Source organism: Sinorhizobium terangae, assembly GCF_009601505.1.
Taxonomy (GTDB): Bacteria; Pseudomonadota; Alphaproteobacteria; order Rhizobiales; family Rhizobiaceae; genus Sinorhizobium; species Sinorhizobium terangae.
Genome location: NZ_WITC01000095.1, coordinates 1 through 85,113 on the forward strand (window position 1 = coordinate 1; position 85,113 = coordinate 85,113).

The following is an 85,113-nucleotide window of genomic DNA, read 5'->3' on the forward strand; positions in this document are numbered from 1 at the left end:
TATTCGCCGGCCCCCGCGTCTGGTCGGCCGAGCCGGTAAAGTCGAAGCGGATGGTGTCGCCCGCCTTTTCCACCCGGACATGGATGCGCACCGGCTTTGACAGTTCGACGCCATCGTCGTCGACAAAGCGCTCGGCCTCGAAGACGCCGTCCTTCCAGGTCTTGATAATCGCCCGCATCCGCCGCTCGGCGATGTCACCCAGTTCGTTGAAAGCGGCGACGCATTTCGATGCACCGAACTTTTCCAAAAGGGCCGCAAGCCGGCGCTCGCCGAGACGGGCGGAGCCCAACTGGCCACGAATGTCGCCGAGCACCAGTTCCGGCGTGCGGCTGTTGGCGGCTATGATCCTCTCGACATCGCCGAAGGGCAGGTAGTTGCGCTGGTAGCGCACCGGCGGCAATTGCAAGCCTTCATTATAGACTTCACGCGCCTGGCCCGAGCAGCTCCCCGGCACCGGGCCACCGATGTCGCCCTTGTGCGCGATGCTGGCGCAGAACGCTACCAGCGTATCTTCGAAGAACAGCGGCGTGATCACCGCCATGTCAGGCGCATGAGGGCTGCCACCCTCGTAGGGGTCGTTGATGAGGAACGCGTCGCCAGGCGCGATGTCGCCACCGAACGCTCGCAACACCGCCTCAGTGCAAGCCGGGAAGGCGCCGATGTGCAACGGCAGGACCACGTGCTGGGCGATGACCGCCGCATTGGCGTCGAGGAGCGCGCAGGAAGCATCCTGCGATTCCCGGATAATGGTTGAAAAACCGGTGCGGAACAGCGAGTTCTGCATCTCCTGCACGATGCCGCCGAGGCTCGCGCGGATCACTTCAAGTTCGACGGCAGTGGGCCTGCCAAGCGAAGCGCTACGCTGCAGCATCACGCGACCTCCGTTACGATGAGATTCTTGAATTCGTCGACCCGAACCTGCTGACCAGGCAGGATGACCGTGGTGCAGTCGAACTGTTCCACGACGGCCGGGCCGGTGAAGACGAGCCCGACATCCAGGCGCTCACGCTGGTAAACGGCGCAGTCGAGGTTTTCGCCGTCGAAGCGGACCGGACGGCGCCCGAGAAACGCCTCCGCAAGCGTTCCGCCGCTCGGCTGGTAGCGCTTGGCGTTGACCGGCGGCACGAGGCCGACAGCCTTGACGCGATAGGAAACGATCTCCACGGATTCGCCTGATGCCTTGTGACCGAACATCACCTCATGCTCGGCATCGAAAGCGCTGCGCACGGCATCGATATCCGCGGTATCGGCCAGCGCACCGATCGGAACAGTAAGTTCATACCCCTGCCCGGCATAGCGCAGATCGAGAGCCCGCTCGATACGGATGCGATCCGCCCGGAAGCCTTCCTCGGCGAGGTCGGCGAGCGCCTGTGCTTCCATGCCGGCGAAAATCGCGTTGAGTTCGCTTGCCGAGGCGCCGTCGAGCGGTGTCAATCGTGAGCGCACATAGTCATGCGTGACGTCCGACATCACCAGGCCCATGGCCGAGAAGACGCCGGCATGCAGCGGCACGACGAGACCGGCCATGCCGAGCTCACGGGCGATGCGGGCGGCATGCAGCGGACCGGCGCCGCCGAAGGGCAGCAACATGAAGTCGCGCAGATCGTGGCCGCGCATCGTCGAGATGGCCTTGATCGCCTCCTCCATCTTGACGTTGATGATCCGCACGATGCCTTCGGCCGCTTCGAGCACATCCATGCCGAGCGGACCAGCCACATGGGTTTCCACGGCCAGGCGTGCTTTCTGCGCGTCGAGACGCATCTTGCCACCGAGGAAGTTTTCTTCCGAAAGATGACCGAGCAACAGGTTGCAGTCGGTGATCGTCGGCTTGGTGCCGCCGCGGCTGTAGCAAGCAGGACCCGGTATAGCGCCGGCGCTTTCCGGCCCGACCTGGAGGACGCCGAAACGGTCCACTTCGGCGATCGTGCCGCCGCCGGCGCTGACCGTGTTGATATCCATCATCGGCATGGCGATGTCGCGGCCCTCGACCTTGCCGCGGTTGGCGATCACCGGCGTGCCGTTCTTGATCAGCGCCACGTCGCAGGACGTGCCGCCCATGTCGAAGGTGACGATGTCGTGGTGGCCGGTGGAGCGCGCCATCGCGACGCTCGCAGTCACGCCGCCCGCAGGACCGGAAAGTACTGTCGTGACGCCTTTCTTCGCGGTCGCCTCGAAGGTCGCCATGCCTCCGTTCGACTGCATGATGTATTTCTGCGGTGTCTTCACGCCCGCCGCTTCCAGCCGGTCGGCGAGCCGGGCGATGTAGCGGGCAAGGACCGGTTGCAGGTAGGCGTTGATCACCGTCGTGCTCAGGCGATGGTATTCGCGGATCTGCGGCACGATTTCTGACGAAAGCGAGACTTCGCAGCCTGGCAGTTCCTCGCGGACGATTTCGCGGATCCACTCCTCATGGCGCGGATAGAGGAAGGAGAAGAGCAGGCAGACGGCGACGGATTCGACGCCCTGGCCGCGGAGTTCGGCAAGCGTCTCGCGAAGCGCGGCTTCGTCGAGTTCGGCAAGGACGCTGCCGTCGTGCACCACGCGCTCCGAGACTTCGCCGGTCAGGGACGGCAGCACGATCGGCTGAGGCTTTTCATAGAGGATATCGAAGATCGCCGGCCCATGCGGACGCGCCTGCTCACCGACTTCGTAGATACCGCGAAAACCTTTGGTCACCAGAAGTCCGGTCTTCGCCCCCTTGCCTTCCAGAAGCGCGTTCGTCCCGACCGTCGTACCATGGCAGAAATAGCTCACCTCGTCCGGACGCACGCCGCGCCCCAACAGAATATCGATCCCGGAAAGGATAGCCCGCGACGGGTCGTCTGGTGTCGACGGAACCTTGGAAATCGACGTCTCTCCCGTCGTTTCGTCGAGATAGACAAAGTCCGAAAACGTCCCGCCGGTGTCGACGGTCACGCGATAGCCTCCCATGCGGCAGCCTCCCTGATGCGCTCCCTGCGGCCTGCCATTCAGGCCGCCCGGCGCTCTCTCCTGACCGCGCCGGACTTGATGTATGGCAAGCCTAGTGGCGCGAAGACGGCCTGTCCAAGACCGTTGAAAGCGGCGAGCTATAAGTTTTTCGCTATGGCTGAGGGAGGTCGCATGGCGTCAGGAAGACGTCCCGGCAATGTCGAAGCGCGGATCGACGATGATCGCGTAAGGGGCCGAGGCACGACAGATATGACGAACCACGTCCTTCAGGAACGGTCCGATGACTTCGTCTTCCAAAGGCGAGCGCTCCTCGCGCCGGCTCACCATGTAGAGCGTGCGGCTCGGCACGGGACGCTCTATCCTGCGGATGGCGAAGATGCCGCGGCTGACGCCGTCGGCAACGCTGCCATAGGGCAGAAGGCTGGCGCCGCCCTCGGCGATGCGCGCCCGGATCGCCGGCACCGACTGCATGTCCGAAACGATGCGCGGTTCAAGCGACAGTCGCTGGGCCATGCGGCGGACAAGCGTGACGATGCCACGCTCGCCGGCGAAGAAGAGCTCCTCTTGAAGGGCGTCGGCAAAGCTGATGGGGCTGTCGTCCTGAGCGTTGGCGCGGGCGGTCACGAACAGCAGTTCGTCCTCTATCACAGCTTCGCGCACCAAGCCCGGACGCCCCTCGACGTCATAGGCAAAGGCGAGGTCGATCTCCTTCCGCTCGAGCGCAGCGATCAGCGCGAAGCTCAACTCCTCGACCAGCTTCAGCGATGTCGCCGGCAGTTTCGTCCCCGCCGCGATCAGCACGTCGGCCCCGACAAGGCGCATGTGGCTCGGGACGAGGCCGATCACGAAAGGACGCGGCGCCGGGCTGCCGGCGGCAGACCGGACGTCCTCAAGCGTCCGCTCCAGAAATCGCTCCAGTTCGTTGTAGCGCTCGTACAAAACCTCGCCGGCCTTCGTCGGCACGACGCCGCGCGAATGCCGCTCGAACAGGCTGACACCGATCTCGCGTTCGAGGTCGCGAATCTGGATGCTGATCGCGGTCTGGGCAAGCTTCAGCCGGGCGGCGGCGTGCGACATGCCGCCGGTTTTGACCACCATCGCGAAATAGCGCAGCTGCCGAAGGTTTATGGCTTAGCCTCCTCGTGTCGACGCGGTACAACGTTGCCGATGAGATTGCCGTAGGGTCCCATCTTCTCGGCGAGCCGGCCGATCATCCGGTCGAGAAAGGCGAGCAGCGCCGTTTCATGAACGAAAGACGGGGCATCCGACATCCGGTTCAGGAAGAGCGTCCGCTTGATCGACGGCTGGCGGATCGGACAGGCAACGATCAGCCCCTGCTGGATTTCCTCCGCGACCACGCCGTAAGGCACCACGCTGGTGGCCGCTCCCCGCGCGACCAGCGTCTTGATCGCCGGCATTGACTGCACCTCGAAGGCGACGTTCACGGAAAGCCCTTGCCGGCCCGCCACCTCGTGAACGAGCCGCCAGACGATGTCGCGGTCGCTGACGAGCGCCAGGTCGGTGCGGATCGCCTCCTCGAACGAGATCGATTCCCCAAGCACGCGGGATCCGGCGCCGGCGACAAAGAGCAATTCTTCCTCAATGAGCGCGGTGGCCGCGAGCCCCGGACGGTTCTCGAACTCATATGCGAGCGCGACATCGAGCTCGCGGCGCATAAGCGCGTCGATCAGGATGAAGCTCAGTTCCTCGACCACGCGGAAGGATATGTCCGGGATCTCGTCACGGGCGGCAACAAGTAGTTCCGGGCCTATCAACGCCTGGATACTGGGCGTGACGCCGAGATTGACCACCTCTCGCCTCGCCGCCCCATGCGCCTTCACCTCCCGGCGCGCCTCCTCGACGGAACTGAGTATGGCAAGCGCATGCCGGTGCAATACCTCACCGGCCTCGGTCAGCGAAATGCCGCGCGAATGACGAACCAGAAGCCGGACGCCAAGCGATTCCTCCAAATGCCTGATCTGCTGGCCGAGCGCCGTCTGCGCGACATTCAAGCCCTCCGACGCCCGGGTGATATTCCCGGTCTCGACCACCTTCACGAAATAACGAAGCTGCCTGAGATTAATGGTCTCCTCCCAAATCCACGGACCGTGGCGATGCTACTGCTCGCCGTGCCGAACGCGCAATGGCGTTTCTTTCAGGCTTCGACCTATCGCCACCAGTGGCCCGCACCTGAGGTCGAGCCAATTAAAGGACAAAACATGCAGCAATTCAAAGTCAGCGTCCTTTGCGCGTCTGAGACGCGCGGCGCTGTAAACGACGCCGACCTCGGGGTTGCCCGCCAGACCGCGGTGGCCGGGGGCGTTGTCGCCGGTGGAGCGGGTGTGGAGATGACGCCTAGAGCATTTTGCAGTCAGGTGGAATCACCTGACGTCGCACAAACGCGGCAAAAACAAACAGATAGAGCGGTGGCGCGAACGCACGTAAGCGCATCCCGCTCTAGACACCGAGAGTGATGATTGCGCCGGGCCTCACGGCTGGCTTGGCCGGTGTGCCGATCGGGCCGACATACTGCTCCAAAGGCGTCGCCGAGCGCCAGGCGATCTGCGGATCCGGTCCTCACTGGGGGTACTGAGTTACTATGGTTCCACCTTAGTAAGCCATTGACTTTGAAGACAAATGGTGGGCCCGGAGGGACTCGAACCCCCAACCAAGCGGTTATGAGCCGCCGGCTCTAACCATTGAGCTACAGGCCCTTGCCGGTCATCTGCCGGTTGACCGCGAACCAATGGTAATTCGCGGGTCGCAATGGCTCTAGCGGAAAACCTTTTTGACGACAAGCCATTGCCGCAATGCCTACACAATCGATAAGCAAGAGTTCGGCATAAAACAACCGGAGAGAAATAACCATGATTTCTACACGCATTGCCCGCACGGTTCATGTCGCTGCCATGGCCGCTGCCTTTGCCGGCGCTTTTGCCGCCGCCGCTGTGGCGGCCGACGGCAATGATACCAAGAGCGGCGGCAACGGGCGTCCGGAAGGCGTCCGGGGCCGGCAGGCGCTGATCAAGGTCTCCGGTGAAGGCCGCGCAACGGCAGCACCCGACATGGCGATCGTGCAATTGAGCGTCGTCAAGGATGCGAAGAGCGCGCGCGAGGCGCTCGACGCCAACAACAAGGCGATGGCGGAGGTGCTCTCGGCACTCAAGCAGGGCGGCATTGCCGAGCGCGATCTGCAGACCAGCGGCTTCGCCATCAATCCGCAATACAACTACCCGCAGGGCAACGACGGCAGCAACCGCCCGCCGGAACTCATCGGCTATCAGGTCGTCAACGGTGTTACCGTGCGCGTGCGCGATCTGAGCAATCTCGGCGAGGTCCTGGACAAGTCCGTGACCCTCGGTATCAACCAGGGCGGCGGCATCGAATTCACCAAGGACAAGCCCGACGAAGTCATCACCGAGGCCCGCAAGGCGGCGGTGGCCGACGCGATTGTCAAGGCGAAGGTGCTGGCGGAGGCGGCCGGCGTTTCGCTCGGCCGGCTCATCGAGATCTCGGAACAGGCTTCGCGCCCGGAACCGGTTCCGATGGTACGCAGCATGGCCAAGGAATTCGCGGCCGATGCCGTTCCGATCGCGACCGGCGAACAAACCTACAATGTCACCGTCAACGTGACCTTCGCCATCGAGCAGTGAGCATTTGGCCCGGCGCGGCGAAGGAAACCGCACCGCGCCTCTTTTGCGCGATGACCACAGGCAAAGCCCCGGCGAATTCATCGCGCGGGGCCTTTCGAATCAAAAGCCCCTCACGGGTTTTCCATGAGGGGCACATTTCCGCGGCCGGGGAAGACAGACGGTGCGGAAATCCGGCAGGTTACCAGCGGCCGACCACCGGGCATCCACGCACATTGGCGAAGATGATTGCCTGGCGGTAACCATGGCGGCGGCCCTCGACGATGACCTGGCGCCGCGCGACATTGGCGACATGGGCCCGGCGCAGACCGCGATCACGTGCCTTTTCGACGGCAAGCCAGGGGTCACAACGGCCGCGGCGCTCACCGCCCCAGCGGGGGCGATCCCTGCGCCAGTCGCGATCGTAGTCACGGTACTGGACATCGGCGGCACGCGGCGACCCGAACTCGAATATCACCGATTGAGCAGAAGCGGCGGTGGCTGCACCCGCAAGACCGGTCAGCCCGATGACGGCAGCAACCGCGGCATTGACGAGGAATTTTCTCATAGCGTTTCTCCGGTGTGGCGAAGGATTCAAAATTGGCGATTACCGCTCTCGACGATTGCGCCAACCATAGTCCGGATAAACTGAACGCTACCGGAACCCTCCGTTCATGCACTGTTCAGGTTGATGAACACTGCATGGACGAAACAGCAGGCAACACGATTCGTTCCCGTCGACCGCGCCTGCTTCGGCTGATCCAGAGAGAAAACCACACAGAGATTCAGTATGTTACGTGGGGCGGCTCAGCTCGCCAGCTCCCGCTCGAAGATGCGGAGATTGCGATAGTGGCTGAGGCGCGTGATGGCGCCGTCCTCGATTTCGAAGATGAAAACGCTCGGAATGGCGTAGATCTGGCCCGAGGCCTCGGGAAATCCCGGCATGGTCTTGCGATAGGTGCCGCGTGCGGTCATGTCGGCCGCAACCCGCTGCCCGAAGGCGTCATGCATCAGCACGATATCGCTGAACGCCTCGTCGAAATGGCTGAGATAGTTCATGATCCAGGCCCTGAGCGGACCGACGCCCATGGTTCGCTGGCCGGTCAGCGAATCAAGCGCGACGTCCTCATCGACGAGCCGGGAAAGCGCATCGAAATCACGGTCATTGACGGCCTCGATGAAACGGCTGGCGATGGTTTGCGCGTTTGTCATCGTCTGTCTCCGAAGCTGCACTGTCGCCCACTGTACCGCAGATTAGTTGGCCGGAGCAGAACTCAGTAAAGCGCCGTTCACGCGCCAAGATGCAGGACGATCTCGCGCCGGTGCGGGCGATCGCGATGTTCGAACAGATAGAGCCCTTGCCAGGTGCCGAGCATCATGCGGGCATCGCTTATCGGGATGCCGAGCGAGACCTGGGTGAGCGCCGCCTTGATGTGCGCCGGCATGTCGTCCGGTCCCTCCTGGGTGTGGACGATCCAGCGCATCGTAGGATCGGAGGACGGCGGCACCAGGCGACCGAAGAACTCGGTGAGATCGCGTTTCACATCCGGGTCGGCGTTTTCCTGGATGAGCAAGGATGCGGACGTATGGCGGACGAACACGGTGAGAAGTCCCTCCGCGATGCCTGATTGCCGCACGAAATCGGTGGCAGCATCGGTGAACTCGTAGAGTCCCTGGCCACGGGTGGCGATGGTGATGACAGTCTGCGGCATTTGAAGCGCGGCCCTCTGCCCGCTACAGCTCTAAGAACGGTTCGAAGCCTCCATAAATCAACCGCTTGCCGTCGAAGATCGACTTCCACTCATCACCCTGAAGCCGCGGATCGGCCATGACCTTGGCAATGATCGCATCGCGATCCTGACGCGACGCATAGAGGACCCAGGAGAAGACCACCGTCTCGTCCTCCTTCGCCTGCACTGCACGCGGAAAGGACGTCAGTTCTCCATAAGGTGCGTCGTCGGCCAGGCACTCGACGTAGTTGAGCGCACCGTGTTCCTTCCAGACATCGCCGGCCCGGCGCGCGAGCGCCTTGTAGTCCTCGACCTTCGCCTTCGGCACCGCGACGAGAAAACCATCGACATAGGCCATGTTCATCTCCTCCTGTTTGGCTGAACAGGCAAAGGACGATCGAAGCGGAAAGGTTCCGACAGCCGATAATGATTTTTTCGTCATCCCATCCACGAGGAGGAGGCCGCTCTTGCTGCAGTGTCGGCGAACGGCGCAGAATGCGCTGCACGTTATGAACCGCAGCCGCGCAGTTGCTGCGCATAGAGCGCCGCCATGCCGGAGGCGCGCTTTGCGCCTGTCTGAGCCGTTTGGCTCCAGTTCCCGCGGGCGTAACCGCCATGGCCATGATAGTAGGCAATGTAGAGCCGGTAAGGGTCGTTGAGCGCGATGCCGTTCTGCTGGTGGCTTTGGTTGTGGTACCAGGCGATGAAGCGGATCGCGTCGGCAAAATCCGTCCGACGCGCCGTCCAGCGTCCGGTTTCGGCCTGATAACGCGCCCAGGTGCCGTCGAGCGCCTGCGAGTATCCATAGGCGGAGGAGACGCGCGTCCAGGGAATGAAGCCGAAGAGCTTGGTGCGCGGTGGCCTTGCGTTGTGCTGGAAACCGGACTCCGTATAGATCGTCGCCATCAGCACAGGAACGGGCACGCCGTATTCGCGCTCCGCCGCGTAGGCAGCCCGGCGCCAATTGTTGAAAAGACCATCTCGCTGCTCGAAAACCGCGCAGGCGTTCCGGGTGTCCTTCGGCACCGTTCCGCAGCCGGCCAGCAACAGGAGGACGACGACAAAAACGCAACGCATCGCGGAACCTCTCGTTTGCGAGAGATTGATAAAGCGTAAATCTTAAGGATCGGTTTTGAGGCGAAGTTGAATGACCACCAGAATGACAATCGTCTTGCCGTTCCTCGCCATGCTTGCCGGTGTGACCTCTTCCGGGATAGCGCAGGCCGCCAACGTGCAGAACCTATACGTGAGCCACGCGATCGTCACCGGCACCGGCGAAGAAAACCGGAAACTCGGCTTTCGCGAATGCCTGGGTGAAGTCCTCGTCAAGGTCTCGGGCGACCAGCGTGTGATTGCCGGAACAGCGTTCGCGCCGCTGATTGAACGCGCCGGCAGCTTCGTCGCGTCCTTTGCCTATCGTGATCGGCTGGCAGGCATCCCGATTCACGACGAACAGGGTACGCACGACCGGCCGCATGACCTGACCTGTCGTTACGACCCGGCAACGATAAACCGGCTGCTCGACGCGCTCGGAAGCAGGCCCTGGCCGCAACCGCGCCCGAGGATTGCCGTCCTTCTCGCCGTCCACGACCAAAAGCGCAAGTTCATGCTGACAAGCGACGGCGAAGAAAGCCCCTACATGGCCGAGTCGCTCGCCGCCGCGACCGTGCCTCTCGCGCTTGAGACATGGCTGCCGGAGCGGAAAACGCTTGCCCAGGAAAAACTCGACCTCGATATGCTGTCGAGCGAACCGACGGCGCAGTTGGAACGGCTGGCAAAGAAGATTGGCGGCGATGTCGCGCTCGTCGGTACGATTTCCTGGAACGACGAGGCGCTTGGCTGGATTGCCGACTGGCAACTCGATAGCGCCGGGAAGACGCACCGTTGGCAAATCCGCGGCGTCAGCTTCGACGATGCCTTTCGCAACGCGATCCGCGGCGCCGCGCAAGTCCTGTCGGGCAACGGCGAACCTTGACGCAAATCACCCTTCCACGCATCGACGGCATGTCAGTCCGCCGCGAGATGAAGTCACCACCCCTTTGAGGATCGCCTTCGAGATCATCTCGCTGTTTCGTTGAAACAGCGAGATGATCCAACTTCGAACCCATGCAATCTTAGCCGAGCGTGCCGATCAGTTCACGATAGGCGGCTTCCGGAAATGCCTTCAATGTGCGGGTGCGCACGTTGCCATTCATCCCGAGAGTCAACGCGAACCGTGCGGCAACCGCGTCGTCGGGCGCTTCGCAGACTGCGACCATGTCGTATTCGCCCATGGTCAGATAGAAATCCTTGAAGGACCCGCCCATGTCGGAGAGCACCTTCCGAGCGGCATCCAGCCGCTTCGGAGACTCGCGTACGTTCCTGATACCCTGCTCGGTCCAATTGAGAAGCACGACATAAGTGGTCATCTCACACCTCCCCACAGAGCATCCCGCCTTCGGATGAAAGCGAACAAAATGCCCTGGAATCAAAGGACTAGCGGGATGAGGAAAAGTGTACGTGGTGTTCCGCCCGCATCCCGCTCCAACTCATTCGCGGGCCCATGATGCGTTCATCGCATGGGCGCTTTCGGTTCGCACCCGCGGTGCGTCCTCCCCGGCGTCGCGGGCTCGCTGCAAGCCCCAAAGTATAATCCCGTGGTCATGGGCGAACAAGCGCCGCAGGAACAAGGTGCGCCCGCAAAAACCAGAAAGGGCAGCACAAAAAAAGCCGGGCGCAAAGCCCGGCTTTCTCGACGTTTCTGTAACGCTTAGCTTAGCTGTCGAGAAACGAGCGCAGCTTGCGCGAACGGCTCGGGTGCTTGAGCTTTCTCAGCGCCTTCGCTTCGATCTGACGGATACGTTCGCGGGTGACCGAGAACTGCTGGCCGACCTCTTCGAGCGTGTGGTCCGTGTTCATGCCGATGCCGAAGCGCATGCGCAGCACACGCTCTTCGCGCGGCGTCAGCGAAGCGAGAACGCGGGTCGTCGTTTCACGCAGGTTCGCCTGAATGGCGGCGTCGATCGGCAAGAGCGCGTTCTTGTCCTCGATGAAATCGCCGAGATGTGAATCTTCCTCGTCACCGACCGGCGTTTCGAGCGAGATCGGTTCCTTGGCAATCTTCAGCACCTTGCGCACCTTCTCGAGCGGCATGGCAAGCTTTTCGGCCAATTCCTCCGGCGTCGGCTCGCGGCCGATCTCGTGCAGCATCTGGCGCGAGGTACGAACGATCTTGTTGATCGTCTCGATCATGTGCACCGGAATGCGGATCGTGCGTGCCTGGTCGGCGATCGAACGGGTGATCGCCTGCCGGATCCACCAGGTGGCATAGGTCGAGAACTTGTAGCCGCGGCGGTACTCGAACTTGTCGACCGCCTTCATCAGGCCGATGTTGCCTTCCTGGATGAGGTCCAGGAACTGCAGGCCGCGGTTCGTGTACTTCTTGGCGATCGAAATGACGAGACGCAGGTTGGCCTCGACCATCTCCTTCTTGGCGATGCGCGCTTCGCGCTCGCCCTTCTGGACCATGGAAACGATGCGGCGGAACTCGGCGATGGAAATGCCGGTTTCGGTCGCGAGATTCTGGATCTCCTGGCGGATATCCCGGATCGTCTGGTTCTCGGCCTTGGCAAACTCCTTCCAGCCCTTGCCGGCGAGATTGCTGATCGACTTCATCCAGTTCGGGTCGAGCTCGGCGCCCGAATACTGTTCCAGGAACGAGTCGCGCTTGACGCCGTAGGATTCGGCAAGGCGCAACAGCCGGCCCTCGTTCTGCATCAGGCGCTTCGAAATGTCGTAAAGCTGCTCGACCAGCGCATCGATGCGGTTCTGGTTGAGCGACAGCGACTTCACCGCCTTGATCAGCTCGTCCTTCAGCTCCTTGTAGCGGCGCTCCTGCGCCGGCGACAGCGTGCCCGTCGCGGCAAGGCGTGCTTCCACCTGCTGGTCCTGCAGCTTGCGGAGCTTCTTGTAGGTCTCGGCTATGATGTCGAGCGTTTCCATCACCTGCGGGCGCAGTTCCGCTTCCATCGCGGCGAGCGAGAGGTTCGATTCGTCATCGTCCTCTTCCTCTTCCTCGGGCGGCTGGCCATCGCCGCCGACATTGGTGATGTCGTCGTCATTAGCCGCGGCCGCGCGCGTCTTGCGCACCTTTTCCTTCTCTTCGGCGGCCTTCCGGTCAGCCTCGATCTTTTCCGGGCTCTGGAACTGTGGGGCAGCCTTCGCCTCGGGACCGGAATAGGTCGTTTCGAGATCGATGATCTCGCGCAGAAGCGTCTGGCCTTCGTTCAGTTCGTCGCGCCAGATGATCAGTGCCTGGAAGGTAAGCGGGCTCTCACAGAGACCGGCAATCATCGTCTCGCGGCCGGCTTCGATGCGCTTGGCGATCGCAATTTCGCCTTCGCGGGAGAGAAGCTCGACCGAACCCATCTCGCGCAGATACATGCGCACCGGATCGTCGGTGCGATCGGTCGGTTCCTTCTTCTTGCCGGTCGCAAGCGCGGTGCCGCTGGAGGTGGTGAGTTCACCGCCCTCGCCGTCACCCTCGTCGCCGCTGTCTTCGTCGTCGCCGCCGGCGGCGGCTTCCTCGGCTTCTTCATCCTCGATGACGTTGATGCCCATGTCGGAGAGCATGGCCATCGTGTCTTCGATCTGTTCGGAGGTGACTTCCTCTGACGGCAGGACCGAGTTCAATTCGTCCATCGTCACGTAGCCGCGCTTCTTGGCGGCCTTGATCATCTTCTTGACAGCGTCGTCGGAAAGATCGAGAAGCGGGCCGTCAGGAGCGCCTTCGCGTTCTACGTCTGCTTCTTCGTTTTCTTTGACTTTAGTTGCCATTTATTCGTCGCTTTCCTTGTCGCAACCAGCGTGCGCCTGGTGCCAATGCCGCTTCGTGGTTCGGGCGCCGCGCACCCGCCACCGAATCATTTCCCCTGACGTAACGGGATGATGTTTAATTCCTGATTAACCACGACAGCGATCGCGGTTGAGCGGGCAAGCCTCGACAGCCTTGCCACTGAAACATCTCAGGCATGATTTTCCTATCCGCCGTCCGTATCGCCATTTCTGCTTGAAATGGTGATTCCCAGAATTTTTGATCCCGTCAAGCATTTCCGGTGAAAAACCGCGTAAATCGGCAAAAAACGCTTCGTCGCGGGTTTTTGCGCTGTTTATCAGCTTTCGCTCAAGATGTAGGAGCGGTCGAAAAAAAGACAAGGGTGGCGCTGGTTTTCCGGCGATTGGAGCCAGGAAGTCGGCCGCCGGAGCAGCCTGCGGACGGCTTACTTCGAGATCGAGATCAGGTTCGGACCTGCAAACGACCGTCCCCCGGGGTGCCACTTCACCGCGGGCTCGCGATCGCTACCAGTCCATCACAACCTTGCCGGAATTGCCCGACCGCATCGCCTCGAACCCCTCGCGGAAATCGTCGATGCCGATCCGGTGGGTGATGACCGGCGAAAGATCCAGCCCGCCCTGGACAAAGGCGATCATCTTGTACCAGGTCTCGAACATTTCGCGGCCGTAGATGCCCTTCAGGTTGAGCATCTTGAAGATGACCTTGTTCCAGTCGATCTCGAAGCCCGCCGGAGCGATGCCGAGTATGGCGATCTTGCCGCCGTTGTTCATCTTGTCGATCATGTCGCGAAATGCCGGCGCCGCACCCGACATTTCGAGACCGACATCGAAACCTTCGGTCATGCCGATCGATCGCATCACGTCGGCGAGGTTTTCCTTGGACGCATCGACGACGTAGTCGATGCCGACCTTGCGGGCGAGTTCGAGGCGCGTCGGGTTGATATCGGTGATCACCACCTTGCGCGCGCCCGAGCGCTTGGCGACGAGCGCGCCCATGATGCCGATCGGTCCCGCCCCGGTAACGAGCACGTCCTCGCCGACGAGATCGAAGGAAAGCGCCGTGTGCACGGCATTGCCGAAGGGATCGAAGATCGCGGCGATCTCATCCGGCACGTCGTCGGGGATCGACACGACATTATATTCCGGGATGCAGACGAACTCGCCGAAGGAGCCCGGACGATTGACGCCGACGCCAAGCGTGTTGCGGCAAAGGTGCCCCCTGCCCGCCCGGCAATTGCGGCACTTGCCACAGACGATGTGGCCTTCGCCGGAGACGCGCTCGCCCACGTGATACTTGGTGACGGCCGAGCCGACTTCGGCGATCTCGCCCATGAACTCGTGGCCGACGACCATCGGCACGGGGATCGTCTTCTGCGCCCACTGGTCCCAGTTCCAGATGTGAACGTCGGTACCGCAGATCGCCGACTTCTTCACCCGGATTAAGACATCGTTCGGGCCTACCTCCGGCACCGGTACCCGCTCCATCCAGAGCCCGACTTCCGGCTTCGTCTTGACCAGTGCCTTCATCATGTTGGTCATTGCAGGTTCCTCACTCGCCCCTCACCTAACTCTTCAAATCACGCCGAGTTCGCGACCGACCTCTTCGAAGACCGCGATCGCGCGCCGGACATCCCGCTCGCTGTGGGCGGCCGACATCTGGGTTCGGATGCGCGCCTGCCCCCGCGGCACGACCGGGAAGGAGAAGCCGATGACATAGACGCCCTTCTCGAGCATCCGCGCGGCCATGTCCTGCGCGAGCGCCGCGTCGCCGAGCATGACAGGAATGATCGGATGCCCTTCGCCGGCAAGCGTGAAACCAAGCTTCGACATTTCGGCACGGAACAGCGCGGCGTTCGTGTAAAGCCGTTCGCGCAGCTTGTCGCCGTTCTCGATTAGGTCGAAGACCCTGAGCGAAGCGGCGGCGATGACGGGCGCCAGCGTGTTGGAGAAAAGATAGGGCCGCGAGCGCTGCCGCAGCCATTCGACGACTTCGGCCTTGGCCGAGGTGTAGCCGCCCGAGGCGCCGCCGAGCGCCTTGCCGAGCGTGCCGGTGATGATATCGATCCTGCCCTCGACGCCGCAATGCTCGGCGGAGCCGCGACCGTGCTTGCCGACGAAACCGACCGCATGGCTGTCGTCGACCATGACCATCGCGCCATATTTTTCCGCGAGGTCGCAGACGCCCTTGAGGTTGGCGATGATGCCGTCCATTGAGAACACGCCGTCGGTGGCGATCAGCTTGAAGCGGCTGCCTTCGGCCTTCTTCAACTCCTCCTCAAGCGCGGCCATGTCGTTGTTGGCATAGCGGAAGCGCTTCGCCTTCGAGAGCCGCACGCCGTCGATGATCGAAGCATGGTTCAGCGCATCGGAGATGATCGCGTCTTCCTCCCCGAGCAATGTCTCGAACAGCCCGCCATTGGCATCGAAGCACGAGGAATAAAGGATCGTATCCTCCATTCCGAGGAACGAGGAGATGCGCGCTTCGAGCTCCTTGTGCTCTTCCTGCGTGCCGCAGATGAAGCGCACGGAGGCCATGCCGTAGCCGTAGCGGTCGAGCGCCTTCTTGCCGGCCTCGGCAAGCTCTTCGTTATCCGCGAGGCCGAGATAGTTGTTGGCGCAGAAGTTCAGCACGCGATCGCCGGACGCCACCTCGATTTCACCCGCCTGCTTCGAGGTGATGACTCGCTCGGACTTATAGAGGCCGGCCAATTTCAGGCCTTCGAGTTCGGAACGAAGATGGGACAGAAAGGCTGAGGTCATGGCTGGCCACTCGCGTTAAGAAGGATGTTTCGCACCCGGGCGCCGCGCGTGGGCGCACGCTAGACGACTAGCACGACGGGCCGACTCTTGCAGCAATTTCCAGCGCCTCGGGAAGGTCGGAACGCATCGATCGATGAAAACGATAGGGGCTTTCGTGACGGACACCGCGCACAGACGCTTTCTGTCCCCTATCGCGCCTTAGGCGACATTTTCATTCGCGAAGGCAAATGCTGAGGCACCGACTACGGTCGACTACCCATCGAAATAGCCGTCGATGACCGCCAGGAACGCCTCGCCATAGCGCTCGCGCTTGCTCTCGCCGATGCCGGGAATATCGAGCAGATCGTCGAAGTCGCGCGGACGTTGCTTCGCCAACGCAATCAACGTCGTATCCGGGAAAACGACATAGGGCGGGACGTTCAATTCCTTGGCGATCGAGAACCGCTCGGCGCGCAGGCGTTCGAAAAGTTCAAGATCGGAGCCGGCGAGATCGGCTCGCTCGCGCGGAGTGCCGGACTTCGCCACCCGGGCGGCCTTGCCCGAGGTCGGCCTGTCCTTGCGGAAGAACACCTGGCGCTCGCGTTTGAAGACGGCGCGCGCCTCCGGCTCGAGCTGCAGCGCCCCGAAGGCGGAATGATCAACCCGGACGAGGCCAGCGGCGAGCAGCTGCCGGAACACCGATTGCCACGTTCGTGGCAGCAGATCCTTGCCGGCACCGAAGACAGGCATATCGACATGGCCAAAGCGCTCGGTTTTCTCGTTGACCGTGCCCATAAGCACATCGATCACGTGGCCGGCGCCGAAGCGCTCGCCGGTCCGATAGACGGCCGCCAGCGCCTTGATCGCCGCTTCGGTACCGTCCCAGGTCTCGACCGGCTTCAGGCAGGTATCGCAATGGCCGCAGCGTCCGGGATGCGCCTCGCCGAAATGCGCAAGGATCGCCTGCCGCCGGCAACCCGCGGTCTCGCAGATCGCAAGCAGCGCATTGAGCTTCGCCCGCTCGATGCGCTTGATCTCCTCCGCGGCGCCGCCCTCGTCGATCATCCTCCGACGCTGGATGACATCGGCCATGCCATAGGCCATCCAGACTTCGGAGGGCAGCCCGTCGCGACCCGCCCGGCCGGTCTCTTGGTAATAGGCCTCGACCGAGCCCGGCAGATCGAGGTGGGCGACATAGCGGACATCCGGCTTGTCGATTCCCATGCCGAAGGCGACCGTCGCGACGAGGCAAAGGTCTTCCTCCTTAAGGAAAGCGTCCTGATGGGCGTCCCGCAGGACGCGATCCATGCCGGCGTGATAGGGAAGCGCGCGCACGCCTTGCGCGTTCAGCCATTCCGCCGTGTCTTCGACCTTGGCACGTGAGAGGCAATAGACGATGCCGCTCGATCCCTTGAAGCGGGAGAGGAAGCGAAGGAGCTGCTGGCGCGGCTGGTCACGCTCGACGATCTCATAGGCAATGTTCGGCCGATCGAAGCTGGTCGTGAAGACCTTCGCTCCGGTGAGCGCCAGCCGCTCGATGATGTCGTCGCGCGTGTGCGGATCCGCGGTCGCGGTGAGTGCGACGCGTGGCACGCCGGGAAAGCGCGACGCGAGGCAATCCAGGCCGCGATATTCAGGCCGGAAATCATGGCCCCACTGCGAGACGCAATGCGCCTCGTCGATCGCGAACAGCGCAATGTCGACCTCGTCGATCATCTCGGCGAAACCGTCGGTGACGGCGCGCTCCGGCGTGACGTAGAGCAGGTCGAGCGCGCCCGCCGAAAGCGCGCGGCGAACCGCAATCGCCTCGTCGCGTGTCAGTGAGGAATTGAGCGCGGCGGCGCGAATGCCGAGCTGCTTCAACGCCTCGACCTGATCGCGCATCAAGGCGATCAATGGGGATACGACGATGCCGACGCCGTTTCGGCAAAGCGCGGGAATTTGAAAACAGAGCGATTTGCCCGCTCCCGTCGGGAAGAGCACCACCGCATCGCCGCCCGCTATCACATGTTCGACCACGTCCTGCTGCTGACCGCGGAAGGCGGAATAGCCATAGACGCGTTTCAGGACTTCGAGAGGATTGGCCACGCCTTCGCTTTCGAACAGGCGCGCGGCGGAAGCATCGTCGTTGTGAGGCATGGAATCGCTTTCGTCGGGCGGCTGACTATGGGGTTTGGGCAGGTGGGATGTAAACCTGTTAAAGACTCGCAAAAGGGGGAGCATCGCCGCGCTCCGCAGCTAACGCCCCCTCACCCTGCCCTCTCCCCGCAAGCGGGGCGAGGGTACGTCGCATCGGTGGCTCGCGTCGTGCACCAACTGCAAGAAGCCTTGCCGAGCTGGCGCGGCATGTCCCTTCTCCCCGCCCGCGGGGAGAAGGTGCCGGCAGGCGGATGAGGGGCAGCGCATGCGACGACGCTACCGCGCGGCCGGCCCCTTAACTCGGCCGGAAAGTACGCCGAAGCCTTCGATGATGGCTTCCTGGTTCTCAAGTCGCGTCACTTCGAGCTGGACCTCCTGGAGCGTCCTGAGCAACTGTGGTACGACCTCGAGGTCCCCCTCCTCGGTGGCGTGGGCCAGTTCACGCTCCAGTTCGCGCCGCTGCCAATGGAGGGCCTTGCTGCGCCTGTGGAGGGCAAGCGCCTGAAGGTAACCTTCGCGCGCATCCTCCGGCGCCGCCGCAACCGTCGCCGTCCACAGCCGCGCATAGCGGACCTGCTGATCGAGTGCCAAGATCAGGGCGCCGAATCCCTCCGCTTCCAATTGCTCGATGAGGATCTCGCGCGTCAAACGCGGCCCGCTTGCCGCCGCTGCGTTCAGAACCGTGGCCCAGCAGCGCTGCAGATCGCGGTGGTCGAACTCGATCGTCGAGATCTCGTCATATTCGTCGAAGAGCAATTGCGGGTGATTGACGATGGTGAGTGCCAGCACGCTCTCGCGCAACAGCGGCACCGCCTGTTGGCCGCTGACGAGGGAAGAGCGCGCGAGGCGATCGGAGATCGCGGTCGGGCCGGCGGCAATATTCCGGGCGCCTGCGCCGCCACGCGGGCCACCACCTTGGCGCCCGCCCCGCTCGAACGGCCGCCGTTCACTCCTGAACGGCGCGCTGCCCTGCAGAAAGGCGTTGAGGCGGTCGCGCATGTCCTGGCCATAGTGGCGGCGCACGCTTTCGTCGGCGATGACGGACGTCACCTGCCTCAGCCGCGCTTCGAGTTCGGCGCGTTTTTCCGGCGTGTCGAATGCGCCGCCCTGGACTTCGCGCAGCCACACCATTTCGGCGAGCGAGCGGGCATTGGCGAGCACCTTGTCGAAAGGCTCGCGTCCGTCATGGCGGACGAGATCGTCCGGGTCCTTGCCGTCCGGCAGCATGGCGAAGCGGACTGATTGTCCGGGCTTCAGATGGGGGAGCGCCAGATCGACGGCGCGATTGGCGGCGCGGAGGCCAGCGCCATCGCCATCGAAGCAGAGCACCGGCTGCGGCGTCATCTTCCAGAGAAGATCGAGTTGGTTCTCTGTGAGCGCGGTTCCGAGCGGCGCCACGGCATTCTCGATGCCGGCCTGATGGAGCGCGATCACGTCCATGTAGCCTTCGACGGCGATGATCGTGCCGGCGCCATCAGCGCCCTGCGAAGCTCGCCGGGCGCGCGCGAAATTGAAGAGCACATTGCCCTTGTGGAAGAGCTCTGTTTCATTCGAATTCAGATATTTGGCCGGCGCATCGGGTGACATGGCGCGGCCACCGAAGGCGATGACCTTCTCGCGCGCCGAAAGGATCGGAAACATGATGCGGTCGCGGAAACGGTCGTAGGAGACGGGCACGTCGGGCCCATGCACGACGAGACCGCAGGCTTCGATCTGCTCCTTGCCGACGCCCTTGCCGGCCAGAAACTCCTTGAGCGCATTGCGGCTGTCAGGCGCAAAGCCCAGCCGAAACGTCTCGATCGTACGCCCGGTCAGTCCCCGCTCGCGGAGGTACGCCCGTGCCTTGGCACCGTTCGCCGTCTGGAGCTGGTCCTGGAAGAACTGCGTCGCCATTTCCATGACGTCGAGCAGGCTGGTCCTTTCCTTCTCGCGCCGCTCAGCCTGCGGGTCGGGCTGCGGCATGGAGACGCCGGCCATGTCGGCAATCTGCTGCACCGCTTCAGGGAAGCTCAGGCCCTCAAGATCGGTCAGGAAGCGGAAGTGGTCGCCGGAAACACCGCAGCCGAAGCAATGATAGCGGCCCTTGCGGTCCTCGCAATGGAAGCTCGGCGACTTTTCGCCGTGAAAGGGGCAACAGGCCCAGTAGTCACCGCGCGAAACGTTGGTCTTGCGCCGGTCCCAGGTGACGCGCTTGCCGACCACGTCCGAAATCGGAACGCGATCGCGTATCTCGTCGAGGAAGGACTGTGAAAAGCGCATGGATAGCCGATACCCCTAGCCGGCCTCCCATACAAGCAGTATGGACAGGGGAACTCCTGGCCACGATCGGCAGTGCCCGCAATTCACAGGGTAGATACCGCGCGCCGAGGCTCGAAGACGAGGCCGATCGGCGCCGGCATGGAAGGCGATACGCCCGCTGCAAAGCGGGCGTAGGGCTTACTTCAGCAGTTCCTTGACGAGACCGGAGGCCTTGGCGAAGTCCATCTGGCCAGGGTAGCGCTCCTTCAGCGCGTTCATGCACTTGCCCATGTCGCGAAGACCGTGGGCGCCCGTCTCCTGGACGATCGCGGCACAGGCCTGCTTCACCTTGTCCTCGGAAAGCTGTTCGGGCAGGAACTGGTTGATGACGGCAATTTCCTGGCGCTCCTGCTCGGCGAGCTCGGGGCGGCCGCCCTCGTCGTAAATGCGGGCGGACTCTTCCCGCTGTTTGATCATCTTGGCGAGGATCTGCATGATCTCGTCATCGCCAACCGGGTCCTTGCCCTGGCCGCGATTGGCAATGTCGCGGTCCTTGATCGCCGCCTGGATCAACCGGACGGTCGAAGTGCGCCGTGCGTCCTTGGCTTTGAGGGCTTCTTTCAATGCGTTCGCGAGTTGGTCGCGCATGTCCTTACTCCATGTCGAAACCGGCCCGCGGAGCTCATGCCCGCAACCGGTTCGATTACGTCGTTGTTGTCGTCGTCTTAAACCAGTGCGGCAGGTGCAATCAAACGGATTACGCAACCACTTGAATTATAAGGAACTTTATTTCCTTGCAATTCATGGCGGCCGGTTGACCCGGCCAAGGCCTTTCGTTATTTTCCGGCACCTGCACGAACATCGGCATGAACCTTTTCTCGCGGGGTTTCCGCGCGCCATGCCGTATGCGATTTGAAATGGCGCTGAACCGACCGGCTTTCAAGCCTCGCTTCCGCCGCAACGGGATAGGAACGATGACCGCGACACCCGCATGGACAACCCAGAAACCCACCGCCCTTCTCGTTCTGGCCGACGGCACGGTGATCGAAGGCAAGGGCATCGGCGCGACCGGCAAGGTTCAGGCCGAAGTCTGTTTCAACACGGCGCTCACCGGATACCAGGAGATCCTGACCGACCCCTCCTATCTCGGCCAGATCGTCACCTTCACCTTCCCGCATATCGGCAACATCGGTACCAATGACGAGGATGTCGAGGACCTGACCCCCGCCGCCCGCCACGGCGCCGTCGGCGTCATTTTCAAGGCCGACATCACCGAGCCATCCAACTACCGCGCCGCCAAGCACCTCGACGCCTGGCTGAAGGCGCGTGGCATCATCGGCCTTTGCGGCATCGACACGCGCGCGCTGACCGCCTGGATCCGCGAAAACGGCATGCCGAACGCCGTCATCGCCCACGACCCCGCCGGCGTCTTCGACATCGATCAGCTGAAGGCTGAGGCCAAGGCCTGGAGCGGTCTTGAAGGTCTCGACCTCGCCAAGGTCGCCACCTCCGGCCAGTCGTCCCGCTGGAACGAAATGCCCTGGGTGTGGGACAAGGGCTATTCGATGCTCGGCGAAACCGACGCCGCGTATCATGTCGTAGCCCTCGACTACGGCGTCAAGCGCAACATCCTGCGGCTCTTCGCCGGTCTCAACTGCCGGGTCACGGTCGTCCCCGCACAGACCAGCGCAGAAGAAGTTCTGGCACTGCAACCGGACGGCATCTTTCTCTCCAACGGCCCCGGCGATCCCGCCGCAACCGGCGAATACGCCGTTCCGGTGATCCAGGATCTCCTGGAGACCGAAATTCCGGTCTTCGGCATCTGCCTCGGCCACCAGATGCTGGCGCTGGCACTCGGCGCCAAGACCGAGAAGATGCACCAGGGACACCACGGCGCCAACCATCCGGTCAAGGATCACACCACCGGCAAAGTCGAGATCGTCTCGATGAACCACGGCTTCGCGGTCGATTCGAAGTCGCTGCCGGAAGGCATTGAAGAGACTCACATTTCGCTCTTCGACGGCACCAACTGCGGCCTGCGCGTGAGCGGCAAACCGGTCTTTTCGGTCCAGCACCATCCGGAAGCCTCGCCGGGTCCGCAGGACAGCCACTATCTCTTCCGCCGCTTCCTCAATCTCATCCGCGAGAAGAAGGGCGAACCGGCGCTTGCCGAGCGCTGAGAGCCACCATCCGCGTTTACAAAGGCCCGCTCGCTGCGGGCCTTTTGCTTTCCCGCTATCGGCTTTGCCGATCAGGCTTCGGCAAGGCGCGCCGCGATGAAATCGACGGTGGCACGCACAGATGGCAACTGCCCGCGCCGGTGCGGCATCAGGATCGTCGTTGTCACAGACCCCGCGGTCCACTGGGGCAGCACGCGAACGAGCACGCCACGGGCGATCTCGTTGCGGCAAAGCTTGCCAGGCAGGGCGGTTATGCCAAGCCCTGCCACCGCGGCCTCGCGCAAGACATGCGATTCATCCGCCACAAATCGCGGCTTGGACGACACGCTGACAACCGTTCCGTCCAGGTGCTCCAGCGTCCAACTCTCCGAAGTCAGCGATGTCAGCAGGCCCTCGTGATGTTCTAAATCTTCAGGATACTCCGGCACATTGCGCTTATCGAGATAGGCCGGCGACGCCACCAGCCAGCTGGCCTCGGAGGCGACGCGACGCTGTACGAGGCCGGAATCCGGAAGCGGTGCAAAGTGGTCGCGCACGGCGATGTCGAAACCCTCCTGGATGAGATCGACGAACCGGTCGGTCGCATGCACCACAAGGCGGATTTTCGGGAAGGCGATCGCCAGCCGTGGCAACAGAGGCGCGAGCGAAAGCTGCGCCGTCGGAACGGATGCCGTGATTCTGACAGTGCCGCTTGGCTCGGCTAGCCTCCCCTTGACCACATTCTCGGCAGCTTCCGCTTCGATCAGCATTGCCGCTGCGTGACGGTAGAAATCCTCCCCCGTCTCGGTCACCGCGAAACGGCGCGAGGTGCGGTTGATGAGCCGAACGCCCAACGCTTTTTCGAGTTCCGCCACACGCTTACTGAGCGTCGACTTCGGGACATTCAGCGCGCGTGCCGCCGGGGCAAATCCCGCGTGATCCACGACGTGGACGAAGAGCATGAAGTCATTGAGGTTCGCCATTTAGTCGGATCCATTGTCCATATCTGCAGATGATAAGTCCACATTAGCCCGGCTAGCGCAAGCTCGTCCACAAATGCATCTCTTCCTCACCCCCTATTGGAACCGAAGAGGAAGACATCATGACTATCTACGAAGGTAAGAAAGCCGTTGTGATCGGCGGCACCCATGGCATGGGGCTGGCGACCGTCGCACGCTTGGTCGATGGCGGCGCGGAAGTGCTCCTGACCGGAAACAACGAGGACAACCTCGCAAAAGTGAGGGAGCAGTTCGGCACGCGTGCCCACGCGCTGCGCTCCGACATCGCCGATCTCAACGACATTGCAGCGCTCGGCGCCGCCACCGGTCAGAAGATGGGCGCGATCGATCTTCTCCACATTAACGCCGGCATTTCGGAACTTGAGCCTTTCGATCAGGTGACGGAGGCATCCTTTGACCGCCAGTTCGCGGTCAACACCAAGGGCGCGTTCTTCACCGCGCAGCGGTTGGCCCCACTGATCCGCAAGGACGGTTCCATCGTCTTCACTTCCTCCGTTGCGGATGAAGGCGGTTATCCGGGCATGAGCGTCTACAGCGCCACCAAGGCGGCACTCGTCTCGTTCGCCTCCGTGCTTGCGACCGAGCTCCTGCCGCGCGGCATCCGCGTCAATACTGTCTCTCCTGGTTTCATCGACACGCCGACCAAGGGCATTGCCGGCATCACCGATGCTGAGCGCGCCAATTTCAAGGCGCTGGGCGATGCGGTTACTCCGATGAAGCGCAACGGTACGGCCGACGAGGTGGCGCGCGCCGTGCTGTTCCTTGGCTTCGAGGCAACCTTCACGACCGGCGCAAAGTTCGCCGTCGATGGCGGTCTCGGCCAGAAGCTTTCGACCGCCTTCTGACACGAACCAGGAAAGGAAGAAGGATGAGCAGGATTTCTGTTCTTGGCCTCGGTGCCATGGGTACAGCACTCGCTGCGACCCTCGTCCGGAAAGGCCATTCCGTAACTGTCTGGAACCGCACGCAGTCGCGCGCCAAGCCGCTTGTGAGCGCTGGAGCAATGATTGCTGCGACTCCCGCGGAAGCCGTCGCGGCAAGCGAACTCACGATCCTCTGCGTCGTCGACTATGCCGCCGCCGGCGCGGTGCTGGCTGAGGCGCAGGATGCACTCCGCGGCCGCGATCTCGTCAACCTGACGAACGGCACGCCGCGCGAGGCGAAAGATCTCGCCGACTGGGCCGAGACGAAGGGGGCGGCCTATCTCGACGGAGGCATCATGGCCATTCCGCCGATGATCGGCGACCGTGGCGCCTTGATCCTTTATAGCGGCTCGAACGCGCTCTTCGAACGACACAAGCCGTCGCTCGATGCGCTTGCCGAAAGCCGTCATCTTGGCGAGGATCCAAGCCTCGCAGCGCTTTATGACCTCGCGCTGCTTTCCGGCATGTATGGCCTCTTCTCGGGTTTTCTGCATGCCGGCGCGCTAGTGGCAAGCAGTGGCGGCAAGGTCACCGATTTCCTGCCGCTTCTCCTTCCGTGGATCACGGCGATGAGCGGCACACTCCCGGACCTTGCCAACAAGGTCGACAGCGGCCTGCACGATCGCTCCGTGGTTTCGAATCTCGCCATGCAGAGGGTAGCACTCGAGAACATCGCCAGGGCGAGCAGGGAGCAAGGTATCGCGCCGGACTTCATCGAACCGATGCTTCGGCTCGCCACCCGCCGGATTGCGGAAGGTCATGGCAGCGACGACATCTCGGGCGTGATCGAGACAATCCGGAGACAAACGTGAATCGGATCTCAGAACCGCCGCCCGAATCCGGACTGGCAAGTCGTTGAATCGCCTGTGGGCGACAGCAGGCCTGAGCGCAGGCCTGCACGCGTTCCTGCAGCGCCGCGCGTTTTATCAGGCGTGCAAAGGGCACTGCGGTAGCGATAGAATGCACCGGTACAATGCTGCGGAAAATCCGATGCGAAGTGACCGCGTTGGTCGGGGCTTCCGCGAAATACTCTATCGGGAGCAGACAATGGCAAAGCCTCTCGTCTTTGGAGCGGATTACAGCGTTTACGTCAGAACTGTTCGGTTGACGCTGGAAGAAAAAGGCATCGGTTACGACCTCGTGCCGATCGACGTCTTCGCTGAAGGCGGCCCGCCTTCCGACTATCTTCAACGACACCCGTTCGGCCGCATTCCGGCCTTCGAACACGACGGCTTTCAGTTGTATGAGACGGGCGCGATAACGCGCTATATCGATGAGACCTTTGAAGGGCCCGCCCTTCAGCCTTCCGACCTGCAACGGCGCGCCCGCGTCAATCAGGTCATCAGTATCATGGACAGCTATGCCTACCGGATTTTGGTTTGGGGCATTTACGTCGAGCGGGTATCGAAGCCTTCCAAAGTCGGCTTTGCCGATGAAGCACGCATTGCCGAAAATCTCCCCAAGGCGGCAACGTGCCTCAAAGCGGTGAGCGATCTCATGAAGGATGCGCTTTGGCTCACCGGCGACAGCTTGACGTTAGCCGATCTGCATGCCGCTTCGATGTTCGGCTATTTCCTGATGGCTCCGGAAGGACGCACCCTGATCAAGGATTATCCTAACCTCGTATCGTGGTGGACACGAATGGCGGACAGACCGAGCATGCGGGCGACAAGACCCACGACGTGACCGCACGCGTTGTCGCCAAAGCTGCCCCCGCGCTGAAATTGATCCCGATTTCAGTGAGATAGAACCGTCGCCTGAATCGGATTGGCAAGGCGTTGAATCGCCCTTTGAGCGGCAGCAAAAAGCCCGCCGACGCACCGGCGGGCTCCTCGTTTGCGGTAAAGGCCGTTCTTACCTGCAGGCGGCGCAGAAGCGCTGGATGCGATGGCAAGCCTCTTCGAGCAGCGCCTCCGACGTCGCATAGGAGATGCGGAAGTTCGGACCGAGACCGAAGGCCGAACCGTGAACGACCGCGACGCCTTCTGCTTCCAGAAGCTCCGAGACGAAATCCTCGTCCGTCTCGATGACCTTGCCGGACGGCGCAGTCTTGCCGATGAGGCCGGCGCAGGACGGATAGACGTAGAAGGCGCCTTCCGGCGTCGGGCAGGAGATGCCCTTGGCCTGGTTCAGCATCGAGACGACGAGATCGCGGCGGCCCTGGAAGATTTCCTTGTTGCGCGGGATGAAATCCTGCGGCCCGTTGAGCGCCTCGACGGCCGCCCACTGCGCGATGGAGGTGGCGCCCGAGGTCTGCTGACCCTGGATCATGTCCATCGCCTTGATGAGTTGCAGCGGGCCTGCGGCATAGCCGATACGCCAGCCGGTCATGGCATAGGCCTTGGAGACGCCGTTCATCGTCAGCGTGCGGTCGTAAAGGCCGGGCTCGACCTCGACCGGCGTGGCAAACTTGAAGTCGCCATAGGTCAGGTGCTCGTACATATCGTCGGTCAGCACCCAGACGTGGCTGTGCTTCATCAGCACGTCCGTCAGCGCCTTCAGTTCGTCATGCGAATAGGCAGCGCCGGAGGGGTTGGACGGCGAGTTGAAGACAAACCACTTGGTCTTCGGCGTGATAGCCTTTTCGAGATCCTCGGGCTTCAGCTTGAAATTGTTTTCCTGCTTGGTCGCGACGAAGACCGGCGTGCCGCCGCACAGCGCCACCATCTCCGGATAGGAGACCCAGTAAGGTGCCGGGATCACAACTTCATCGCCGGCATTCAGCGTCGCCATGAAGGCATTGAAAAGAATCTGCTTTCCGCCGGTGCCGACGATCGTCTGCGCCGCCGTGTAGTCGAGATTGTTCTCGCGCTTGAACTTCTTCGCGATCGCCTCGCGCAGTTCCGGAATGCCGGAAACCGGCGTGTATTTCGTCTCACCGCGATTGATCGCATCGATCGCGGCCTTTTTGATGTTGTCCGGCGTGTCGAAGTCCGGCTCCCCTGCACCGAGGCCGATGACATCACGGCCTTTCGCTTTCAGCTCACGGGCTTTCTGCGAAACGGCGATGGTGGCGGAAGGCTTTACGCGGGAAAGGGCATCGGCAAGGAAGGCCATGGTGTGAGGTCCTGATCGTTTCGAAACGGCGTGAAGCGCTACGGAACGGAAAGTCAGGCTCCATAGCGGTTAGGTCTATGTCGAAAGAAGCCCGGTCTTGCAAGCGCTTGAGCGGCAAAAACGGCGGCAAAGCCGCGCAAAATGCGTCACCATGACAAAGTTTCATGAATGCCATCGAAGCGATCGATCGGTGATACCCTCGCCCTCAGGCGTGCACGGTCCTGACAAAGCCAATCCATCTCGCGCCTAGCTGGGGTCGCGGCGGCAGGGAATCGACACCAGAAACGAACGTCCGCGCTTCAAATTTTCTTCAAAAAAATCAGCGTGTTTTGCCGCTTTCTGCAATGCCTTAATTTGGTCACAACAACTGTCGCGGAGCGCCGCAATTTAGTCCCGCAAGAGCCGATTTCCGGGCCTCTTCTACCATGACGTGAATGCATTCGCATCGTGGGGGTATGCAATGTTTTTCGACGACGAAATCGCCACTGCGCGCACCCGGCACAACGAGGCGCGCTGGGGCTTTTATCTGGCGCTCGCGGCACTTGCGGCCTGCATCGTGATGATCCTCGGCCTGTTGGCGCAGGCTTCAGCTCAAGCGGCCGAACCCAGGCCGCAGCGGCTGGCCGGCTATGTCCGCCCCAATGACATGGGGACCGGCACACTGCTCTTTCCTTCCAGGGAACCTGGCTATTTCGTCGAGGCGCCACGGCTGGCAACCGACGTCGAGATAAACGTCAACGGTCCCATCATGCGGACCCGTGTCACCCAGCGCTTCGAAAACCCGAGCAAGGGCTGGGTCGAGGGCACCTACGTCTTTCCGCTCCCCGAGGACTCCGCCGTCGATACGCTGAAGATGCAGATCGGCGATCGCTTCATCGAGGGAAAGATCAAGCGGCGGGCCGAGGCCAAGGAAATCTACGAACAGGCCAAGGCCGAGGGCAAAAAGGCCGCGCTTCTCGAGCAGCAGCGACCAAACATCTTCACCAACCAGGTCGCCAATATCGGTCCAGGCGAAACCATCGTCGTGCAGATCGAGTATCAGAGCGGCGTTCGCCAGTCGAACGGGGTCTTTTCCTTCCGCTTCCCGATGGTCGTCGCGCCCCGTTACAATCCGCAGCCGATCGTCAACACGGTCGATATCGACGGCCGCAGCGGCTATGCCGTGAGCGAGCCGGTTCCGGATCGGGAGAAGATCGAGGCGCCGGTGCTCGATCCGAAAGAAAACGCCAAGGTCAACCCGGTAACGCTCACGGTCAACCTCAAGGCCGGTTTCCCGATCGCAAGCGTTAGCTCGCCCTATCACGAGGTCGAAATCGCATCACTCGACGAACTCAGCCGCCGGATCACGCTCAAAAACGGCAGCGTTCCGGCCGACAAGGATTTCGAACTGAGCTGGAAGGCGATCGAAGGCAAGAGCCCCTATGCCGGTCTCTTCCGCGAGACGGTGGGCGGCAAGACCTATCTGCTTGCCTTCGTGACGCCGCCATCTGCCGTCGAGGCCGGCAAGGCAGTCAAGCGCGAGGTCGTTTTCGTCATCGACAATTCCGGCTCGATGGCCGGCCCATCGATGGAACAGGCCAAGGAGAGCCTTGCGCTGGCGATTTCACGACTGAACAACGATGACCGCTTCAACGTCATCCGCTTCGACGACACGATGACCGTGCACTTTCCCGAACTCGTTGCCGCCACGCCCGACAAGCGCGAGGATGCCATCGCGTTCGTGCGCGCGCTCACCGCTGAGGGTGGCACGGAAATGTTGCCGGCGCTGGAGGCGGCCCTTCGCACCCAGGGACCGGTGCAACCCGGCGCCTTGCGCCAGGTGATTTTCCTTACCGACGGCGCTATCGGCAACGAGAGCCAGCTTTTCGACGAGATCCGCAACAGTCGCGGCGATGCCCGTGTCTTTACCGTCGGTATCGGTTCCGCTCCCAACAGCCATTTCATGACCAAGGCCGCCGAGTATGGCCGTGGCACCTTCACCCTGATCGGCTCGGAGAGCGAGGTCGCCTCCCGCATGGTTGAGCTTTTCGAGAAACTCGAAAACCCGGTCATGACCGAAATTTCAGCTGCGTTTGACGGTATTGCCGCAGCGGACATCACCCCCGACCCTATGCCCGACCTCTACCGCGGCGAACCGGTGGTGCTGACGGCGGAGCTTGCCGGCGCAGCGCCGGAAGGCAAGCTCAGGATCGTCGGCAAGGCGGGAGACCAACCCTGGCGGGTCGAGATGGACATCGCCAAGGCGGCACCTGGCGAGGGCATCGCCAAGCTCTGGGCGCGCCGCAAGATCGATGATCTCGAGGCGAGCGCCGCGGCAATCGCGGATCCGGCTGAACTCGATCGGCAGATCGAGACCGTCGCGCTGGCTCATCATCTCGTGTCACGCGTCACCAGCCTTGTCGCGGTCGACGTCACCCCTTCCCGCCCGGCCGGAGAGCCGCTCGCCGGCGCCAAGGTTCCGTTGAACCTTCCGGAAGGATGGGATTTCGGCAAGGTCTTTGGCGAGAACCCGGCCGACCCGGGCAAGATCGATGAGCGTGAGGCAGCGGGCGACCGGAGCGAACGCGCCATGCTGGTTGCCGACCGCATGGCCGCAGCACCGACGGCGCGCGCCGCAACCCTGATCGCCGAGGCGAACAACCAGGTGAACCTGCCGCAGACGGCAACCGAGGCCGACAGGCAGATACTGATCGGTCTGATGCTGCTTGCGATCGCGCTCCTGGCCGGCACCACCTTCGCTTTCTGGCGGGAGCAGATCGCCGCGTTCATTGTCGAAAGGGTTCACCGCCATGGCTGACGACGATGATTTCTCCGGGCAGCGTGCCGGCTTTCTTGCCAGACTGTCGGCGATCGAAACGATCGTCGTGGCGATCATCGCCCTCGTTGCGCTTGCCGGCCTGCTGCTGATCGGCAAGGGCTTCTACATGAAGGCCAAGGCCGAGGTTTCGCAGGTCCTGTTGCGAAAGAGTTTCGAAGAACAGCTTCGCGGCAACGCCGACGGCAGGCCCTGGCCTTGGGCGGATTTCGAGACCGAGGCGGAAATCTCCGCACCCCGCATCAATCGCTCGGCAATCGTCCTTGCCGGAGCAAGCGGCGAGGCTCTTGCCTTTGGCCCCGCCTGGCTCGCCAACACGCCACTACCAGGCGATGAAGGAACATCCGTGATCGCCGCCCATCGCGACACGCATTTCCGCTGGCTGAAGGACGTGAGCCCCGGTGACCTCCTGGTGCTGACGCGCAAGGATGGCCGCCGCTTCATTTTCCGCGCCGGCGAAGGCCGTGTCGCCCGCTGGGACGAAAGCGGCATCAACGCGTCTGCCAGCGGACACCACCTTGCGCTCGCCACGTGCTGGCCCTTCGATGCCGTCGAACAGGGGCCGATGCGCTATATCGTCAATGCTGAACTCGTCGGCGAGCAGCGCGCCGTTCCGCTCACCACGGGCTCGATCTCCCGATAAAGCCGTTTTGATCCGATTTGACTTGAAAGACAGGCGCCTGCGCCCCAGCTTACCTCAACCGAAGGCACAATCCGGAGAATGGCATGCGGCGCTCGCTCTTGAGGGCAGGTTTGACGAACCTCCCGGCCCTGTTGACGCGGCCTGCGGCCCTTTGTCTTTCCGGCTTTCTCTGCCTCCTTGCCCCGCCGGTCGCGACCGCACAAGGGGCGCAGGAATTTTCCACCCAGACCGGCACAGTTCTCGTCGAAACGCTCGCAACCGGGCTCCGCCACCCCTGGGCTATCGAGGTGATGCCGGACGGCGGCCTCGTCGTCACCGAGCGCCCGGGACGGCTGCGCATCCTGCGCGACGGCGAGCTATCCGCCCCGATCGATGGCGTGCCCGATGTGGCCGCTCGCGGCCAGGGCGGATTGCTCGATGTGGCCCTCGATCCGCAATTCGCCACCAACCGCGTGCTTTACCTGACCTACTCCGCCAGTGACGGCGACGGCTATGGCACGGTGCTTGTGCGAGCGGCTCTCTCCGACGACCAACGGCGCTTGAGTGACATCAAGGAACTGTTCCGGATGAGCAAGTTCACCGGCGGGGGCCAGCATTTCGGCTCGCGCATCGCCATCGACAAGGACGGCAGCCTGTTCTTCGGCATTGGTGATCGCGGTCAAGGTGACCGGGCGCAGGACCCGCGCGACCACGCCGGCGCCATTCTGCACATCAACCCCGACGGCAGCATTCCGGCTTCCAACCCCTATCGCGGCGGCACCGAAGGTCTCGCCGAGATCTGGTCGAAAGGACACCGCAATCCGCAAGGCATCACCTTCGACCGGGGTGACGGCAAGCTCTTGACCGTCGAGCATGGTGCGCGCGGCGGTGATGAAGTGAACAACCCGCAGCCGGGCAAGAACTACGGCTGGCCGGTGATCACCTACGGCAAAGACTACTCCGGCGCAGAAATCGGCGAAGGCACGGCCAAGGAGGGCCTTGAACAGCCTCTCTACTATTGGGATCCGTCGATCGCCCCGGGGGCGCTCGCTGTTTACCGCGGCAGCATGTTCCCGGAATGGGACGGCGACCTCTTGGTCGCGGCGCTGAAATACCAATTGCTCGTCCGCCTGGAGAGAGACGAAAACGGCGCGATCACCTCCGAGGAACGACTGTTCGACGGCGAATTCGGCCGCATCCGGGATGTGATCGTGGCGCCGGACGGCGCGCTGCTGATGGTGACCGACGAAGACAATGGCGCCGTTCTCCGAGTCTCCAAGGCTCCGACCCAGTAACGGCGTTCAGTGCACATCCAGAAAAAGTGACGGCTTTCCATCCGGAATTGGGTTTCAGCCCGTTCGAAGCGATGCCCGCACCTCCTTGCGAAACATGAATTTTAGCCCCGACCAGACCGGGTCGATGGCGCAGACCTTCACATCCACGAGATCGAGCGGCAGAAATATCTCGCGCAAATCATTCTCGGTCAGGTCCGTCGCAACGCCCGAGGACCGGTTCGGCCACGAGACCCAGAACATTCCGTCCGCCCTAAGCCACGCCGGGAGCGCATCGGCCCGACTTTCGAGCGCGGTCCGGTCGGTTTCGAAGACATGGATGTAGTCATAGCGGCGTGAGACGGTCCGGCCGATCGAAGTGTCGGCAAGTGCGAAACCGGGAAAGGCAGCAATTTCAGGAAGGGTGGACGGAACGGCAAGAATGAGCGCGGTCTGCCCGTCGCGCAGGCCGAGCTTTTTTATCAGTGGTGTTCCGGAATAGCCTGCGTCGCTCATCGGATCACGTCAGGTCCCTACGGCGGGAGTCGCCATCGTCACATCACCGGTTTTTCCCCATCGAGGAGGCGAAGGATGAGGCTTGCCCCGCAAAAACGCAACTGATAGAGCGGCTTTGCAATCACCGGAGCGGCATGGCTTTGGATTGCCTCGATCCAGAACCGTCACGATCCGGGAGCACAGCCGTGACTCGCCTCCAGGCCAATCTATTCCTGCTGTTTTCCGGTGCGATCTGGGGGGCCGGTTTTGTCGCTCAATCGACTGCGATGGAGGCAATCGGTCCGCTCTGGTTCATCGGCCTGCGTTTCGCGATCGCGACGATCGTCGCGCTGCCGCTGGCGGTTGTCGAAGGAAAAATTGCCAAGAAGCCGCTTCCGCAAAAATCGATCCGCAACTTCATTGTCATCGGCCTGGCGCTCTTCGGCGGCGCGGTGACGCAGCAGTTCGGGCTTCTGACGACGAGCGTGACCAATTCCGGCTTTCTGACGGGGCTCTACGTCGTCTTCGTACCGATATTGACCGTCGTGTTCCTGCGCCGCAGGCCGCATTGGGTCATCTGGCCGGGCGCCCTGCTTGCGACCTTCGGCATCTTCCTTCTGAGCGGTGGGGCACTTTCGAGCCTGACCGGCGGAGATCTCCTGACGATCGTCTGTGCGCTCTTCTGGGCAATCCAGATGCTGCTCGTCGGCATCTTCGCCTCCGATACCGGTCGCCCGATGCTGCTATCGATGGTGCAATTCGCCGTCTGCGCCGTGCTTGGTTGCGTACTCGCAGCCTTCACCGAACCGCTAAGCCTCGAGGTGATCGAGAACGCCCTGCCCCAGATCCTTTACGCCGGCGTGTTTTCAAGCGGCGTCGCCTTCATCTGCCAGGTTGTCGGCCAGCGCTACACGACGGCACCGCAGGCGGCGATCTTCCTGTCAAGCGAGGCTCTTTTCGCCGCTCTTTTCGGGGGGCTGCTGCTTGGCGAAGTCATCACGCCAATCGGTTACCTTGGCTGCGCCGTCATTTTCGTGGCGATGCTGGCGGTGGAACTCATTCCTGAACTGGCGAAACGGCGCCAGGAGGCAGAAGCAGCCGCTTGATGCGACTCAACCTACAGCGCCCGGCGTCCGATCAGACGGCTCGCTGTAGACTTTGAAATCCTGCATGATTTTGTCCTTAAACCGATTCCGATTTTAGGAATCATGCCTTAGGCAAGAATTCTCTGTACAGCGGGCAAGCTGAACTTACGGTATTACTTATTACTGTCCAGTAGCGCCAATTTTGCTTCGGAATGAGACAAGCCAAGCACCACCGCGGGCGAAGTTTGCTGTATTCCTTGCAGATTTTCTGCAAAGATTTGCGACAGAGCTTTGCCGCTTCCGGAACATGAGACATATCAGGCGCTTGCGATTTTCGAACGAAACCGCGCGAAGCCGCGGCATGATCGAGAGCGACAAAATATGACGCAAATCGTCCAGTCCAGCCGCACGCGTGTTCAAAAAGCTGTGATTTCAACAGCTTGCGATGCGTTCATAATATCCCGCGCCGCGACGGCAACTGATCGATTTTTGAGCAATGGCAAGCTGCAATACCTCGTCAGAAAAGTTTTGCTTGCCAATTCAAAATAAACCCATCACTCTTACTGTGTTCGGGCAATCTGCGAACACGGGAAGATCTTGAATTATAAGCGGGCCGGAGACGCAAGCCACTCCGGGCGGCCAGATCGGGGGGGAGGCTTGTTTTCCCTTCTTATGGCTGGTCGCGATAACAGGACCCTTTCCTCAAATTTCGAGAACTGCCTGCCCCCACGCCCATTTTGGGCAAAACTGCAATGCTGCCCGCGCCGTCAAGCGGGTGGAGAGAAAAGGACCTGACGCATGGCCGAAACTGGCACTGTAAAATTCTTCAACACCGACAAGGGCTTTGGTTTCATCAAGCCTGACAATGGTGGTGCAGACATCTTCGTACATATTTCAGCCGTGCAGGCTTCGGGCCTGAGCGGCCTTACGGAAAATCAGAAGGTAAGCTTCGACACCGAACCGGATCGCCGCGGCAAAGGCCCGAAGGCGGTCAACCTGCAGATCGCCGGCTGATACGGCCTCTGCTGACATTTAAGTTTAAGTTGCAGCCCGGCAAACTTGCCGGGTTTTTTCATTCAGGCTGCGTTCAGTTTGGACGCCATAGAGTCCGTTCATGATGAAAACCGGAACTGATTCCGGCCCCATGCATAGGATTGAAGCCCATGAACAAATTCATCAAAGCCGCTGTTCTCTCCGTTGCCGCAGCTGCGGTGGTCCTCCCGACCTTCGGTACCGCCCAAGCAGGAGATCACGATGATGCATGGGCCGCGGGCGCCGTGGGCCTAGTCACAGGCACGCTCATCGGAGGCGCGATCGCCTCGCAGCCGCGCTACTACAGCGAGCCGGTCTATAGCCAGCGCGTCTATGTCGATCCGGAACCCGAATATTACGAGCCCCGCCCGGTCTACCAGCCGCGTCCGGTTTACCAGGCTCGCCCGGTCTATCGCCGCGTCGCTGTGGAGAGCTACGGCCTCGAACCGTGGACACCGGCCTGGTATCGCTATTGCTCGCAGCGCTACCGCTCGTTCGATCCGGACAGCGGCACCTTCGTCGGTTATGACGGCCGCAGCCATTTCTGCACCGCCGGCTGATAGAAGCGCGGCAGTCTGAACGATGGCACACGCCTTTGTACGAGGCGTGTGCCATTTTGATTCATGCAGCGTTTCAAGGTGCTGTAGCGCCCTTTGCGCGTCTCCAAAGACGCGCGGCGCTGCAGGACGAGCTTAATCCTTCGGCTGGCCGAAGGATTAGTGCATCGGCCCGAAAATCGGACCCGATTTTCGGAAAGCACGATGCGTGGAATCAAAGAGTTACAGCGTCGTTCGTCCTAAAGGACGCACGGCGCTGTAATGCCGCAATGTCAGAGCCCCCTGAGATAGGGATTGCTGCGGCGTTCCTCGCCGATCTGCCCGCCGGGCCCGTGGCCGCAGATGAAACCGACGTGATCGCCAAGCGGCAGGATCTTGTCGCGAATCGAGGCAAGCAACTGCTGATGATTGCCGCCGGGCAAGTCGGTGCGCCCGATCGAACCGTGAAAGAGCACGTCACCCACATGGGCGAAGTTCTGCGCCCTGTTGAAATAGACCACGTGGCCCGGCGCATGGCCCGGACAATGCAGCACCTCGAAGACATGATCGCCGAAGGAGACGGTATCACCGTCTTCGAGCCACCGGTCGGGCAAGACGTTCTGCACCTTCATCGTCAAGCCGAAGCGCTCCGCCTGGCTTTCCAATCGCTCAAGCAGGGGCTGGTCGTCCTTGTGCGGACCGATGATCTCGAGCCCTAGCGCCTCCTTCAATTCCTTGGCGCCGCCGGCATGATCGATATGGCCGTGCGTGAGCCAAATCGCTTTCAGCGCGATGCCGTTCTCCCGAATCGTCTGCAGGATGATGTCGACGTCACCGCCCGGATCGACGACCACGCCCTTCTTGGTTTCACTATCGAACAGGATCGTGCAGTTCTGTTCGAAATGCGTAACCGGGATAATGCCCGCCTGTAACATGCGACCTCGCTTTGCTTATGGGTCCTCGGTTGAAATGTGGGGGGTGACCCCGCGCATACCAACCCGAACTCGTTCCGTTCCGCGGCCACCTATAGCGACAGAAGGGCGGGATGACAGCCCCGTTCACCGCAACGAGGCGATTTCCGGTGCCGGAGCTGGCGAAGGCAACTGCACTGTCGTCAGCAGTAAGGCCGATACCGCCAGCTTCGACACCACGACGACAATCACCAGCGGGCGAAGCCTCTGGGCCGTCGTCCTGCCTTCATAGATGAGTTCGTGCTCCATTTCATTACCCTCGGATTGCAGCAGACCGCCCCTTCCGGGGACGGGAAAATATCGAAGTTTCACGCGGCCTTTCGACACTCGGGACGGCCGGCCACATCGCTTCGATCGCCGGCGCCGGGACAATGTCTCTCATCCTCACATTTCGTGATGTCACGGGGGGAACATCCCGGTTCCGCGAGGCGTTTCGCATCCATCACGCAATAGGAGCAAGACGATGAAGACCCCCTCCACCCATCTGTTTCGAGCGGTTGCGGCAGCGGGTTTGATGCTCGCCGCTGGCGCGTCGACGGGTTATGCCGCGATGAGCGCAACCGCGGTGACGGATCTCAACGTCCGCGCGGGCCCTGGCCCGCAATATCCGACAGTGGGCCTTGCAACGCGCGGCAGCCCCGCGGTCCTCGATGGATGCATTCAGGGCAGCAACTGGTGCCGCATCAGCGTCAACGGAATTCGCGGCTGGGCCTATGCCCGATATCTCGCAACCGATCTCGGCGGGTCCTCCGTTGTGATCGAGCAGCGTCGCACTGACCTCGCAATTCCTTCCGTGACCTATCAGGTACAGCCGGGCGATCCGACGATCGCGACCACCGCGGAACCGCTGGAACTGATCGGCCCGGTCGAAGAGGTTGACGCCATCACGCCACCTCCGGCAGTAAGCACCTATATCACCGAAAATCCCGCCGATACGGTTTATCTCGAAGGCGAGCCCGTTATCGGCGCGGCATTGCCGAGTACAGTCGCCGTCCGCGAGATTCCGGACTACGGCTATGATTATGTCACCATCAACGGACAGCCCGTGCTGGTAGAACCGGCGACACGGCGCATTGTTTACGTCTATCGCTGACATAATCGTGGATACGGCCTGCTCTTCTCTCCCAACATGAAGCAGCGCGCTTGGGTCAGCGCGCTGCAGAGAGGATGATTCGCCGAATCACGCGCACATATGCGCGTCCTGCTAAAGAAAACGCTTGCCGCCCGCACGGAATTACTCGGCTTTCTTCTGCCAAAAGCACCTTCTACTATTCGCCAGATCCTTCCCTGAGCACCGAGCGCCAAGGAAAATAACAATATGGATCAAGGCATTATAGTAATTCCAGCGCCTCTTCCGAAGCACCAGTCATCGCCGCAGCTTCCGCACAACCTCAACGTCGAAATTGACAGTTTCCGCTTTCGGTCTCAACCTCTCCGTGCCGGATCATCGGCGCATCGCGGGCTCTTGGACGGGGGCCGCAGACGGAGGGTTCAATGGAAGCATTAATGCCTATCATTACCCAATTGACCGCGGGGGCAGCGGGTGGCAACGCAGCCAGCGCAATGCTGAAGCAGCAGGCATTCGGGGTTGTGGCGCGAACGATCGTAGGCGCCATCGGCGGTCTCGGCGGCGGGTTCCTGATCCAGATGTTTGGCGGGGAAGCAGCAGCTACCGGTCTTGTCATGCAGGCAATTGGCGGCGTTGTCGGCGGCGGCGTGCTGAGCGGCATCGTCGGACAGTTCCTCGGCAAGACGGCATGACGTCTCCCTCCTGCATGATTCCTCAAATCGGAATCGTTTGAGGATAAGGTCATGCAGCAATTCAACGTGCTACAACGCCGCGCGTCTCGTAAGACGCGCGGCGTTGTAGCGATATCCACACGAACACAAAAGGCGGCCGCAGGTCGCCTTTTACTGAATCCTGTGTCGAACGCCTCCGATTCTGCGGAGGCGGAGGAGCTGTTGTGATTATTCTGCTGCCGCTGCGACTGGATTAACTTCCTTCGTATAGTCATTCATCAGCGTTTCGCTGATCGCGGCGGGCGCGAAGCGATAGGGGCCGATCTCCGATACCGGAGTGACCTCGGCAGCCGAGCCGGTCAGGAAGCATTCCGAAAAGCCGGAAAGCTCTTCCGGCATGATTGCTCGTTCGACCACCTCGTAGCCCCGGCGCTTGGCAAGTTCGATGACCGTCCGACGTGTGATTCCGTCCAGGAAACAGTCCGGAACAGGCGTATGCAGAACGCCGTCCTTTACGAAGAAGACGTTGGCGCCGGTCGCCTCGGCCACCTGGCCACGCCAATCGAGCATCAGAGCGTCCGCATAGCCCTTGGCTTCGGCCGCGTGCTTCGAGATCGTGCAGATCATGTAGAGGCCCGCGGCCTTGGACTTCGACGGAGCGGTCCGCGGATCGGGACGACGATACTCCGCGATATCAAGGCGAATGCCCTTCAACTTCTCTGCCGGATTGAAATAGCTGCCCCATTGCCAGATGGCGATGGAGACGTTGATGCGGCTGTTCTGGGCGGAGACGCCCATCTGCTCGCTGCCGCGCCAGGCGATCGGTCGGACATAGGCCTCGGAAAAACCCTGGCGCTTCAGCAACTCGTTGCTGGCACTGTCGAGTTCCTCCACCGAATAGGGAATCTTGAAGCCCAGAATGGCCGCAGATTGGTGGAGCCGCTGATTGTGTTCCGTAAGCTTGAAGATGCGCCCGCCATAGGCGCGTTCGCCTTCGAAAACCGCGCTCGCGTAGTGCAGCCCATGCGTCAGCACATGTATCTTTGCATCCTTCCAGGGCACGAACTCGCCGTTGAACCAGATTTCACCGTCCAACTGATCAAAGGGAATAGCTGCCATGGTATTATCCTCCGGCGCGTAAGCACCATATCTACTGTTGATTATCTTGCTGTTTCCAGTTTATCGGCAAACAGACTGGGGGAGAATTCAATTTCATGATTTTGGATTTGCGAACGGAAACGCGCGGCCCATCCTCCAACGGCGACATCGGGCCCGATGTTTCGCCCGACGAGCCGATCGCTATCAATGGCGTAAAAATATGTCAACAAAACTGACATATTTTGCGATATATTTCGTGAACTGCAATTTGGTTGAAAGGAAATGACTGCGTGCCCGGCCGACCTAAGGACAACACCGAGTACCTGACCGAAGTTGCCGGTCAGGAGGAGGACACGATAGATTTCGAGATCATCGAGCTGCTCTTCTTTGCCTATCGCGACTTCACCGGTGATCCGGACGCCATACTCGAAAAGAGCGGCTTCGGCCGAGCACATCACCGCGTCGTGCATTTCGTCAATCGCGAGCCCGGGATGACAGTCGCCGACCTTCTCGAGACGTTGAAGATCACCAAGCAGAGCCTTGCTCGCGTTTTGAAGCAGCTTATCGATTCCGGCTATATTCGGCAGGTGACCGGCCCTGAGGACAGACGGCAGCGAATGCTTTACACCACAGAGGAAGGCAAGGCGCTGGCCCGGGCGCTTGCTGAGCCACAGTCCCGCCGCATAGCAAAGGCATTGGCAAAAACGGGTCCCGGCGCGCGTGAAACCGTGAAGCGTTTTCTCGCCAACATGAAGAATGCCGCCGCGGACTGATGTTCATGGGACCTCTGTCTTGAGCTTCATTCGAGTGAGGCGGACAGATCCGTGGAATCGGGGAATTGGGCGGCCGCCGCGCATCTGCTTGAATGCGTGATCCGGCCGGCCGGCTTGCGGAAGATGAGGGTGTCGAGCAATGACAGTAAAAGCGAAAGTCTCCGACGATGCGGCGCATCTTCTGATCGTCGATGACGACCGACGGATTCGAGACCTGCTCAACCGCTACCTGGTCGAGCAGGGTTTCCGGGTGACGACGGCTGGCGATGCCGACGAGGCGCGGCGCAAGCTGATCGGCATTGATTTCGATCTCCTGATCGTCGATGTAATGATGCCCGGTGAGAGCGGCATTCAACTGACGCAGAGCCTGAGGCATATCAAAACGGTGCCGATTATCATGCTGACGGCGCTGGCGGAATCGAATTCGCGCATCGAAGGCCTTGAGGCAGGTGCGGACGACTATCTGCCGAAGCCTTTCGAGCCGCGCGAACTCGTGCTCCGCATCAACAACATCCTGCGCCGCAACCAGCCGACACAGGCGCCCAAGGTCGATCAGGTCATTTTCGGCCCCTACACCTTCTCCGTGGTGCGCAAGGAGCTCCGTCGCGGTGCCGATCATATCCGTCTCACCGACCGCGAACAGGAGATCATGACCCTGTTTTCCCAACGCGCTGGGGAGACCATTCCCCGGCATGAACTGATCGGAGACGATGCCGAGGTCGGCGAACGGACGATCGACGTGCAAATCAACCGGCTAAGGCGCAAGATCGAGGACGACCCGTCCAACCCCATCTGGCTTCAAACGGTGCGCGGCATCGGTTACCGGCTGAGTGTGGACTAAATGCGGGAGAGTCATGGCAAGCTTTGACAGCATCAGGCGCGAAGGAACGGGCCCCGCCGACGGGGCCTGGAAACGCCTGACGCGGTGGTTGCGCCGCCGCCTGCCGATCGGCCTTTACGCGCGCTCGCTGCTGATCGTCATCATTCCAATGGTGCTGCTGCAGTCGGTCGTCGCCTTCGTCTTCATGGAGCGCCACTGGCAGCTCGTGACGCAACGCCTCTCGGCCGCTGTGACCAGCGACATAGCCTCGATCGTCGATCTGATCACGACCTTTCCGCGCGATGGCGATATCGACCAGATCGTGCGCATTGCCCGTGAACAACTCAATCTGAACATCGCCGTCGAGCCTGGCGGTGATTTGCCGCCGCCACGCCCCAAGCCCTTCTTCGAAATCCTCGACCAGATCCTCAGCGAGGAGATTTCGAACCAGATCCGCCGCCCCTTCTGGATCGACACCGTCGGCAATTCGAAGATCGTCGAGATCCGCATCAAGCTCGATGATGGCCGCATCCTCAGGGTCTATGCGCGGCGCAACCAGGCCTATGCTTCCAACACCCATATCTTCCTGGTCTGGATGGTCGGCGCCTCGCTCGTGCTGCTGACGATTGCGATCCTCTTCCTGCGCGGGCAGATCAAGCCGATCCTGGCGCTGGCAAGCGCTGCGGAAAGCTTCGGCAAGGGCCAGAAGATCGACGACTTCGCGCCGCGCGGCGCCGAGGAAATCCGCCGCGCCGGTCTTGCCTTCATCCTCATGCGCGAACGCATCGAGCGCCAGATCGAGCAGCGCACCGCAATGCTGACCGGCGTCAGCCACGATCTGCGCACGATCCTCACACGCTTCAAGCTGCAACTCGCACTCGCCGGCAACAACCCGGACCTCGAAAGCCTCAACAACGATGTCGAGGACATGCAGAACATGCTGGAAGGCTACCTAGCCTTCGCGCGGGGCGAGGCGGAAGAGGATGTCGGTGAGTTGAAACTCAGCGACCTCATGACCCGCCTTGCGGCCGAGGCGGAGCTATACGGCAAGACGCTGACGACCTCGATCGAAGGAGAAGACGATATCCGGGTAAGGCCCGCCGCCTTCACCCGCCTCGTCGCCAATCTTGCATCGAATGCTTATCGCTACGCCAATTCGGTGCGGATCGAGGCGCGCCACAGTGCGAAGTGGCTGACGATTACGGTCGACGACGACGGGCCCGGCATTCCGGAGAGATCGAGAGAGGACGTGTTCAAGCCGTTCTTCCGCCTCGACGAGGCCCGCAACCTCGACAGTTCTGGCACGGGGCTCGGGCTCGCGATCGCCCGCGATATCGCGCGAAGCCACGGAGGGAACGTCACCCTCGGCGACAGCCCACTCGGCGGTTTGCGCGCAACAGTGCGCGTGCCGACGTGATCGCGGAGCTCTTCGTTATCGCGAATAGGCAGCGGTAAGGCCGCGCCGGAGATTGAAGCGGTGCCACGCGTCGATCCGGCGCGGATAGCGAGCGCGCATTGCGTCGAGCGGGGCAAGCAGCCTGCCCTCGCGGCCGAGGGAGGCATCGAGGATTTCGACGATCCGGCGGTTTGGCCAGGGCTTGCGGGTGATCGTCAGCAGCGCCGCGAAGGCCTCGTCCTCTCTGCCCTTTCCAAATTGATGGGCGATCAGCCCGTAGGCGAAAGCCGTCGAACGGCTGACGCCGGCATGGCAATGGACCAGGATACGGCTCGATTGATCGTCGGCGACCGGCCTCATGGCCTCGAAAACATCCAGGACGAGATCAGGGAAATGCTGCGTCGCGCCGGCATTTTCCTGATCGCGCATGCGCACCACGCGGTGCGCGACATCGGCGATGGAGGGCACGTCCGTTTCCGGCAATTCCGGATCGAGAAGGGAGAGCACATGGCTCGCCCGCCATTCCCGCGCAACTTCCGCCGCGCGCCAGAGGCAGGAAACCTTGACGCGTTCGCAGACAACGTCGCGGCTAATCGTCATAACGCTCACATCAACTTCTTGCCGTTCGGCACCGGCTTGTCGGTCGCCGCCAGCACGATTGCACCGGCCTCATCCTCGAAACCGAGGGTCAGCACCTCGGAACGCACTGGGCCGATCTGGCGTGGCGGAAAGTTAACCACGCCCAGCACCTGTCGTCCGACGAGATCCTCCGGCTTATAGTGCACAGTAATTTGCGCCGATGACCGCTTTATGCCGATTTCGGAACCGAAATCGATTTTCAGCTTGAGTGCGGGCTTGCGTGCCTCCGGGAAGGGCTCGGCTTCGATGATCGTTCCGACGCGAATGTCGACGCGCTCGAAATCGGCGAAGGAAATGGTCTCGGCCATGATCGTGCTCTTGAAATTGCGGTGATTTATCCGGCCAGTTCCTCGGCGCGCTTGCGCGCGGCTGCGATGGCCTTGTTGAAGAGCGGCTGCATTCCGTCGTCGGCCATTAGAATGGCAAGTGCCGCGGCCGTCGTGCCGCCGGGAGAAGTTACATTCTGGCGCAACTGCGCGGCATCGTCGGGGGACTGATGCAGGAGTTCACCAGCCCCCGCGACGGTTTCCCGAGCGAGACGCATGGCGAGGTCCGCCTTGAGGCCGGCCCTGCGCCCGGCCTCCGCCATGCACTCGACGAGATAGAAGACATAGGCCGGTCCACTGCCGGAAACGGCCGTCACGGCATCGATATCGGCTTCGGTCTCGACCCATTCGACCGGACCGCTGACCTTCAGAAGGTTATGAACCAGAGCGCGCTGCGCCTCTGTTACGCGCGCATTCGCATAGGCGCCGGTAACGCCGCGGCCGATCATCGCCGGAGTATTCGGCATGGCACGCACGGTTGCAGCTTCGCCAAGATGGCTTTCAATGGACCGGAGCGTCTTGCCTGCGGCGACGGAAACAATGACCGTCTGCGGACCGACGAGCCCTTTGAGCGGCGGCAATACGGCGTCCATGATCTGGGGCTTGACCGCCAGGAAGAGCACGCCCGCCTTGACGCCGTCCGGTGCGGATGTGGCATGGCTGACGCCATTGTCGGCAATCAGCTTCGCCATCGCCGGCGGCGGACCCGGATCGATGACGAGGACGTCGCCACCCTTGACGCCGCTCTTCAACCAGCCGCCAAGCATCGCACCGCCCATATTGCCGGCACCGATGAGGACGATTGGACCAGACACGGCTACAGCCATCTCACGCCTCCCCGACGGTTTCGAACAGCACCGCATCGACTGCACGTTGCGCGTCCATTCCGGACCAAACGACAAACTGGAACGCCTGGAAATAGGACTCGCAAGCATCGAGCGCACTCGACAACAGCACCTCGACCTGCTGATTCGTCGGTTCCGCGCCGCCCGCGAGCAAGAGAGATTGGCGGAAGATGATGACTTCTTCTTGGCGCCAGAGGTCGAAATGCCCCATCAGCACCTGGCCGTTGATATGGGAAAGCAGGCGGATCACCTCGTTGACGCGGCTTTCCGGCACCTTGATATCGAAGGCGCAAGCCAGATGCAGCGCCTCGAACTCCTCCATCCAGGAGAAGGAAACGTGATAGTCCGCCCATTTGCCTTCGACCGTCATGGCGATCTCGTCTTCACCGGAGCGCTCGAAAGACCAGTCATTGTTGGCGGCCACGAACTCGATCATATCGACCGGGTTGGACTGGCGTTCGACTTCCATTTCCAAAAGGCTCATGCATCACCCTTACGGCGCGGCACAGGCGCGCAAGATCGCGTTCACAAGACGCAACGCTGCAAACCCAATACCAGATACGGACACACTATGATTGCTGGACGCACGGCCATCCTGGCTTACTTACCCTGCCCGGAGCTTACGTGATCCGTTTCGAATCATCATTTAAAATCAGTGTATAACGGCAGAGTCAGCCTGCCAGCCCCTCGGGCGAAAAATTGCGGCGAAGAATGACGCCCGCGTTGCAGTTTTGATTCAGCACCGATGCTTAAGCGACTCTGCCATAAGGACTTTTTGGCAGTGTCCACAGGTGGAAAACTTTTCAGATTTTATTAACTCTAAGGCGCCGCACGTCTCTTCCGACAAACAAGATCGCCTAGCACTTTGAATTGCCGCATGATTCCTCAATTCGGAGTCCGATTTGAGGAATCATGCGGCACGCGCGATCGTATAGACACGCAGCAGTCTTCTACCCGCAGGCCCGCAGGAAACGCGATGAACCTCGCTCGCTCCGAGAACAGAGACGGAGCGGCAAGGCCAATAGGTCGTTACTTCTTCTTTCCGGTCTCTGCGAGGCGTGCTTCGAGCGCTTCGATGCGGGCAAGCAGCGCGTCGTTTTCGTCGCGCGCCTTGACGGCCATTTCCTTGATCGCCTCGAATTCCTCGCGCTTGACCACATCGAGCGAATTCAGCCAGCTTTCGGCCTGCGCGCGGAAAGCCGTCTCGACCTCGCGTCGCACGCCCTGGGCAGCGCCCGCCGCATCGGTCATCAGCTTGGCAAAATCGTCCAGAATGCGGTTGGCTCCAGTGCTCATTGTCCAGATCTCCATTTCAGCGTCGCGCAACAGCGCGGTCTTGAAATTGAGGTAGGGTCACCGGCGAAAGGATGCAAGGAAAATAAGATGGCGCTGGGGTGACGGCCGCCTCCGGCGGCTTGACCCGCCCGGATTCGATCGCCATGTTCCGCCAAAACAACCGGCCGGCACGAGACAAGACCTTGGAAACAATCGCCACCCGCCTCGCCATCCTCCCCTTCCCGGAAATCGACCCCGTCATCTTCACGATCGGGCCGCTTGCCATTCACTGGTACGGCCTCGCCTATGTCGCAGGCATCCTCATCGGCTGGTTCTATGCGCGCCGCATCGTCCAGAACACCGCGCTCTGGCGCAACGGGACCCCCGCATTCAACCTGACGCAACTCGACGATTTCCTGCTCTGGGTTGCCGCCGGCATCGTCCTTGGCGGACGCATCGGATACATCCTTTTCTACGATCTGAGCTCCGTCCTGCAAAATCCGATCCGCGCGATCGAGATCTGGAACGGCGGCATGTCGTTCCATGGCGGCTTGCTCGGCACGACGCTCGCGATGATCATTTTCGCGCGGCGCAACGCTATTGCCGTCTGGAGCCTGTTCGACGTCGTCGCCGCCGTGGTGCCGATCGGCCTCTTTTTCGGCCGCATCGCCAACTTCATCAACGGCGAACTTTGGGGACGTTTGTCGTCCATGCCCTGGGCGATCGTCTTTCCGACGGGCGGTCCCTTTCCCCGCCACCCGAGCCAGCTCTATGAGGCGGCGCTCGAAGGCATTCTGCTCCTCCTGGTGCTTGCCTATTTCGTCTACCGTCGCAAAGCATTGAAGGTCCCCGGCCTGGTCTGCGGCATATTCGTCTGCGGCTATGCCGCGAGCCGCATTTTTGTCGAATTCTTCCGCGAACCGGACGCTCAGATCGGCTATCTGGCCGGCGGCTGGCTGACCATGGGCATGGTGCTGTCGCTGCCGATGGCGCTCGCAGGCATATGGGCGATCGCGCGCGCACGCCGGGCAGCAGCGACCGCATAACTGGACGGGTGCATGACGAATCCTCTTGCCGACAAGATCAAGGCGCTGATCAAGACCAACGGGCCGATCAGCGTCACCGACTACTTTTCGCTCTGCCTCGCCGATCCGCAGCACGGCTACTACCGGGTCCGCGAGCCCTTCGGCCGCGCCGGCGATTTCACCACCGCGCCGGAGATCAGTCAGCTTTTCGGCGAAATGATCGGCATATTCCTGGTGCATGCGTGGCAGGAGCACGGCCGCCCTGAGCCTGCGATCATCGCCGAGATCGGCCCGGGCCGAGGCACGATGATGTCCGATACGCTGCGCGTCATCGCTCGGCTGGCGCCCGATCTCTATCGGTCGGCGAGCGTCCACCTCGTAGAGACGAGCGAGCGGTTGCAGAAGGTGCAGGCCGAAACGCTTGCGGGACACGAGGGCAAGGTCCATTGGCACGCGAGCTTCGAAACCTTGCCCGCAGGCTTTCTCCTGCTCGCGGCAAACGAGCTTTTCGACGCAATTCCCATCCGGCAATTCGTTCGCACCGCGCAGGGGTTCCGCGAGCGGATGGTCGGTCTCGACGCCGATGGCGAATTGATCTTCGCGGCCGGCGTTGCGGGCATCGACCCGTCGCTTCTGCCCTCGCCGGCGCAATCGGTCGCAGAAGGCACGATCTTCGAGATCGCCCCTGCACGCGACGCAGTAATGGCCGCGTTTTGCGAGCGTCTTCGCGCCGGCGGCGGTACGGCAATCATCATCGACTACGGACATCTGGCGACCGGCTACGGAGACACACTGCAAGCGGTGCGCGAGCATCGCTACGATCCTCCGCTCGCCAGCCCCGGGCGGGCGGATCTCACGAGCCATGTCGATTTCGAGCAGCTTGCCCGCCGCGCGAAGGCGGAAGGGCTGCAGGTCAACGGACTTGCCCATCAGGGTGACTTCCTCGTCGGCCTCGGCCTGCTCGAGAGGGCAGCCGCACTCGGCCGCGGCAAGGACACGCCGACACAGGAAGGCATTCGCGCCGCCGTCGAACGGCTCGCCGGCTCGGGAGCAGGAAAGATGGGCGAACTGTTCAAGGTGCTGGCGGTCAGCAGTCCCGAAGTCACGCTGGCGCCGTTCCAGAAAAAGGCACAGTAACGATCAACTGTCTACACCGTTGAGCGTCTTCTCACAGACACGGCCGCCGCCGTACCCCATTGAATTGTTGCATGTTTTACCCTCAAATCGATTGCGGTTCAGCAAACCCTGCAGCGGGCTGGCGGCGGTTGGGCGATTGACAGTGCCAGCATGCCGCGTCAACATCGCGCCGCAAATCAGCCGCAAGTCACCGGGCCGCGACGCGCCCCCAATTCCTATGAAACCTCAAGATAGCAAGGGCTACCGATGCAGGACGACGCCTCGCTTTCCCCGGTTCAGAGTCCGCTCTTCAGTACAAAGGCGGGACCGGCGATCGCACACGGCTATTTCACCCGCAAGGGCGGCGTTTCCGAAGGCATCTATCGCGGCCTGAATGTCGGCCTCGGTTCGAAGGACGACCGCGAACGCGTCGGCGAAAACCGGGCGCGCGTCGCGCGCTGGTTCGATGCCGAGCCGCGGCGCCTTGCAACCGTCCACCAGATCCACTCGCCGGACGCCGTCGTCGTCGACGGCAGCTATGACGGCGCGCGCCCCGATGCCGATGCGCTCGTGACTGCGACCCCGGGTATCGTGCTCGGCGTTCTTTCAGCCGATTGCGGGCCGGTGCTCTTTACCGATCCGCAAGCCGGCGTGATCGGCGCGGCCCATGCCGGTTGGAAAGGCGCGCTCGGCGGGATTCTGGAAAGCACCATCGAGGCGATGATCTCGCTCGGCGCGCGCCGCGAGCGGATCATCGCCTGCCTTGGCCCTTCGATCAGCCGCACGCACTACGAGGTCGGGGCCGAATTCGTCGAACGGTTCATTGCCACCGACGAGGACTATGCATCTTTCTTCAGCCCGTCCGGACAGAACGGCCATGCCATGTTCGACCTGCCGGGGCTGACAATCCGGCGACTGACGGAAGCCGGCGTGACGGCGGAAAATCTCGACATCTGCACCTACGCGGACGAGGACCGTTTCTTTTCCTACCGCCGCACGACGCACAGACAGGAGCCAGACTACGGCCGGCAGATGTCGGCGATCTGCATACGGGAGATTTGAAATGGCGCTTCAGTTTGCCGCAGAGGAATACGCAGCCCGCCTTGCGCGGCTGACGGCCAAAATGCAGGAAGAGAAGCTCGACGCCCTGCTGCTCTTTGCGCAGGAGAGCATGTACTGGCTGACCGGTTACGATACGTTCGGCTACTGCTTCTTTCAGACGCTGGTCGTCACGAAAGACGGATCGATGGTGCTCCTGACGCGCTCGGCCGACCTGCGCCAGGCGCGTCACACGTCCAATATCGAGCGCATTGAAATCTGGGTGGATCGGGTCAATGCCGATCCGGCGGTGGACCTCAAGAACCTGCTCAACGAACTCGACCTGCTCGGCTGCCGGATCGGCGTCGAATACGACACGCACGGCATGACCGGCAGAACGGCACGACTGGTCGACCACCAACTCGCCAACTTCGGCGAAATGATCGACGCCTCGCTCCTTGTGAGCCGCCTTCGCCTGATCAAGAGCCCCGCCGAAATCGCCCATGTCGAAAAGGCAGCCAGCCTCGCCGACGACGCGCTCGAAGCGGCCCTGCCACTGATCCGCCCGGGTGGCAGCGAGGCCGCCATTCTCGCGGCCATGCAGGGCGCGGTCTTTGCCGGCGGTGGCGACTATCCGGCCAACGAATTCATCATCGGCTCCGGCGCCGACGCCCTGCTCTGCCGCTACAAGTCCGGCCGGCGCACGCTCGACGCCAACGACCAGCTGACCCTCGAATGGGCAGGCGTCAGCGCCCATTACCATGCGGCAATGATGCGCACCGTCGTGATCGGAGAGCCGACCGCCCGCCACCGCGAGCTCTACAGCGCCTGCCGCGAGACGATCCAGGCGATCGAAATGGTGCTCCGCCCCGGCAACACCTTCGGCACCGTCTTCGACGTCCATGCCAAGATCATGGACGAACGCGGCCTCGCCCGCCACCGGCTGAACGCCTGCGGCTATTCTCTTGGTGCGCGCTTCTCCCCATCCTGGATGGAGCACCAGATGTTCCATGTCGGCAACCCTGAGGAGATCGAGCCGGACATGTCGCTCTTCGTGCACATGATCATCATGGATTCCGACAGCGGAACAGCCATGACCCTCGGCCAGACCTACCTCACGACACCCGAGAAGCCACGCGCGCTCTCACGTTACGGGCTGGACTTCATTTCTGCGTAAGGAAATCCGCCTATGATTTCCGACCGAGACGGAAGGCAGCTTCCTGGAGCATCCCTTGTGCGTTCATTTCAACGCACGGCGCTCTAGAAGCTGTCGGGAAGCGGAACGGGATCAGGGCGTGCGAAGCTCCCCTCCCGCTCCGACTGTTAGAGTCGAGACGGACGGACGGTGGGAACGATGCGCAAGCTGATCATGCCTATCGCAAGCCTTGGTCTTGCAACTGCACTTACAGGCTGCAACAGCACGGATGTGCTGATACCGCAGGTGGATGTGGGCGCCGGGAACTTCCGTTCCCCGCCCGTGACGCAGTCCGATCTCGACACCATGTCGACGCAAACGGCCATCGTTCCGGTGCAAACCGTGCCACCAAGCAGCACGGCCGCCTTCTCGGCGCAGCCGAACATCTCCAGCCCGCCGACGCAATATGCCACGGGCGATGCCACCTATACGGATCCTGCCGGCACGCTCGACGCCCAGGCAAACCGCCTTGCCGAAGGCACGGTGCCGATCCAGTCAAGGCAGGCCCAGACCGTACAAGACGAGGCCGAACAAGGCGAGACGGGCCCAGACGAGACTGGACAAGACGAGGTCGGGCAAGTTGAGGTAAGGAAGGTCCAGACCACGCGCATACAAAGCCCCGCCCCTCAGCAGGAGCCGGCCCCGCAGCAATCCGCGACGGAACCAGCAGCCAGCGCGCCCCAACAAGAAGTAGACCAGACCGCCGCCCTGCCAGCGGCAAGCGGCTCGGGCGGCATTCGCTTCCTGCCGATCATCGGTGCACCGGTCGAGGCGGTGACCCCGCTTTCGAAACAACTCGGCGCCGACGCCCGCGCGCAGGGGCTGGCGATCAAGGGCTCTGCGGACAAGACGAGCGAGCATATCCTCAAGGGCTATTTTTCGGCGCTCAACGACGGCGGCAAGACGACGGTCGTCTATGTCTGGGACATTCTCGACGGCAGCGGCAACCGCCTGCACCGCATCCAGGGCCAGGACACCGTGGGCAGCACGGCCGCCGAGCCCTGGAGCGCGGTCCCGCCGGAAACAATGCAGGCGATCGCCACCAAGACGATCAAAGCCTACCTCGATTGGCGTCAGTCGAGAGCAGGATGAGAAAAAGCGTGCGGTTTTCCGCCCGTATGCTCGCGACCCAAATCGTCGTGAACTTGGCCAGCTGACGCAAAGTTTTTAGGGTAATGGCCTTTGCGCCGCAGCATTCCCCCTTGCATTCAGGTTCAGGGACGCTAAAAAGCGGCCGATCAGCTCTGAACAGCGGCCATCCGTAAAGATTGCCCGCGATCGGAATGGCTCACGGATTTTGCGCGGAGAAAACCGCCCCGGACTGCACCCGGACGGAGGCCGCGCCAGCTCAAGGCGGACCGTCAATGAAGGTTTTCGCAGGCAATTCGAACCGGCTGCTTGCCGAAGCGATCTGCAACTATCTCAACCTGCCCCTCGGCAAAGCTACAGTAAGGCGGTTCGCCGACCAGGAAATCTTCGTTGAAATCGGCGAAAACGTGCGCGGCGAGGACGTTTTCATCGTCCAGTCCACCTCGTTTCCGACCAACGATCATCTGATGGAACTGCTCATCATGATCGATGCGGTGCGTCGATCTTCCGCCCGCCGCATCACCGCCGTCCTTCCTTATTTCGGCTATGCCCGACAGGACCGAAAGCCCGGTCCGCGCACGCCGATCTCCGCCAAGCTGGTCGCCAACCTCATCACCGAAGCTGGCGCCGACCGCGTTCTCACCCTCGATCTTCACGCCGGCCAGATCCAGGGCTTCTTCGACATTCCGACCGACAACCTCTATGCGGTTCCGATCCTGGCGCGCGACGTCAAGGAGCACTATGACCTGAAGAACGTCATGGTCGTCTCGCCGGACGTCGGCGGCGTCGTGCGCGCCCGTGCCCTTGCAAAACGCCTCGACTGTCTGCTGGCGATCGTCGACAAGCGCCGCGATCGCCCGGGCGAATCGGAAGTTATGAACGTCATCGGCGATGTGAGCGGCAAGGATTGCATCCTGATCGACGACATCGTCGATTCCGGTGGCACGCTTTGCAACGCCGCCGAGGCACTTTTGAAGAATGGCGCCACCAGCGTCACCGCCTACATCACCCACGGCGTCCTTTCCGGCGGCGCGGTGACCCGCGTCGCCTCCTCCATGCTGAAGGAACTGGTTATCACCGATTCCATCCAGCCGACGACAGCCGTCCAGTCGGCGCACAATATCCGCGTCATCTCGACCGCCGCCCTGATCGGTGAAGCGATCAGCCGCACCAGCCAGGAAGAGTCGGTTTCGAGCCTCTTCGACTGAAGTCGTTCGGTTCGACGAAGGTCACTGCAGCAGGAATGTGTTAACGCCGGCGCCCTAGCGCCGGCGTTCTTCTTAGAGCTTATCGACCTTTACCCAGGACCTGCGCCACCGGCTGGTCGGCTAGATTGTCGATGAACCAGTTCGGATAGACCGGCGCCGGCACGGTCTCTGCATCGAGCGCCGAAATTTCACCTTCCGTCAGGGTGAGCTCCGCAGCTCCGAGGTTGTCTGCCAACTGGTGCGGCTTGGAGGCCCCGAGCAACACGCTTGTTACTGCCTTCTTGGCGAGCAACCAGGCGATCGCTACTTGTGCCACGCTCGCCCCATGCGCGTCGGCGATGGTGCGCATGCGTTCCACGAGCCGGAACCCCTGTTCCTTGTCGAACGGCAGGATGTCGAAGCCCGAATAGCGGTTGTCCGGATCGCCGAGATTCTCGCGAGTGTATTTGCCGGAAAGGAAGCCCGAGGCGAGCGGGCTCCAGACGGTGAGCCCCAGCCCATAACGCTGCATCATCGGGATGACATCTCGCTCCACGTCGCGGCCAAGCAACGAATAATGCATCTGGCCATGGGTGAAGGGCGCAAGGCCATTGGCCTTCTGTATTTCGAGCGCCGCCGCGACCTTCCACGCCGACCAGTTCGAGAAGCCGATATAGCGCGCCTTGCCGGAGCGGATGACCTCGTCGAGCGCCGACAGCGTCTCTTCCAGCGGCGTGTAGGGATCCTCCTTGTGGACGATGTAGACGTCGATCCAGTCGGTGCCGAGCCGTTTCAGGCTCTGGTCCACGGACCAGAGAATGTGGCGGCGGGAGAGACCGGCCTGCGTCAGCGGCGTCCCGGTGCGAAAACCGACCTTCGTGGCGATCACCACCTCGTCGCGACGCGTCCTCAGCGCCTCGCCGAGAATGCGCTCCGACTGACCGGATGCGTATGCGTCGGCCGTATCGAAAAAATTGATGCCGGCATCCAGCGCTTTCCCGACGAGGGCGGCCGCCGCCTCGGCATCCGTCTTGTAGACTGCACCGATGCTGCGGTCGCCGGCCGTGAAGGTCATGGCGCCGAAAGCAAGACGCGAAACCACGAGACCGGTATTGCCGAGTGTTGTGTACTGCATGTTTTCCTCCGTTCTGCCCGATGGGCCACATTAGCGGTTGGCGGCGATCATGCCAAAACGGATTATTGTGAAAAATAGGATGTCTCTGTAAAGGTTATGAAGAATAACTTCATAATGGCGCGACAGTGGCAACCGACCCCTTCAGCGGATTGATGGAATTCCTGGCGGTGGCGGAGCATCGCAGCTTCACCGCCGCCGCAGCCACGCTCGGCGTTACGCCGAATGCCGTCAGCCAGACGATCAAGGCGCTCGAGACTCGGCTTGGCGTTCAGCTCTTCGTCCGCACCACGCGCCGCGTGGCCTTGACGGAAGCTGGTAGCGCATTGCTGCTGCGCGCGCGCCCGGCGGCATCCGAGATCGCTGAGGCCTATGATCTGCTTGGCGGCTTTCGCGACCGTCCGATCGGCAACCTCCGGCTAACCGTCCCGCGCATGGCGATCCCGCTCGTTCTGACCCCGCTGCTGCCGCGCTTTCGGCAGGCCTATTCGGACGTGTCCGTGGAAGTCTCGATCGATGACGCGGCCATCGATATCACCGAACGCGGCTTCGACGCCGGCATCCGCATCGGCGAGGCCGTCGAAAAGGATTATGGTCGCTGTCAGGCTGACGCCCGACATTGGCTGGGCAGTCGTCGGCGCACCCGCCTATTTCGCCCGACGCGGCCGACCGGCGACGCCAGAGGAACTGACCCGGCACGAATCGATCCGCTATCGCTATCCCACTTCCGGCACGATCTATCGCTGGGAGTTCGAGCGGGAGGGGCGCGATTTCTCCGTCGACGCTCCGGGCGGGTTGACCGTCAACGACTTCCTGCTGCTCATCGAACTGGCGCAAGCGGGGATGGGACTCGCCTATCTGCCGGAGCCGTCGGTGCGCGAGGCTGTCGCAGCCGGGCGTCTCGAACGCGTGCTCCACGCCTATCTGCCGACATCGCCGGGCCTCTTCATCTATTTTCCTGCCAAGGCCCAGACGCAGCCCAAACTGCGGGCGTTTCTCGATCTGGCAACGAGGATCGGACGCGAGAAAACATCGGCAACGGGACACTGACTGCGGCAAAGCGTGCGCCTACGCGGCGAATGGCTTTGCCAGTTCGTCCGGCTTTGGCTGACTGTTTTCGAGAAGGGCCGACACGGGTTCCGCACCATCGAGTACCAGAACTTTCACGACTTGCGACAACGCATTCAGCTTGACGGCTGCGGGATCTGGGGACACTTTTGCGGCAGCGATTTCCGCGTCAAACGCAGCCTGCTTTTCCGCAATCTGCTCTTTGAAGATTTCGCCCTTCATCGCAGCCACAGACGGAATGGTCGTCGTGATCGATGCTCCATCCGGCAGATCGGTGTGTATCGTGAACTCTTCTGGCGGAAAGCTCTGGCGATGCTTAATGATCAAATCGGCGAGCGCAATGTGCTTGGCGTTGTCTGGGTGGATTCCGCCCAGCGTCGCGCCGCGTTTCATCGCGGCATCATAAGAATCCAAAAACTCTTTCTGAAAGTCGCTATTTCCCGCAATGGCATTGAAAATAGCTGCTGCAACCGCATCCGAGCTGGCCTTGAACACTGATGAGAGGAGGAAATCGACAGCCGACACGCCGGCCCGCGAACCGGATCGCAGGATGGCCAGAGCAGCAGAATTGCCCACGGACGAAATCGTTGTCATGAAACTGCTCCCTCGCAAATTTCAACGCCCGCATCGGCATCGAAATCAATCAGCATCTGCGGCTTCATGCCTGGCAACAAAAGAGTGGAAAAACTGCAGCAACTACTATAGATTGCAAACGTTTAAGAAGGCCTAACGCGACCGGCGCAGCCGGCACTAACTGCCGCCACAAGCCAGGGGTTGTACCGTGCAAACCTCGCCTCCACCGAACAGACGCGACCGCGTCAAAAAACGCTTCTCCCGACCATTATCGAGCGAGAACATCCCGCCCCTTCCCGGAACGACATCGATGATCAGTTGCGTGTGCTTCCAGACTTCAAACTGGCTGGCGCTGATATAGACCGGCACGCCGTCGATCTCGCCGAGCCTCACGTCATTGTCGCCGACGATGTAGTCATCCGCCGGATAGCACATCGGCGACGAGCCGTCGCAGCAGCCGCCCGACTGATGAAAGAGAATGTCCGGATGATCGCGCCGGATCTCGCGGATGAGTTCGATTGCCGCATCGGTCGCAAGCACCCGCGGCTCGCTATTTGTTTCCGTCATGATTTTCTCCCTTCCCGCACGACCGACAGGCCCCCGATGAAATACCGGAAGCCCGCCGGGAGGATCACTGGCGGATCGCCGCCGGGATCGAACTGTGAGGATCAGAAGAAGCCGAGCGCCTTCGGGCTGTAGCTCACCAGCATGTTCTTGGTCTGCTGGTAATGGTCGAGCATCATCTTGTGCGTCTCGCGGCCGATGCCGGACTGCTTGTAGCCACCGAAAGCGGCATGCGCCGGATAGGCGTGGTAGCAATTGGTCCAGACGCGGCCGGCCTGGATGGCACGGCCGAAGTGGTAGCACCGGTTGGCATCCCGGCTCCACACACCGGCACCGAGGCCATAGAGCGTGTCGTTGGCAATCTCCAGCGCCTCGGCCTCGGTCTTGAAGGTCGTCACCGAAACGACGGGCCCAAAAATCTCCTCCTGGAAGATGCGCATCCTGTTGTGGCCGCGGAAGACCGTCGGCTTGACGTAGTAGCCGCCGGAGAGCTCGCCTTCGAGCACGTTGCGCCCGCCGCCGGTCAGCACCTCGGCCCCTTCCTCCTTGCCGATCTCGATATAGGCGAGGATCTTTTCGAGCTGCTCGCTCGACGCCTGTGCGCCGATCATCGTCGCCTGGTCGAGCGGGTTGCCCTGACGGATCGCTTCGACTCGCTTCAGCGCCCGCTCCATAAAACGGTCATAGATGCTCTCCTGGACCAGCGCGCGGCTTGGGCAAGTGCAGACCTCGCCTTGGTTGAGCGCGAACATCGCAAAGCCCTCAAGTGCCTTGTCGAAATAGTCGTCGTCCTCGCTCACCACATCGGCGAAGAAAATATTCGGCGATTTGCCGCCGAGTTCGAGCGTAACCGGTATAAGGTTCTGGCTGGCATATTGCATGATCAGCCGCCCGGTCGTCGTCTCGCCGGTGAATGCGATCTTGGCGATGCGGGGGCTGGTGGCGAGCGGCTTGCCCGCTTCAAGGCCGAAGCCGTTGACGATGTTCAAGACGCCCGGCGGCAGGAGGTCGCCTACGAGTTCTGCCCAGACGAGAATGGAGGCCGGCGTCTGCTCGGCCGGCTTCAGCACGACGCAGTTTCCGGCGGCGAGCGCCGGCGCCAACTTCCACGCGGCCATCAGGATCGGGAAGTTCCAGGGGATGATCTGGCCGACGACCCCGAGAGGCTCATGGAAGTGATAGGCCACCGTGTCGTGGTCGATCTCGCCGATCGAGCCCTCCTGAGCGCGGATGCAAGCGGCGAAATAACGGAAATGATCGATCGCCAGCGGAATGTCGGCAGCCATGGTCTCGCGGATCGGCTTGCCGTTGTCGAAGGTTTCCGCCCGCGCCAGAAGCTCCAGATTGGCTTCCATGCGGTCAGCGATCTTCATCAGAATGTTGGAGCGCTCCGTCGTCGACGTCCGCCCCCATTTTTCTCGCGCCGCATGCGCAGCATCGAGCGCGGCCTCGATATCGGCCGCATCGGAACGGGCGACCTGGCAAAGCGTGCCACCGGTGACCGGCGTCGTATTGTCGAAATAGCGGCCCGCAACCGGCTCCCGCCATTCGCCGCCAATGAAGTTTCCATATTTCTGCTTGTACGGGGTCTCGACAATCTTCTGGTGCAGCATGGCTTCCTCCCTTCGAACAGCAGTCCTTTGCTGTGCGAAGAAGGGTGAGGCCGAATATCGAACTGCGATAGAGAGGCACAGCACTCGACAGTGCCATCTGTTTCAGAATTGAGACAGGCAGGACCGGCTCGGCGTGCTGCAGCGCAGCAATCGCTCAGTTCAGCGAAAGCCGCTTCATCTTGCGGTAAAGCGTGGCGCGGCTGATTCCGAGAAGGTCGGCGGCCATCGAGACGTTGCCGTTCGCACGCGACAGAACGCGGCGAAGTGCAGCTCGCTCAGCATCCGGCAGTTCCCCTCCGTCGCCGGGCGGCTCTTCCTGGAGCAGGTCGGAAGCGGGAACGCCCGCTGCAATCCGCCTGTCGTCGAGGCCGAGCCGCTGGCGCGCGGCGCGGGTTGCACCAAGGACGAGGTCGTCGCGGTCGACCGCAAGTAAGGCCGGCCCTGCCCTGTCTACCTGTACGAGCACGATGCGCGCCCCAGCGCAGGCCCGCCGGAAAAGATTGGCCTCGATGCGGTAGGCGGCGTCGCGCACGGCCTGGGAGAGGATCGACACCGTTGCCTCGGACGCGTCGTCGCGGCAGGTGGAAATGTCAATCGCCCCCGCAAGGTGTCCCGCCTCGTCCCGGATCGGCGCCGTCGCGCAACTCAGTCCGATATTGCGGCTCAGGAAATGCTGGTCACGCTGGATGACGACAGCGCGCTCGTCGGCGATGGCAGTGCCAATGCCATTTGTGCCGACGCTTGCCTCGCTCCACACGGTTCCCGACCACAGGCCGACATCGCGAAATTCGGCATCATCTCCGACCGCGCCGCGGCGTTCGAGCGCGACGCCCTTGTCGTCGGTCAACAGAAGGCAGCAGCCGGCCTTGCCGATGACTGCGAACAGCCGATCGAGTTCTCCGGCCGCCTCGGCAACCAATACGCCGGAACGCTCGTGCGCCTGCCTGAATTCGTTGTCCGTGAGCCGTAAGGGCGAACGGGCCTCCTCCGGTGTCAATCCATGCAAGGTCATGCAGCGGCGCCACGATGCCGCAACCGGCGAACTCGCCGCAGCCGACGATTGATGCGCGATCCTGTAGACGTGTTCGGAATGATCCCTGACGGCAGGCATCCGCTCCCTCCCTGAAAGCGTCCTTCGGCGCGAACAGGTCCGCCGATCTCCCGCTCGGCATACCCACGCCGCAGCACTATAGGCATCGATTGCGCGGCCGGTCCAGCCAGACGAAGGTCGCGCAATCAATCGCCTTCGTGGATATATCAAGTGACACAGTGCACCGAGCCGCGTGTTTTCAGACGCGCAACGGACAGTGTAGCGCTTTGAATTGCCGGATGTTTTTATCCTTAAATTGGGCATTGGGATATGCTACTCGATGCCGTCATTTCACGCCCCGCTCCCGCAACATCCGGTTGTTCGCCATGCTTCGCGACTTTTCCCTTCAAAGCCTGTTCATGGGCCTGCTGATCGCCTTTGTCGGCTTTGCAAGCTCATTCGCCGTCATCCTGAACGGCCTTGCCGGCGTGGGCGCAACGGACGCCCAGGCCGCCTCCGGCCTGATGGCGCTGTCGATTTCGATGGGGGTATGCGCAATCGTCATCAGCACAGTCACGCGGCTGCCAATCAGCATCGCGTGGTCGACCCCTGGCGCCGCATTGCTCGCAAGCTCGACCGCCGTCGCAGGCGGCTTCAATGCCGCGGTCGGCGCCTTTCTCGTTTGCGGCCTGCTGATCGTCATCGCCGGGCTTTGGAAACCGCTCGGCAAGATGGTTTCCTCGATCCCCTCGGCCTTGGCGAACGCAATGCTCGCCGGCGTGCTCATCGGCCTGTGCTTCGCGCCGGTCAAGGCAATCGCCTTCAACCCCCTCTTCGGCCTGCCTATCGTTCTCGCCTGGGCGCTGGTCGGCAGCATCAACAAGCTCTATGCCGGCCCGGCCGCCCTCCTCGCCTTCGTCCTCGTCATCGCCTTCGGCATCGAAATGCCTGACGGCATCTTGGCAAGGCTCAGCTCGGCGCTGATACCCCAAGCCGAATTCGTCTTCCCCGTATTCAACACTGCGGCCTTGGTTAGCATCGCCCTGCCGCTCTTCATCGTGACGATGGCGTCGCAGAACATTCCCGGCATCGCCGTTCTGAAGGTCAACGACTACCACCCGAATCCGGGCCCACTCTTTGCAACCACGGGTCTCTTCTCGATGCTGAGCGCGCCGTTCGGCGGCCATGCGGTCAATCTGGCAGCAATCACCGCGGCCATGTGCGCCGGCGTCGATTCCCATCCCGACCGCGCCCGCCGCTACTGGTCGGCAATTAACGCCGGCATTGCCTACATCCTCTTTGGTCTGCTCGCCGGCGCCGTTACCACCTTCGTCAGTCTCGCACCTCCGGTGCTGATCGAGGCCGTCGCCGGGCTTGCGCTTGTTGGCGCCTTTGCAAGCTCGGCCTTGGCCGCCTTCAGCGAAAGTCAGACGCGGGAAGCCGCCGCCATCACCTTTTTGGTAACCGCATCAGGCGTCAGCTTCGGCGGCGTTTCCGGCGCCTTCTGGGGTCTGATCGCCGGCGGCCTCATGCTCGCACTCGCCCGCTTGACCAAGCGGAGGGCGTGAACCATAGCGCCGCGCCTTGCATTTCCGCCCGATCTCCGCTATGGACCGCGCGTCCGCGCAGACACCCTTGGAGGCAACGCGGATGAAGCTGCCCGTCAGCTTCAGGTTTTTCCGCTTCTTTGACGGACGAACTCTCCAAATAACCAGAAAGGTCTACCCATGAGCCAGACTTACGAGCTCAAGGCCGAGACGCGCGAACGGGTTGGTAAGGGGTCCTCCCGTGAACTTCGCCGCAACGGTCTTATCCCGGCTGTCATCTATGGTGACAAGCAGGCCCCCCTTTCCATCGCGCTCTCCACCAAGGAAGTGACGATGAAGATCCACGCCGGCGGTTTCATGACCACCGTCGCGATCATCAACGTCAACGGCGAGAAGATTCGTGTCCTGCCGAAGGACTATCAGCTCGACCCGGTCCGCGATTTCACGATGCATGTCGACTTCCTGCGCGTCTCGAAGGACAGCCAGGTTTCCGTCCAGGTCCCGGTTCACTTCGAGAACGAAGAGAAGTCTCCGGGTCTCAAGCGCGGCGGCGCCCTGAACATCGTTCGCCATGAAGTCGAGCTGAACGTTTCGGCCGACAACATTCCGGAGTTCCTGACCGTTGACCTCACCGGCCTGAACATCGGCGACACCGTCCACATCTCGGACATCAAGCTTCCGGCAGGCGCGACCCCGGTTATCGCTGATCGCGACTTCACGGTCGCCACGATCGCCGGCCGCGTGATGGAAGCCGAAGAAGAAGCAGCAGAAGAGGCTGAGGGCGAAGCAGAAGAATAATCTGCATTTCGCATCTCGCCAGCCCGCTCAAGGCTGACAAGACAAACCCGCTCCATGTCGCATGGGGCGGGTTTTTCGTTTCCGGACGGGCGTGAGGCCGCCCGGGCTTGGCTTTTGCCAAGCATCATCATCCGCTAATGCAAGCACAGCGTCTCGGCTTCGCCCCCATGAAATCTCGGCGTGCAACTTCAGCAACATTTAAGGTTTGGATGATGTTCTGCCGGCGGGAGACGTCGGTGGCAATCCAAGAGAACCAGCAATGATTAAAGTGGCAGCAACTGCCGAGGGGAGCGCGCGATGATGCACTCGGTGGAAAACCGGTTTGTTGCGATCATCTGCGGCGCGATGTTTGTATTCGTCGCCCCATTGCTCGCACTCTTCCTCACCATATCGAGCGAACGTGTCGCACGCGAGCGCCTGCAGAATATCGAGCTTCTGATGGAAGCTAGCGGCGAAGCGCTCGGCAAGCCGATCTGGGATTTCGACCAGCAAGGCATCGAACGGATCGCCCGCTCCCTGATGAACGCCACCGATATTCGGGCCGTCGCCATTCACGATGCGGGTGGAAATATCCTTGCACAATTGCCGAAGGGTATTGGCGGCACGGCCGCCAGCCGCTCGCTGAAGACCGCGATCGCCTTTGATAGCGTCGAGGGCATCAAACAGGTCGGGACGCTCGAGGTCGTCGTCCCGACGCCCGGCATCCTTTCACGCTTCAGCAAGGACGAATGGACCGTCCTCGCCATTCTGCTTTTTGCGGTCGCGATCGTCTTCGCGGCCGCCCTCGTCGGCAATCGCTTCACGGTGATCCGCCCGCTGATGCGGCTGACCGCCGCGATCGAGGCGACACGCCGGCTGGGATCCCGCCACCGGGTCGACTGGATTTCGGACGACGAGATGGGCACGCTCGCCGCAAACTTCAACGAGATGCAGGATCGCCTGGAACGCGAGGAAACCGAACTCAAGATCGCGCACGAGCGCGCAACCGAGACCTATAACCTGACTCCGGCCATGCTCTTCTCGCTCGACGCGGCAAACAGGCTGAGCGCCGTCAGTGATTACTGGCTGCTTGCGACCGGCTATGCCCGCGAAGACGTCATCGGCCGCAACTTCACCGATTTCATTGATCCCGTGTGGCACGAAGCCTATCGCCTTCGCGCAAAGACGACCGCGGTCGACAACGACAACATCAGCGAAGTGACACTGCCCTTCCGCAAGGCCGACGGCGAATTCATGACCGTCCTGATCCTGGAATCGGAAATGGCTCATGGCGGCGATCTCTCGCTATCCGTCATGACCGATGTCACCGCGCTCAAGCAGGCAGAGAGTCGCAACCATGCCCAGGCGATCACCGATCACCTGACCGGACTGCTCAATCGCCAGGGCTTCGAAAGCGCCCTCGACGACGCAATCCGCAACGCCGACGCGTGCGGCATGCAGCTTGCCTGCCTGTTCATCGACCTCGACCGGTTCAAGTGGATCAACGACAGCTTCGGCCACGCCGCCGGCGACGCCGTCCTGCGCCGTACCGTCGAACTGGTCCGCGCAACGCTTGCCGCGGATGACGTAATGTCGAGGCTCGGCGGCGACGAGTTCGCCATTCTCGTTGCGGCAACGGATGTCGCCGCACTCGCCGCCGAGATTGGCGAGTGCATCTGCGCCGCACTGCGCGAGCCGATGCCGATTGCCGGCAACGAACTGTCGGTCAGCGCCAGCGTCGGCGTTTCCGTCTACCCGACGCATGCGACAAGCGCTTCAGACCTTCTGCTGAAGGCGGACATGGCGATGTATGCGCGCAAGCGCGACGGCAAGAACGGCCTGCGGATTTTCGACGCGAGCATGCTCGACACCGCGCGCGAGCGCCACGAGATCGAGCAATGCATCGAAACCGGCCTGAAGGAGGATTGGTTTGAAGCCTGGCTGCAGCCTATCGTCGGACTCGGCGACGGCCAGATCGTCGGTTTCGAAGCGCTGATGCGCCTCGATCATCCGGAAAAGGGACTGATGCCGCCCGGCAAGATCATCGGCATTGCCGAGGAGACAGGCACGATCGGCCGTATCGGCGACCGCGTGCTCGAGAAGGCGATCCGCCACCTCGCCGCGATCTCCGCGCTCGATGGAACGCAGAATACCTATCTGGCAGTCAACTTCTCGCCGCTGCAGTTCGAGTTGACACTGCCCCACAAGCTGGCTGCGCTGCTCCTCAAGCACCACATTTCGCCGCAGAGGATCGTCATCGAGATCACCGAGGCGGTGCTGATGCTGGACAATCCCGAAGTTCACGCCGTCCTCAAACAACTCAACGAGTTCGGCTGCCGCATCGCGCTCGACGATTTCGGCACCGGCTACTCGTCGCTCAGCTATCTCAATCGGTTCCCTGTCGACATCGTCAAGGTCGACCAGTCCTTCACCCGGTCGCTGAGCTCCGGTACAGCCGACGTCAGGCGCAAGAGTCGCATGCTCATCAAGGGTATTCGCACCATTTCGCATCAGATGGGATGCACGGTCGTCGCCGAAGGCATCGAAACGAAGGAGCAGTGGCAGCTTCTGCGCAAGCTCGGCGTGGATAATGGCCAGGGTTATCTCTTCAGCCGGCCCATGCCGATCGACGGTATGCTGGCCCTCCTGGAGAACGAATCCGAAGCCAAGGCGGCCAATCCGGCATAGCGCACATCGAAAAGGAGAAATGGGCGTGAAGCATCTGATCCTGGCGTTCCTGCTCGGTCTTTCCGCCACCGCTCACGCCGAGACGATCCATTTCGTCACCGAGGAGTATCCGCCCTATAACTTCTCGACCGCGAACGGCGTGAACGGCTCGTCGGTCGAACAGGTTGCATTGATCATGAGGGCCATCAATCTCCCTTACGAGACCGAGGTCCTGCCTTGGGCGCGCGCCTTCGCGCTTGCCGAAAACCAGCCTTTCCACTGTGTTTTCACCACGGGCCACGACGCCGAGCGGGACAGGAATTTCAAATGGGTTGAACCGCTGCTCGTCGATCACATGATCATGGTGCGGCGCAAGGGTGCGGCGATCGCGCCGCAGACGATCGATGAAGCCAAAGAGTTCGTCGTCGGAACACAGCGCGGAGACTTCTCCGCAGCCTATTTGAAGGCGCATGGTTTCGACAAGATCGACTATGCCGCCAACCTCGACTCCACGATGAAGAAGCTCGCCGCCGGTCGCATCGATCTGCTCATGACGTCGGAAAAAACCTTCGAGACCATGCGGGCCGATGGCATACCGGTCGAAGCGGTATTGGTGCTGGAAGGCAAGCAATATGGCATCGCTTGCCACCGGGACATGCCCGATGAGACCATTGCCCGCATGCAGGCCGAACTCAACCGCCTGATCGCCAGCGGTACGCAGGACCGGATCTTCGAACGCTACGGCCTGCGCCCGAACCGTATCGAACAGGCGGCGAAATAGGCGTTGACTTTGGCCGGGCCGCGATGATTTTGGGTTGAAACAGCGGGACGTGGCGGAACTGCCCCTCTCCTCGGGTTCAACCCGAGGACTAGCCCTCTCCCCGCAAGCGGAGAGGGGGACAAGAACGGCACAGCGAGTCCCCTTCGCCCCGCTTGCGGGGAGAAGGTGGCCGGCAGGCCGGATGAGGGGCGAGCCACCCTCCGCGCCAAGCAGGAAGCATCAGGAGTACGGCGACATGCTGATTATCGCGGGACTTGGCAATCCGGGTGCGAAGTATGCCGGGAACCGCCACAATATCGGCTTCATGGCGGTCGAGGCGATTCAGCGTCGCACGAGCTTTTCCTCGTGGTCGAAGAAGTTCAAGTCGGAAGTCTCCGAAGGCGAAATCGCCGGTGAACGCGTGCTCCTGATGAAACCGCAGACCTACATGAATCTGTCAGGAGAGGCGGTCGGCGAAGCCATGCGCTTCTACAAGCTCGCGCCGAAGGATATTGTCGTGATCTACGACGAACTCGATCTTCCTGCCGGCAAGGCACGGATCAAGACTGGCGGCGGCCACGGCGGCCACAACGGCATCAAATCGATCGACGCCCACTGCGGCAAGGACTACCGCCGCCTGCGCCTGGGCATCGGCCACCCGGGTGTTAAGGACCTCGTGCACGCCCATGTGCTCGGCGACTTCGCCAAGGCGGATCAGGCCTGGCTTTCGCCACTCCTGGACGCCATCGCCGACAACGCGGACATGCTGGTCCGGGGCGAGGATTCGCAACTGATGAACAAGATCGCGCTTGCGACCGGCAGCAACCCGACTGACGAAAAGCCGCAGGCACCGAAGAAGCAGCCCGCGCAATCCCATATCCACCAGGCCCGCAACGCAGCGCAGCCAAAAAAACTTCCCACCACCGGCCCAATGGCCGAGATGCTGAAGAAGATGTTCGGCTCGAAAGGGGATTGAGGAAGGGGGATTGAGGAAGAAGGGCCGAGCCTACTCCTCCGGCTCTGTCGTGAACATCAGCGGATAGCCCGCTTCCTTGCCGACATCCGTCGCCTCCTTGGCCTTGGTCTCGGCGATGTCCCTGGCGCAGACGACGACGACCGAGGTGCCGAGCTTGTGTGCCGTCATCATCACCCGGTAGCCGGTTTCCTCGCTCATCCGGAACACGGCCTTGAGCACCATGACCACAAATTCACGTGGGGTGTAGTCGTCGTTGACCAGAATGACCTTATAGAGCTTCGGCCGCTGCAGCTTAGGCTTCGATCTGGTCTTGAGTCTTGGGGCAACATCGCTGTCACTCATCGGAAATCCACCCGTTGATGACATGAGGAGGCGATCACCATCGCGCGGACAATATCGCGCGTCGGACATGCGCATTCAAGGGAAGGCCGGAATGCTACAGCGTCCTTTGCGCGTCTGACAAGGCGCGCGGCGGTTCAGAAGAGCTTGACCGCTCCTCTCCTTTACCCCATAGCCACCGCCAAGCAATCCGAGAAAGACAGGTTTTAGCCATGGGCTTCAAATGCGGTATCGTCGGGCTGCCGAATGTCGGCAAGTCCACACTCTTCAATGCGCTCACCAAGACGGCAGCGGCGCAAGCGGCAAACTATCCCTTCTGCACGATCGAGCCGAACACCGGGGAAGTCGCGGTTCCGGATCCGCGCATGCGCAAGCTCGCCGACGTCGCGAAGTCAAAGGAAATCATCCCGACGCGCATCTCCTTCGTCGATATCGCCGGCCTCGTGCGGGGCGCGTCCAAGGGCGAAGGCCTCGGCAACCAGTTCCTCGCCAATATTCGCGAGGTCGACGCCGTGGTCCATGTGCTGCGTTGCTTCGAAGACGACGACATCACCCACGTGGAAGGTCGCATCCACCCGGTTGCCGATGCCGAGACGATCGAAACCGAACTGATGCTCGCGGATCTGGAAAGCCTGGAGCGGCGCACGGACCAGACGCGCAAGCGTGCCGCCGGCAAGGACAAGGACTCGATGGCACAGCTTCCGGTGATGGAAGCCTCGCTGAAGCTCCTGCAGGAAGGCAAGCCGGTGCGCACCCTCCTGTCGAAGCTCGACGCCGACGAATTGCGCATTCTCCAGGGCCTCAATCTCCTCACCGCCCATCCGGTGCTTTACGTCTGCAACGTCGCCGAAAGCGATGCCGCCACCGGCAACGAGCACACGCGCGCGGTCGCCGAAATGGCAAAGGCTCAAGGTGCGGAAACCGTTGTTATCTCGGCCGCGATCGAATCGGAGGTCGCACAGCTGCCGGAGGAAGAGGCCAAGGAATTCCTTGCTGCGCTCGGCCTCGAGGAGGCCGGTCTCGACCGATTGATCCGCGCCGGCTACAAGCTGCTCGACCTCATTACCTATTTCACGGTCGGCCCGAAAGAGACACGCGCCTGGACCATACCGCGCGGCACCAAGGCGCCGCAGGCCGCCGGCGTTATCCACACGGATTTCGAGCGCGGCTTTATTCGTGCGAACACCATCGCTTATGATGACTATATTTCGCTCGGCGGCGAAACCGGCGCGAAAGAAGCCGGCAAGGCGCGCGACGAAGGCAAGGAGTACGTCGTCCAGGACGGCGACGTCATCCATTTCCGCTTCAACACCTGACGCGGTGGCTATGCGGCACAGCGCCGTCCTTAAATTGTCTTCGATTTGAGGAAACATACGGTAGAGCCGCATAGCAGCACATCTCCGGCAACGAGGGAGGCCGGCATGCTCTATTTCGAAGACTTCACGCCAGGGCGGCGCTTCGACTATCATCCGGTCGCCGTGCAGGCGCCCGACATCATCGCCTTCGCCAGCGAATTCGATCCGCAGCCGATGCACTTGGATGAAGAGGCCGGCAAGCGTAGCATTCTCGGCGGGCTCTCCGCCTCGGGCTGGCACACGAGCGCGATCGGCATGCGTATGATGATCGACGCCTTTCTCGGCAATTCCTCCTCTCAAGGCTCGCCGGGCATCGACTTCATGGATTGGAAGAAACCGGTGATCGCAGGCGACGTGCTGACAGGCTTCAGCCTGGTGCTCGGCGCCCGGCAGTCGAAGTCGAAACCTGACGTCGGCATCGTCAAGTTCCGCAATGAGATCAATAACCAGACGGGGGAAGCGATCGCGGTTTCGGAATGCTCCGTCCTTTTCCGCCGCCGCGACCGGGGGCAGCGGTTGTGATGACATTGGCGGAACTCTACGCAGCCGGCCGAAAAACCGTGATCGGCAGTCTGACATTTACGGCAGAAGACATCGTCCGCTTCGCGCGCAACTTCGACCCGCAGTCATTCCACCTCGACGCGGAAGAGGCCAAGCACTCGCTTTTCGGCGGGCTTTGCGCGTCCGGTTGGCACACGAGCGCCGGCTGGATGCAATGTTTCGTGCGGTTCTGGAGGGATGAGATCCGACGCCTGGCGGCCGAGGGGCTGCACGCGCCGAACCTCGGCCCCTCACCCGGCTTTCGCGAACTCAAGTGGCTGAAGCCGGTCTATGCCGGCGACACGATAACCTACGCCGTCACCTTTCTCGAAGCGCGGAGCGTCGCGTCGAGACCCGGATGGCGCATCAACACCATTCTTTGCGAAGGCGAGAACCAGCACGGCGAAACCGTCATCCAGTTCGAAAGCAAGGTGATCGAATTCACCTGAGGTTGGCGCGTTGCGCGCCGCCCATACGCCAGTGCTTCAATGTCCCGCGAATTCGATCAGTGTGCGGACATTGACGCCGAGGGCTTCGAGCTTCCTGCGCCCGCCAAGCTCTGGCAGATCGATGATGAAGCAAGCAGCCACGATATCCGCTCCCATCTGCTGCAGAAGCTTGACGGCGCCTTCGGCGGTCCCGCCGGTGGCGATCAGGTCATCGACCAGGATCACCTTCTCGCCCGGTTGGATCGCATCCCTGTGCATTTCCATCTCGTCCACGCCGTATTCGAGGCTGTAGGCGATGCGAACCGTATCGTGCGGCAGCTTGCCCTTCTTTCGGATCGGCACGAAGCCGGCCGAAAGCTGGTGGGCGATCGCACCGCCCAAGATGAACCCACGCGCCTCGATGCCGGCGATCTTCTCGATTTTGGTTCCAGCATAGGGGTGAACGAGTTCGTCGATCGCGCGGCGGAAAGCCCTCGGATTGCCGAGCAATGTCGTGATATCGCGAAACATGACGCCTGGCTTCGGGTAATCCGGAATGCTCCGGATGGAGGAAATCAGTTCCGATTGAACGGTCGCGGTCATGACGAAAAAATAGCCTCTGCGAGTCTCATGGGAGGCAAAGCCATACCATCAACAATGTGCAATTCTATAGAGGTTTCTTCGCGTTGCCGTCAGAAAGCTCACCCTCCCCGCCGCAAACCGCAAGGCCTTGCAAAATCTCCGCAGGGCATGCGGAACAATTTGGCGGCGTCGGTGTTAATGTTGCGCTTGAATTTGCAAGGCACGCAATGGGGCGTAGCTGCGCGTGCGGCGTCGTGCGCCTTTCGAGACGCGGAAAGGACGCTGTAGCGCCTTGAATTGCTGCATGTTTTTACCCCAAAATCGGCTAAGGAAACATGCAGGAGAGCCAGCAGCAGAGGAAGGAGGGCCACCATGCGCTTGTTTGAATGCGGTTCGCTCGTCCCGGGTTGTGAATGGCACACCCGCGCCGACAATGATGCGGAAATCGTCCGTCGCGTTGTGGAGCACATGCGCGTGACCCATGGCGAAACGGTCATCCGCGAGAACATGATCGACAACATCAAGGTTCGTATCGTGGACGAAAGCAAGGCCGCCTGACCGGAGCGGGGCAAGCGCCCTTTGCTGCCTTCGGATCGGATGGACCGCGGAGCGGTATCGCTCCGCCGACGTTACTTGGGTTGTCACGTCGAATCGCGCACCATCGATTCGAGCCGGGCTGCGAGCGCTGCCCGGCCGGGAGCGAAATTGCGCTCGATCCAGAAATTTTCGAGCTCGGACAGCACCTCGCCGACCTTGGGACCGGCCGGAATGCCGGCCTTCAGGACATCGGCTCCGGTCAAAGGAAAGACCGGGCGCTGCCACTTCATCGCACGCGAAAGAAGCCGCTGAAACGCGGCCGTTTCGGGAAGGAGCGACGGATCGTTTTCGGACAGGCGGCGCGACGATGCGAGAGCAAGCCGCAGACGCGTAGTGATCCCGTCAGCGCCGGAGCGATAAAGCTGGCGATCGAGAGCCGCATCCGCGAGCGTTGCGGGAACCGCCGGTGCAGTGGCAAACCGCGCGAAATAGGCGGCCTCCGCCTTCGATAGACGCAATCGCGCCGCCATGGCATCGAGCCGTTCCGCATCCGGCGGAACGATCGCCGCCAGCCTGAGCAGCGGATCCGGCTTCCAGGAGAAGGCCTTCTCGGCGGCAATCAGGCCGGGAATGGCGTCAATGCCCCACTTCTCGGTCTCCGGCAGGATTTCGGAGAGCACGCCCGCTTGGCGCATCCACAGCAGTGCGCGACCTGGGTCATCGGCGGCGAGCAGTTTCTTCGTTTCGGACCAGACCCGTTCCGCCGAAAGCGTCGAGAGCTTCGCACGCGCCTGTGCGCAGGCCCGCAGCCCATCTGCGTCGGGTCGGCCGGCGCCGTAATAGGCAAAGAACCGGAAGAAGCGCAGGATGCGCAGGTAATCCTCCCGGACGCGCTCGGCGGCATTGCCGATGAAACGCAGCGTCCGGCTCTCGAGATCGGCAAGGCCGCCGACATGGTCGATTACTTGACCATTGCTGTCCGCATAAAGCGCATTGATCGTAAAGTCACGGCGCTCCGCATCCGCCCGCCAGTCGGTCCCGAAAGCCACTTCGGCGCGGCGCCCGTCGGTTGCAACGTCGCGCCGCAGCGTCGTCACTTCATAGGGCGTCCCGTCGATGACGAGGGTGACCGTGCCATGCTCGACACCGGTCGGCACGACCTTGATGCCCGCTGCCTTCGCCCGTTCAGCAACATCCTCGGGCCGCCAGGTGGTCGCCATGTCGACATCGCCGGCCGGCAGTCCCATGAGGCTGTTGCGGATCGCGCCGCCGACCACACGCACCTCGCCGCCGTCGACGTCCAGGACGTCGAAAACACGCCGGAGCGAGGGAGCCTGAAACCACGCCTCAGCGGCAACGGAAGTCATGCATAAAGCCTTTCGTAGAGCATGCGGACGATCCCCGCGGTAATCCCCCAAATATTCCGTTCGCCATAAGGCATGCGGTAGAACTGCCGCTCCGCACCCTGCCAATGGCTGCGTCCGCGCCCGTGATTGACAGGGTTCATCAAGAAAGAAAGCGGCACTTCGAACACGCTTTCCACCTCTTCCGGATTGGGCGCGAGTTCGAACCCCGGCTGCACGACCGCGAGCACCGGCGTGATGCGGAAGCCCGACATGGCCATATAGTGCGGCAGACGGCCGATCGTCTCGACGAAGCGGGGGTCGAGGCCGATCTCCTCCTGCGCCTCGCGGAGCGCCGCAACTTCGATGGACTGATCCTCGGGATCGACGGCCCCGCCCGGAAAGGCCACCTGACCCGAGTGCTTGCGCAACGTCGACGTCCGCTGGGTAAAGATCACGCTCGCGTCTTCGCCATCGTCGACGACCGGCACAAGCACGGCCGCGTCCTTCAAATGGAGAGTTTCGAGGTAGGGCACGATGCCCGGATTGAGCAGGAAATCGCCGTGATCGCGCCAGGCCGTCTCGACCGGCCCACCGGCCTGGGCGAGCGCCCTGCGGCGAAACTCGTCGGCGGAAAAGGGATGATTTGTCATTGCGAGAGGGCTTCCAGCTCCGCCGCCGGCATGATCGGAAAGGTGGCGCCGGACGATTTGACGCAGAACATGTCGACGCCATCGATCTCGACCGTTTCGCCCAGTTCGACAATGTCATACATGACCGGCCTCGATACGAGCGCCTCAAGCCGCCCACGCACATGAAGGTAGGGCTTCAGTTCGCGATTTTCGCCGTGGACGACGAAGCGGAGGGGATGCTCCGGCCCGGCTTCCACCACATCGCCAACATTGGTGCGAAATGTCAGGACATTTTCGCCATCCTTGTCAGTAACGCTCATCTCCACGGCGATGAACGGAGCGTCCGCAATGCGGATGCCGACCTTTTCCACTGGCGTGACGAGGTAGGTCCTGCCGTCCTCGTCCTTGCGGAGCACGGTGGAAAACAGCCGGACGAGCGGCTGGCGACCGATCGGTGTTCCCATGTAGAACCACGTTCCGTCGCCACGGATTTCCATGTCGATGTCGCCGCAAAACGGCGGATTCCAACGGTCGACCGGCGGCAATCCCCGCGCTTCACCGCCCCTCTCGCCGGCGGCGCGGGCAATCAGCGCGGCAAGGCCGGCCGCGTCGCCCGTTTGCTGAATCTTGGCCTCTGCCATCGTTCCGTCCCGTTTGGTCCTGATCTTGCTTTTGAAGCATAACGCGTTCAGACGAACGTGCGAGGGATGCTCCGGCCTCCGGTTTTGGGGCATTCCGTCCGCATCGACGAGCATGCGGGATGCACGGCGAGCGTCCTGCAAGCTCACGACATAGTGCGTTGGCGGCGGCTTGTCAGCCGCCTGCCAGGGTCTAAATTGAAAAATACGGACTGAATATCAGGCAATGGCGATTCGGTTCAGCAGCGACGATCTGGGAGAATTGCGATGAGTGTTATGAAAAGCGCGACAGATGCGGCCGACGAGAAGGCAATCGTCGCGGCCGCGGAAGCCGCACTGGGTGAGATCGCGCTCATACGCGCCGAAGTCGGCAAGGTGATCTTCGGCCAGGAAAGCGTGATCGAGCAGACGCTGCTCGCCGTGCTGTCCGGCGGCCATGCGCTGCTCGTTGGCGTGCCGGGCCTTGCCAAGACCAAACTCGTTGCCACGCTCGGTACCGTGCTCGGGCTCGACAACAGCCGTATCCAGTTCACGCCCGACCTGATGCCTTCCGACATTCTGGGCTCGGAAGTGATGGACCAGGACGCCGCGGGCTATCGGTCGTTTCGTTTCGTCCCCGGCCCGATATTCACCCAGCTGCTGATGGCGGACGAGATCAACCGCGCCTCGCCGCGCACGCAGTCGGCGCTGTTGCAGGCCATGCAGGAGTACCACATCACTGTTGCCGGCGTCCGCAAGGACCTGCCCCAGCCGTTCCACGTGCTCGCGACCCAGAACCCGCTCGAGCAGGAGGGAACCTACCCCCTGCCGGAAGCGCAGCTCGACCGTTTCCTGATGCAGGTCGATGTCGGCTACCCCGAGCTTGCCGCCGAACGGCAAATCCTCCTGGAAACGACCGGCGTCGCTGAAGCCGAAGCGCGACCGGTGATCGACGCCCAGCGCCTCCTGCAGATCCAGAGTCTGATCCGCCAGATGCCGGTCGGCGAGAAGGTGGTCGATGCCATCCTGTCGCTCGTGCGCTCTGCCCGCCCGGGCAACGGCAACTCGACCACCGACAAGAATGTCGCCTGGGGCCCAGGTCCGCGTGCAGGCCAGGCCCTGATGCTGTGCGCCCGTGCGCGCGCCCTCTATGACGGCCGCCTGGCGCCTTCCGCCGACGATATCCTGGCTCTTGCCGAACCCGTGCTGCAGCACCGCATGGCGCTCACCTTCGCCGCCCGTGCGGAAGGCATGACTGTGCGCGACGTCATCGACGGCCTGGTGAAAAGAGCCAAGGGTTAATGCATGGCCTCGATCGGGCACATAGTCGCGCGTACCCCCTCCGGCGAAGTCCTGTCGCGCGCTCAACAGCGCGCAATGCTCGTTCCGGACTGCCTTGTCGAAGCTCGCAGGATTGCCAACACGGTGATCTCCGGGTGGCATGGCCGGCGCAAGCGGGGTATCGGCGAAAATTTCTGGCAGTTCCGCCCCTATAGCGAGGGCGAAAGCCTGTCTCGCATCGACTGGCGCCGCTCCGCCCGCGACGACCATACCTATGTCCGCGACCGCGAATGGGAGGCGGCCCATACCATCTGGCTTTGGGCGGACCTATCCCCCTCGATGATGTACAAGTCGACGCTCGGCGCGGTTTCGAAGGAAAGCCGTGCACTGGTGCTGATGCTGGCGCTTGCGGAAATTCTCGCCCGCTCCGGCGAGCGGATCGGCTGCCCCGGCGTCATGGAGCCGGTCTCCGCGCGCAATGCAGCCGAACGATTGGCAACGGCGATCATGCTGAGCCAGCTTTCCGAGGGCCTGCCCGAGACCAGCATGATCCGCAATGCCAGCGATCTGGTGCTGATAGGCGATTTTCTCGACCCGGCCGACAAGGTGATGGAGCGTCTTGCTCCGCTCGCCCGCCGCGGTTTCCGCGGCCATATGGTCGAGATCGCCGACCCGGCCGAGGAAGTCTTCCCCTATGCCGGGCGAACCGAATTCACCGACCCGGAGACCGGCGAAAAGCTGACCGCCGGACGCGCAGAGATCCTGCAGGAGGATTATCAGCGCGCCTATCTCGCCCGCCGCGACAGCCTGGGCTCGAGCCTCAGGCATCTCGGCTGGACCTTCATCCCGCATAGGACCGACCGCCCCGCCTCCGAGGCGCTGGTTGCCGTGCACATGTATCTTTCCGGAATGCCTGGACGCGCAACGCATGGAGGTCTGCTATGATCGGCGGCCTTTCCTTCGTCTTCGCCAATCCTGCCATGCTGGCCGCGCTTGTCGCGCTGCCGGTGATCTGGTGGCTTTTGCGGATGACGCCGCCTCGACCAGCGGCCGAGGTCTTTCCACCGCTGCGCATCCTCGCCTCGGTTCTGAAGCGCGAGGAGACCCCGTCGAAGAGCCCCTGGTGGCTGACGCTTCTCAGGATGATGATGGCGACCGCCGTCATTTTCGCGATCGCCGATCCGGTCTTCAATCCGCGCACCAACACGCTCGCGTCCTCCGGCCCGCTCGCGCTTTTGATCGACAACAGCTGGGCGACGGCGCCCGATTGGGAGCGGCGGGTCGAGGCTGCCTCGGCGCTCATCGACGACGCGGAGTCGAGAGACCTTGCCGTCTCGATCGTTTTCACCGGCGAGCGACAGCATAATGCGACGCCGGGATCGGCCGGAGCCGCGCGCAACCGCCTGGCTGCCGCGTCGCCCGAACCGCTTCCGGCCGATCGCCGCTCCGCGATCGCGGCCATGCGGACGACCTTCAAGGGCTCAGCACCCGGCACGCTCGCCTTCGTTACAGACGGCATCGAAGCTGTTGACGGCAAGACGATGGAGGCACTTGCCGGACTTGGCGCGGCCAACCTCCGGGTGATCGAGGCCGACGGCAGTCAAGCGATAGCGCTGACCGACAGCAGCAACGAAAACGCCGGCATGTCGGTGACCGCGAGCCGGTTGAAAACCGATGATCGCCGTTCCGTGTCGATCGTCGCTTACGATACGCGTGGCCGCGCCATCGCCGATGGCGCGATCGATTTCGCGCCCGGTGAAGCGGTTGCGAAGGGAACGATCGCCGCGCCCTTCGAGCTGCGCAACGATTTCGCCCGCATCGGCATCGAAGGCGCCGCGACCGCAGGCAGCGTCCACTTGCTCGACGATGGCTTCCGCCGCCGTCGCGTCGCTCTCCTGAGCGGCGAGGCTCGCGATCTTTCCCAGCCCCTGCTGTCGCCGCTCTACTACATCAACCGGGCGTTGGCTCCCTATGCCGATCTCATCGAACCGCGCGAGACCGACCTTGCCGTTGCCATTCCGGAACTTCTGGAACAACGGCCCTCGGTCCTGATCATGGCCGACATCGGCCGCTTGCCGGAAGAGATGTATCCGCTCATGAAGAAGTGGATCGATAATGGCGGCACGTTGATCCGCTTTGCCGGGCCGCGGCTTGCGGCGGCACCGGCCGACGATCCGCTCGTCCCCGTGCCGCTGAGGCAAGGTGAGCGGGCGCTTGGCGGAGCGCTTTCCTGGTCCGAGCCGCAGCCGCTCGCCGACTATCCTGGCAACGGCCCCTTTGCCGGCATGCCACGTCCGACCGATATTCTCGTCAAGCGGCAGGTCCTGGCCGAACCTACGGCTGACCTCGCCGAGCGGACCTGGGCAAATCTCGCGGATGGAACGCCCTTGGTGACGACGGCGGTCCAGGGATCTGGACGCATCATCCTCTTCCATGTCAGCGCCGAGGCAACCTGGTCGAACCTGCCGATTTCCGGGCATTTCGTTGAAATGCTCCGCCGCAGTGTGCAGCTTTCGCGCAGCGGCGGCGTCGCAAGCGAAGGCAAGGTGCAGGCGCAGACGCTGGCACCCTACCGGCTGCTGAACGCCGACGGCGTCCTTGTTGCCGAAACCGGCAATGCGCGGCCGCTTAACGTCGCTCCCGGCAAGGCGCCGCTTGCAACTCCGGAAAACCCGCCGGGGCTCTACGGTTCCGAAGACGGTTTCACGGCGTTGAACCTGCTTCCGCGCGACGCGCAACTCAAGCCGATCGACATGGCGGCGGCGGGCCCGCACAGCTCAGAACGGCTGACCGGCGAGGAAAGCTGGTCGCTGAAGCCTGCTCTCTTGACGCTGGCACTGCTTCTGCTCCTTACCGACGCCATCGTCGTTCTCTTCATGGGCGGAGCCTTTTCGCGCATACGGATGGCAAGGAGCGCCACCGCAGCCCTCTTCGTGCTGTGTGGCACCCTTGTCCTCCTGCCGCCGCAAGCGTTGGCGGATGACACCCGTCCGGACGACCAACAGATCCTCGAACACCTCGATACGACCCATCTCGCCTATGTCGTCACCGGGGAAGACGAGGTCGATCGTCTCTCCGAACGCGGTCTCACGGGCCTTACCGATTTCCTGACCTATCGCACGACGCTCGAGCCGGGCGCGCCCGTCGGGCTCGACATTTCCAAGGACGAACTCAACTTCTATCCAATCATCTATTGGCCGATCTCCGCCAATGCGCCGATGCCGAGCCCGCAGGCCGTCAGCCGCATCGACGCCTATATGCGCGCAGGCGGCACAGTGCTCTTCGACACCCGCGACCAGTTCTCCTCGCTCGGCGCCTCGTCGAACGGGACGAGCCCGAACAGCGAACGGCTACAGGCGATCCTAGCCAATCTCGACATTCCACCGCTGGAGCCCGTTCCGAGCGACCATGTGCTGACCAAGGCCTTCTATCTGCTCACGAATTTTCCGGGCCGCTACACCGGCAGCCCTCTCTGGATCGAGGCGCAATTCGACAATCGCGAAGGGCCAAGCGACCGCCCGGCCCGGTCAGGAGACGGCGTCACGCCGATCATGATCACCGGCAACGACTTTGCCGGCGCCTGGGCCGTGGACACGAACGGCGTCGCGCTCCTGCCAACCGTTCCGCCGGACGAGATGCAGCGCGAATACGCGTTCCGCTCCGGCGTCAACATCATGATGTATATGCTGACCGGCAACTACAAAGCCGACCAGGTGCACGTGCCCGCCCTGCTCGAGCGGCTCGGTCAGTGAGGACCGTTCGATGACCGTCGACTTTGCACCATTTCTCCCCTGGCCCTATCTCGCGGCGCTGATCCTTGCGGCGGTCGCGCTCGCGGCACTCGGCCTGTGGCGTCGCGTTCGCGGTGCCTGGTTGAGAACGGCGGCGCTGGCGGCGTTCTGCCTGGCGATTGCCAACCCATCGGTTTTCCAGGAGGAGCGCGAGCCGCTTTCGACCATCGTTGCCGTCGTCGTCGACCGCAGCCAAAGTCAGAACAATGACGGTCGCCGCGAACAGACCGACAAGGCGCTTGCCGATCTCAAGGATCGCCTCTCACGTTTTCCACAGATCGAGACCCGCATCGTCGAGGCCGCGGATAGTGCCGAAACCGAGGCGCCTTCGACGAAGCTCTTCGGCGCATTGGCGACCGCGCTTGCCGACGTGCCGCCGGCGCGGGTCGGCGGCGCCGTCTTCATCACCGACGGACAGATCCACGACGTTCCCGACGTCAATCAGAAGCTCGGCTTCGATGCGCCGATCCATGGCCTGATCACCGGCAAGCCGGATGAATTCGATCGCCGTATCGAAATCGTCAGCGCGCCGCGCTTCGGCATCGTCGGCGAACAGCAGAAGATGACCTTCCGTGTCGTCGACGACGGCGCCGCTCCTGGCGGTGGCGCCGAAGTGACGATCCGCCTCAACGGCAACGAGATCGCGACCGAGCATGCGGAGCCGGGCACCGACGTGCCCTTCAGCTTCACCGTACCGCGCGGCGGCAACAACATCCTCGAATTCGCGGTGAACCCCCTCGCCGGCGAAGTGACCGAGGTCAACAACCGCGCCGTCCACGTGCTCGACGGCATTCGCGAGAACCTGCGCGTGCTCCTCGTTTCGGGTGAGCCGCATGCGGGCGAGCGCGCCTGGCGCAACCTGCTGAAGTCCGACGCGGCGGTCGATCTCGTCCATTTCACCATTCTGCGTCCACCGGAAAAGCAGGATGGCACCCCGATCAACGAACTCTCGCTGATCGCCTTTCCGACACGCGAGCTCTTCGTCGACAAGATCAGCGAGTTCGACCTGATCATCTTCGACCGCTACCAGCATCGCGGCGTGCTGCCGATTCTCTACTACGACAACATCGCGCAATATGTGCAGAACGGTGGCGCCCTGTTGATCGCCGCCGGCCCGGAACATGCCGGCGACGACTCGATTGCTGCCACGCCGCTCTCGGCAGTCCTGCCCGCGACCCCCACCGGCGCCATGAATGACAAGGCGTTTTTCCCCCGCCTATCGGAGGAGGGAAAGAAGCATCCGGTCACGCGCGGTCTCGAAGGCGCGGCGAGCGAGCCGCCGCGCTGGGGTCGGTGGTTCCGTACCGTCGACGTGGACCGTCCGCTCGGGCAGACGGTTATGGAAGCGGCCGACGGAAAGCCGCTGCTCGTTCTCAACCGCGTCGGCAAGGGGCGTGTGGCGATGCTTTTGTCCGACCAGGGTTGGCTGTGGGCGCGCGGATTTGAAGGCGGCGGACCGCATGTTTCGCTTTATCGGCGCACGGCCCACTGGCTGATGCAGGAACCGGCGCTCGAAGAAGAGGCGCTGACGGCGCGCGCCTCCGGCCGCACGCTGGAAATTACCCGGCAGACGATCGAAGGCGATCCCGGCCAGGCGACGCTCACCTATCCATCGGGCAAGACCGAAGAGGTCACGCTGACGGAGCGTGAACCGGGCCTCTACAAGGCCGAAGTCAAAACGACGGAAACCGGCCTCTTCGAAGTGGCCAATGACGAGCTCACGACGCTCGTCCATGTCGGCAATGTCGATGCACCGGAATTCAAAGCAGCGATCTCCACCGAGGAAAAGCTCCGTCCCTGGGCGGATAAAACCAAGGGCCTCGTGCGGCGGCTGGCGGATGCCGATGGCCCGGTCGATCTTCCCTCGATCTTGCCGGTGCGTGGCGCAGTCCGGGTGGCCGACGACGAACGCCTCTCGCTGCGCATGACGGACGAGACGGTGCTGAAGGGCATCAACTCCCTGTCCCTGTTCGGCGGTCTCTTTGGCCTCGCCGCCCTGCTCTTCCTGATCTCATCCACCTGGTATCGCGAGGGTCGGTGACCAGCAGCGAGATAACGATCGCGGACCTGCGTGCCGTGCCGCACTTTGCAGCGGATGTCGCTGATCGGGTCTGGCGGGCCTGGTGGAAGCCGAAGGGCGTGCCGTTGGAGCATGTTACCGATCTGGCCCGAGAGAATCTCGGAAGCGGACCGGTACCCGTTGCCTTGGTCGCTCACCGCGGTCCGACCTTCATGGGCACGGCCTCGGTCATCGCTTCCGACATGGAGGAGCGGCCGCACTTCACGCCCTGGGTCGCCGCCGTCTGGGTGGACGAAATGTTCCGGCGGCAGGGCATCGGCGGTACCATCGTCAGCCATGCCGCACGCGCCGCATTCGCAGCCGGCGCCGATACCGTCTACCTTTGTGCCGTCCCGGCAAAAAGGCCTTTCTACCAGAGGCTTGGCTGGTCGCTCCATGAACGGGATGTCGGAGGCCACGGGCTCGACGTTTTCACGCGCAAGTCGATCTGAGTGCACACCATCATAGATGCGCGTCGAATCAGGCGGCAGCGCCCTCGGCCTGCGTCTCTGCGGCGAGTTCGGTCACCGGTGCAACGCTGTCGTCCCGCCAGCAGATCATGCCGCTTAGCCGCGCGTGGACATCAGCCGCCATCGGCACCACCAGAACCCTTGCCGGGTCGACAGGCCCTGGAAATTCGAGCGCACCGTAGTGTACCTTCTCGAAGCCGAGCGGCTGGTAATAGGGCGGGTCACCGACGAGGATCACCGCTTCCGAACCCTTCCGCCGCGCAGCTTCGACGGCAATGCGCACGAGCTCGCGGCCAATGCCCCGGTTCTTGTGCGAGGGCCGCACGGCGAGCGGGCCAAGCAGGTGCCCCCTCACCGACCCGGCCATGACCGGCGTCATCCGCACGGAGGCGATCGTCTCGCCATTGTCGGCGCAGATGAAGGACAGCGAACGGTCATGGGGACCCTGCTCGCGAATCCGGGCGGCGGCGCGCACGAACCGCCCGGGTCCGAAGGCTTCTTCGTTGATGATTTCGATGGCTGCGTCGTGTGACGCGTCTTCAGTCAGATAGACGATGTCGTGCTTTTTCATGGATATCGAGAACCAAGCATGCGGACGGACAATAGGGATGGCGCGCCCCCGAAAGGGGCGTTGGCAGCATCAGCGTCGTCGCAGGCTTCCCGACAGGATCATGGTTACGATCGTTCCGAACACGAAAAATTGCCTGATCGCGATAGCAGAAAATTGCCGCCTGTCAAAGCCCAAAACGCAGTGTTCAGAATTTGACACCTATCACCGCCCCGCTGCTGCGTTATCTATCAATGGTAAGAGAAAACATGAAGGAGCTCATGCATGGGCAGGTTGGTCAACGGAGCCTGGCAGGACGTCTGGTACGACACCAAGACGACGAAGGGCCATTTCAAGCGCAGCGAGTCGCAGTTTCGCAATTGGATCACTGCCGACGGATCGCCGGGCCCGTCCGGCGAAGGCGGCTTTGCTGCCGAGCCGGACCGCTACCATCTCTATGTCTCGCTTGCATGTCCCTGGGCGCATCGCACGCTGATTTTCCGCAAGCTCAAGAAGCTTGAGGAGATCATTTCGGTCTCCGTCGTCGATCCGCTGATGCTCTCCAACGGCTGGGAGTTCAAGGGCGAGAACGGCGGCACCGTGGACCATCTCTTCGGTTCCGACGCGCTTTGGCAGATTTATGTGCGCGCCGATCCCAACTATTCCGGACGCGTGACGGTGCCCGTGCTTTGGGACAAGAAGAAGAACACCATCGTCTCGAATGAATCGGCCGAAATCATCCGCATGTTCAATTCGGCCTTCGATCGTCTTACCGGCTCGAGCGAGGATTTCTGCCCCGCGGAACTGCGCGGCGAAATCGACGAGCTTAACGCGCGGGTCTATGACGCGGTAAACAACGGCGTCTACAAGGCGGGGTTCGCCACCAGTCAGCAGGCCTATGACGAGAGCGTCAAGGCCCTGTTCGCCATGTTGGACGAGCTGGAAGGCCGTCTCTCCTCGCAGCGTTATCTTATGGGAGATCGGATCACCGAGGCCGACTGGCGCCTTTTCACAACGCTGGTGCGGTTCGATCCGGTCTATGTCGGCCACTTCAAGTGCAACATTCGGCGCATTGCTGACTACCCGAACCTTTACGGGTACCTGCGCGACCTCTACCAGGTGCCGGGCGTGTCCGACACTGTGAACTTGCACCACATCAAGCAGCACTATTACCGCAGCCACACGATGATCAACCCGACAGGCGTCGTGCCGGCGGGCCCGGTGGTGGACCTTACGACGCCGCACGGTCGCGATCGGCTCGATCGCGCTGCAGGTTCAAATGAGACTGCACGGCGCCTCGCCGCCGGCACCCGCTGACCCTTACCAGAACGTGTCCGGCGCCTCCGTTCCGGCAAGTTCTGCAATCCGCCGGCGCGTCGCGGCGGTCGTGTCCTTCGGCAGTTCGTCAAGCGCGAAGAAGCCGGAGGCAGCTATCTCCAGGTCGGGAACCTTTGGCCGTTGCTGACGGACGTTGTCGCAACGAAAGAAGATGACGTGATCGCGCTTGCTGGTGCCCCGGTTGTAGTAGACCTGCACCAGCAGCGGCGGTGAGGTCAGTTCCAGATTGCCTTCTTCCCGGAGTTCGCGGGCGAGCCCCTCCACCGCAGTCTCATGGCGATCGAGGCCGCCACCCGGCATGTGCCAGCCGGGAAGATAGGAATGCCTGACGAGGAAGATGCGCCCTTCGCGGTCGAAGCAGGCGGCGCGCACGCCAAGCGTCATGCCGCGCGAGATCGCAAAATAGGCATGTGCGAACCGCGTCAGCAGGCGAATTCGCCAGTTGCGCAGTTCCGCCGGTCGCTGCTGCTTCAAACGCGTGTCTCCTTGGGCGAGCGGCATTCACCCGAAATCGTGATTCCACTCGGATGGAATATGCGCTAGACGGGGGCGATGTTCAAACTTGCGCATATTTCGGACGTTCATCTCGGACCGCTCCCAGATCTGTCCCTGAGGGAACTTGCTTCCAAGCGGATCACCGGTTTCGTCAACTGGCACAGAAACCGAGCGCGCCATCTCTTTCCCGGTACGCTCGCCTGCCTGATGGATGACATCGAGAAGCGTAATCCGGACCATCTGGCGATCACCGGCGACCTCGTGAACCTCGCCTCTTCCCTGGAGATCGCGGCCGTGACCGCGTGGCTTGCGGCGGCGGGCGACCCCGGGGACATCTCCGTTGTACCGGGCAACCACGACGCCTATGTGCCGGGTGCCTACGAGAAGACGACACGCGCCTGGTATCCCTACATGCGCAGCGACGAGGGGCCGCTCGGCTGGATCCGAGACCATCATTGCTTTCCTTATGTGCGCGTGCGCGGCCCCGTGGCACTCATCGGCTGCTCGACCGCCGTCGCCACACCACCCTTCGCCGCGAGCGGCTACTTCGGTCAGCGACAGGCGCGTGCAACCGTCAACCTGCTGCAGGCAGCAGGCGAGGCCGGCCTCTTCCGAGTCGTGCTGATCCATCATCCGCCGATCCGCGGCGCGACCTCGATGCACAAGCGCATGATCGGCATTCGTCGTTTTGCAGCGGCCATCTCGTCCGGCGGCGCCGAACTCGTGCTGCATGGCCATACCCATCTCAACACGGTTTACTACCTGAAGGGACAGACCGCGCCGGTGCCCGTCGTCGGCATCGCCTCTGCGTCACAGGGGCCGGGCGGCAGCAAGCCGGCGGCCGCCTACAATCTCTTCTCGATCGCAGGCGAGCCCGGCCACTGGCATCTCAGCCGCGAGCGCTACATGCTCAATGCCGACGGGACCGGCGTCGAACTCGCCGAAACCACCCTTCTCTAGGTGCGGTCTGCCCGCAACGTCGAAAACCTTCCGGGAATATTCCGCTCGCGCCGAATAATTTGCCACGCCCATGCGTCATAATGCGGTTCGGGTTCGGCACCGGCGCGACGCGCGTGCGTCAGTCGGGTTGCCGTCGCTGCGCGACATTCCAGGGAGACAGGCACGATGTTCCGGAAGACGACTTTCTTTGTCCTTGCTGCATTCATGGCTTCGATCGCCGGCCAGTCGGCCATGGCCGTCGGCGACACCAGCGAACCGCCGCGCAAGACCAAGACAAGCACCCAATGCAAAAACGGCAAGATCTGGGATACGCGCAAGGGCCAGTGCGTCAACGCGAAGAAAAGCGGCCTCAGCGACGACGTCCTGTTCGAAGCCGCGCGCGAGCTTGCCTATGCCGGCCAGTACGACAATGCGATCAAGGTGCTCGAAGCCGTAAGCGATCAACGCAGTGCCCGCGTGCTGAACTATCTCGGCTACGCCAATCGCAAGGCCGGTCGCATGGAACTCGGCATGCAATACTACAAACGCGCGCTTCAGGCCGACGAGAACTATATTCTCGCCCGGTCCTATCTCGGCCAGGCCTTGGTCGAGCAAGGCCGGATCGAGGAGGCCAAGGTGCAGCTCGTCGAGATTCGTGATCGCGGCGGAGAAAACACCTGGGCCTACAGGGCTCTGCTTCAATCCCTCGGCGGCCTCCGTCATCACTACTGACAAGCCGGGCGGGAAACGGCCGCCCCTGCTCGTCGAGGGAAACTGACGCCGGAACGCAAAAACCTGTTTCCGTTCCGGCTCTTCCCTTGCAGACTTCGGATCAAATGTTTCATATCATTGGGTAGTGCATTTCGCACCGCGAATAGATGCCCGATCCGGTACGTCTCATTGGAAGAGCAATGCGCCCAGCGGCAGAGACGAAAGACTTCAGACAGGATTTGGTCAGCCTGCTGCCCAAGTTGCGCCGCTTTGCGCTGACGCTGACGCGCAATGCCAATGATGCCGATGACCTGGTCCAGGAGGCCTGCGAGCGGGCCATCGCACGCAGCCACCTGTGGAACGGGGAAGGCCGGCTGGAGAGCTGGGTCTATGCCATGACACGCAATCTCTGGGTCGATGAAGTCCGCAAGCGCAAGGTCCGTGCCGGCGGCGGAGCCGTCGACATTTTCGACCAGAGCGAGTTGCGTGTGGAAGCTGTTGCCGAAAAGGCGGTCTATGCCAACCAGTTGCAGAAGATGATCCTGTCCATGCCGGAAGGGCTTGCCAGCGTATTCCTGCTCATCAATGTCGAAGGGCACAGCTACCGTGAGACCGCAGATATCCTCGCCATTCCGATTGGCACCGTGATGAGCAGGCTGTCCACCGCCCGCCTGCGGCTCGCCGCCATGCTGTCCGAGAATACCGAAAGGAGGGCCTGACCATTGCAGCAGACGACAGGTCAAGCGCTTGAAGTTCGGTTGTCCGCCTATATAGACGGCGAACTCGGCGACGCCGAGAGAGCCGAACTCGATGCTTTGCTGGCCCGTGACGAGGACGCCAAGATTGTCCTCGAGAAGCTGAAGGCAGGCAGCGCGTTTGGCAACAAGGCCTTCGAGGACTTCCTCCATGACCCGGTGCCGCTGGCGCTGGTGCGCCAGATCAAGCAGGGATCCGGCATTAATCCGAGATCCGAGCGCGTCGCGACTGCGAACCTGCCGGCGCGGACGGTTCGCATCTGGCCGCGGGCCTTGGCCGCTGCCATGGCGTTGTTGCTTCTCGGCGGTGCCGCGGGTTACCTCGCCGGCAGCGCGCACTACGCCGCCGAGCCCGAGAGCACCGCCTCCGTACGCCCGTGGATAGATGAGATCGCCGATTACCATCGCATCTATTCTCGGCAGAAGGAACACCTCGTCGAGGCGCCTGCGTCGGACGGACCGACGATCGAGACCTGGCTCGCCTCCAGCGTCGGCGTTGGCTTCAAGACCCCGGATCTCGCAAGCAAGGGCCTGACCTTCGAGGGTGCAAGGCTGTTGGTGGTTGACGGCAAGCCCGTCGGCCAACTCGTCTACCGCGATCGCGAGGGCGATATCTACGCGATCTGCTTCCTCAAGCGTGGCGACACGCCGCAAACGGATCAGTTCCGCGAGGATATCCGCGATAACCTCGGACTGGTCTCCTGGCAGAAAGGCGATGCGTCGCTGGTGGTCGTCGGCCCATCCGCGGATGCCGGGCTCCGCGAGCTCGCAGAGGCTGTGGCGGCGAGCATCTGACTATACAGGTTCTAGAGTCGGTCAGCGTTAAGCTGAATCGAAACAGGATTCCCTTTTTGTTGGGATTGTGATTCAAGATCATTGCTGGTGAGGAGGCCAGCAATGATGGCGCGACCTCTTTCTCTTGATTTACGCCAGCGCGTCGCCGCCGCTTTGGCCGGAGGCATGACGGTGCGGGCGGCCGCCTTGCGCTTTGGGATATCGGCGGCGACGGCGGTGCGGATCGGCCAGCTCGACCGGTCCGGCCGCGGTTTGGCGCCGGCCAAGATGGGGGGCCATGTCAAACCCATGCTGCGGGGCGCGGCGGCCGATGAGGTTCACCGCCGACTGGCGGCCAAAACCGATTGGACGGTGCGGGCGCTTGCCGCCGATCTGAAGGCGGCCGGGATCGATGTCTCGCATGACACCGTTTGGCGGTTTCTGCGCCGCGAAGGCAAGACATTTAAAAAAAACGCTGATCGCCAGCGAGCAGGACAGGCCGAAGGTGGCGCGCTTCCGAAGCCGCTGGAAGACCCATCAACATCGACTTGATCCGCGCCGCCTGGTGTTCGTTGACGAAACCTGGGTCAAAACCAACATGACGCGCAGCCGCGGCTGGTGTCAGCGCGGCCAGCCGCTGATCGCCAGAATACCGCATGGCCATTGGAAGACGCTGACCTTCCTCGCCGGGCTGCGTCACGACCGCATCGTCGCACCCTTCGTGCTCGACGGCCCGATCAACGGCATTGCCTTCACCGCCTGGGTCGAGCAATGCCTGGCGCCAACCCTCAACCCCGGGGATATCGTCATCCTCGACAATCTCGGCAGCCACAAGGGCAAGCCGGCGCGCAGCGCCATCCGCGACGCCGGCGCCCATCTGTTCTTCCTGCCGCCCTACAGCCCCGACCTCAATCCGATCGAGATGATGTTCGCCAAACTCAAGACCCTGCTGCGCAAGGCCGACGAGCGTAGCGTCGAGGCGACATGGCGGCGCGTCGGCGAAGCTCTCAAGGCGTTCAGCCCGCACGAATGCGCCGCCTATCTCAGGCATGCAGGATACGTTTCAACGTAGGTCTGACAGACTCTA

At 62.2% G+C, this 85,113-nt stretch carries 83 protein-coding genes, 1 tRNA gene and 1 pseudogene; 45 read left to right on the forward strand and 40 right to left on the reverse strand.

Annotated elements, in window-relative coordinates; all coding sequences use genetic code 11:
- From GHK62_RS22200 to GHK62_RS22220, 5 genes are all read right to left on the reverse strand, one after another.
- A partial coding sequence (locus GHK62_RS22200; protein ID WP_167528331.1) for a hydantoinase B/oxoprolinase family protein occupies nt 1-871 on the reverse strand: 871 nt, incomplete at its 3' end.
- The gene (locus tag GHK62_RS22205; RefSeq protein WP_153441245.1) at nt 871-2,931 is read right to left on the reverse strand and encodes a hydantoinase/oxoprolinase family protein; all 2,061 of its coding nucleotides are present in this window, start codon (nt 2,929-2,931) and stop codon (nt 871-873) included. The genes GHK62_RS22200 and GHK62_RS22205, both read right to left, overlap by 1 nt.
- Nucleotides 2,932-3,108: 177 nt before the next feature.
- The gene (locus GHK62_RS22210) at nt 3,109-4,059 is read right to left on the reverse strand and encodes a LysR family transcriptional regulator (RefSeq protein ID WP_337732964.1); all 951 of its coding nucleotides are present in this window, start codon (nt 4,057-4,059) and stop codon (nt 3,109-3,111) included.
- Nucleotides 4,056-5,030: a LysR family transcriptional regulator gene (locus tag GHK62_RS22215; RefSeq protein ID WP_337732965.1), complete on the reverse strand. Its 975-nt coding sequence runs from the start codon at nt 5,028-5,030 to the stop codon at nt 4,056-4,058. The genes GHK62_RS22210 and GHK62_RS22215 overlap by 4 nt, the downstream gene beginning before the upstream one ends.
- Before the next feature lie 539 nt (nt 5,031-5,569).
- Nucleotides 5,570-5,645: transfer RNA gene (locus tag GHK62_RS22220), tRNA-Ile, on the reverse strand.
- 153 nt (nt 5,646-5,798) lie between these two features.
- Here GHK62_RS22220 and GHK62_RS22225 point away from each other — a divergent pair.
- On the forward strand, nt 5,799-6,584 hold the full coding sequence (locus GHK62_RS22225; protein WP_153441248.1) for an SIMPL domain-containing protein: 786 nt from the start codon (nt 5,799-5,801) through the stop codon (nt 6,582-6,584).
- 178 nt (nt 6,585-6,762) lie between these two features.
- Here the strand turns inward: GHK62_RS22225 and GHK62_RS22230 are convergent, their stop codons facing one another.
- The 5 genes from GHK62_RS22230 to GHK62_RS22250 form a co-directional block, all read right to left on the reverse strand.
- Complete coding sequence (locus tag GHK62_RS22230; RefSeq protein ID WP_153441249.1) at nt 6,763-7,128, reverse strand: hypothetical protein; 366 nt, start codon at nt 7,126-7,128, stop codon at nt 6,763-6,765.
- A 239-nt stretch (nt 7,129-7,367) separates the two neighbouring features.
- On the reverse strand, nt 7,368-7,772 hold the full coding sequence (locus GHK62_RS22235) for a ketosteroid isomerase-related protein (RefSeq protein ID WP_153441250.1): 405 nt from the start codon (nt 7,770-7,772) through the stop codon (nt 7,368-7,370).
- A gap of 77 nt (nt 7,773-7,849) precedes the next feature.
- Nucleotides 7,850-8,272, reverse strand: coding sequence for a secondary thiamine-phosphate synthase enzyme YjbQ (locus tag GHK62_RS22240; protein ID WP_153441251.1), 423 nt, complete (start codon nt 8,270-8,272; stop codon nt 7,850-7,852).
- Nucleotides 8,273-8,294: 22 nt separating this feature from the next.
- On the reverse strand, nt 8,295-8,648 hold the full coding sequence (locus GHK62_RS22245) for a DUF1428 domain-containing protein (protein WP_153441252.1): 354 nt from the start codon (nt 8,646-8,648) through the stop codon (nt 8,295-8,297).
- Between the two features lie 149 nt (nt 8,649-8,797).
- Nucleotides 8,798-9,367, reverse strand: a complete 570-nt coding sequence (locus GHK62_RS22250) for a transglycosylase SLT domain-containing protein (RefSeq protein WP_153441253.1) — start codon at nt 9,365-9,367, stop codon at nt 8,798-8,800.
- Between the two features lie 70 nt (nt 9,368-9,437).
- Between GHK62_RS22250 and GHK62_RS22255 the strand changes: the two genes are divergently transcribed.
- Nucleotides 9,438-10,265 (forward strand): DUF2066 domain-containing protein, encoded by an 828-nt coding sequence (locus tag GHK62_RS22255; RefSeq protein WP_234887000.1) that lies wholly within the window; start codon nt 9,438-9,440, stop codon nt 10,263-10,265.
- A 139-nt stretch (nt 10,266-10,404) separates the two neighbouring features.
- On the opposite strand, the gene GHK62_RS22260 is transcribed toward GHK62_RS22255, so the two are convergent.
- From GHK62_RS22260 to GHK62_RS22290, 7 genes are all read right to left on the reverse strand, one after another.
- Nucleotides 10,405-10,698: a GYD domain-containing protein gene (locus GHK62_RS22260; RefSeq protein WP_153441254.1), complete on the reverse strand. Its 294-nt coding sequence runs from the start codon at nt 10,696-10,698 to the stop codon at nt 10,405-10,407.
- Between the two features lie 346 nt (nt 10,699-11,044).
- Entirely contained in the window at nt 11,045-13,105 is a 2,061-nt protein-coding gene (gene rpoD / locus GHK62_RS22265; RefSeq protein WP_153441255.1) for an RNA polymerase sigma factor RpoD, read from the reverse strand.
- A 522-nt stretch (nt 13,106-13,627) separates the two neighbouring features.
- Nucleotides 13,628-14,662 (reverse strand): L-threonine 3-dehydrogenase, encoded by a 1,035-nt coding sequence (gene tdh, locus GHK62_RS22270; protein WP_136506477.1) that lies wholly within the window; start codon nt 14,660-14,662, stop codon nt 13,628-13,630.
- 33 nt (nt 14,663-14,695) lie between these two features.
- The gene (locus GHK62_RS22275; protein WP_153441256.1) at nt 14,696-15,883 is read right to left on the reverse strand and encodes a glycine C-acetyltransferase; all 1,188 of its coding nucleotides are present in this window, start codon (nt 15,881-15,883) and stop codon (nt 14,696-14,698) included.
- Nucleotides 15,884-16,135: 252 nt separating this feature from the next.
- Nucleotides 16,136-18,001, reverse strand: coding sequence for a DNA helicase RecQ (gene recQ, locus GHK62_RS22280; RefSeq protein ID WP_167528332.1), 1,866 nt, complete (start codon nt 17,999-18,001; stop codon nt 16,136-16,138).
- 276 nt (nt 18,002-18,277) lie between these two features.
- Nucleotides 18,278-20,260 (reverse strand): DNA primase, encoded by a 1,983-nt coding sequence (gene dnaG / locus GHK62_RS22285; RefSeq protein ID WP_153441258.1) that lies wholly within the window; start codon nt 20,258-20,260, stop codon nt 18,278-18,280.
- Between the two features lie 177 nt (nt 20,261-20,437).
- Complete coding sequence (locus GHK62_RS22290) at nt 20,438-20,887, reverse strand: GatB/YqeY domain-containing protein (protein ID WP_153441259.1); 450 nt, start codon at nt 20,885-20,887, stop codon at nt 20,438-20,440.
- 326 nt (nt 20,888-21,213) lie between these two features.
- Here GHK62_RS22290 and carA point away from each other — a divergent pair, with 326 nt between their 5' ends.
- Entirely contained in the window at nt 21,214-22,419 is a 1,206-nt protein-coding gene (gene carA / locus GHK62_RS22295) for a glutamine-hydrolyzing carbamoyl-phosphate synthase small subunit (protein ID WP_153441260.1), read from the forward strand.
- A 71-nt stretch (nt 22,420-22,490) separates the two neighbouring features.
- On the opposite strand, the gene GHK62_RS22300 is transcribed toward carA, so the two are convergent.
- Nucleotides 22,491-23,381 carry a LysR substrate-binding domain-containing protein gene (locus GHK62_RS22300; RefSeq protein ID WP_153441261.1) on the reverse strand — a complete coding sequence of 297 codons (891 nt, stop codon included), beginning with the start codon at nt 23,379-23,381 and terminating at the stop codon, nt 22,491-22,493.
- A 119-nt stretch (nt 23,382-23,500) separates the two neighbouring features.
- On the opposite strand from GHK62_RS22300, the gene GHK62_RS22305 reads away from it, so the two are divergent.
- From GHK62_RS22305 to GHK62_RS22315, 3 genes are all read left to right on the forward strand, one after another.
- Nucleotides 23,501-24,262, forward strand: a complete 762-nt coding sequence (locus GHK62_RS22305; RefSeq protein ID WP_153441262.1) for an SDR family oxidoreductase — start codon at nt 23,501-23,503, stop codon at nt 24,260-24,262.
- A gap of 23 nt (nt 24,263-24,285) precedes the next feature.
- The gene (locus GHK62_RS22310; RefSeq protein WP_153441263.1) at nt 24,286-25,152 is read left to right on the forward strand and encodes an NAD(P)-dependent oxidoreductase; all 867 of its coding nucleotides are present in this window, start codon (nt 24,286-24,288) and stop codon (nt 25,150-25,152) included.
- Between the two features lie 235 nt (nt 25,153-25,387).
- On the forward strand, nt 25,388-26,026 hold the full coding sequence (locus GHK62_RS22315; RefSeq protein ID WP_153441264.1) for a glutathione S-transferase family protein: 639 nt from the start codon (nt 25,388-25,390) through the stop codon (nt 26,024-26,026).
- 168 nt (nt 26,027-26,194) lie between these two features.
- Here the strand turns inward: GHK62_RS22315 and GHK62_RS22320 are convergent, their stop codons facing one another.
- Nucleotides 26,195-27,397, reverse strand: coding sequence for a pyridoxal phosphate-dependent aminotransferase (locus GHK62_RS22320; RefSeq protein ID WP_153441265.1), 1,203 nt, complete (start codon nt 27,395-27,397; stop codon nt 26,195-26,197).
- A 460-nt stretch (nt 27,398-27,857) separates the two neighbouring features.
- Here GHK62_RS22320 and GHK62_RS22325 point away from each other — a divergent pair, with 460 nt between their 5' ends.
- The 3 genes from GHK62_RS22325 (at nt 27,858) to GHK62_RS22335 (ending at nt 32,129) form a co-directional block, all read left to right on the forward strand.
- Nucleotides 27,858-30,194 (forward strand): marine proteobacterial sortase target protein, encoded by a 2,337-nt coding sequence (locus GHK62_RS22325; protein WP_153441266.1) that lies wholly within the window; start codon nt 27,858-27,860, stop codon nt 30,192-30,194.
- Nucleotides 30,187-30,855 carry a class GN sortase gene (locus tag GHK62_RS22330; RefSeq protein WP_153441267.1) on the forward strand — a complete coding sequence of 223 codons (669 nt, stop codon included), beginning with the start codon at nt 30,187-30,189 and terminating at the stop codon, nt 30,853-30,855. The genes GHK62_RS22325 and GHK62_RS22330 overlap by 8 nt, the downstream gene beginning before the upstream one ends.
- An 83-nt stretch (nt 30,856-30,938) precedes the next feature.
- Nucleotides 30,939-32,129, forward strand: a complete 1,191-nt coding sequence (locus tag GHK62_RS22335) for a PQQ-dependent sugar dehydrogenase (protein ID WP_153441268.1) — start codon at nt 30,939-30,941, stop codon at nt 32,127-32,129.
- Between the two features lie 54 nt (nt 32,130-32,183).
- Here GHK62_RS22335 and GHK62_RS22340 read toward each other — a convergent pair whose 3' ends face one another.
- Nucleotides 32,184-32,621 carry a hypothetical protein gene (locus GHK62_RS22340; protein ID WP_153441269.1) on the reverse strand — a complete coding sequence of 146 codons (438 nt, stop codon included), beginning with the start codon at nt 32,619-32,621 and terminating at the stop codon, nt 32,184-32,186.
- A gap of 185 nt (nt 32,622-32,806) precedes the next feature.
- On the opposite strand from GHK62_RS22340, the gene GHK62_RS22345 reads away from it, so the two are divergent.
- The 3 genes from GHK62_RS22345 (at nt 32,807) to GHK62_RS22355 (ending at nt 35,277) form a co-directional block, all read left to right on the forward strand.
- Nucleotides 32,807-33,706, forward strand: coding sequence for a DMT family transporter (locus tag GHK62_RS22345; RefSeq protein WP_184108536.1), 900 nt, complete (start codon nt 32,807-32,809; stop codon nt 33,704-33,706).
- A gap of 777 nt (nt 33,707-34,483) precedes the next feature.
- Nucleotides 34,484-34,699 (forward strand): cold-shock protein, encoded by a 216-nt coding sequence (locus GHK62_RS22350; protein WP_128442587.1) that lies wholly within the window; start codon nt 34,484-34,486, stop codon nt 34,697-34,699.
- A gap of 149 nt (nt 34,700-34,848) precedes the next feature.
- Nucleotides 34,849-35,277: a BA14K family protein gene (locus GHK62_RS22355; RefSeq protein ID WP_153441271.1), complete on the forward strand. Its 429-nt coding sequence runs from the start codon at nt 34,849-34,851 to the stop codon at nt 35,275-35,277.
- A gap of 269 nt (nt 35,278-35,546) precedes the next feature.
- Here the strand turns inward: GHK62_RS22355 and GHK62_RS22360 are convergent, their stop codons facing one another.
- Both GHK62_RS22360 and GHK62_RS33690 read right to left on the reverse strand, forming a co-directional pair.
- A complete protein-coding gene (locus GHK62_RS22360; protein WP_153441272.1) occupies nt 35,547-36,188 on the reverse strand; it encodes an MBL fold metallo-hydrolase in 642 nt (213 codons plus the stop codon).
- 123 nt (nt 36,189-36,311) lie between these two features.
- Nucleotides 36,312-36,473, reverse strand: coding sequence for a hypothetical protein (locus tag GHK62_RS33690; protein ID WP_167528333.1), 162 nt, complete (start codon nt 36,471-36,473; stop codon nt 36,312-36,314).
- 214 nt (nt 36,474-36,687) lie between these two features.
- Between GHK62_RS33690 and GHK62_RS22365 the strand changes: the two genes are divergently transcribed.
- Nucleotides 36,688-37,317: a DUF1236 domain-containing protein gene (locus tag GHK62_RS22365; protein WP_153441273.1), complete on the forward strand. Its 630-nt coding sequence runs from the start codon at nt 36,688-36,690 to the stop codon at nt 37,315-37,317.
- Nucleotides 37,318-37,718: 401 nt separating this feature from the next.
- Nucleotides 37,719-37,985 carry a hypothetical protein gene (locus tag GHK62_RS22370; RefSeq protein ID WP_153441274.1) on the forward strand — a complete coding sequence of 89 codons (267 nt, stop codon included), beginning with the start codon at nt 37,719-37,721 and terminating at the stop codon, nt 37,983-37,985.
- A 207-nt stretch (nt 37,986-38,192) separates the two neighbouring features.
- On the opposite strand, the gene GHK62_RS22375 is transcribed toward GHK62_RS22370, so the two are convergent.
- Entirely contained in the window at nt 38,193-39,083 is an 891-nt protein-coding gene (locus GHK62_RS22375; RefSeq protein WP_153441275.1) for a branched-chain amino acid aminotransferase, read from the reverse strand.
- 269 nt (nt 39,084-39,352) lie between these two features.
- Here GHK62_RS22375 and GHK62_RS22380 point away from each other — a divergent pair, with 269 nt between their 5' ends.
- From GHK62_RS22380 to GHK62_RS22390, 3 genes are all read left to right on the forward strand, one after another.
- Nucleotides 39,353-39,835, forward strand: coding sequence for a MarR family winged helix-turn-helix transcriptional regulator (locus tag GHK62_RS22380; protein WP_184108535.1), 483 nt, complete (start codon nt 39,353-39,355; stop codon nt 39,833-39,835).
- Between the two features lie 139 nt (nt 39,836-39,974).
- A complete protein-coding gene (locus GHK62_RS22385; RefSeq protein WP_153441276.1) occupies nt 39,975-40,676 on the forward strand; it encodes a response regulator in 702 nt (233 codons plus the stop codon).
- A 13-nt stretch (nt 40,677-40,689) separates the two neighbouring features.
- Complete coding sequence (locus GHK62_RS22390) at nt 40,690-42,072, forward strand: ATP-binding protein (protein ID WP_153441277.1); 1,383 nt, start codon at nt 40,690-40,692, stop codon at nt 42,070-42,072.
- A 15-nt stretch (nt 42,073-42,087) separates the two neighbouring features.
- On the opposite strand, the gene GHK62_RS22395 is transcribed toward GHK62_RS22390, so the two are convergent.
- The 5 genes from GHK62_RS22395 to GHK62_RS22415 all read right to left on the reverse strand — a co-directional run bounded on the left by GHK62_RS22395 (nt 42,088) and on the right by GHK62_RS22415 (nt 45,157).
- Nucleotides 42,088-42,651 carry a protein-tyrosine phosphatase family protein gene (locus GHK62_RS22395; RefSeq protein ID WP_153441319.1) on the reverse strand — a complete coding sequence of 188 codons (564 nt, stop codon included), beginning with the start codon at nt 42,649-42,651 and terminating at the stop codon, nt 42,088-42,090.
- Nucleotides 42,652-42,656: 5 nt separating this feature from the next.
- Complete coding sequence (locus tag GHK62_RS22400) at nt 42,657-42,998, reverse strand: tRNA-binding protein (RefSeq protein ID WP_153441278.1); 342 nt, start codon at nt 42,996-42,998, stop codon at nt 42,657-42,659.
- 26 nt (nt 42,999-43,024) lie between these two features.
- A complete protein-coding gene (gene proC / locus GHK62_RS22405; RefSeq protein WP_153441279.1) occupies nt 43,025-43,843 on the reverse strand; it encodes a pyrroline-5-carboxylate reductase in 819 nt (272 codons plus the stop codon).
- A gap of 1 nt (nt 43,844) precedes the next feature.
- Complete coding sequence (locus tag GHK62_RS22410; protein ID WP_136506450.1) at nt 43,845-44,345, reverse strand: type III secretion system chaperone family protein; 501 nt, start codon at nt 44,343-44,345, stop codon at nt 43,845-43,847.
- A 545-nt stretch (nt 44,346-44,890) separates the two neighbouring features.
- Nucleotides 44,891-45,157, reverse strand: a complete 267-nt coding sequence (locus tag GHK62_RS22415; protein WP_153441280.1) for an accessory factor UbiK family protein — start codon at nt 45,155-45,157, stop codon at nt 44,891-44,893.
- Nucleotides 45,158-45,339: 182 nt separating this feature from the next.
- Between GHK62_RS22415 and lgt the strand changes: the two genes are divergently transcribed.
- The 6 genes from lgt to GHK62_RS22445 all read left to right on the forward strand — a co-directional run bounded on the left by lgt (nt 45,340) and on the right by GHK62_RS22445 (nt 51,807).
- Nucleotides 45,340-46,182 carry a prolipoprotein diacylglyceryl transferase gene (gene lgt / locus GHK62_RS22420; protein ID WP_153441320.1) on the forward strand — a complete coding sequence of 281 codons (843 nt, stop codon included), beginning with the start codon at nt 45,340-45,342 and terminating at the stop codon, nt 46,180-46,182.
- 12 nt (nt 46,183-46,194) lie between these two features.
- Nucleotides 46,195-47,298 (forward strand): class I SAM-dependent methyltransferase, encoded by a 1,104-nt coding sequence (locus tag GHK62_RS22425; protein WP_153441281.1) that lies wholly within the window; start codon nt 46,195-46,197, stop codon nt 47,296-47,298.
- 246 nt (nt 47,299-47,544) lie between these two features.
- Nucleotides 47,545-48,339, forward strand: a complete 795-nt coding sequence (gene pgeF, locus GHK62_RS22430; protein WP_153441282.1) for a peptidoglycan editing factor PgeF — start codon at nt 47,545-47,547, stop codon at nt 48,337-48,339.
- 1 nt (nt 48,340) lies between these two features.
- The gene (locus GHK62_RS22435) at nt 48,341-49,492 is read left to right on the forward strand and encodes a M24 family metallopeptidase (protein WP_153441283.1); all 1,152 of its coding nucleotides are present in this window, start codon (nt 48,341-48,343) and stop codon (nt 49,490-49,492) included.
- A 177-nt stretch (nt 49,493-49,669) separates the two neighbouring features.
- A complete protein-coding gene (locus tag GHK62_RS22440; protein ID WP_153441284.1) occupies nt 49,670-50,602 on the forward strand; it encodes a hypothetical protein in 933 nt (310 codons plus the stop codon).
- Between the two features lie 272 nt (nt 50,603-50,874).
- Nucleotides 50,875-51,807 (forward strand): ribose-phosphate pyrophosphokinase, encoded by a 933-nt coding sequence (locus GHK62_RS22445; RefSeq protein ID WP_153441285.1) that lies wholly within the window; start codon nt 50,875-50,877, stop codon nt 51,805-51,807.
- 79 nt (nt 51,808-51,886) lie between these two features.
- Here the strand turns inward: GHK62_RS22445 and GHK62_RS22450 are convergent, their stop codons facing one another.
- Nucleotides 51,887-52,921: an aldo/keto reductase gene (locus GHK62_RS22450; RefSeq protein ID WP_153441286.1), complete on the reverse strand. Its 1,035-nt coding sequence runs from the start codon at nt 52,919-52,921 to the stop codon at nt 51,887-51,889.
- A gap of 152 nt (nt 52,922-53,073) precedes the next feature.
- Here GHK62_RS22450 and GHK62_RS34905 point away from each other — a divergent pair.
- Together GHK62_RS34905 and GHK62_RS34910 are read left to right on the forward strand one after the other, a co-directional pair.
- Nucleotides 53,074-53,439 (forward strand): annotated as a pseudogene (locus GHK62_RS34905) (LysR family transcriptional regulator); the annotation flags it as partial.
- A 70-nt stretch (nt 53,440-53,509) separates the two neighbouring features.
- A complete protein-coding gene (locus GHK62_RS34910; RefSeq protein WP_268833761.1) occupies nt 53,510-53,968 on the forward strand; it encodes a LysR substrate-binding domain-containing protein in 459 nt (152 codons plus the stop codon).
- An 18-nt stretch (nt 53,969-53,986) separates the two neighbouring features.
- On the opposite strand, the gene GHK62_RS22460 is transcribed toward GHK62_RS34910, so the two are convergent.
- The 4 genes from GHK62_RS22460 to GHK62_RS22475 form a co-directional block, all read right to left on the reverse strand.
- Nucleotides 53,987-54,580, reverse strand: coding sequence for an SGNH/GDSL hydrolase family protein (locus GHK62_RS22460; RefSeq protein ID WP_153441287.1), 594 nt, complete (start codon nt 54,578-54,580; stop codon nt 53,987-53,989).
- 156 nt (nt 54,581-54,736) lie between these two features.
- Entirely contained in the window at nt 54,737-55,126 is a 390-nt protein-coding gene (locus GHK62_RS22465; RefSeq protein WP_153441288.1) for a DUF779 domain-containing protein, read from the reverse strand.
- A 101-nt stretch (nt 55,127-55,227) separates the two neighbouring features.
- A complete protein-coding gene (adh, locus tag GHK62_RS22470) occupies nt 55,228-56,736 on the reverse strand; it encodes an aldehyde dehydrogenase (protein ID WP_153441289.1) in 1,509 nt (502 codons plus the stop codon).
- A gap of 154 nt (nt 56,737-56,890) precedes the next feature.
- On the reverse strand, nt 56,891-57,847 hold the full coding sequence (locus tag GHK62_RS22475) for a helix-turn-helix domain-containing protein (protein WP_153441290.1): 957 nt from the start codon (nt 57,845-57,847) through the stop codon (nt 56,891-56,893).
- 305 nt (nt 57,848-58,152) lie between these two features.
- On the opposite strand from GHK62_RS22475, the gene GHK62_RS22480 reads away from it, so the two are divergent.
- From GHK62_RS22480 to pth, 5 genes are all read left to right on the forward strand, one after another.
- Nucleotides 58,153-59,334: a benzoate/H(+) symporter BenE family transporter gene (locus GHK62_RS22480; protein ID WP_153441291.1), complete on the forward strand. Its 1,182-nt coding sequence runs from the start codon at nt 58,153-58,155 to the stop codon at nt 59,332-59,334.
- Nucleotides 59,335-59,493: 159 nt separating this feature from the next.
- Nucleotides 59,494-60,111 (forward strand): 50S ribosomal protein L25/general stress protein Ctc, encoded by a 618-nt coding sequence (locus tag GHK62_RS22485; protein WP_153441292.1) that lies wholly within the window; start codon nt 59,494-59,496, stop codon nt 60,109-60,111.
- A 297-nt stretch (nt 60,112-60,408) separates the two neighbouring features.
- The gene (locus GHK62_RS22490; protein ID WP_153441293.1) at nt 60,409-62,778 is read left to right on the forward strand and encodes a putative bifunctional diguanylate cyclase/phosphodiesterase; all 2,370 of its coding nucleotides are present in this window, start codon (nt 60,409-60,411) and stop codon (nt 62,776-62,778) included.
- A 19-nt stretch (nt 62,779-62,797) separates the two neighbouring features.
- Nucleotides 62,798-63,538 carry a substrate-binding periplasmic protein gene (locus GHK62_RS22495; protein ID WP_153441294.1) on the forward strand — a complete coding sequence of 247 codons (741 nt, stop codon included), beginning with the start codon at nt 62,798-62,800 and terminating at the stop codon, nt 63,536-63,538.
- Nucleotides 63,539-63,773: 235 nt separating this feature from the next.
- Complete coding sequence (gene pth, locus GHK62_RS22500; RefSeq protein ID WP_153441295.1) at nt 63,774-64,493, forward strand: aminoacyl-tRNA hydrolase; 720 nt, start codon at nt 63,774-63,776, stop codon at nt 64,491-64,493.
- Nucleotides 64,494-64,523: 30 nt separating this feature from the next.
- On the opposite strand, the gene clpS is transcribed toward pth, so the two are convergent.
- On the reverse strand, nt 64,524-64,835 hold the full coding sequence (gene clpS, locus GHK62_RS22505) for an ATP-dependent Clp protease adapter ClpS (RefSeq protein ID WP_153441296.1): 312 nt from the start codon (nt 64,833-64,835) through the stop codon (nt 64,524-64,526).
- A 209-nt stretch (nt 64,836-65,044) separates the two neighbouring features.
- On the opposite strand from clpS, the gene ychF reads away from it, so the two are divergent.
- The 3 genes from ychF (at nt 65,045) to GHK62_RS22520 (ending at nt 67,176) form a co-directional block, all read left to right on the forward strand.
- On the forward strand, nt 65,045-66,148 hold the full coding sequence (gene ychF / locus GHK62_RS22510; RefSeq protein ID WP_153441297.1) for a redox-regulated ATPase YchF: 1,104 nt from the start codon (nt 65,045-65,047) through the stop codon (nt 66,146-66,148).
- 105 nt (nt 66,149-66,253) lie between these two features.
- Entirely contained in the window at nt 66,254-66,709 is a 456-nt protein-coding gene (locus GHK62_RS22515; RefSeq protein WP_153441298.1) for a MaoC family dehydratase, read from the forward strand.
- Nucleotides 66,706-67,176, forward strand: coding sequence for a MaoC family dehydratase (locus GHK62_RS22520; protein ID WP_184108533.1), 471 nt, complete (start codon nt 66,706-66,708; stop codon nt 67,174-67,176). The genes GHK62_RS22515 and GHK62_RS22520 overlap by 4 nt, the downstream gene beginning before the upstream one ends.
- Before the next feature lie 36 nt (nt 67,177-67,212).
- Here GHK62_RS22520 and GHK62_RS22525 read toward each other — a convergent pair whose 3' ends face one another.
- The gene (locus GHK62_RS22525; protein WP_153441300.1) at nt 67,213-67,758 is read right to left on the reverse strand and encodes an adenine phosphoribosyltransferase; all 546 of its coding nucleotides are present in this window, start codon (nt 67,756-67,758) and stop codon (nt 67,213-67,215) included.
- A gap of 351 nt (nt 67,759-68,109) precedes the next feature.
- Here GHK62_RS22525 and GHK62_RS22530 point away from each other — a divergent pair, with 351 nt between their 5' ends.
- Nucleotides 68,110-68,295 (forward strand): DUF1059 domain-containing protein, encoded by a 186-nt coding sequence (locus tag GHK62_RS22530; RefSeq protein WP_153441301.1) that lies wholly within the window; start codon nt 68,110-68,112, stop codon nt 68,293-68,295.
- Between the two features lie 83 nt (nt 68,296-68,378).
- Here the strand turns inward: GHK62_RS22530 and GHK62_RS22535 are convergent, their stop codons facing one another.
- The 3 genes from GHK62_RS22535 to GHK62_RS22545 are packed head-to-tail and all read right to left on the reverse strand — an operon-like array spanning nt 68,379 to nt 70,890.
- Complete coding sequence (locus GHK62_RS22535; RefSeq protein ID WP_153441302.1) at nt 68,379-69,641, reverse strand: CCA tRNA nucleotidyltransferase; 1,263 nt, start codon at nt 69,639-69,641, stop codon at nt 68,379-68,381.
- Nucleotides 69,638-70,270 (reverse strand): CoA pyrophosphatase, encoded by a 633-nt coding sequence (locus tag GHK62_RS22540; RefSeq protein WP_153441303.1) that lies wholly within the window; start codon nt 70,268-70,270, stop codon nt 69,638-69,640. Before GHK62_RS22540 ends, GHK62_RS22535 begins: the two co-directional genes overlap by 4 nt.
- Nucleotides 70,267-70,890 carry a DUF1285 domain-containing protein gene (locus tag GHK62_RS22545; RefSeq protein WP_153441304.1) on the reverse strand — a complete coding sequence of 208 codons (624 nt, stop codon included), beginning with the start codon at nt 70,888-70,890 and terminating at the stop codon, nt 70,267-70,269. The genes GHK62_RS22540 and GHK62_RS22545 overlap by 4 nt, the downstream gene beginning before the upstream one ends.
- 264 nt (nt 70,891-71,154) lie before the next feature.
- Between GHK62_RS22545 and GHK62_RS22550 the strand changes: the two genes are divergently transcribed.
- Genes GHK62_RS22550 through GHK62_RS22570 form a run of 5 tightly spaced genes read left to right on the forward strand, consistent with a single transcriptional unit; the run spans nt 71,155 to nt 78,449 of the window.
- Nucleotides 71,155-72,168, forward strand: coding sequence for an AAA family ATPase (locus GHK62_RS22550; RefSeq protein WP_153441305.1), 1,014 nt, complete (start codon nt 71,155-71,157; stop codon nt 72,166-72,168).
- Nucleotides 72,169-72,171: 3 nt separating this feature from the next.
- A complete protein-coding gene (locus GHK62_RS22555; RefSeq protein WP_153441306.1) occupies nt 72,172-73,092 on the forward strand; it encodes a DUF58 domain-containing protein in 921 nt (306 codons plus the stop codon).
- The gene (locus tag GHK62_RS22560) at nt 73,089-75,899 is read left to right on the forward strand and encodes a DUF4159 domain-containing protein (protein ID WP_153441307.1); all 2,811 of its coding nucleotides are present in this window, start codon (nt 73,089-73,091) and stop codon (nt 75,897-75,899) included. The genes GHK62_RS22555 and GHK62_RS22560 overlap by 4 nt, the downstream gene beginning before the upstream one ends.
- Nucleotides 75,900-75,909: 10 nt before the next feature.
- The gene (locus GHK62_RS22565; protein ID WP_153441308.1) at nt 75,910-77,979 is read left to right on the forward strand and encodes a hypothetical protein; all 2,070 of its coding nucleotides are present in this window, start codon (nt 75,910-75,912) and stop codon (nt 77,977-77,979) included.
- Nucleotides 77,958-78,449: a GNAT family N-acetyltransferase gene (locus tag GHK62_RS22570; protein WP_153441309.1), complete on the forward strand. Its 492-nt coding sequence runs from the start codon at nt 77,958-77,960 to the stop codon at nt 78,447-78,449. The genes GHK62_RS22565 and GHK62_RS22570 overlap by 22 nt, the downstream gene beginning before the upstream one ends.
- 28 nt (nt 78,450-78,477) lie before the next feature.
- On the opposite strand, the gene GHK62_RS22575 is transcribed toward GHK62_RS22570, so the two are convergent.
- The gene (locus tag GHK62_RS22575) at nt 78,478-79,038 is read right to left on the reverse strand and encodes a GNAT family N-acetyltransferase (RefSeq protein ID WP_153441310.1); all 561 of its coding nucleotides are present in this window, start codon (nt 79,036-79,038) and stop codon (nt 78,478-78,480) included.
- A 261-nt stretch (nt 79,039-79,299) separates the two neighbouring features.
- Between GHK62_RS22575 and GHK62_RS22580 the strand changes: the two genes are divergently transcribed.
- Complete coding sequence (locus GHK62_RS22580) at nt 79,300-80,331, forward strand: glutathione S-transferase family protein (RefSeq protein WP_153441311.1); 1,032 nt, start codon at nt 79,300-79,302, stop codon at nt 80,329-80,331.
- A gap of 3 nt (nt 80,332-80,334) precedes the next feature.
- Here GHK62_RS22580 and GHK62_RS22585 read toward each other — a convergent pair whose 3' ends face one another.
- Nucleotides 80,335-80,826: an NUDIX domain-containing protein gene (locus tag GHK62_RS22585; RefSeq protein ID WP_380784556.1), complete on the reverse strand. Its 492-nt coding sequence runs from the start codon at nt 80,824-80,826 to the stop codon at nt 80,335-80,337.
- 78 nt (nt 80,827-80,904) lie between these two features.
- On the opposite strand from GHK62_RS22585, the gene GHK62_RS22590 reads away from it, so the two are divergent.
- The 5 genes from GHK62_RS22590 to GHK62_RS22610 all read left to right on the forward strand — a co-directional run bounded on the left by GHK62_RS22590 (nt 80,905) and on the right by GHK62_RS22610 (nt 85,098).
- Nucleotides 80,905-81,807: a metallophosphoesterase family protein gene (locus tag GHK62_RS22590; RefSeq protein ID WP_153441313.1), complete on the forward strand. Its 903-nt coding sequence runs from the start codon at nt 80,905-80,907 to the stop codon at nt 81,805-81,807.
- A gap of 165 nt (nt 81,808-81,972) precedes the next feature.
- Complete coding sequence (locus GHK62_RS22595; protein WP_153441314.1) at nt 81,973-82,518, forward strand: tetratricopeptide repeat protein; 546 nt, start codon at nt 81,973-81,975, stop codon at nt 82,516-82,518.
- Nucleotides 82,519-82,697: 179 nt separating this feature from the next.
- Entirely contained in the window at nt 82,698-83,216 is a 519-nt protein-coding gene (locus tag GHK62_RS22600) for an RNA polymerase sigma factor (protein WP_153441315.1), read from the forward strand.
- A gap of 3 nt (nt 83,217-83,219) precedes the next feature.
- Nucleotides 83,220-84,047 (forward strand): anti-sigma factor family protein, encoded by an 828-nt coding sequence (locus tag GHK62_RS22605; RefSeq protein WP_153441316.1) that lies wholly within the window; start codon nt 83,220-83,222, stop codon nt 84,045-84,047.
- A 105-nt stretch (nt 84,048-84,152) separates the two neighbouring features.
- Nucleotides 84,153-85,098, forward strand: a protein-coding gene (locus tag GHK62_RS22610) for an IS630 family transposase (RefSeq protein ID WP_167528167.1) whose coding sequence is annotated in 2 segments (ribosomal slippage) — nt 84,153-84,491 and nt 84,493-85,098 — 945 coding nt in all. Because the reading frame shifts where the segments join, the coding sequence is not laid out codon by codon here.
- The last annotated feature ends 15 nt before the right edge of the window (nt 85,099-85,113 follow it).

Excerpts from the sequence above, each read along its gene's own strand:
- GHK62_RS22370 (WP_153441274.1), top strand. The coding sequence starts at position 37,719 with ATGGAAGCATTAATGCCTATCATTACCCAATTGACCGCGGGGGCAGCG.
- GHK62_RS22255 (WP_234887000.1), top strand. The coding sequence starts at position 9,438 with ATGACCACCAGAATGACAATCGTCTTGCCGTTCCTCGCCATGCTTGCC.
- GHK62_RS22310 (WP_153441263.1), top strand. The coding sequence starts at position 24,286 with ATGAGCAGGATTTCTGTTCTTGGCCTCGGTGCCATGGGTACAGCACTC.
- GHK62_RS22245 (WP_153441252.1), bottom strand. The coding sequence starts at position 8,648 with ATGGCCTATGTCGATGGTTTTCTCGTCGCGGTGCCGAAGGCGAAGGTC.
- GHK62_RS22385 (WP_153441276.1), top strand. The coding sequence starts at position 39,975 with ATGACAGTAAAAGCGAAAGTCTCCGACGATGCGGCGCATCTTCTGATC.
- GHK62_RS22315 (WP_153441264.1), top strand. The coding sequence starts at position 25,388 with ATGGCAAAGCCTCTCGTCTTTGGAGCGGATTACAGCGTTTACGTCAGA.
- GHK62_RS22535 (WP_153441302.1), bottom strand. The coding sequence starts at position 69,641 with ATGACTTCCGTTGCCGCTGAGGCGTGGTTTCAGGCTCCCTCGCTCCGG.
- GHK62_RS34910 (WP_268833761.1), top strand. The coding sequence starts at position 53,510 with ATGGTCGCTGTCAGGCTGACGCCCGACATTGGCTGGGCAGTCGTCGGC.
- GHK62_RS22340 (WP_153441269.1), bottom strand. The coding sequence starts at position 32,621 with ATGAGCGACGCAGGCTATTCCGGAACACCACTGATAAAAAAGCTCGGC.
- adh (WP_153441289.1), bottom strand. The coding sequence starts at position 56,736 with ATGCTGCACCAGAAGATTGTCGAGACCCCGTACAAGCAGAAATATGGA.
- GHK62_RS22325 (WP_153441266.1), top strand. The coding sequence starts at position 27,858 with ATGTTTTTCGACGACGAAATCGCCACTGCGCGCACCCGGCACAACGAG.
- dnaG (WP_153441258.1), bottom strand. The coding sequence starts at position 20,260 with ATGCGCTTTTCACAGTCCTTCCTCGACGAGATACGCGATCGCGTTCCG.
- GHK62_RS22415 (WP_153441280.1), bottom strand. The coding sequence starts at position 45,157 with ATGAGCACTGGAGCCAACCGCATTCTGGACGATTTTGCCAAGCTGATG.
- GHK62_RS22440 (WP_153441284.1), top strand. The coding sequence starts at position 49,670 with ATGCGCAAGCTGATCATGCCTATCGCAAGCCTTGGTCTTGCAACTGCA.
- GHK62_RS22410 (WP_136506450.1), bottom strand. The coding sequence starts at position 44,345 with ATGAGCCTTTTGGAAATGGAAGTCGAACGCCAGTCCAACCCGGTCGAT.
- GHK62_RS22365 (WP_153441273.1), top strand. The coding sequence starts at position 36,688 with ATGAAGACCCCCTCCACCCATCTGTTTCGAGCGGTTGCGGCAGCGGGT.
- GHK62_RS22300 (WP_153441261.1), bottom strand. The coding sequence starts at position 23,381 with ATGGCGAACCTCAATGACTTCATGCTCTTCGTCCACGTCGTGGATCAC.
- carA (WP_153441260.1), top strand. The coding sequence starts at position 21,214 with ATGACCGCGACACCCGCATGGACAACCCAGAAACCCACCGCCCTTCTC.
- pgeF (WP_153441282.1), top strand. The coding sequence starts at position 47,545 with ATGCAGGACGACGCCTCGCTTTCCCCGGTTCAGAGTCCGCTCTTCAGT.
- GHK62_RS22550 (WP_153441305.1), top strand. The coding sequence starts at position 71,155 with ATGAGTGTTATGAAAAGCGCGACAGATGCGGCCGACGAGAAGGCAATC.
- GHK62_RS22560 (WP_153441307.1), top strand. The coding sequence starts at position 73,089 with ATGATCGGCGGCCTTTCCTTCGTCTTCGCCAATCCTGCCATGCTGGCC.
- GHK62_RS22335 (WP_153441268.1), top strand. The coding sequence starts at position 30,939 with ATGCGGCGCTCGCTCTTGAGGGCAGGTTTGACGAACCTCCCGGCCCTG.
- GHK62_RS22250 (WP_153441253.1), bottom strand. The coding sequence starts at position 9,367 with ATGCGTTGCGTTTTTGTCGTCGTCCTCCTGTTGCTGGCCGGCTGCGGA.
- GHK62_RS22590 (WP_153441313.1), top strand. The coding sequence starts at position 80,905 with ATGTTCAAACTTGCGCATATTTCGGACGTTCATCTCGGACCGCTCCCA.
- GHK62_RS22465 (WP_153441288.1), bottom strand. The coding sequence starts at position 55,126 with ATGACGGAAACAAATAGCGAGCCGCGGGTGCTTGCGACCGATGCGGCA.
- ychF (WP_153441297.1), top strand. The coding sequence starts at position 65,045 with ATGGGCTTCAAATGCGGTATCGTCGGGCTGCCGAATGTCGGCAAGTCC.
- GHK62_RS22555 (WP_153441306.1), top strand. The coding sequence starts at position 72,172 with ATGGCCTCGATCGGGCACATAGTCGCGCGTACCCCCTCCGGCGAAGTC.
- GHK62_RS22225 (WP_153441248.1), top strand. The coding sequence starts at position 5,799 with ATGATTTCTACACGCATTGCCCGCACGGTTCATGTCGCTGCCATGGCC.
- GHK62_RS22390 (WP_153441277.1), top strand. The coding sequence starts at position 40,690 with ATGGCAAGCTTTGACAGCATCAGGCGCGAAGGAACGGGCCCCGCCGAC.
- GHK62_RS22475 (WP_153441290.1), bottom strand. The coding sequence starts at position 57,847 with ATGCCTGCCGTCAGGGATCATTCCGAACACGTCTACAGGATCGCGCAT.
- GHK62_RS22575 (WP_153441310.1), bottom strand. The coding sequence starts at position 79,038 with ATGAAAAAGCACGACATCGTCTATCTGACTGAAGACGCGTCACACGAC.
- recQ (WP_167528332.1), bottom strand. The coding sequence starts at position 18,001 with ATGCCTCACAACGACGATGCTTCCGCCGCGCGCCTGTTCGAAAGCGAA.
- proC (WP_153441279.1), bottom strand. The coding sequence starts at position 43,843 with ATGGCTGTAGCCGTGTCTGGTCCAATCGTCCTCATCGGTGCCGGCAAT.
- GHK62_RS22395 (WP_153441319.1), bottom strand. The coding sequence starts at position 42,651 with ATGACGATTAGCCGCGACGTTGTCTGCGAACGCGTCAAGGTTTCCTGC.
- GHK62_RS22480 (WP_153441291.1), top strand. The coding sequence starts at position 58,153 with ATGCTTCGCGACTTTTCCCTTCAAAGCCTGTTCATGGGCCTGCTGATC.
- rpoD (WP_153441255.1), bottom strand. The coding sequence starts at position 13,105 with ATGGCAACTAAAGTCAAAGAAAACGAAGAAGCAGACGTAGAACGCGAA.
- GHK62_RS22260 (WP_153441254.1), bottom strand. The coding sequence starts at position 10,698 with ATGACCACTTATGTCGTGCTTCTCAATTGGACCGAGCAGGGTATCAGG.
- GHK62_RS22320 (WP_153441265.1), bottom strand. The coding sequence starts at position 27,397 with ATGGCCTTCCTTGCCGATGCCCTTTCCCGCGTAAAGCCTTCCGCCACC.
- GHK62_RS22240 (WP_153441251.1), bottom strand. The coding sequence starts at position 8,272 with ATGCCGCAGACTGTCATCACCATCGCCACCCGTGGCCAGGGACTCTAC.
- GHK62_RS22375 (WP_153441275.1), bottom strand. The coding sequence starts at position 39,083 with ATGGCAGCTATTCCCTTTGATCAGTTGGACGGTGAAATCTGGTTCAAC.
- GHK62_RS22485 (WP_153441292.1), top strand. The coding sequence starts at position 59,494 with ATGAGCCAGACTTACGAGCTCAAGGCCGAGACGCGCGAACGGGTTGGT.
- GHK62_RS22540 (WP_153441303.1), bottom strand. The coding sequence starts at position 70,270 with ATGACAAATCATCCCTTTTCCGCCGACGAGTTTCGCCGCAGGGCGCTC.
- GHK62_RS22495 (WP_153441294.1), top strand. The coding sequence starts at position 62,798 with ATGGGCGTGAAGCATCTGATCCTGGCGTTCCTGCTCGGTCTTTCCGCC.
- GHK62_RS22530 (WP_153441301.1), top strand. The coding sequence starts at position 68,110 with ATGCGCTTGTTTGAATGCGGTTCGCTCGTCCCGGGTTGTGAATGGCAC.
- GHK62_RS22305 (WP_153441262.1), top strand. The coding sequence starts at position 23,501 with ATGACTATCTACGAAGGTAAGAAAGCCGTTGTGATCGGCGGCACCCAT.
- tdh (WP_136506477.1), bottom strand. The coding sequence starts at position 14,662 with ATGACCAACATGATGAAGGCACTGGTCAAGACGAAGCCGGAAGTCGGG.
- GHK62_RS22545 (WP_153441304.1), bottom strand. The coding sequence starts at position 70,890 with ATGGCAGAGGCCAAGATTCAGCAAACGGGCGACGCGGCCGGCCTTGCC.
- GHK62_RS22435 (WP_153441283.1), top strand. The coding sequence starts at position 48,341 with ATGGCGCTTCAGTTTGCCGCAGAGGAATACGCAGCCCGCCTTGCGCGG.
- GHK62_RS22360 (WP_153441272.1), bottom strand. The coding sequence starts at position 36,188 with ATGTTACAGGCGGGCATTATCCCGGTTACGCATTTCGAACAGAACTGC.
- GHK62_RS33690 (WP_167528333.1), bottom strand. The coding sequence starts at position 36,473 with ATGGAGCACGAACTCATCTATGAAGGCAGGACGACGGCCCAGAGGCTT.
- GHK62_RS22600 (WP_153441315.1), top strand. The coding sequence starts at position 82,698 with ATGCGCCCAGCGGCAGAGACGAAAGACTTCAGACAGGATTTGGTCAGC.
- GHK62_RS22450 (WP_153441286.1), bottom strand. The coding sequence starts at position 52,921 with ATGCAGTACACAACACTCGGCAATACCGGTCTCGTGGTTTCGCGTCTT.
- GHK62_RS22580 (WP_153441311.1), top strand. The coding sequence starts at position 79,300 with ATGGGCAGGTTGGTCAACGGAGCCTGGCAGGACGTCTGGTACGACACC.
- GHK62_RS22445 (WP_153441285.1), top strand. The coding sequence starts at position 50,875 with ATGAAGGTTTTCGCAGGCAATTCGAACCGGCTGCTTGCCGAAGCGATC.
- GHK62_RS22460 (WP_153441287.1), bottom strand. The coding sequence starts at position 54,580 with ATGACAACGATTTCGTCCGTGGGCAATTCTGCTGCTCTGGCCATCCTG.
- GHK62_RS22275 (WP_153441256.1), bottom strand. The coding sequence starts at position 15,883 with ATGACCTCAGCCTTTCTGTCCCATCTTCGTTCCGAACTCGAAGGCCTG.
- GHK62_RS22490 (WP_153441293.1), top strand. The coding sequence starts at position 60,409 with ATGATGCACTCGGTGGAAAACCGGTTTGTTGCGATCATCTGCGGCGCG.
- GHK62_RS22235 (WP_153441250.1), bottom strand. The coding sequence starts at position 7,772 with ATGACAAACGCGCAAACCATCGCCAGCCGTTTCATCGAGGCCGTCAAT.
- clpS (WP_153441296.1), bottom strand. The coding sequence starts at position 64,835 with ATGAGTGACAGCGATGTTGCCCCAAGACTCAAGACCAGATCGAAGCCT.
- pth (WP_153441295.1), top strand. The coding sequence starts at position 63,774 with ATGCTGATTATCGCGGGACTTGGCAATCCGGGTGCGAAGTATGCCGGG.
- GHK62_RS22230 (WP_153441249.1), bottom strand. The coding sequence starts at position 7,128 with ATGAGAAAATTCCTCGTCAATGCCGCGGTTGCTGCCGTCATCGGGCTG.
- GHK62_RS22330 (WP_153441267.1), top strand. The coding sequence starts at position 30,187 with ATGGCTGACGACGATGATTTCTCCGGGCAGCGTGCCGGCTTTCTTGCC.
- GHK62_RS22425 (WP_153441281.1), top strand. The coding sequence starts at position 46,195 with ATGACGAATCCTCTTGCCGACAAGATCAAGGCGCTGATCAAGACCAAC.
- GHK62_RS22525 (WP_153441300.1), bottom strand. The coding sequence starts at position 67,758 with ATGACCGCGACCGTTCAATCGGAACTGATTTCCTCCATCCGGAGCATT.
- GHK62_RS22355 (WP_153441271.1), top strand. The coding sequence starts at position 34,849 with ATGAACAAATTCATCAAAGCCGCTGTTCTCTCCGTTGCCGCAGCTGCG.
- GHK62_RS22565 (WP_153441308.1), top strand. The coding sequence starts at position 75,910 with ATGACCGTCGACTTTGCACCATTTCTCCCCTGGCCCTATCTCGCGGCG.
- GHK62_RS22350 (WP_128442587.1), top strand. The coding sequence starts at position 34,484 with ATGGCCGAAACTGGCACTGTAAAATTCTTCAACACCGACAAGGGCTTT.
- GHK62_RS22400 (WP_153441278.1), bottom strand. The coding sequence starts at position 42,998 with ATGGCCGAGACCATTTCCTTCGCCGATTTCGAGCGCGTCGACATTCGC.
- GHK62_RS22595 (WP_153441314.1), top strand. The coding sequence starts at position 81,973 with ATGTTCCGGAAGACGACTTTCTTTGTCCTTGCTGCATTCATGGCTTCG.
- GHK62_RS22515 (WP_153441298.1), top strand. The coding sequence starts at position 66,254 with ATGCTCTATTTCGAAGACTTCACGCCAGGGCGGCGCTTCGACTATCAT.
- GHK62_RS22290 (WP_153441259.1), bottom strand. The coding sequence starts at position 20,887 with ATGCGCGACCAACTCGCGAACGCATTGAAAGAAGCCCTCAAAGCCAAG.
- GHK62_RS22205 (WP_153441245.1), bottom strand. The coding sequence starts at position 2,931 with ATGGGAGGCTATCGCGTGACCGTCGACACCGGCGGGACGTTTTCGGAC.